Below are 112,760 nucleotides of genomic sequence, written 5' to 3' on the forward strand. Positions count from 1 at the left end.
CCACTCACCGGAGAAAGTCACACGTCGTGAACGTAGGGGTCGACGAGTCCGAGCTCGTCGTAGTCGATCGCGTAGGAGATCGCTTGGCAGGCTCGGGGTAGGCCTTGGTCGATCTGCTTGATGGTGGCGGCCACCGTGGGGGTGTAGAACGCGGTGCGTACTTCCAGGACCCGTGGCGGCACGGGTCCGACCGTGTCGCCGACGTCGTATTGCCATCGCTCCCAGGAGTCGACGCCGGCGTAGTGGCGGGCTGAGAGTGTCTTGCCTATCCCGGGCGGGCCCCAGCACAGTCCGATGTAGCGGTGGGTGCGCACGGTGTCGGCGAACTCGGTGAACCGCCGGTGCTCGCGGGTGCTGTAGAAGGACGGGACGGGGTGAGGGTGCGGGGCGGAGGAGTTGACCTCGTCGAAGGTTCCGGTGAGGAACCGCCGGCCGTCGTCGTCTTTGCCGAGCACGGAGAGCTTCTTAGTCGGTGGCATACAGACGCAGTCCATGTCGTGGTCGGGGCTCAGGAGCCGGTGGCGGTGCTGTGTCGTCGGTGCTGACTGCTGGTGGGGCGTATCGGGTATCGCTGGGCAGGGCGCTGGCGAGGGTGCGGTGTTGGCGGAGCTGGTCCTTGAGGTCGCGGCGGCGTTGACGGCGGGCGGCTTGGAGCTGGTCGAGGGAGATCGACTCGGCGGACAGCTCAGGGGCGATCGCCCGGCACAAGAACTCGTCGTTGAAGTACACGCGGATCTCCCCGACGTCGCGCGGGTTGAAGCGGACGGTGACCTGCTCCCCGACGTAGGCGGCCAGGACTGTGGACAGGTAGCGGGTCGAGGCGAACTGGATGCCGTCGCGCTGGACCTTGCGGGTGGTGGCCGCGGTGAGCAGGAGCAGGTCGAGATCCTCAGGGTGGGCGGGGCTGCGCGGGATGAAGCCGCTCGCGCTCCACCGGACGGTCGGCCCCTGGTGGGTCTGGGAGTGGGGGCGGGCGTTGTACTCGGCAACGACGTACTGCTCGAGGATGGCGTCGAGGTCTTCGAGCGAGAGCGACGGGGAGGTGACCGGTGCGCCGTTCGTGCCGTGCGGGATGTACCCGGGCAGGTGCGGCAGGAGCTCGGTGGTGACGGTCCGGTAGAACCGCTCGATCTTCCCCCGCCCTTGAGGCACCCCGACCCGGGAGTGGATCAGCCGGATGTGGGTGTCCAGGCACACCTGCTCCAGGCGAGCGGAGGTGAAGTCCGAACCGTGGTCGCTGTAGAGGACCTCGGGCAGCCCACAGACCGGCCAGCCCGGGTTCGCCTTGGCATTGACGGCCTGGTGCAGGGCGAGCGCCGTCTGCTCGGCCGAAGGTGCGCCGAGGAAGAGGGTGTAGCCGACCACGGCGCGGGAATAGTCGTCCAGGACCACCGTCAACCAGGGGCGCACCTGGGTGCCCTTGGCGTCGAGGATCGCCACGTCCAGGAGAGTGTGGTCGACCTGCCACTGCTCGTTGGGGCGCTCGGCCGAGCGCCGCAGCACCAGCTCGAACCTGTCCCGGTATCCCGCGTCCCCGTGCTCGGCCAGAGCGCGCAGCCCGGGATCGATCCCGGCGACCAGGCTCCGGACGCTGGAGTAGCTGGGGGCAGACAGGCCGCGATCGTGTGCGATGCCGGCCACGCGGCGGTGGATGAACGCCACTGTCGGAGCCGGCTTTGCCAGGGCGAGAGCTTCGACTACCTCGATCAGCTCTGCCGGGATTCGACGCCGGCCATGATCGCTGCGTTGGCGCCGAGCGAGGCTGTGTGAGGTGGGGTCAGACCGATAGGCGCGCGCCCAGCGCGAGAGGGTGCGCAGCGGGACCCCCGACTCGGCTGCCAGCCGCGTCCATGGGACACCGTCGTCGTGGCGGCTCAGGAGAGCGATCTTGTCCGAGACCTCCCACCGCGCCGGCACGTCCCCTCACATCGGCCGTGCGTCTTGGGCGAGGTGGCGGTAGATCGTGCCGCGCGAGACCCCGAAGGTCTCAGCGATCTGCTGGACCGTGTAGGACTTCTCGTCATACATCGCCCTGGCCTGACGCGCCTTCGTCGCCGTCATCTTGAACCGGCCCCCACCCTTGCGACCTCTCGCGCGGGCAGCGGCAAGACCATCCTGGGTCCGCTCGACGATCAGGTCATGCTCGAACTCGGCGATGGCCGCGAGCATGTGGAAGAACAGGCGGCCACCCGGTGTCGTGGTGTCGATCCCCTGAGACAGTGCCTTCAGCCCAATGCCCCGCTGCTGCAAAGTCTCGACGACTTCCTTGAGGTTGCGCACCGATCGACCAAGCCGGTCGAGCTTGGTCACCACGAGGGTGTCACCTGAGCGCAGGTAGTCCAGAGCATCGTCGAGCGCGGGCCGCTTGGCCAGCACACCCGAGGCGTGCTCGACGAACACCTTCTCGCACCCCGCGGCGGCGAGCAGGTCCGTCTGCCCGTCCGGATTCTGCTCCCGGGTCGAAACGCGCGCGTATCCGATCGAAGCCATCACCCGAATGTACCGACAACGTGCCTCGCGGTACATAGGTCTCGGACACGGCCCATGAGACACGACGCGCGGTGCAGCACCGTGATGGGGGCGACGGTCTCATGGACGGTCGTTTGTGCGACAGTCGCTGGTGGGCGCGGTCATTGACCGGTGGCACAGCGCTGGCGTCGTGATGAGTCTCCGCTCACCCTCACGGTCGTCCCTCGTCATGGCGCGATAGGCGTGGATCGCTACGAGGGGCACCGTGGGGCTGGGCGCCCAACCCATGCGCCCGTGTCGAGCATCCGGAAGCGGTGCGGACTACGGCTGACGGATCGAGGGACGGCCCGTCCTCGTGTCGTGCTCGGCGAGCTGGGCGGGCCGCCGGCGCCGCCGCGACATCAGGCCGTGGGGGCGAGCTGGAGGACGGAGGCGGATGAAGCGCCTCCTAGAGGGCCGTGCTCTCAGACGTGTGTGAGGCGTCGAAGCCGGTCGTCCGGATGGGCCGAGCCGGGACTCCGGCCACGATGGTGTTCGCCGGGACGTCTCTGGTGACCACTGCGCCAGCTCCGACGATCGCGCCGTCGCCGATGGTCACCCCGGGCACGACGGTGACTGAGGCGCCGAGCCAGACTCTGCGCCCGATCGTGACGGGCGCCGGCGTCATGTCGGCTCGCCGTGCAGGGTCGACGGCGTGGTTGAGGGTGACGATGGTGCTTCCGTGGCCAATGAGTGTGCCGTCACCGATGGTGATCCCTCCGGCGTCCTGGAACCGGCAGCCCATGTTGATGAAGACGCCGGCGCCAAGCGTGAGGTTCTTGCCGAACTCACAGTAGAACGGCGGGAAGAGAGTTACGGACTCATCGAGCGTCTGCCCGGTCAGCCGGGTGAGAAGAGAGCGGACCTCCTCCGGAGTCCGGTAACCGCTGTTGAGCTCTGCGACCACGTGCAGCGCCTCCTGGGCGGCGCGGTGCATGAAGGCATGCTCATCCGAGCCTGCCTGGATGACGGACCCGCGGGCGACGTGCTCGATGAAGCCTTGCAGTTCCATCATCGCTCCTGTTCTGCCGAGCCTGCGCGGGGTCGAGGCTCATCGGTGCTGGACCCGGTGACGGCCGGGTCAGCCGCCCAAGAGGCGAGTAGGCGCAGGCGCTCGGCCGACGGCGAGCCGGGCTCGGCCGTGTAGACCATGAGTACCTGGCCGGGCTCGGCGGTGATGGCGAGTTCCTCGTACGCCAGAGTGAGCTCGCCGACCACGGGGTGGTGGAAGCGCTTGGTGCCAGACCCGTGGCTGCGCACGTCGTGCGCGCCCCACAGTCGACGGAAGGTCTCGCTGCGCGTCGACAGTTCCCCGACCAGATCTTGGAGGCTCTTGTCGTGCGGGTCGCGGCCTGCCTCTGCGCGCATGATCGCTACGCACATCTCGGCGAACAGGTCCCAGTCCGGATAGAACTCGCGGGCCGCGGGATCGAGGAACTGGAATCGCGCGAGGTTCGGCGTGCGGCCGCCGTCGCCGATCACGGGGGAGTAGAACGCGCGGCCGAGGTCGTTGGTCGCCAGCACGTCCTGGCGCTGGTCACGGACGAAGGCGACGCCCTCGGTGATCGCTGCCAGCGCCCACTGCAGGCTCGGGCGCGGTGGTGCTGGCCGGGTCGTGCGTCGACGCGGACGACCGGACGAGGGGACGCCGTCTGCTGCACGGGCGAGGTCCAACAGGTGCGCGCGCTCGGTGTCGTCGAGCTGTAGCGCCCGCGCGACGGCGTCGAGCACGGACGCCGACGCGCCGCCGATCGCCCCGCGCTCGAGCTTGGCGTAGTACTCGACGCTCACGCCGGCCAGGACGGCAACCTCACTGCGGCGCAGGCCCGGCACGCGACGGTTCGTGCCGCTGACGACGCCAACAGACTCGGGGGTAACTTTCGCGCGCCGGGAGACGAGAAACTCGCGCACATCCGCTCGGTTGTCCATGCCTTCGACGGTAAGCCGAACGCGGCCGTCGAGGAAGGCCGTGCCGTGGGGTGTACTGCCGGTACACCCCACGACAGGCACTCCCACACTCCGAGGATCAGGCACACGATGGGACTATCCATCCAGAGAAGGAGAACCTCATGCGCGGCGTGATCATGCACGGCCCCGGCGACGTCCGGGTCGAGGACCGCGACGACCCGACGATCGTCGACCCGACCGACGCGGTCATCCGGCTGGCAGCAACCTGTATCTGCGGCTCCGACCTGTGGCCCTACCGCGGTGCCGACCCCGTGGACCACGCGACGATGGGCCACGAGTACGTCGGCGTGGTGGAGGAGGTCGGCGCCGAGGTCACCACCGTCAAGCCCGGCGACTTCGTCGTGGGTTCGTTCGTCATCTCCGACGGCACCTGCGAGATCTGCCGCGCCGGCTTCCCGTCCAGCTGCGTGCACCGCATTTTCGTGGACGGTGCGATCGGCACCCAGGCAGAGAGGGCCCGGATCCCGTTCGCCGACGGCACGCTCGTCGCGACCCCCGGCCAGCCGGACCCCGACCTGATCCCGCACCTGCTCGCCGCTTCTGACGTCCTGGGCACCGGCTGGTTCGCTGCCGTCGCCGCCCAGGCTGGGCCGGGCAAGACCGTCGCCGTGGTCGGCGACGGTGCCGTCGGACTCATGGGTGTCCTCGCGGCCAAGCAGCTCGGCGCTGAGCGGATCATCGCCATGTCCCGCCACAAGGACCGCCAGGACCTCGCGCGCCACTTCGGCGCCACAGACATCGTCGAGGAGCGTGGGGACGCCGGCGTGGCCCGCGTCAAGGAGCTCACCGGCGGGCTCGGCGCCCACTCGGTCATCGAGGCCGTCGGCACCCAGGAGTCGATGGTTCAGGCCATCAGCTCGGCCCGACCGGGCGGGAACGTCGGCTTTGTCGGCGTCACGCACGACGTCCAGCTGCCCGGCGAGCTGCTCTTCTTCTCCCAGGTACAGGTCCTCGGTGGCCCCGCCCCCGTCCGCCGCTTCCTGCCCGAGCTCATCCAGCTCATCTGGGACCGCGCGATCGACCCGGGCAAGGTCTTCGACCTCACCCTCCCGCTCGAGCGGGCAGCCGAGGGTTACAAGGCCATGGACGAGCGCCGCGCCACCAAGGTGCTGCTGACCCTGTGACCACCGTCTGCCTGTCTGCCCCGTCCACGTCGGCAGGCAGGCAGGCGGTCGACCCAGGAGGACCGCGATGCGCGCATCCGCAACCCGCAGCACCCCGATCTGGCTCGTCACCGCGCTCCTCGCCGTAGCGACGTCGGCCTGCACGAGCCAGCCCACCCAGCCCGCCGCAACCGATGACAGGACGGACATCGTGAGCACACCCACGACCCCGGCACCCGAGCCGACACCCCACAGCGTCGGCACCACCATCCGGCTCACCATCGGCGACACCACCATCGACGGCGAGCTGTGGGACAACCCGGCCGGACGCGACCTCGTCGCTCGCCTGCCCCTGACGCTCACGTTCAGCGACTACAACGCCGTCGAGAAGACCGCGCGCCTCCAATCGGCCCTGACCATGAACGGTATGCCCGCCGGCGACGACCCCAACCCTGGCGAGATCGGCTGGTACGCGCCATCGTCGGACCTGGTCCTGTACTACGGCGACGTCGGCCACTGGGACGGCATCGCCCGCCTGGGGACGTTCGACGCACGTGGGATCACCCTGCTCGCCGACGGTCCGGCCGACGTCGCCGTCTCGATCACGCTCAGCGACCGCTGACCGACAGACACACCGACACGAGAGGAAGACACCCATGAGGTTCACCCGAAGCGGCGGCCGGACCGGCGCCGGACCGCAGGAATGGTTCACCGGCACGGTCTATATCGACGGAATCCGCAATCCTGATGATCAGTCCGCCGTGGGGTGCGCCCACGTGCGGTTCTCCCCGGGCGCACGGACGGCATGGCACCACCACCCCAAGGGGCAGACGCTGTACGTGACCGACGGCATCGGTTACGTCGCCACTCGCGGCAGCGAGGTCCGTGAGATCCGGCCCGGGGACGTCGTCTACATCGAACCCGGTGAGGAACACTGGCACGGCGCCGCACCCGATCGATTCATGGCACACGTCGCGATTCAGGAGGCTGACGAGCACGGCCAGGTCGTGACCTGGCTCGAGCACGTCCCCGACGCGGACTACCAGCGACGCTGACTCTCTCCCGTCCTGAGGGCGGCAGCTGAACTCGCAGCAGGACGACCGTCGACCGGGGCCGCCGGCGGCTCAGGCCTCGATACCGACCCGTCGGGCACTCTCGGCCCAGATCGCCTCGACAACGCCGAGGTCGTCCTGCTGCGGGTTGGGTCGCTTGGGCAGCCTGCGGCGCTCGTCGTAGTACGTGCCCGACTGCCACGTCACACCCGGTGTGCCGTCCATGGCCCAGATGAGGTTGTCGGCGCCGAAGTCGGGCGTCGACAGCAGTCGGGCAAGGGGGCTCTTGTAGATGAGCTTCATCATCGCGTTGCCGGTCTCCTTGCCGAAGTTCGACGCGATGTTGCCCGGATGCAGCGCGACAGTGCTCAGTCCCTGGTCGTGATAGCGGGCGTGCAAGCCCTTGGCGAACAAGATGTTGGCGAGCTTGGAGTCCCCGTACGCCTTCATCGTCTTGTACCTGCGGGTGGCGTCGAGATCGGCCAGGTCGAGCTTGCCGAACGCGTGCGCTCCGACGCTGGACGTGTTGACCACGGTGGCGCCGCTGGCCACGAGCACGTCAAGCAGCAGATTGGTGAGCAGGAACCCGGCGTAGTGGTTCACCTGCATGGTGCGCTCGTTGCCGTCCACGGTGACCATCCGCTCGGCGAACACTCCGCCGGCGTTGTTCGCCAGCACGTTGATCGTGTCGGTCCGGTCACGGATGTGCGCCGCGAGGGCGCGAACATCATCGAGGCGCTCGAAGTCCGCCACGAGAACCTCCGCCCCCAACGGGCCAGCGACAGCCTCAAGCTTGTCGCGGCGCCTGCCAACCAGCAGGAGCCGATCACCCCGCGGTGCGAGCTTCCTCGCGGCGGCAGCGCCGATTCCATCCGACGCGCCGGTGATGACGATGGTGCGCTGAGCCATGTGATGACCTCCCGATAGTCAAGTATTTCCGACATGCTACGTCACTAGTGACACCGTGTGTCAAGCGTGCGCCTGTGCGATAGGCTACTCGTCATGACGTCCCCTGCCACCTCAGAGTCGTTGCGCGATCGGACGCGACGTGCGGTGCAGCAAGAGCTCACGGGGGCCGCCATCACCCTGTTCGCCGCGCGCGGCTTCGACGCCGTCACCGTCGACGAGATCGCGGAAGCCGCAGGCATGTCCCGCCGCAGCTTCTTCCGATACTTCGCGAGCAAGGACGAGGTCGTCCTCGCCAAGGTCGCCCGTCAGGGTGAGCAATTCGTGGCGGCCCTCGCCGAGAGGCCCGACGACGAACCGGCCTGGACGGCGCTGCGACGCATGTTCGACGGTGCCGTCGCTCTCGGCGACGACCCCAGCCAGGGGCACCACGCGAGCGAGTGGGACAAGATCATCGGATCCTCTGACGCACTGCGCGCCGGCTACCTCCAGCGCATGCAACGCGCACAAGGCCTTGTCGTCGAGGAACTGGACCGCCGCGAACAACGACGAGGCAACCCGTCGTGGGAACCCCTCACCTCAGCAGCCCTCGTTGCCACCGCTTTCGCCGCCCTGCTCACCGCCCACGCCCACGCCCAGTCCCACGGCGCCTCGCTCGGCAGATGCCTCGACGCGGCGATGCACGCCATCGCGCTTGAGACGCAAGCAACCCTCTAAGTCGCAGAAACTGACCGTACGCGACCCACACAGACGCCGCCAGAACTCGGCGAGCCGCACCAATAACCTGCCGCTCCGTCCACGCCCGGAGGACCACTGCGGCGCGGTAGCGGTGTCCTCGCGCGGATCCACCTGGCCGGCTCATCGCCCACCGGTCGGCGTCACGAAGCGGGCCCCTTCAGACACTCAGCACCCGGCAACTGGTCGACGCCGCCAGAGAAGTCCTCCTCATCGGCCACTGACAGTTCTCAGAATCACGCCACCAACCGATGCGATCCACACAACCGCCACGTCGCCGGTCACAAGCCCGTCAAGGTGGGCATCCTCGGCCTCACCACGCCCGGGTCGGCGATCTGGGACAAGGCCAACGTCAACGGGCGCCTGCGGTTCGGCGACATGGTGACCGCGGCCAAGAAGTACGTCCCCGAGATGCGCCGCAAGGGGGCCGACGTCGTCGTCGTGCTGTCGCACTCGGGCGAGGGCGGGACGTCGTCATACGGCCCCGAGCTGCCGCCGGAGAACGTCTCCGACGTCATCGCTCGCGAGGTGCCCGGGATCGACGTGGTCGTGGCCGGGCACAGCCACCGGGACGTCCCCCAGAAGCGCATCGTCAACGAGGTCACCGGACGGGAGGTGCTGCTGACGCAGCCCTATCGCTGGGCGGCGTCCGTGTCGCAGGTCGACCTGCGGCTGGTCAAGGAGCGCGGCCGGTGGGCCGTGGCCTCCAGCGCCGCGACCTCCTTGCGCGGCAAGGACTTTGCGCCGAACCCCCGGGTCGTCAAGGCCGTCCAGCCCTATCACGACGCGACCGTCGCCTATGTGAACCAGGTCGTGGCGCGGTCCTCCCAGGAGCTGTCCGCGGTGGAGTCGCGCTACAAGGACACGGCGATCATCGACTTCATCCAGCAGGTCCAGACCGACGAGGTGCGACGCGGCCTGGCCGGGACGCCGCAGGCCGCGCTGCCCGTGCTGTCGATCGCCGCGCCGTTCAGCCGGACCGCGGTGTTCCCGCAGGGCGACGTGACGATCCGCGACATCGCGGGGCTCTACATCTACGACAACACCCTCGAGGCGGTCCAGCTGTCCGGGGCCCAGGTCAAGGCCTACCTCGAGCACTCCGCGGGGTACTTCGCGCCGGTGCCGGCCGGAGGCACCTTCGACCCCGCCACCATGACGGGGGCAGGTGGCACCCCCGACTACAACGACGACATCGTCTCCGGGGTCTCCTACGACATCGACCTGTCCCGGCCGGTGGGGTCGCGCATCACCGGGCTGCGCCGATCCGACGGCACCCCGGTCGCCGACACCGACCAGTTCGCCGTGGCTGTCAACAACTACCGACGCTCGGGCGGGGGGAACTTCCCGGGGATCTCGACCGCGCCGGTGATCTACAACCAGCAGAAGGAGATCCGACAGCTCCTGATCGACTGGGCCGCCGCCAAGGGCGTGATCGACCCCGCCGACTTCTTCGTCCCGAGCTGGCGCCTCACCGCGGGCGGCGTGCCGCTGGTGCCCTGAGCAGGAGAGAGGAGGGCCGACCCCTGGCAGCGCACAGCGGGTCGGCCCGTCTCCGGCGCGGGCCGGTCCGTCCTGGCCGCGGTCGGCGCACCCGTCAGCCGGCGCGCAGGTCCCGTCGCTGTCCGCCGGGGACCGTGGCGCCGAGGAGGAGCACGGCGAGCACGCCCAGCACTGCGAGGGCCAGGGCCGACGGCGGCCGAGCGGGCACGTCGCCGACGGCGTCGACCGGGGAGAGCGCGCGGGCCCCCTCCGGCAGGCGCAGCGAGTCGGCGAGCAGCCCAACGACGAGGATCCAGGCCACGAGGGCCCATGCGGCGGGGGTGGCAGCGGGGAGCCACGCGGCCAGCGCGAGGGAGCCCGCGACCACGACGACGACCGGCGCCGCGTAGGCGACGGCGAGCTCCAGCGCAGTGCGCAGGACATGACCGTCACCGGTCACGTCCGCGCTCGACAGGCCGTAGGTCGCGAGTCCCGCCGCCAGCAGCGCGAGGGCCTGGCCGCACGCGACGACGGACCAGCCGCACCAGACGGCGAGGCGTGAGGCCCGACCTGCCAGGACGGCGCCCAGCCGTCCCTCGTCCTCCTCGGTCCTCAGGGCCATCGTCACGCCGATGCCCGCCAGGCAGGCCAGCCCGGCGTCGGAGACGCCCACGAGCGTCGTCACGAGGTCGGTGGCGTTCGAGATGCCGAGGCCCTCCATCAGCGCCGGGTTGTCGCGGATGAGCGAGGTCATCTCGTGGGCGAGGAACCCGAAGGAGCCGGACCACACCAGCGTCGCGACGAGCCAGCCGGTGAAGGACCGGCGGTTGAGCCGGAGCGGCCAGCCGAGCACCGTTGACGTGCGTGGTCGACCGTGCGGAGGGCCGGGGCGGGGGGCCACGACGCCGGAGTCGAGGTCGCGGTGCAGGCGGACGGTGACGGCGGCGGTGCCGAGCGCGAGCGCTGTCGCCAGGTAGGCCGCGGTCGGCCACCACGACGCCGAGCCACCCCAGGGCCGCGCCTCCGCCACCCAGCCGAGCGGGCTGATCCAGGTCGCCTCCAGCTGCAGGGCGTCCACGACGACGCGGCCGAGGAAGGCCGCCCCGAGCGTGCCGAGCCCCAGCATCGTGGCCGTGCGAGCGCCCTGGGCCAGCTCGGACGAGAGCAGTCCCACCGCGGCGAAGCAGATCATCATGGCGGTGAGCACGACGGCATACCGGATCGCCCCGGCCACCGGCAGGCCGAGGGCGCACAGCCCCGTCGCCACCCCGATCCCCACCCCCAGCAGCGGGAGGGCGTTCACGACGGCGCCGGCCAGCAGCGGGGCCAGGGAGCCGGCGCGATGGGCCGTGACGAGCTCCACGAGGCCGCTCTGCTCCTGGGTGCGCGTGTGCCGGACCGCCAGCAGCAGGGCGGCGACCGGCAGGAACAGCTGGCCGAGGAACCCGACCTCGTAGGCGCCGATCCCTCCCAGGGTGTGCAGGTCGTAGCCGCGGCCGTTGAACGCGGCGGTGGCGGTGGAGCGTCCGAGCGTGGCCGCATAGGTCGCCCGGTCCGAGGCCTCGGGATACAGGCTCACGGTGCCGGCGCAGGTCGCGACCACCAGGGCGGTGCAGGCGCCCCACCACAGCAGCAGGCGTCGCCAGCCCGTGCGCAGGAGGAGACGGATGATCCGGGTCGTGCCCTCGACGGCGGTCACGCCGGCACCTCGTCGTAGTGCTCCAGGAAGAGCTCCTCGAGCGACGGGGGACGCACGACCAGGCTGGCGGGCTCGTGCCGGGCGACCAGCGTGACGGCCGCCGGCATGGCGGCGTGGGTGGTGCTGAAGGTCGTGTGCGTCCCCCGGGACACGGGCCGCTCCACCACGTCGGTGACCCCTGGCACGCCGGACAGCGCCCGTATGCCGTGAGCGGTCGTCGTCTCGACGGTGGTGAGGGTGTTGGCGCGCAGGTCCTCCAGGGTGCCGGTGGAGACGGTGCGGCCTCGCCGGATGATCGTGACCCGGTCGCAGAGCGCCTCCACCTCGTCGAGGATGTGGCTGCTCAGCAGGACGGTCCGACCCTCGTCGGTGAGCTCGCGCACGACCTGCTGGAAGACCGCCTCCATCAGGGGATCGAGCCCCGACGTGGGCTCGTCCAGCACGAACAGGTCGGCGGTGCTGGACAGGGCGGCGACGAGGGCGACCTTCTGCCGGTTGCCCTTGGAGTAGGTGCGGGCGCGTCGGCGGGGGTCCAGCTCGAACCGGTCGACGAGCTTGTCGCGTCGGGCCCGGTCCTGCCCGCCCTGGAACCCCGCGATCAGGTCGATGCACTCGCCGCCGGTCAGCGAAGGCCACAGGGCCGTGTCGCCGGGGACGTAGGCGAGTCGGGGGTGGATGGTGCGGGCGTCGCGGACGGGGTGCCCGCCGAGCACCTCGAGCTCCCCGCCGTCCAGCCGCAGCTGGCCGAGGAGGGCTCGGATGGTCGTGGACTTGCCCGCCCCGTTGGGCCCCAGGAAGCCATGGACCTCTCCCGCCCGGACGCTCAGGTCGAGGCCGTCCAACGCTGTCACCCGGCCGAACCTTTTGTGGATCCCGCGGGCCAGGACAAATGGATAGTCAATGTCAAGTGACAGTCGCTGTCTCATAGTCCACCCTAGCGTTAGACTGACAGTCACTGTCAAGAGGTTGTCCTGCACCGATCCGGAGGTGAGACGTGAAGCAGCCCTCGCTGCGGGAGCGCAAGAAGATCGCGGCCATGCACACGATCCAGGAGGCGGCCGTGGACCTCTTCGAGCGCGACGGGTTCGACGCCGTCACGATCGACCAGGTCGCCGCCGAGGCGGACGTGTCGCCCAGCACCGTCTACCGCTACTTCGGCACCAAGGAGGGGCTGGTGCTCCACGACGAGCTCGACGACGGCGCGATAGAGCTGTTCATCACCCGGGTCGCGGCCGGCGAGGACCCCGCCGTCGCCATGCGGGCAACCCTGACCGAGGTCCTCGGCGAGCACTTCCACCCGGCCGACGAGGACCTGACCCGACGACGGACACTGCTGTGGATGGGCACCCCGGCGATCCGCCGAGCTGGGCTCGAGCTGTTCGACGACGTGGTGGAGCAGGTCGCCGTCGCCCTGAGCGAGGTGACGGACGCCGACCGGCAGCAGTCGCGCCTCGCCGTCAGCGTCACCCTCTGGCCGCTCATGGCGGCCATCCGCAACTGGCACGAGGACGGGGCGCAGGTCGACGGGTGGTTCGAGCACCTCCAACGGGCGCTCGCCGTGGCGCCCCAGACCATCCCGGGCTGGCCGGGGAGCTCCCCGTCCCCGTCCCCGACCCCACCGCCGGCCACGCCGCAGAGCTGACCGTCAGGTGAGGCCCTGCCGCGCGTCGTCCAAGCAGGTCGCGCGCTTGCCCCGCGGGGTGCCGATGCTGCGCAGGCAGGTGCAGCGGCGCCCGTCTCGGCCGGCGTCCCCGGCGAGCCGGGACCAGACGAAGCGTTCCATCTGCAGGTGCTCCCCGAAGTCCAGCTCCCCGCCGTCGACCAGGGGGGCGAGGTCGTGGGCGACCGTGATCCTGCACTCGCCCAAGGGGATCCGTTCGGCTAGGGCCGCCAGCCTCTCCTCGGTCCACTCGGTGCCCTCCCAGTCGACCTCGTCGACCGCCTCCGGCACCTCGACCCGACCCTCCAGGGTGCGGCGCGGCTCCTGCGTGGTGAACGCGAGGCTCTGGGCGCGGCAGCCCTCGCCGCCGAGGTAGGCGTGCAGGTGGCCGCCGAGGGTGGCGACCATGACCAGGGCGTCGTGCGTGACGGCGAACCGGGACGTGCCGCCGGGGTGGTCCACGGTCACGGCATACGGCATCTGCTGGAGTCCTCGGGGTCGACGGTGCGGTCATCGGGTGGGGGCCTGTCGGAGGCTACGGCTAACGTCGGGCTCATGGCCACCGCCCCGCCCCACCGTGCCGTCCCCGCAGGCGCTCCGACGACCGTCGAGACCCGGCGGCTGCGGCTGCGGCCACCGCGCATCGAGGACGCGGCCTTCCACCACGCGCTGCACTCCGACGAGCGCCTCTTTCGCTACGCGCCGTGGGCCGTCACGACCGACCGGACCGCCAACCTCGTGGGCCTGCAGACCTGGGTCGAGGCCTGGGAGACAGACGGATTCGGCTACTGGGTGGTCGAGGACCGCCCGTCGGGGCGCCTGCTCGGGATGGCGGGGGTGCGCCCCCTCCCGCACGACAAGGAGGGGGTCGCCAACCTCTACTACCGCTTCGCCCTGGAGTGCCACGGCCAGGGCCTGGGACGCGAGGCGGCGCGAGCGGTGACGGCCTGGGCCGCGGAATGGCTGCCGGGGTGGACGGTGCGGGCCGTGGCGCGCGACGACAACGCCGCGTCGGGGCGCACGGCGGCCTCGGCGGGGCTGCTGCGCGGCGATCCGCACGTGATCCCCGGCGATCCCGTCGAGCTGGGGCCGTCGCGGGCGTGGTGGCTGCCGCAGGTGCAGGTCGCCGGTGCTGACGAGCGCTCCGTGGGTGCTGGGCTGCGGGACCAGATGCTCGACCTGTGGTGCGCGGTCAACGTGGCCGGGGGAGCGGTGGGCTTCACCCGGGACGCACCGCGCGCGGCCGTGGCCGATCGGCTCGACGAGGCCCTGGAGCGCACCGACGACGACCGCCGGACCCTCGGGATCATGCGCGACCGCGGTGGGCGGCTGCTGGCCTTCGGCTGGTGGATCCGCAGCGATGACGGGCTGTTTCGTCATACGGCCACTCTGCAGAGGTTCATGGTCGACCCGGACGTGCGGGGTCGCAACCTCGGCCGGGTCGCTCTGGGTGGGCTCCACGCCGTGGCGCGGGCGCTGCCCGGGGTGGAGCAGGTCGATCTCGTCTATCGCAGCGGGCTGGGGCTCGGCCGGTTCTACGGATCGATGGGGTGGGTCGAGGTGGGGCGCGCGCCGCGGTCGATCTGGGTGAGTGCCGACGACCGCCGTGACAGCGTGTGGATGGCCAGGTCGGTGACCGGCGCACCGTTGGTGGCGGAGGGATCGTTGTGAGCCGTATGGCGATTCGCGCGGGACGCCTCGACGACCTGATGCACCTGCCCGCCCTGGACGCCTCTGGTGGCGTGCACTTCCGCGGCGCCGGGATGGACCTGGTGGCGGACATGCCTCCGGACCCGCCGGAGGCCTTCGAGCCGGCTCTGGCCGCGGGCACGCTGTGGGTGGCGGTGGACGAGGGTGACCTCCCGGTGGGTTTCGTGCGGGTCGAGCCGGTCGACGGCCGGCCGCACGTCGGTCAGCTCAGCGTCCACCCCGACCACGCCGGGCACGGGCTCGGGGCGCGGCTGCTCGAGACGGCCGAGGCGTGGGCCCGGACCGCGGGGCACGAGGACATGACACTGACCACCTATCGCGACGTGCCGTGGAACGGCCCGTACTACGAGCGGCTGGGGTGGCGGGTGCTGCCCGAGTCGTCGCACGGTCGGGGGCTGGCTGCTGCGCGGCAGCACGAGCGGAGCCTGGGCCTGGACCGATGGCCGCGTCAGGCGATGGTCAAGCACCTGACGCCGGGCCTGACACCCGGCCCGCGGGGGCGACCGGTCGTCACGACGGACCGGATCACCTTGCGCCCCATGACGATCGAGCACCTGCCCCTCCTGCACCGCCTGGACTCCGACCCGGAGGCAATGCGCCACCTGCTGGGGCGCGCGCGGACGCCGCAGGAGATCGACGACTTCTGGGGGCCGCGGTGCGCCGATACGAGCGGGGACACGCTGGGTCTGGGGTGGTGGGTCGGCTTCGGGACTGACGACTTCCTCGGCTGGTGGGACCTCGGTCGCAGCGACTCCGAGCCGGGCTCCGCCCCGCATCCGGACGCCGCGGAGATCGGGTGGCGGCTCGAGCGGCGTCACTGGCGCCAGGGCCTCGCGACCGAGGGGGCCCTGGCGCTGGTGCGCCACGGCTTCGAGACCGTCGGGCTGCGCCGGATCTGGGCCGAGACGATGGCCGTCAACACCGGGTCACGCGGGGTGATGCGCAGGCTCGGGATGCGGCACGTGAGCACCGAGGTCCGGACGTGGGACGAGCCGTTGCCGGGCGCGGAGGAGGGCGAGGTGACCCACGAGATCACCGCCGATGAGTGGCGCGCCCATCAGAGGAGCACTCACTGGGTATGGCAATGGTGGCCCGACTCCCCGCCTGACGAACGCCGCGACCGACACGGAGGGGCTCACCCGGAGCGCGGTGGCGAGCCTCAGTCGAGTGGGCGCTTGAGCCCGGCGTGGGTCGCGACGTAGCCGAGCCGCTCGTAGAAACGGTGGGCGTCCGCTCGCGAGAGATCGGTCGTGAGCTGAGCGAGCGACGCGCCACGCTCGTGGCCCCAGGCGTGGGCCCACGCGAACATCGCTGCGCCGAGGCCGGATCCACGCTCCGACGGGGAGACTCGGACGCCCTCGACCTGCAACCTGGTCGCGGCCGAGCGGGACAGCCCGGGCAGGAGGGTGAGCTGCATGGTGCCCACCACCTCGCCGCCTGCGTCGCGGACCACCACGAGCAGGTGCGACCGGTCGCTGTCGATGCGGTGGAACGCTGCGACATACGGCTCCGGGTCCTCGACCTCCCGCTCTGCTCCGAGGGGGTCGTCGCGCAGGAGGCCGACGATGGCCGGGACGTCGGCGAGCCCGGCCCGCTGGACCGTGAGGTCGCGGCCGTCGACGACGAGGTGGTCGAGGTCCTCGGTCGCAGGTTCGGCGACGAAGAGGCAGAAGGGGTGCCCCGCGGGATCGGCATAGACGTAGAGCGGCTCGTCGGGGTCGTCGGACCGGTCGAGGAGCAGGCGTGCACCGAGCGCCAGGGCGCGAGCGTGGTGCTCCTCCAGCGCTGCCAGGTCAGGGACGGTGAGGTCCAGGTGCAGCTGCATCGGGACGTCCGGCGCCGGCCACGTGGTCCGCTCGAGGTGCTCCACGTGCTGGAAGGCCAGCGTCCGCGTGCCGTCCGGCCGGGTCAGCACCAGCCAGTCTCCGTCGTCGGGCGCCGGGTCCCCCGGCGGCTCGTCGCCGGGCCGGTAGACCAGCCCGAGCAGCCGGCGGTAGAACTCCGCCAGGGCTCGGATGTCCACCGCGTCGAGCACGGTGTGCAGCACGGACGGGTTCTGACTCATGACCTGATTGTCCGTCGCGCCGATCGCGCGTGCACAGCTGCGCCCCGACGGGTCGCATCACGTCAGGTGGCCTGTCGGGGCTCATCGACCGTCGGCGGCCTTGCGATAGACCGAGACGTGGGACGTCGACGCGGAGGTGAACGGCGTGCCCTGCCAGTCGGCGTGGCGGGACTCCGGCTCGAAACCGGCGAGGCGGGCCATCAGGTCCAGCTCCGACGGCCAGACGTAGCGGTGCGGCGTGCGGCCGACCGTCGCCGAACGCCCCTCGCCGAAGGTGAAGTGGTGCGACACCAGGCGCTGCGTGGCGGTGTCGAGGGTGTCGACGAGGATGTAGCCGTCCTCCACCGCACCGATGATCGCGGGCAGGCCGGGCGCCATCTGCTGCAGCTGCGGCACCCACAGCTCGATCACGAACCTCCCACCCGGCCGCAGGTGGGCGGCGGCGTTGCGGAAGCACTCGACCTGCGCGTCCTGGGTCAGCAGGTTGCCGATGGTGTTGAAGACCAGGTAGACGAGCGAGAACTCGCCCGGGACGACGGTGCTCGCCATGTCGCCCTGCGTGACGGGGAGCTCCTCGGGGCTCGCCTTCTCGCGCAGCCGGTCGATCATCGGCCGGCTGATCTCGATGCCGCTCACCTCGATCCCGCGCCGCACCAGCGGTATGGCGACCCGCCCGGTCCCGACGGCGAGCTCGAGGGCGCGGCCGTTCTCGGCCAGCTCGGCGAGGCGGTCGACGGTGGGGCCGAGGACCTCGGGCGCCTCCATGCCGGTGCCCGGGGTGTCGTAGGTCGCTGCGGCGCGGGCGTCCCACAGCTGCTCCTGGGTCAGGTGGTCGAGCGCTGTCACGTCATGGGGCATGGCGCCCAGCCTGCCCGGGCCCGAGGCGTGCCGGCCACTGGTTTGCGGGCGACTGCTTTGCGGGCGACAGCAGACGTCAGGTCGACGCGGCCGGTTCGCCGAAGAAGGTCCGCAGGTGCGCCGCGACCTCCTCGGCCCAGGGCTCGCGCAGCAGCGTGAAGTGGTCACCGCTGATCTCGACCTGGTGGTGCGGGCCGATGAGGTGCGGGGCCCACCGGGAGCGGGCGTCCTTCTCGGGGGACTGCGCCACGAGCACGAGGGTCTCGCCGGGCCACGGCTGGGAGCGATAGGCGCGCGCAAGCGCGTCGGACTGCAGGAAGAACCGCCACGCGTCCGTGGCCCCGGTGGTGTCGCGCAGCGAGGCGCGGACGAGGCGGACCAGCGAGCGGGCGCGCGCCGGGGGCGAGGTGCCTTCCTCGGGCTCGGGGTGCAGCGACGGCTCGGGCGGGAAGGAGTCGATGATCGCCAGCCGGGCGTCCTGCCCGACGGAGCGCAGCTGGTGGCACATCTCGAAGGCCACGAGCCCGCCGAAGCTGTGCCCCGCCAGCAGGTAGGGCCCCTCGGGCTGCACCCGCCGCACGACCTTGACGTAGCGCCGGGCGAGGCGGCGCAGGGTCAGGTCGGGCAGGCCACGGGCCTCGAGCACGGGATTCTGGAGCGCGTATGCCGGCCGCCCGCCGAGTCGCAGGGCGATGGGTCGCAGCGCGATGCCGATGCCTCCCGCGCCGGCGAGGAGGAACACCGGACGCTCAGCAGGCCGGCACCCGGCGTCGTTTGCCGCGGCCTCGGCACCCTCAGCCGCACCGGCGGGGCCGGCGCCCGCTCCGGTCACGAGTGGGACCAGGCAGTGGTCGGGACCGGCCCCCGTGCCGCGGACCGCCTCGGCGAAGTCGGCGAGCACGGGAGCCTGCGCGAGGACGGTGGTGCGGGCCCGGTCGGGGTCGACGCCGAGCTCGGACACCAGCCGCGCCATGAGCGCCTCGGCGGCCAGCGAGTCCCCGCCCAGGGCGAAGAAGTCGGAGTCGGGCCGCAACGGGCCGTCATGCTCCAGCGCGGCCGCCCACTGCTCGGCGACCAGCGCCTCCCAGCGGGAGGTGTGGGCCCCGGACAGCTCCCGCTCCGGTGCCTCGGGCAGGGCGGCGCGGTCGATCTTGCCGCGGTCGTTGCGGGGCAGCGCGCCAACGAGCACGAAGGCCTCGGGGATCATGTGGGCCGGCAGCTGCCCGCGCAGGGCCTGCCGCCACGCCGCCTCGAGCCCCGGGTCGGGCAGCTCCGCGCCGGGGAGCCCGGCACCGGTCGGGGGCGCCGGGAGACGGCGGTGGACGACATACGCCACCAGCCTGGTCCGACCGTCGCCCGGGCGCGGGCCGCTGACCACGACGGCCTCACGGACGTCGTCGAGCGTGAACAGCGCGGCGTCCACCTCGCCGGGGTCGACGAGGTAGCCGCGCACCTTGACGCTGTGGTCGGCCCGCCCCACGATCTGGATCGCGCCGTCGGGCAGGACGCGGCCGAGGTCGCTGGTGCGGTAGCGGCGCGTGCCGTCCGCGAGGTCCGCGAAGGCCTCGGCCGTGGCCTCGGGGAGCTGCCAGTAGCCGGTCGCGACCTGCGGCGCCGTGACGACGAGCCGACCCGTGGCCCAGGGTGCCGCCGGGGTGCCGTGCTCGTCCATGACGCTCAGCACGGTCCGGCCGACCCCGCGGCCGGCCGGGAGCGGGCCGTCCAGGGGCGGGTGCTCGGGGCCGACGACGTACTCGGCGATCAGGCCCGTCTCCGACGAGCCGTAGCGGTTGCGCACGAGGCAGCCGGCCGGCAGCAGCGGGCGCACCGCCTCGACGTCCCGGCCGTATGACGCCTCGCCGGCCACCGTGAGGCTGCGCAGCGTCGCGAGCATCGCCGGGTCGGGCGCGGTGGCGACGAAGCCGCGCAGGATCGCGGGGCTGGTGATCATGAGCGTGCAGCCGTGCTCGGCGATGACGGCGGGCAGACCGGCGATCCCGCGGCTGCGGGCGTCGTACAACCGCATCCGCGCTCCGACGAGCAGGCCGTGCAGGGTCGTGGTCAGGCCGGCGTGGAAGGCGATGGGCAGGGTGTGCGCGATGGTGTCGGCCGAGGAGTAGCAGCCGGTGGCGATCGAGCTGTTCCAGGCGTCGCGGACGAGCAGGCGGTGGTCGTTGGCGACGGGCTTGGGCGTGCCCGTGGACCCGGACGTGAAGGCGAGGGCTGCTACGGAGGTCGGTGACGGTGGGTCACCCCACAGGATCTGGGGATCGGCGGGTTCGAGGCCGCGGACCGAGAGGGGGACGACGTGCAGCTCGGACGCGAGTCGCTCGTTGGCCGGGTCGGTGACGAGCAGTCGTGCACCGGCGCGCTCGACCAGCTGGGCCTGGCGGGGGCCGGGCGTGCGGGGGTCCAGCACGAGCACCGGGTGCCCCGAGGCGACCACGGCCAGCAGCGTCACCACGGCATCGACGGTGTGGTCGCAGCACATGGCGACGGTCGCGGCGGCGCCGAAGGCGTCCTCGCCGTGACGTGCCGGGGGCGGGTCGAGCGCGTCGAGCGCCTGGCGGATCCCGCGCAGGACGCCGGCCGCCCTCGCAGCGACCTGGCCGTAGGTCAGGGACGTGTCCTCGTCGGACACGGCGACGGCGTCGGGTCGCGTCGATGTCACCCGCCGGAACCGTGGCAGCACCCCGTCGTCCACGTCGGACTCGGACAGCTCTGTCCAGACGCTCTCGCTCATTGATGCCCCCACCGATCCTGCGGCCTGATCGGTCTCAGGCCACCCCCAGGGTCACGGTACGTGTCGGTCGTGGGCCGCGTCACCAGGACACGAGCCAGACAGCCAGCGTCAGGAGGCCGGCTGTCAGGAGAAGTCGAGCCTCATCTGGGGCGGGGCGTACGCCGGGTCGACCCCGTCGAACAGGCTCGAGATCGAGGCCCCCGCGTGGATGCGGGCGATGGCCTCGGCGAACAGGTCAGCCGTCGAGCAGACCTTGAGCTCCGGCCAGCCCTGCGGCGACGGCACGGTGTCGGTGGTGACGACCTCGCTGATCATCGGGTGGCCCCGCAGCCGCTCGACGGCCCTGCCGGTGAACAGTCCGTGGGTGCAGGCCACGGCCGCCTGCTGGCACCCGACCTCCTGCAGCTTGTCGAGCAGCTCGACGATGGACCCGCCGGTCGCGATCTCGTCATCGAGGACGATCGCCGTCTTGCCGTCGACGTCACCGACGATCATGTCGATCTCGACCTTGTCGTCGCCCTTGCGCTGCTTGGACCCGGCCGCGACGGGCAGTCCCAGCAGCCGCGCTAGCAGGGAGGCGGTCTTGGCGTTGCCGAAGTCGGGGGAGACCACGACGTGGTTGCTCAGGTCCCGCTCGCGGAAGTGGTCGGCCAGCACACCGGTCGCCGTCAGGTGGTCGACCGGCACCGAGAAGAAGCCGTGCACCTGCGGCGCGTGCAAGGTCATGGTGAGGACGCGGTGGGCGCCGGCCGTCTGGATCAGGTCGGCCACCATGCGGCCGCCGAAGGAGATGCGCGAGGCGTCCTTCTTGTCCGACCGGGCGTAGGCGAAGTGGGGCATGACGGCGGTGATCGAGGCGGCGGAGGCGCCGCGGGCCGCGTCGATCATCAGCAGCAGCTCGAAGAGGTGCTCCTGGGTCGGCGGCACCAACGGCTGGATGAGGTAGACGTCCTTCTGCCGGCAGTTCTCCAGCAGCTGCACCTGCAGGCAGTCGTTGCTGAACCGGACGATGTCGACCCCCGACAACGGGACCCCCAGCTCGTCGCAGATCCGTCGGGCGAGCTCGGGGTGGGCGCTGCCGGAGAAGACCACGATGTCACGCACGAGGGGCACCTTCGAGGGGACGAGGGGAGCGGGCTGCGGCCAGCATATCGACGCCGCGCGGCCCCGGCGCGCCAACGCGTGGCGGGGGTCTGTCACACCGGTGCCATAGGGTTGCGGCGTGCCGCACCCAGACCTTGATCGCTACCTCGACGCTGCCGTCGGAGGGGTCGGTGGCAGCACCCGCCCCGGCCAGGTGCGGATGGCGCAGGCCGTGTCCGACGCGATCGACCGGGACGAGCACCTGCTGGTCCAGGCCGGCACGGGCACCGGCAAGTCCCTGGCCTATCTCGTGCCGAGCCTGCTGCACGCCCTGAGCAGCGACAAGCCGGTCGTGGTCGCCACCGCGACGCTGGCCCTGCAGGCCCAGATCGTCGACCGCGACCTGCCCCGCCTCGCCCAGGCGGTCACCCCGCTGGCGGGCAGGCGGCCGTCATACGCGCTGGTCAAGGGCCGTCGCAACTATGTCTGCCTGCACAAGCTCGACGGCGGTATGCCGGACGACGACGCGGACTCCCTGCTCGGTGTCGGCGCCGTCGACGCGGGCGTCGGACGCCTCGGGCAGGAGGTCCTGCGGCTGCGCAGCTGGGCCGAGCACACCGTCTCCGGCGACCGCGACGAGCTGGTGCCCGGCGTCAGCGAGCGGGCGTGGCGCCAGGTCAGCGTGAGTGCGCAGGAGTGCCTCGGCACCAAGTGCCCCCAGCGTGCGGAGTGCTTCGTGGAGCGGGCGCGCGAGGCCGCCAAGGACGTCGACGTGGTCGTGACCAACCACTCCTTCATGGCGATCGACGCCTTCGAGGGGCGGATGATGCTGCCCGAGCACGACGTCCTGGTCGTCGACGAGGCGCACGAGCTCGTGGACCGCGTCACGGCGACGGTCACCGACGAGCTGAGCGCCGGCATGATCGCCGCGGCCTCCCGCCGCTGCGGCAAGCTCGCCGACGCCTCGGCGCTCGCGGAGGCCGGCGACATCCTGAGCGAGGTCGTCGAGTCGCTCGAGGAGGGGCGTCTGACGGATCCGCCGCAGTCGTTGATCCAGGCGCTGTCCCGCGTGCGAGACACCGCCCGCTCGGTGCTGACGGAGCTCAAGCCTGACAAGGGTCAGGAGGACGGTCCGGACGCCGGTGCCCGCAAGGTGGCCCAGGCCGCCGTCGACGAGACCTTCGACACCGCCGAGCGGATCCTCGAGGGGCGCGAGCTCGACGTCGTGTGGCTGTCCAAGGACCCGCGGCGCGGGGGAGTGCTGCGCGTCGCGCCCATGAGCGTGGCGATGCTGCTGCGGGACAAGCTGTTCGGCGAGCGGACCGTCGTGATGACCTCCGCGACCCTGGAGCTCGGCGGCACGTTCGACGCGGTCGCGGGGACGCTGGGCCTGCGCGGCGACGGCGCGCCCGGCTACACCGGCCTCGACGTCGGCTCTCCCTTCGACTACCCCAAGCAGGCGATCGCGTATGTCGCCAAGCACCTGCCCCCGCCCGGGCGGGACGGCACGGCGGACCAGACCCTCGACGAGATCGAGGCGCTCGTGCGGGCCTCGGGTGGCCGGGCGCTCGGGCTGTTCTCGTCCATGCGGGCCGCGCAGGCGGCGACCGAGGCGCTGCGCGAGCGGTTCGCGGCGGACGGCACCGACATCGAGGTCCTGTGCCAGGGCGAGGACCAGACCACGACTCTCGTGCGGCAGTTCGCGCGCGAGCCACGCGTCGCGCTGTTCGGCACCATGACGCTCTGGCAGGGCGTCGACGTGCCCGGCACGGCCTGCCAGGTCGTGATCATCGACCGCATCCCGTTCCCGCGCCCCGACGACCCGCTGGCGTCTGCCCGCACCCAGGCGATCGGGCGCATGGGCGGCAACGGCTTCATGGCCGTCTCGGCGACCCACGCCGCGCTGCGCCTCGCCCAGGGTGCCGGCCGGCTGATCCGGCGTGGCGACGACCGCGGGGTCGTGGCCTTCCTCGACTCGCGCATGATCACCGCGCGCTACGCCGGGTTCCTGCAGCGGTCGTTGCCGCCGTTCTGGCCCACCACCGACCGTGAGCTCGTCCTCAACGCCCTGCGACGCCTCGACGAGACCGCCGCGCCCGTCACCCCGGTGCACGAGCCGGCGCTGCGCTCCCTGACGGGCGAGGTCACCGAGGACGCCGTCTCGGCCACGCCGCGACCCTCCGCCACCGAGCCCCACCCCGCGCCGCCCTCCACCCGCACCGCCGTCACGAGCGGCCACCCGTGGACCGACGACGAGGACACCGAGCTGCGCGAGGGCGTCGACGCCGGCCTCTCCCTGGACGAGCTCGCCGATCACTTCGAGCTGGATCCCGAGGTGGTCGAGGCGCGGCTCGCGGCGCTCAAGCTCTCCCTGCAGCCCCAGAGCGGCTTCACCTTCGACGCGTGACCCTCGCTGCGCCGCGCGGCAGTGCGCGGCACCTGACCCAGCCCCGTGGCGAGGCCGTCTCATGCTGCAGGGCGAGACGCGTTCGGCGGGGTGAGGCTGCGCGCTGGTGGCGAGGCCGTCTCATGCTGCAGGGCGAGACGCGTTCGGCAGGGCGAGACGACGGGGCGAGACGGCGAGGCGAGGTCGGAGCGCGAGACCGTCGCGCGTCGGAGGGTCTGTCGGTGGGCCGTGGGAGGCTGTATGCCGTGACCGCAGCCCCCGCCTCGCGCATCCCGCCGCTCGTCCTCGTCGCCGGGCCCGAGGGGGTGCTCGCCGACCGGGCGCTGCGCTCGACCGTCGCCGAGATCAAGGGGCTGCACCCCGACCTCGAGACCGTCCCGCTGCAGGGCTCGGCCTACGAGGGCGGCGAGATCGCCATGCACGCCAGCCCGTCATTGTTCGGCAACGCCAAGGCCATCGTCGTGCGCGACCTGGACGAGGCGACCGACGAGCTGCAGACCGACCTGCTCGCCTACCTCGGGGCGGCGCCGGCCGACGACGTCTGGCTGATCGTGACGCACAAGGCCGGCAACCGCGGCAAGAAGGTCCTCGACGCGATCAAGAAGGCCGGTGCCCGGGTGATCGACTGCCCGGCCATCAAGTCCGACGCCGACAAGGCGAGCTTCGTCACCAACGAGTTCCGCACCGCACGCCGCAAGGCGACCCCGGATGCGGTGCGCGCGCTCGTCGAGGCCGTCGGAAAGGACGTGCGCGAGCTCGAGTCCGCCTGCTCCCAGCTCGTGCAGGACACCACCGGGACCATCGACGAGGGCGTGGTCTCGACCTACTACGCGGGGCGGGTGGAGGCGACGGGCTTCCGGGTGGCCGACGCGGCCATCGCGGGCAACGCCGCCGAGTCGCTACGCCTGCTGCGGCACGCCATCGCGGGGGGCGACAACCCCGTGCCGATCGTCGCCGTGCTCGCGATGAAGCTGCGCCAGCTCGTCAAGGTCGGCTCGGCCGGGCGGGGCCCGTCGGGACAGCTGGCGAGCTCGCTCGGCATGGCGCCCTGGCAGGTCGACAAGGCTCGCCGCGAGCTGTCGGGGTGGGAGGCCGAGGCGCTGGGCCGGTGCATCCAGGCGGTGGCGCAGGCGGACTACGACGTCAAGGGTGGCGGTCGCGACCCGGTGTATGCCGTGGAGCGGGCGATCCTCACCATCGCCCGGGAGCGTCACGGCGGCCGCTGAGGCGGGCTTCCCGGCATACGGCCAGGCTCAGTCGACCTCCTCCAGGAAGTCGATGACCCGCTGCATCATGAGCTCGGTGGCGGCGGCGTCGTACTCGTCCGGCAGGCCCTGGTCGTTGAACAGGTGCCCGGCGCCCTCGTAGGCGAAGTCCTCGACCTGCGCGCCGCCCGCCCGCAGGGACGCCAGAGCCTCCTCCGCCTCGTCGGGCTCGTAGAAGGGGTCCTCCGCCTTGTGGTGCACCTGCACGGGGCAGTCCGCGGGCCAGGTCTTGTCGCCGAACCACTTCGTGGCGGCCGCACCCCCGACGAGGATCGCGCCGCGAGCCTGCATCTGCAGGGCGACGTGCTCCGCCATGCCCGCGCCCATCGAGAAGCCGGCCACCACCATGCCCGGCGGGACGTCGTCCTTGGCGAGCTTGAGGGCGTGGCCGAGGACGACCTTGTCGTCGTGCTCCTGCGCCGCCTTCATCCCCTCCTCGTAGGTCTCGAAGGTGCGGCCGTCGAGGTAGTCGAGGATGCGCACGTCGTGCCCGACGGCACGCAGCCGGTCGGCGAAGTCGTAGATGCCGGCGCGGACGCCGAGGACGCTGGGGAAGAGGGCTACGGTGGCCATGGTTCGACCGTAGTCCGCCCGCCGCCGAGCGGCCAGGAGACGCCCCGAACTCTGGTAACGTTGGACTCTGCGTGCGCGCCTAGGTCGTGCGCGCAACGCAGCACCACCCAGCCACTCCTCATCCCACGGGTGCCCCACGCCCGGTCCCGAGGACGGCTGCCGCCCTCAACGGCAATGATCGACCTGACACACAGAAGGATTCTCGTGGCAAACATCAAGTCCCAGATCAAGCGGATCAAGACCAACCACGCTCGGACGGAGCGCAACAAGGCGTACAAGTCCGAGCTGCGCACCTTCATCCGCAAGTTCCGCGCTGCGGTGGAGTCCGGCAACGCCGAGGAGAGCGCCGTCGCCCTGCGCGACGCCTCCCGCAAGCTGGACAAGGCCGTCAGCAAGGGCGTGATCCACAAGAACCAGGCCGCTAACAAGAAGTCGGCCATGGCCAAGGCCGTCAGCAAGCTCGGCTGAGCCTGCGACACCCAGCCTTCGCAAGGGCCGTCACCTTCGGGTGACGGCCCTTCGGCATGCCTGGGGTGCGTATGACGCAGCGCGGGGTCTCGGGGTGCCGACCCCGTCTCGTGCTGCAGGGTGAGGCATCTGCGGCGGCGAGTCAGAGGGGGCGGGGTCTCGGGGTGCCGACCCCGTCTCGTGCTGCAGGGTGAGACGCGCTCGCCGGCGGAGCCAGCGCGGGCGGGTCAGGGGCGGCGGGCGCGGACGGCCGCGGCCACCTCGTCGAACCGTTCCCGCGACAGCGTCGCCCCGATCCGGCGCACCGTCGTCGGGTCCAGCTGCAGCACCCGGTCGACGCGCACCTCGCTCGGGCGGCCGCGCGAGTCCCAGGCGCCCGAGCCGATGTCGCACCAGTGGCGCCCCAGCGAGGCCTCCTGCTCCGCGTCGCGGTCGTGGTCCTTGCTCGTGAGGGGGAGCGCGAGCAGCAGCGCACCGTGCCGCCCCACCACCAGCACCGGGCGGTCCTTGCCCCGCGCGTGGTCCTCCTCGTAGGGCACCCACGCCCACACGACCTCGCCCGGGTCGGGGAGGTCGTCGGTCACGGGAGCATAGGTCAGGTCCGGCACCCCGTCGTAGTCCCCGGCATACGGGCTCGTCACCGGCTCACGGGCCGGCCCGGGCGAGTGGCGCTCCCGACCCGACCGTCCACGCTCCTGCCGGCCCGCGCGACGGGCCGCGTCGACGACGGCACCCGCGAGAGCGCGGGCGATCCTCCTGCCGAGTGATGCCATAGTGGGACGTTAGCGCTTGCCGAGGTCGCCGAGCCGCACCCCCACCCTCGTCGACGTCCAGGAGCACCCGTATGCCGCCCGCCAGCCCCCTCGCCGACCGCCACCAGGAGGCGTCCCGCCGTCACGCGGGGCTGGCGATCCTCGCTCTCGCCGTGGGCGGATTCGCCATCGGGACCACGGAGTTCGCGTCGATGGGCATGCTGCCCGAGGTGGCGCGCGGGATCGGCGTCGACATCCCGACCGCCGGGCACCTGGTGTCGGCCTATGCCCTGGGCGTCGTGGTCGGCGCGCCGACGCTGGCGGTGCTGGGATCGCGCCTGCCGCGCCGGCGGGTGCTGGTGGCCCTGATGGCCCTGTTCGCCGTGGCGCACCTGGCGAGCCTGCTGGTGACGAGCTACTGGCCGCTGATGCTGGTCCGGTTCGTGGCCGGGCTGCCGCACGGCGCCTACTTCGGGATCGCGTCGCTGGTCGCCGCCTCCCTGGTGGACGACCGTCGTCGCACGCAGGCCGTCTCCAACGTCCTCATGGGTCTGACCGTCGCCAACATCGTCGGCGTGCCTGCCGCGACCTGGCTGGGCCAGGCGCTCGGGTGGCAGCAGTCCTACGCGGTCGTCGGGGTCCTCGGCCTGGTCACGATGGCTGCCGTGTCGACGCTCGTGCCGCACCAGCCCGCCAACCCGACCGCGTCCGTGCGGCGCGAGTTCACGGCGCTGCGCCGCCCTCAGGTGTGGCTGGCCCTGCTGATCGGGACCGTGGGGTTCGGCGGCATGTTCTCGACCTACGCCTACATCTCGCCCACGCTGCAGGAGCTCGGCGGCTGGTCCTCGGCCGCGGTGCCGTGGATCCTCTCCCTCTACGGCCTCGGCTCCACGACCGGTGCGGCGCTGGCGGGCCGGGTGGCGCGGCACGGCATCCTGCGCGGCATCGCGGTGCTGCTGGTGCTGATCGCGATCCTGCTCGCGGTCTACGCCCTGCTCCTGCCGTATGCCGTGGTCGGGCTCGCGGCCACCTATGCCCTGGGGATGCTCCCGAGCATGCTCGTCCCGATGCTGCAGACCCGCCTGATGGACGTGGCGCACGAGGGCCAGTCCCTGGCCGCTGCGCTCAACCACTCCACCCTCAACATCGCCAATGCCCTGGGGGCCTGGCTCGGGTCGCTGGTCCTCGCGGCGGGCTGGGGCTACGCGTGGCCGAGCCGGATCGGCGTCGTGCTGGCGGTCCTGGGCCTCGCCGTCACCGCCTGGAGCGCCCTGCTCCAACGACGAACCGCCTGATCAGAGGGTCTGTCAGGGTCCTGCTGGACGACATCGAGGGTGTGGAGTGGCTCCTCCGTCGGGGCGACCGGCCGAGGGACAGCTGGCTCGGGTCGTGCCGGAGACGTGGTCTCGGCTGTGACGAAGGCAGATGGGAACGAACCGAGGGTGCGGGGAGTCCGACTGGCATGACTCTCCTCCACGCCGACGTGCTGGTCATGGACCAGGTCACCAGCTTCATGAGCAACGACTTCGCCATCCGGGACCAGGCTGGTGCCCAGGTGGGCGAGATCCGCACCGAGGGGTCCGCGTTGTCGCGGATGTTCCTCGGCTCCCGCAAGCTGTCCGTCCACGACACCGACGGGTCCGTGCTGGTGCGGCTCGACGACGTGATGACGATGGGCCGCGACCGGTTCACCCTCCAGGACGGGCAGGGCTACGAGATCGGTCAGCTGGTCAAGGAGTTCACGTTCTTTCGCAAGCGCCTGACCTTGCAGCTCGTCAACGGCGAGGGGCTCGACGTGCAGGGCCAGCTCTTCGACTACGACTTCGAGATCGCGGGTCCGGGCGGCTCGGTCGCGCGGGTGTCGCGGCAGTGGCCGGGCCTGGCCGCGGGGCTCCTGGGCCGCAACCGCTACGTCGTGTCGTTCAACTCAGGGGTGCCGGTCACCCTGCGGGTCGCCGTGGTCGGGGCCGTGGTGGCGCTCGACCTGATCCGCGCCAAGGAGGAGAACTCCTCCGGCGGCTGACGTGCCGGCGGCGCCCGGGAGCTGGTCGGTGAGGTCCGTCAGCAGCGCGGCATCCTCGTCGATCGGCAGCTCGGGAGCGCCGTCGGTCGACACCGGAGCAAGGCCGCCGGGGGCGGTGCTCTCAGGGGTCGTGCTCTCAGGGGTCGTGCTCGCAGGCGTCGTGCTCGCAGGCGTCGTGCTCGTCGTCGTGGCGGGGCGCAGCTGGTCCCGCAGCCACCACAGGACGTGCGCGGCGCCCAGCAGCGTCACGACCGTGATCACGCCGAACGCCCATCGGTACGGCACCAGCGACACCACGACCGCACCGACGGCCAGCGACACCGCCTGCGGGACGCTCATGACGACCTCGGCGGCCATCGTCACGCGCGCCATCACGGCCTGCTCGGTGCGTCGCTGGATCAGCGTGGTGTAGGCCACGAACATCAGCGGCAGCCCGAACCCGAACACCGCCGAGGCGGCCAGCAGCACCGGGATCGTGCCGGCGAGCGCCACGACGGCCATGCTGGTCGCGAGGATCACGCAGGAGACGACGATGGTGCTGACCTCGCCGAGGTGCCGCACCGACCAGCTGCTGGCCAGCCCGCCGAGCACCGCGCCGATGCCCTGCACCATCACCACGATCGCCACGTAGGTCGCGGGCTTGCCGAACGCGTCCAGCACCGCGTAGATCCCCGACTCGGTGAACCCGACGACCAGCAGGGTGAGGCCGAGCCCGACCAGCACGTGCTTGAGGACGCGGTCGGCGACCAGGAGCCGCACCCCCGAGGTCATGGCGTCGACCAGCCCGGCCGTATGCCGCTGCGGGGCGGCCTCGTCGACCCGGATCCGCGCGATGAGGACCGCCGCGACCAGGAAGGACACGGCGTCGACGACGGCCACGGTCCAGCCGCCCCACGCCGCGAACATCGCCGCCCCTGCGAGCGGGGCGAACAGCCGGAAGGCCTCCTTGGTGGTGGCCAGCGCCGAGTTGGCGTCGACCAGGGCCTCGTCGTCGAGGAGCTCCTTGAGCAGGCCGTTGACGCCCGCCGGCACGATGACGAAGGACAGGCCGTAGAGGACGGCGACGCCGTAGAGGATCCAGATGTCGGAGGCGTCGTCGACGACGGTGAGCGGCAGCACCGCCAGCGCCGAGGCGACGTTGGTCCAGATCAGCAGGGGCTTGCGGCGGAACCCGTCCACCCAGGCGCCGAGGAAGGGCGCGACCAGCGCGGGCACGAGCATGCACAGGTAGACGATCCCGACGCTGCCGTTCTGGCCCGTGAGGGTCTTGGCCCAGACGCCGAGGACGAGCAGCAGGACCGAGTCGCCGAGCGCCGACGTCGACAGGGCGGCATACATGAGGGGGAAGCCGGGCCGGCGGAAGACGGCGGTGGGGGACGGTGACACCCCATGACGGTAGCGGAGGGCGGCATACCGGCTGGTCGACCTGTGGGAGACTGGGTCGCTGACCGTGCCCTGTGCTCCCCGGACCCCAAGTTGAGGTAGTCGCCCCGTGTCTCCCATGGCCACCACCGCGTTGAAGCCCCACGCGACGCCACCGGAGCTGATCCGCAACTTCTGCATCATCGCCCACATCGACCACGGCAAGTCGACGCTGGCCGACCGCATGCTGCAGAAGACCGGCGTGGTCGAGGAGCGGGCGATGCGCGCGCAGTACCTCGACCGGATGGACATCGAGCGCGAGCGTGGCATCACCATCAAGTCGCAGGCCGTCCGGATGCCCTGGTCCCTGGAGAATGCCGCGGGCGAGCTGGAGACCTACTGCCTCAACATGATCGACACGCCGGGGCACGTCGACTTCACCTACGAGGTCAGCCGCTCCCTGGCCGCGTGCGAGGGTGCCGTCCTGCTCGTCGACGCGGCGCAGGGCATCGAGGCGCAGACGCTGGCCAACCTCTATCTCGCGATGGAGAACGACCTCACGATCATCCCGGTGCTCAACAAGATCGACCTGCCCGCCGCGCAGCCGGAGAAGTACGCCGCGGAGCTCGCCGGCCTCATCGGCTGCGACGAGTCCGAGGTGCTCCGGGTGTCGGGCAAGACCGGCGTGGGGGTGGAGGAGCTGCTCGACGAGATCGTGCGCCAGCTCCCGGCCCCCACGGGTGAGGCGGACAAGCCGGCCCGCGCGATGATCTTCGACTCCGTCTACGACACCTACCGCGGCGTCGTGACCTATGTCCGCGTGATCGACGGCAACCTCAACCCGCGCGAGCGGATCCAGATGATGTCGACGCGGGCCACCCACGAGCTGCTCGAGATCGGCGTCATCTCGCCCGAGCCGGCGCCCTCGGATGGTCTCGGCGTCGGCGAGGTCGGCTACCTCATCACCGGCGTCAAGGACGTCCGCCAGTCGCGCGTCGGTGACACCATCACCAACCTCGCCAAGCCGGCCTCCGAGGCCCTCGGCGGCTACCGTGACCCGCGCCCGATGGTCTTCTCCGGGCTCTACCCGATCGACGGCACGGACTACCCGCTGCTGCGCGACGCGCTCGACAAGCTCAAGCTCAACGACGCCGCCCTGGTCTACGAGCCCGAGACGTCGGCGGCGCTGGGCTTCGGCTTCCGCGTCGGCTTCCTCGGGATGCTGCACCTCGAGATCGTGCGCGAGCGGCTCGAGCGGGAGTTCGGCCTGGACCTGATCTCGACGCTGCCCAACGTGGAGTACGAAGTCAGGATGGACGACGGCAAGCTCGTCGAGGTAACCAACCCCAGCGAGTTCCCCGACGGCAAGATCGCCGACGTGCGCGAGCCCGTCGTGCGCGCCACGATCCTCGCCCCGAGCGACTTCATCGGCGCGATCATGGAGCTGTGCCAGTCCAAGCGCGGCACCCTGCGCGGCATGGACTACCTCTCCGAGGAGCGTGTCGAGATGCGCTACACGCTGCCCCTCGCCGAGATCGTCTTCGACTTCTTCGACCAGCTGAAGTCCAAGACCCGCGGCTACGCCTCCCTGGACTACGAGCCCGACGGCGACCAGCTCGCCGACCTGGTCAAGGTCGACATCCTGCTGCAGGGCGAGCAGGTCGACGCGTTCAGCTCGATCGTGCACAAGGACAACGCCTACTCCTACGGCGTGATGATGGCCGGCAAGCTGCGCGAGCTGATCCCGCGGCAGCAGTTCGAGGTGCCGATCCAGGCCGCCATCGGCTCGCGCGTCATCGCCCGCGAGACCATCCGCGCCATCCGCAAGGACGTCCTGGCCAAGTGCTACGGCGGTGACATCAGCCGCAAGCGCAAGCTGCTCGAGAAGCAGAAGGAAGGCAAGAAGCGCATGAAGATGGTCGGCCGCGTCGAGGTGCCCCAGGAGGCCTTCATCGCTGCGCTGTCCAACGACGGCGGCGGGGACGGCAAGGCCAAGGGCAAGAAGTGACCGAGCCGCTCCCGCAGGAGGGCGACCCCGAGGAGCGCGCCTACACCGTCGGACTCGGAGAACCCTTGCCGCACAAGGGCGCTCGTCGGATCGTGAGTTTCGCGCGGACCGACGCCCGGCTGCAGGACAAGGACGCCCGGGCCCTCGAGCGGTATGGCGACGCCTACCTGATCGAGGTGCCCCGCGATGCGGCGCGCACCGACGTGGACCCGGCCGCCCGCCTGGATCCCGCCACCGTCTGGGGCCGGGTCGCCCCGTTGGTCGTGGAGGTCGGCGCGGGATCCGGCGACGCCACCGTGGCCGGCGCGGCGGCATACCCCGATCACGACCTGCTGTCCCTGGAGGTCTATAGACCGGGGCTGTACGACATGCTGCGCAAGGTCGGGTCGCGCGAGCTGACCAACGTGCGGCTCATGGAGGCCGACGCGGTGCCGGTGTTCGAGACGCTGCTGCCGGCGGGGTCGGTGCGCGAGGTGTGGACCTTCTTCCCCGACCCCTGGCCCAAGACCAAGCACCACAAGCGGCGGATCGTGCAGCCGGCCTTCGCCTCGCTGGTGGCCCGGGTCCTCGAGCCCGGCGGGCTGTGGCGGCTCGCGACGGACTGGTCCGACTACGCGGAGTCGATGCGCGAGGTGCTCGACGCGCACCCGGACTTCGAGGGTGGCGACGTCGAGCGGTTCGACGTGCGGCCGATGACCCGCTTCGAGCGTCGGGGGATCGCCGCCGGCCGCTCGATCCACGACCTGACCTATCGCCGCCGCTGACCGCTCCGCCGGCGGGGTGCAGGGTGTGCGCTGCCTGGGGGACACGACCAAAGGTGACCCGTCGGGTCAGCCCTGGCGCCTGTGACGGACGTTTGATCGATCACGGCGCCCCGGCAGGTCACTTCGTGTCGGGTCGGGTCGGGGCGCGGTCTGGGCGTGAGTCGGGGCGCGCGTCGAGGGCCGAGGACGGGGCACGGGCCGGGGCACGGGCCGGGGCGCGGGTCCGGGGCGCGGGTCCGGGGCGCAGGTGCCGGGTCGGGGCCGAGGGCGGGGCGCGGGGTGGCGGTCAGCGGACCTGGGTGAGCGCCAGGACGCAGGAGTCGCCGACGCGGCGATAGCCGACTCGCTGGTAGAGGCGGCTCGACGCGGGGGAGTCGAGGTCGGTGTAGAGCAGGCAGCGGTGGCCGGCGCGACGCTGCAGGGCGCTGACGGCGGCGACGGTGGCGGCGGCATACGCGTGGCCGCGCTGCTCGGGCGGGGCGTAGACCCAGGAGATGCGGGAGACGCCGCCGTGGGGGCGGGCCGCGTGGGTCATGGCGACGGGCTCGCCGTCGACGTCCCAGACGCGCATGTCGCCGCGGGACACCCACTGCTGCAACGGGAATCGCGGCGGCGCCTCGGTCCCGGTCTCCTCGAGGTAGGCCCGCGCCCAGGTGTCGAGGAGCGGGATGTCCGACTCGCGCGCGGCCCGCAGCTCGCCCGGGACGCCCTCGGGGTGGCGCGGCGGGCGGGGGAGGTCGTGCATGCCCTCGCGCCGCACCACGCGGATGTGACCGCCGGACTCGAAGGCGATCGTCTCGGCGAAGGCCAGCGCGCCCGTGACCAGCCCGCCCACGCGCTCGACGTGCAGCCCGTCGGCCAGCACGCGCCGGGCGATGGCTCGCGCGACGTGGGTGTCGACCGTCGCCACGTGGAAGGGGCGCGGTGGGGTGTGCATCGCGAGGGCGGTGACGCGGCCGTCCCGCTTGGCCCAGTACCACTGGGAGCCGGGGTAGTCCGCGGGGGACTCCAGCGCGTGGGCGAGCGTCGTGGCGACGACCGAGTGGATGACGGGGGCGGCGGCGACGCGAGGGGCCGACACCTGCTGGAAGTCGCGACCGGCGGTGGTCCGCGCCACCGTGATGCCCCTCGCCGTACCCCGCTGCATGAGGGTCACTGTGTCACGCGCGGCGAGCCGGCGCCCACCCTCAGCCGGACCGCTCGCTCGTGAAGGCGAGGGTGACGGTCTCGCCGATCCGGCGGTAGCCGAGCGCCTGGTAGATCCCGTTGCTGGTGGGGTTGGCCAGGTCGGTGAGCAGCATGCAGCGGTGGCCGTGCTCCTGCTGGTGCCGCGACCAGGCGGCGACGACGGCGCTCGCGTAGCCGTGGCCCCGGTCCGCGGGCGGGGTCCAGGCGCCGCTGATGCGGGTGACCCCACCGGACGGCTCGGTCGCGTAGCACATGGACACCGGCCGCCCGTCGACCTCCCACAGGGCCGTGCGTCCCTCGAGGACGTGCGGGGAGGGGTCGGGGGGTGGCGGCTCGCTCGGCCCGTGGGCCTCGCGGTGGAAGTCCTGCAGCCAGCCGCGGACCAGGTCGAGATCGGCGGGTATGGCGGGCCGCAGCCGTCCCGGGACGGTGAAGGGCAGGTGCGGCGGCCGGGGCAGGTCGTACATCCCCAGGTCCATCACCACGTCGGCGTCGAGGTCCTGGTCGGCGCACCACCAGTCGCTGAAGGCGAACGCCCCCTCGCGCAGGCCGCCGACGCCGTCCACGGGACGTCCGCGCGCCGCGAGCTCACGGGCGACGCTGACGGCCAGCAGCGGCGAGGACAGCGGGAGGTGCGGCGGGTAGGGCGGTGTGTGCATGGCCACGCCGACGATCCGTCCGCCGCGTCGCAGCTCGATCCACCACGGGTCGGGGATCCGGTCCGGGTGGCGCCGCGCGATGAGCACGTTGCTCGCCAGGATCGAGTGGATGACCGGCTCGGACTCCATGAAGTCCCCGGCGTCGCGGAGGAACTCGTCGGGGTCGCTGGTGATGTGGACGGTGACGGAGCTCGGGTGCGCCATGGACCCAGCCTCGCAGGTCGAGGCGCGATGAGGTCGGAACCCTCAGGCCCACGAGACGGCGCCAGGTGCGATCGGGGCGGGGCGGGCCAGGTCAGGGTGGGACGGGGTGGGTTCAGGGGAGTGGCGCGCGCCCGGTCCGCGCGGCGATCGACACGAGGTCGGCGGCGGCGCCTCGCAGGGGGTCGCGGCGCCATACGGCCCGGAGCTGTCGCTCGAGGGTGAAGCCCTCGGTCGGCACGACCGCGAGGTGACCGTCGTGCACGGCGTCGGCGACCGCCAGCAGGCTGAGGACGGCGGGAGCGGTGCCGGTCACGGCGCTGGCCCGGACCGCGGCGTTGCTGGACAGCTCCAGGGCCGGGCGGCAGGGCTCCAGCGGTGCGAGGGCCGCGCCGAGCGCCTCGCGGGTGCCCGAGCCGCGCTCCCGGGTGACGAGCGGGGTGCCCGCGAGCTCGACGGCGCCGACGGGGGAGGTGCGCTCCATCCACGGGTGGTCCAGGCCGATGACGAGGGCGAGCTCGTCCCGGGCCACCACGGTGCTGGGCAGGTCGTGGGGCGGCTCCGGGCCTTCCACGAAGCCCAGCTCGACCACGCCCCGGCGGACCTGGTCGATGACCACCGTGGAGTTGGCCACCGTCATGCCGGCCAGCAGCCTGGGGTGGTGACGTCGCAGCTCGGTGAGCCAGGTGGGTGCCAGGTGCTCGGCCACGGTCAGGGACGCGGCGATGCGCAGCTCGGGGATGCTCTGGCCCTGCAGCGCCTCGATGGCCTGCTCGAGCCGTCGCGTGGACGCGAGGATCTCGCGGGCATGCTCGACGAGCATGACCCCCACGGGCGTGAGCTGGGCACCCTGCGGCCGGCGGACGACGACCCGCTGCTGCAGGTCGCGCTCGAGCCGCGCCACCAGGCGCGACGCGTTGGGCTGGGCCATCCCGATCGCGCGGGCGCCGGCGCCGAGGCTGCCCTCGTCGTGCACGGCGACGAGCAGCTCCAGGGCCTTGAGGTCGGGCATCACCCTGCCGTCATATCACGTTGATATGACGGGGTGCAGGACTGGGGTCTGCCGCTCACCCGTCCGCGCGGCCAGGCTGGCAGCATGACCACCGCTGCCGGCCGCGCCACCCCTGCGGTCATCCCCACCCGACACGCGCGCCGCCCTCACCCCGCCCGGCGCGCACCCCGTGTCCTCCGCTCGGGCCCCGCGCCCGGGCTCGCCCTGTGCGCCGTCGCGGTGGTCCTCGCCTTGCTGGTCAACCACCTCGTGCCCGTGGTGTCCCCGCTCCTCGTCGCGATCCTGCTCGGCGCCGCGCTCGCCAATGCCTGGCCGCTGCCCGCCGTGCTCGCGCCCGGCCTCGCTGTCGCGGCCAAGCCGCTGCTGCGCGCCGGGATCGTGCTGCTCGGGCTGCAGGTCGTCCTGGGTCAGGTCCTCGGGCTCGGCTGGGGGATGATCGCCGTCGTCGTGGCCGTGGTGGGGCTGGGGATCGCGTCGACGCTGGCCTACGGGCGCCTGCTGGGGGTCCCCGCCGGCCTCACCCTGCTGGTGGCCTGCGGCTTCTCGATCTGCGGCGCCGCGGCCGTGGCCGCCGTCGACGGGGTCGTGGACGCCGAGGAGGAGGACGTCGCGACCGCCGTCGCCCTGGTCGTCGTCTGCGGCACCCTGATGATCCCCGTCGCGCCGCTGGTCGTCACGGCCCTCGGGATGGGCCCGTATGCCGGGGGTCTGTGGGCCGGCGGCTCGATCCACGAGGTCGCCCAGGTCGTGGCGGCGGGCGGCGCTATCGGGGGAGGCGCGCTCGCGGCCGCCGTCATCGTCAAGCTCACCCGCGTGCTCATGCTCGCGCCCGTCATGGCGACCATCTCCTGGCGGCGACGCCGGGCCCTGGCGGCCGCAGGCGGACGCGCTGACGGGGGACGGCTGCCGCCGCTGGTGCCGGTGTTCGTCCTGGGGTTCGTGGCGATGGTGCTCGTGCGGTCCTTCCTGCCACTGCCGGCGCCCGTGCTCGACGGTGCTCGCCAGTTGCAGACGGTCCTGCTGACGGCGGCGATGTTCGCCCTCGGCTGCGGCGTCCGGCTCGGCCTCGTGCGCCAGGTGGGCGTCCGGCCGTTCGTCCTGGCGGCGCTGTCGACGGCGACGGTGGCGCTGGTCTGCCTCGCCGGCGTCACCCTCGCCACCTGACCGGTGGCGCCAGGTGGTTGCTCGCGGTGAGGGGGTAGGAGCCGTTCGTGCCCGCTCACGGTCCGACGGACGGGGGAGGTCAGGCGTCGATGATGTCGCTGTTGCGGGGCAGCCACGGACGACCGCCGACGGGGTGGCGGAAGGCCATGGGCAGGCCCCTCGCCTGCTCCCAGCGCGTCGACGAGCTGACCTGCAGGTGCAGGTGTGGCTGGGTGCTGTTGCCGGAGTTGCCGCACTGCGCCAGCACGTCGCCGGCCCGCACCGCGTCACCCACCGCCACCCGGATCGACCCGCGCCGCAGGTGCGCCAGGAGCACGACCGGGCCGCCGTCGCCGAGCGACAGCACCACGTGGTTGCCGGCGATCCCGGCGGCGCCCGCCCGCACGCGCCGGCCCTGCGTCAGCAGGTAGCCCACCAGCAGCAGCTGTGATCGCCGCGCCTCGTGGTCGGGTTCGCCGTCGTGCACATCGACGACGGTCCCGTCGACCGGGGCCATGACGGCGGGGCCGAACCCGTGGAAGACCTCGGGCCGCTCCGTCGCCAGGGCCGTGCCCCAGCTCCACGGGCCCGAGCGTCCGCGCGCGTCGACCGGGACGAGGTCGATCGCGTGGGACGAGCCGAACGTCTCGGTCCCGTGGCTCGGCACCCGGTCGGCCGGGCTGTTCTGCACGAGCCACCGACCCCGCACGGGGAGGTCGAGCACGGTTGTCGCTGCGGATGCGCCGTCGAGGTCCACGCGTCGAGCCTGGCACAGCCGCGCCACCTGGCGGTCGCCTGACGGGGGCGGGCGCGGTCGTCATACACAATGGGCCGTATGCCGAGCGCCCTGCCCGAAGGACTGCCCGCCCCCTCCGACGGAACGCTCCCGAGCACCGCGCTGGATCGTCTGGGGCTAGGCCCGTTCGGCATCTACGTGCATGTGCCGTTCTGCCGAGTCCGTTGCGGCTACTGCGACTTCAACACCTACACCCTGACCGAGCTCGGCACGCCGGGGGCGAGCGTCGGATCCTACGCCGACACCGTCCTGGCGGAGCTGGACCTCGCCGGGCGGGTGCTGGGCGAGGACGCGCCGGCCGTCGAGACGGTCTTCGTCGGCGGGGGCACCCCGACCATGCTCGCGGCCGAGGACCTGGCCCGGATCGTCGAGGGGATCGGCGAGCGCTTCGGCTACACCGGCGACGTCGAGATCACGACCGAGGCCAACCCCGACACCGTCGACGAGCACTACCTGGACTGGATCGCCGCTCGCGGCTTCTCGCGCGTCAGCCTCGGCATGCAGTCCGCCGTCCCGCACGTCCTGCGCACCCTCGACCGCACCCACGACCCCCTCAACGTGGAGCGTGCGGTCAAGGCCGCCCGCGCGCACGGGCTCGACGTCTCGCTCGACCTCATCTACGGCACCCCCGGCGAGTCGCTCGAGGACTGGCGCACGTCGCTCGAGACCGCGATCGCGCTGGAGCCGGACCACGTCTCGGCCTACGCCCTGGTCGTGGAGGAGGGCACCAAGATGGGTGCCCAGGTGCGGCGCGGCGAGGTCGCGCTGCCGAGCGACGACGACGAGGCCGACAAGTACGAGCTGGCCGACGGCCTCCTGCGGGCGGCGGGGTACGGGTGGTACGAGGTGTCGAACTGGGCCCGCGGCGAGGAGCACCGGTGCCGCCACAACATCGGCTACTGGAGCGACGGCGACTGGTGGGGCGCCGGCCCCGGCGCGCACAGCCACGTCGGCGGCGTCCGCTGGTGGAACGTCAAGCACCCGAGCGCCTATGCGTCGCGCCTCAACGGCGGCCAGTCCCCGGCGGCGGCGCGCGAGCTCCTCAGCGCCGAGCAGCAGTACGACGAGCGGGTGCTGCTCGGCATACGGCTCGTGGACGGGCTGCCGATCGACGACCTGGACGAGACCGGCCAGGAGGCCGTGGCCGGACTGATCGCCGACAGCCTCGTCGACGGGGGAGCGGCGCTGCGGGACCGCCACCTGGTGCTCACGCTGCGCGGACGCCTGCTGGCGGACACCGTGGTGCGACGGCTCCTCGGCGTCTGACCTGCATCGGCCAGGGTGGGATCAGGGTCGGATCAGGGTTGGTTCTGAGGTCCTGGAGGGATCCGACCTGGGCAGACTGGAGTCCGAAGGGTCGAGCGGCACGTCGCCGCGCCGACCACGAACCACACGGAGGGGACCATGAGCACCGACGACCAGTTCCGCAACGACCGCGAGATCCCGAGCTACCCGCAGGCCGGGCCGACCGGTCAGGGCGCGAGCCCGCAGAGTGGTTACCAGCAGGGTGGCTACCAGCAAGGCGGCTACCAGCAGGGTGGCTACCAGCAGGGACAGCCCGTCCACGGCAACGGCGCCCCGCTCAACCCCGAGTACGAGCGGCAGCTGGTCTGCGCGGCGCACTGGTCGCCCATCGCCTCGGTGCTGCTCGGTGGCCTCACGTTCTTCGGCCCCGTGATCGTCCTGCTCGTCGGGGGCGGGCGCAGCCGCGCGGTCCGGGAGCACGCGATCGATGCGCTGAACTTCCAGATCACCGTCTGGATCGCCACGGTGGCCGTGGTCCTGATCTCGCTGCCGCTCATGATCGTGCTGGTCGGCTTCGTCACGATCTGGCTGGCCGGGCTCCTGCCGCTGGCGGCCCTGGTCGTCCACGGGCTGGCGGCGATCAAGGTATCGGCGGGCGAGCCCTACAGCTACCCCTTCACCTGGCGCCTCATCAAGTAGCAGCGCACCCTGGTGCGGTCGTCGGGCTGAGGCAGCGGCCCGGCAATGGAGTTGGACGGGCCGGCGCGGTGAGCGACCATGGAGGAGCACCCCGTCCGACGCTGCTCCGGGTTGCCCCCACCGCACGTCATACGACCGGAGACCCCGCATGCATCCCGACGCCCCCGTCCAGGCGACACCACTGCCCGACGTGGACCGCTCCCGAACCCGCACGATCCTCGCCGTGCTGGTCCTCGCGACCTTCGTCGTGATCCTCAACGAGACGATCATGACCAACGCGATCCCGCGCCTCATGCGGGAGTTCGACGTGACCGCGTCCACCGCCCAGTGGCTGTCGACGGTGTTCATGCTGACCATGGCCGTGGTCATCCCCGCGTCGGGCTGGCTCATGGAGCGGCTCGCGACCCGACGCACCTTCGCCCTGGCCATGGTGCTGTTCTCGATCGGGACCGCCGCGTGCCTGCTCGCCCCCACCTTCGCGGTGCTGATCGGCGGGCGCGTCGTGCAGGCCTGCGGCACCGCGATCATGATGCCGCTGCTGATGACCACCCTGATGAACCTCGTGCCCGCCCACGAGCGCGGCAAGGTCATGGGCAACGTCACGCTCGTCATCTCGGTCGCGCCCGCCATGGGGCCGGCGGTCTCGGGGGTGCTGCTGCAGCTGGGCTCGTGGCGGCTGATCTTTGCCGTCGTGCTGCCCATCGCGATCGGTGCCCTGGTCGTCGGGTTCCGCTCCCTGGTGGACGTGGCCGAGCCGGGGCACAGCGACCTCGACCTGCCGAGCCTCGCGCTGTCCGCCGTCGGCTTCGGCGGCCTCGTCTACGGCCTCAGCGGGTTCGGCGAGGGCGCGTCCCACGGCGGGGCGTCCTCGGGCCTGCCGCCGTGGGCCTTCGTGGCGGTCGGTCTCGTCGCCATGGCGGTGTTCACGCGACGCCAGCTCGCCCTGCAGCGCAACGGCACGCCCCTGCTCGACCTGCGCACCCTGTCCCACCGCACCTTCACCATCGGCCTGGTCCTCATGGTGCTCTGCTTCATGGGCCTGATGGGCACCGTGATCCTGCTCCCCATCTATCTGCAGGAGGTGCGCGGGATGTCCTCGCTGTCCACCGGTCTGCTGATGATCCCGGGCGGCCTGGCGATGGGCCTGCTCGGCCCGCAGGTGGGCAAGGCCTACGACCGGTATGGCGCCCCCCGGCTCGTCGTCCCCGGGACCGCCGGCCTGGTCGCGGGGCTGGTCATGCTCTCGCTGCTCGCCCCCGTCGTGGCGCCCTGGGGCGTCCTCGTCCTGCACGTCCTCATCAGCGTCTCGCTGGCGCTGGTCTTCACCCCCGTGTTCACGGCGTCGCTCGGCGTCCTTCCCCCGCACCTGTATCCCCACGGCTCGGCGATCCTCGGCTCGCTGCAGCAGGTCGGGGCCGCGGCGGGCACCGCGACGACGGTGGCGGTCATGGCCTTCATGACCGCGCGTGCCAGCAGCGGTGGGGTGTCCGCGAACGACGCCCTGATGAGCGGCGTCCAGGGCGGCTTCGCGGTCGGCGCGGTGCTGGCCGTGCTGGCGCTCGGGGCCGCGACCCTGGTCCGCACCCCGCGGCCATAGGGGCCGCGAGCACGGCATACGGCCGCGACAGCCGACGCGCTCAGCGGGTGCGCAGGGCCGGCAGCTTGGTGCCCGCGACCTGCCGCTCGTCGAGCACCGAGCGACGGAAGCGGTAGAGCCGCGCCGGCCGACCGCCCGTGCCCGAGGAGACCGACCCGGTCTCCTCGACCAGGGCCTGCTGCTCCACGAGGCGCCGGAAGTTCTGCTTGTGCAGCGCCTGACCCGCGAGCGCCTCGACGCACGACTGCAGCTCGCCGAGGGTGAACTCGGGTGGCATGAGCTCGAACACCACCGGGCGGTACTGGATCTTGGCCCGCAGCCGTGCGAGGCCCGTCGCCAGGATGCGGCGGTGGTCGCCGATCATCCGCTCCCCGGGGACCAGGTCGTCGTCCGGCAGCCGCCAGGCGCCGCGCGCCTCCGGGACCAGGCCGACCTCGTAGAGCAGCTCGTAGCGCTGCAGCGCCAGGTCGGGCAGCCAGGCGTGGCCGCCGCGGCCGAAGGTCAGGTCGCAGCGGTGCCGCCGGGCCGTGCGGTCGGCGGGTGATCCGGCGGCGCCGACCCAGTGCGTCAGCTGCGGGGCGATCACCTCGTCGACGAGGCGGGTGCCGTCCCGCTGGTCCTCCCACGGCAGCAGCGCGTAGGCGTCGTACCAGTCGGTCTCCTCGGACGTCATGGACGTCGTGGACGTCATGGACGGAGCGGACCCCGTGGCCGCGTCGCCTCCCTCGGTCGCTGCGGCGCCCTCGGCTCCGGCGGTCGTCAGGCCGAGGTAGGAGATGGAGATCCGGCGGCCACTCGTGTCGTCGAGCCCGCGGTCGTGGTCGGCGAAGGTGTACAGCTGCTCGACATACCCGAGCTGTCTGCCGGTCTGCGAGGCGACCCAGGAGCGCAGGCCGGCCTGCAGGGACGGCTGACCGGCCTCGAGGGGGCCGGCCGGGAGGGCGGGTATGCCGGGGGCCGGCGGGGGAGCCGTGAGGACGCGCGGTCGCCCGGACACGACGGCCACCACGACGGCGACCAGCTCGACGGCGAGCTGCTCCTGCTCCTCACCCACGCGTGACCTCCTGCTGGCCGCTCGCGTGCTGGTCGTCGTCGAGCGGGACGGTGACGAAGTCGATCAGCTCCTCGACGCTGGCCAGCAGGGTCGGCTCCAGATCGGCGTACGTGCGCACCGTACCCAGGATCTGCTTCCACGCCCGCGCGATGTCCGCCTGGGAACGGTGCGGCCAGCCGAGGTGCGCGCAGATCCCGTGCTTCCAGGAGGTGCCACGGGGGATGACGGGCCACTGCTCCAGGCCGAGCCGCTCGGGGCGCACCGACTGCCACACGTCGACGTAGGGGTGCCCGAGGACCTTGACGAACCGCGAGTAGCCGGGGACCCGGCGGGCCTCCTCGACGATGCGCGCCTCCTTGGTGCCGGGCACGAGGTGGTCCACGAGGACGCCCATGCGACGGTCACGGTCGGGGGCGAAGTCCTTGATGACCGCGGCCAGGTCGTCGACGCCGTCGAGCATCTCCACGACCACGCCCTCGATGCGCAGGTCGTCGCCCCAGACCTTCTCCACCAGCTCGGCGTCGTGGCGGCCTTCGACGAAGATGCGCGACCCGGTGGCGACGCGGGCGGGGGCGCCGGCGACGGCGACGGATCCGGAGGCCGTGCGCGAGGAGGCCTGGCGGGCCTCGGCGAGGCGGGCGTTGCTGCCGCTCTTGTCGGGGACCAGCGTGACCGGGCGCCCGTCGACCCAGAAGCCGGGGCCCATCTCGAAGCCCCGGGTGCGGCCCTTGCGGTCCTCCAGGTGGACGACGTGGACGCCACCGGCCTTCTCGACCCGCACCACGGCGCCGACCCAGCCGGACTCGACGTCCTCGACGACCAGGCCACGGGTGGCGGGGACCGCCTCCGAGCGCCCACGGCGGGGAGCCTTCCAGTCGCCCGAGAGGACGTCGGTGCCGTATCGGTCCGCCACGGGGGCCTCCTGCTTCTGCCTGTTGCTGGCGCGACGGGTCGTGCTCGAGACCCGCCCCGACGCGGTCGTCGGACGGTGCTGAAGGCTAGCCCGAGGACCGGCGGAGTTCGTCGTGGCGCGCCACCCGGCGTAGAATTGGCACTCGCCCCACCCGAGTGCCAACCAGCGAACGTGAGGAGGTCGACGATGAGCGACGGACGCCGCCTGCAGGTCCTGCGGGCCATCGTGCAGGACTACGTCGCGACCTCCGAGCCCGTCGGCTCCAAGGCGCTGCTCGACCGGCACCAGCTCGGCGTCAGCGCGGCGACGGTCCGCAACGACATGGCCGCGCTCGAGGAGGAGGGCCTGATCTGCGCCCCGCACACGAGCGCGGGCCGCATCCCCACCGACGCGGGCTACCGGCTCTTCGTCGACCAGCTGTCCGAGATCAAGCCGATGTCGCCGCCCGAGCGCGCGGCCATCGCCGAGTTCCTCGCGGGGTCGGTCGACCTCGACGACATCGTCGACCGCACCGTGCGGCTGCTCGCCAGCCTTACCCACCAGGTCGCGGTGATGCAGTACCCCTCGCTCACCCGGTCGTCCGTGCGGCACGTCGAGCTGGTCCCCATCGGTGGGCCGCGGCTGATGGTCGTGCTCATCGTGACGACGGGTCGGGTGGAGCAGCGCGTCGTCGACGCCGGCCGCGACCTCGGCGACGTGGACGGCGAGCGCCTCGTCTTCGACCTGCGCGGACGGCTCAACGGCCTCGCCGCGGGCCGCCCGTTCCCGGAGGTGGCGCCCGCGCTCGCCGGGCTGTCCCAGGGCTTCGAGGTGGCCGACCGCCCGGCCGTCGAGGCCGTCACCACGGCGCTGGCCGAGATCGTCGTGGAGGAGCGCGAGGAGCGGGTGGTGCTCGCCGGCACCAGTAACCTCGCCCGCCGCTCCGAAGACTTCCCGACGTCGCTGCGCCCGGTCCTCGAGGCGCTCGAGGAGCACGTCGTGCTGCTCGGCCTGATCGACGCCATGCACGACGACCCGGCCCGCCCCGCCGCGGCCGACTCGGACCTCGTCTCGGTGCGCATCGGCAGCGAGCTCTCGCACGCCGGTCTAGTGTCCACCTCGGTCGTGTCGACCGGATACGGTGCGGGGCCGGACCTCGTCGCCGGGCTCGGGGTCCTCGGCCCCACCCGCATGGACTACCCCACGACGATGGCGGCGGTGCGGGCGGTTGCGGCATACGTCTCCCGGTCCCTCGGTGGCTAGCCACCGGACGTCGGCGGGTGCGGCGCACCCGGCCGGCTCGGCCCGCCCCGTCGTCCCCGTCCCCCCGATCGCCCCAGCACCCCACGTCACCTCCGCCAACCACTCCGTCAGGCAAGGACTTTCGTGAACGACTACTACGCAGCCCTCGGGATCGAGCGCGGCGCCAGCGCCGAAGAGATCAAGAAGGCCTACCGCCGGCTCGCGCGCAAGCTGCACCCGGACGTCAACCCCGGCCCCGAGGCCGAGGAGGAGTTCAAGCGGGTCTCGCAGGCCTATGACGTGCTCGGCGACCCCGCCAAGAAGCAGGCCTACGACATGGGCGCGGACCCCTACGCCAGCGCCGGTGCGGCGGGCTTCGGCCAGGGCTTCACGTTCAGCGACATCATGGACCAGTTCTTCGGCGCGGGGGCGGGTGGCGCGGGCGGTCGTGGACCCCGCTCGCGCGTGCGACGCGGCCAGGACGCGCTCGTGCGGGCGGACGTCGACCTGCGCACCGCGGTCTTCGGCGACACCCACGAGCTCACCCTCGACACGGCCGTCGAGTGCGGCACCTGCCACGGCGACGGCTGCCAGCCCGGCACGTCCCCGCAGACCTGCTCCTCCTGCCAGGGCCGCGGCGAGGTCCAGCAGGTCCAGCGCAGCTTCCTCGGCCAGATCATGACCTCGCGCCCCTGCGGCGTGTGCCAGGGCTACGGCACGGTGATCCCCAACCCCTGCTTCGAGTGCTCGGGGGAGGGGCGCGTGCGCACCCGCCGGTCCGTCTCCATCAAGGTCCCGGCCGGCGTCGACACCGGCACGCGGATCCAGCTGCGTGGCGAGGGCGAGGTCGGCCCGGGCGGCGGCCAGCCCGGCGACGTCTACGTCGAGATCGTCGTGACGCCGCACCCGACCTTCCAGCGCAACGGCGACGACCTGCACTGCACCCTCGACGTGCCGATGACGGCCGCGGCCCTCGGCTCGACGATCACGCTGGACACCTTCGACGGCGCCCACGACGTGCACGTGCGGCGGGGGACGCAGTCCGCCGACACCGTCACGCTCGACGACCTCGGCGTGACCCACCTGCGGGGCGGCGGTCGCGGCGACCTGGTCGTGCACCTCAACGTCTCCACGCCCACCCGCCTCGACTCCCGCCAGGAGGAGCTCCTGCGCGAGCTCTCCGAGCTGCGCGGCGAGGAGAACCCCGACGCCCACGTCACCTCCCTCGACAAGGGGCTGCTCGGCAAGCTCCGCGACGCCTTCCGCTGAGCCGATGACGGCGCCGCTGTTCCTCCTGCCCGCCGGGTCGCTCGGGTCCGTGACGCCAGGGTCGTCCGTGCTCGTGGACGGCGCCGAGGGGCGGCACGCCTCCGGGTCGTTGCGCCTGCAACCCGGCGAGCCCGTGCTGCTGTCCGACGGGAGCGGGGCCGAGGTGGCCGGGTCGGTCTCCTCGGTCGCGCCGGGAGAGATCACGGTGAGCGTCGAGACCGTATGCCGTCCTGACGCCCCCACGCCGCGCTTCGTCCTGGTGCAGGCGCTGGCCAAGGGCGATCGCGACGAGCAGGCGGTGGAGTCGGCGACCGAGCTCGGCGTCGACGAGGTCGTGCCGTGGGGTGCCGCGCGGTCGATCGTGCAGTGGCGCGGCGACCGGGCTGCCAAGGCCCACCGCAAGTGGGAGCAGGTCGTGACCGCGGCCACCAAGCAGTCCCGACGGCACCGCACCCCGGTCGTCGCCCAGCACGTCACGAGCAAGCAGCTGGCTGCACGGCTGGCCTCCACCTCGCTGGCGCTGGTGCTGCACGAGGACGCGACGACGTCGGTCAACGACGTGGAGCTGCCCTCGTCCGGTGAGGTGATGGTCGTGGTCGGCCCCGAGGGCGGGATCTCCGCCGACGAGCTGGCGGCGTTCGAGGAGGCCGGGGCGCGCGTCATACGGCTGGGGCCGCACGTGCTGCGGTCTTCCAGCGCCGGCCCGGCCGCCCTCGCGGTGCTCCTCGCACGCGCCCGCTGGTGACCTACCTCAGGTGGTCATCCGCCTGGGCTCGCACGGCAGGTCGATGTGTCCAACTCAGGCTGATCCCGGAGATCGCCGACCGCCGGTATGCCGACACGCCCGCGCGGCGTGGGCGGGTGGGTTCGGCCACCGTCATGGGTGGTGGAGTCCACCCGATCCTCACGCGTGGGTGGCGGCGAGGTATCGGGTGGGTTCGGCCACGGTCATGGGTGGTGGAGTCCACCCGATCCTCACGCGTCGGGTGGCGGTGAGGTATCGGGTGGGTTCGGCCACGGTCATGGGTGGTGGAGTCCACCCGGTCGTGAATGCGTCCGTGTTGACCGAGGTCGGCACGGCCCGTCTGGCGTCGCCGCATCCGCCTGGGTTCGTCACACCAGCCTGGTCTCGTCACATCCGCCCGGCGTGCGAAGTCGGGCTGATGTGACTACCTGAGGTAGGTCAGCGGACGGTGAAGGTGCGGGTGGCTCGGCCGAGGTCGCGCTGGCCGTCGGCGGGGCTGGGCGCCCACACCTGGAGCTGGTAGCTGCCGGCCGCGAGCCGCCCGAGGTCGACGCGCCAGGTGCCGCGCGTCGGACACGCGATGGAGGCGGTGGTGTGGCCCGAGCGGACCGCCTTGCCGGCGCGCGTGAGGGAGTAGGACACCGAGCCCTCGAAGGCGCACGCCTGCCCGGTCGCCACGACCGGTCCCGCCTTGAGCGCCGCGCCCGCGCCGGGGGAGTCGATCCACACCGCCGCCAGCTCGCTGGTCTGGGCGACCCCGGCCGACCGGGAGTAGGTCTTGCTGGTGGGGAGGGTCCCGAGCACCCGGCCGTCGGGGGAGCGGAACCGGACCGGGAGGTTCTTGCCCGTGGCGGCGGTCACCGTCCACACGACGGATGCCGTGCCGATGCGCGCGGTGGCGTCGTCGACCGTGCGGGTCGGTCCGTCGAGGGTCACGTCGATCGCGCCCGCGCCCACCTTGATGTCCGTGACGGTGCGCTCGCCCCACACGTTGAGGTAGCCGCGCGACCCGGCCTCGCGCATCGCGACGTTGGCGGCCGTCTCGGCGCGCTGCTCGGTCGAGCCCGATCGCTGCGCGGGCACGAACTCGCGGAACAGGCGCAGCCGCGGCGTCGCGGCACCGCCGCCCTCGCGGACCTGGGTGCCGTCCCGACCCAGGAAGTAGACGGGCAGGGCAGCCCGTGACGGTGCCACGGACCGGGCGGCGACGTCTGGTGCGGCTGACGACGGGGCTCCGGCGGTGGTGGCGTCGACCGGTGCGGGCGTCCCGGCCTGCTCCGAGCCGGCCCCGTCGGTGCCGGCTGACGGCGTCGCGGACGAGGTGGTGGACGTGCCGGAGGCCGCGGGCGTCGTGGAGCCCGCGCTGCTGGAGGCGCTGGCGGCTCGGGACACCTGCGAGCTGGTGGTCTGCTGCGCGCACCCGGACAGTGCCACGGCGACCGACGCGGCGACCGCGGCCGTGGACATGGTGGACAGGACCTGGCGGGACGTCGTGCTCGTGCTGGTCACGTCGAGCTCCTTCGCTGACGACGACGGGGTTGCTCACAGTGTCACCCACGTCGGGGCCCCGCACCACGGCGCCCCGCCGACGGATGCTCGCCCGGCCGGGGCGGGGGTCCCTGGCTAGGCTGGCCGCATGACCCCACGTGACCCTGACTGCCTGTTCTGCAAGATCGTCGCCGGGGAGATCCCGGGGGACTTCGTGCACGAGACCGAGACGACGCTCGCCTTCCGCGACATCCAGCCGCAGGCGCCCACGCACGTGCTCGTGGTGCCCAAGGCGCACCACCCCAACGCCGTGGCGACGGCCCAGGCCGACCCCCAGCTGATGGTCGACGTGGTCCTGGCAGCAGGGCAGGTCGCCGAGCAGCAGGGACTGGTCGAGCGCGGCTACCGCCTCGTCTCCAACACCGGCCAGGACGCCCAGCAGAGCGTCGACCACCTGCACCTGCACGTCGTGGGCGGCCGCGCGCTGCAGTGGCCCCCCGGCTGAGTCCCCCGGCCGACACACGCAGAGCCTCGGCCGGCCGGCCACGTGTCCCAGGGTGTGTCGGACCCGGCACGTAGACTGACGGGACGATGACAGACACCCCACGACCCGACACCCCGAGCCCTGGTGGCGCCCCTGCCGCGCACCACGCGATCGTCATACCCGCGTCGGTCCCCATGATCTCGCTGCTGGGGCCGCACGACGAGCTGCTACGCACGATGGAGCGCGCGTTCCCGCGGCTCGACATCCACGTCCGCGGCAACGAGTTCCGCCTCGACGGCCCCTCCAGCGACGCCGCGCTGGTCGAGGAGCTGGTCGGCGAGCTCCTCGTCGTCGTCGAGGCCGGTGGCGCCATCAACCGGGACGCCGTCGAACGCTCGATCGTTATGCTGCGCAACCGCTCCGTCGAGCGGCCCGCCGACGTGCTCACCACCAACATCATCTCGGCGCGCGGGCGCACGATCCGCCCCAAGACCCTCGGGCAGAAGCGCTACGTCGACGCCATCGACACGCACACCATCGTCTTCGGCATCGGGCCCGCCGGCACCGGCAAGACCTATCTCGCGATGGCCAAGGCCGTCGCCGCGCTGCAGGCCAAGGACGTCACGCGGATCATCCTGACCCGGCCGGCGGTCGAGGCGGGGGAGAAGCTCGGCTTCCTGCCCGGCACGCTCACCGACAAGATCGACCCCTACCTGCGCCCGCTCTACGACGCGCTGCACGACATGCTCGACCCCGAGCAGATCCCGCGGCTGATGGCCGCCGGGACCATCGAGGTGGCGCCGCTGGCCTACATGCGCGGCCGCACCCTCAACGACGCGTTCATCATCCTTGACGAGGCGCAGAACACCTCGCCCGAGCAGATGAAGATGTTCCTCACCCGTCTCGGGTTCGGCTCCCGCATCGTCGTCACCGGTGACGTGACCCAGGTCGACCTGCCGGGCGGCACCCAGTCGGGCCTGCGCGTCGTGCGCGACATCCTGTCCGACGTCGAGGACATCCACTTCTCCGAGCTCTCGGCGGCCGACGTCGTGCGCCACCGGCTCGTCGGCGAGATCGTCCAGGCCTACGGCGCCTGGGACGAGTCGCAGCACGGCGGCACCTCGCAGGGCCGCACCACGCACCACCAGAGGGGACAGGCGCCGCGCCGATGAGCATCGACGTCCACAACGAGACCGACCACCGGGTCGACGTGCGCGAGCTCGTCGCGCTGTCCCAGTTCGTCTACGGCGCCATGCGGGTCCACCGCGGCGCCGACCTCGCCATCACCCTCGTCGACGAGGACTCCATGGAGCGGCTCCACGTGCAGTGGATGGACCTCGAGGGTCCGACCGACGTCATGAGCTTCCCGATGGACGAGCTGCGGCCGGGTCGCGAGGGGCAGCGGCTGCAGGAGGGCGTGCTCGGCGACATCGTGCTGTGCCCCTCGGTCGCCAAGAAGCAGGCCGCGGGGGCCGGGCACTCCTTCGAGGAGGAGCTGCTCCTGCTGACCACCCACGGCATCCTGCACCTGCTCGGCTACGACCACGCCGAGCCGGACGAGGAGCGTGAGATGTTCGACCTGCAGCGCACGCTGCTCCTCACCTACCTCGCCGGCCGCGGGCGACCGCAGGGCTGATCGTGACGATCCAGCTCGTCCTGGGTGCGGTGCTGGCCCTGGTCCTGACCTTCGTGCTGGCGCTGACCGAGTCTGCGGTGCAACGCGTCTCGCGGCACACCAGCGAGGAGATGCTCGACGAGGGCCGCCCCGGCGCGCGAGCCCTCGCCACGGTCGTCGCCGACAAGCCCGGCTACATCTCGGCCGCCACCTTCCTCCGTGTCGTCATGGAGGCGACGATGGCCGTGCTCGTCACGGTCGCGGTGACCGAGCGCCTCGACGGCCCGGTCGCGCCCGTGCTCGTCAGCATCGGCGTCATGGCGCTTCTGTCCTTCGTCCTGGCGGGGGTCTCGCCGCGGACGCTGGGGCACCAGCACGCCACGCGCGTGTCCCTGATGATGTCGCCGACCCTCGTGTGGCTGCGCCGCGTCCTCGGCCCCGTCGTCCGCCTGCTCGTCGCCTTCGGCAACGCCGTGACGCCCGGAAAGGGTTACGCCGAGGGGCCGTTCGCCACCGAGGCGGAGCTGCGCGACCTCGTCGACATCGCGAGCCAGCGCGACGTCATCGAGGACGACGAGCGCGAGATGATCCACTCCGTCTTCGAGCTCGGGGACACCGTCGCCCGCGAGGTGATGGTGCCGCGCACCGACATGCTCACCCTGGAGCACGACAAGACGCTCGGCAAGGCCATGTCGCTCTTCCTGCGCTCCGGGTTCTCGCGCATCCCGGTCGTGGGGGAGGACAGCGACGACGTGCTCGGGCTGCTCTACTTCAAGGACGTCACCCGGCGGGTCAACGACGACGAGCAGGCCAGGTCGCTGCCCGTCGAGGAGCTGATGCGGCCCATGCACTTCGTCCCCGACAGCAAGCCGGTCGACGACCTGCTCCGCGAGATGCAGCAGGACCAGGTCCACCTGGCCGTGGTGGTCGACGAGTATGGCGGCACCGCCGGCCTCGTCACCATCGAGGACATCCTCGAGGAGATCGTCGGCGAGATCGCCGACGAGCACGACCGCGAGGCGCAGGGGGTCGAGCCCCTCGAGGACGGCACGGTCCGGATCCCCGCCACCATGCACGTCGACGACTTCGCCGAGGAGTTCGGGATCGACCTCGAGGAGGAGGACGTCGACACCGTCGGCGGGCTGATCGCCAAGGCCTCCGGCCGCGTCCCGATCCCCGGGTCGCGGGTCGAGCTGCTCGGCCTCGAGCTCACCGCCGAGCGTCCGGCCGGCCGCCGGCACCGGATCGCGACCGTCGTCGTGCGCCGCCTGCCGCAGGAACCCTCGCCGGTCGACGTGTGGGAGGCTGAGCGTGATCGGGACCGCACCCTTCGCGCCGACACCGTCGACGCCGCCCGGCACCAGGAGGACCACTCATGAGCACACCCTTCCGCGCAGGATTCGCCTGCCTCGTGGGTCGCCCCAACGCCGGCAAGTCCACGCTGACCAACGCCCTCGTCGGGCAGAAGGTCGCGATCACCAGCAGCAAGCCCCAGACGACCCGGCACACCATCCGTGGCGTCGCCAACACCGAGCAGGGCCAGCTGATCCTGGTGGACACCCCGGGACTGCACAAGCCGCGCACCCTGCTCGGCCAGCGGCTCAACGACCTCGTCCGCGAGACCCTGCTGGAGGTCGACGTCATCGGCTTCTGCCTCCCTGCCGACCAGCGACCCGGCCCCGGCGACCAGTTCATCGCCGCCGAGCTCGCCGAGCTGCAGCGGTCGCGTCGTCGCCCGGTCGTCGCCCTGGTCACCAAGAGCGACAAGGTCGATCGGCAGCGGCTCGCCGAGCACCTCATCGCCGTGGACCAGCTGGGCTCGTGGGACGCGATCATCCCCTGCTCCGCCACGTCCGGCGACCAGGTCGGCGAGGTCGCCGAGGTGCTCGTGTCCTACCTGCCCGAGTCGCCGCCGCTCTATCCTGAGGGTCACCTCACCGACGAGCCCGAGGCCGTCATGATCGCCGAGCTCGTGCGCGAGGCGGCGCTCGAGGGCGTGCGCGACGAGCTGCCGCACTCCCTGGCCGTGGTCGTCGAGGAGATGGTCCCGCGCGAGGACCGGCCCGAGGACAGCCCGCTGCTCGACGTGCGGGTCAACGTCTTCGTCGAGCGCCCCTCGCAGAAGGCCATCGTCATCGGCCGCGGCGGCTCCCGCCTGCGCGAGGTCGGCACCCAGGCCCGCACCCAGATCGAGGCCCTGCTCGGCCAGCGGGTCTATCTCGACCTGCACGTCAAGGTCGCCAAGGACTGGCAGCGCGACCCCAAGCAGCTGCAGCGCCTCGGCTTCTGACCCTCGCGGCGCGGCCTGTGGATGACGGATCCGGCCGCGTGCCCCGCCTGTGGATGACGCGGGGCCGCGAGGCGGCGGTCGCCATACCCTCCTGACATCAGTCGAGCAGGAGGTGGCCCGCAGATGAGCCGGTATGCCGTGACCGTGCCCGCCGTCGTCGACGGCGGCACCTGCGTGCGTGGCGCCGCCGACGAGCTGGCCCACGCGCGCGTCGCGCCGGTGGTGGAGCAGCTCGCCGGTGCTCTCCCCGGCAGCGTCAGCGCCGAGGTGGCATCCAGGTTGGCCGAGCTGCTGGACGGCCGGCTCGCGCTGCTGCACCAGGCCCTTGGCCTGCTCGGTGACGCCCTCGTGGGCGCGGGCGAGGCCTACGGCGCGTGCGAGGACGCGGCGACGACCGCCCTGGACGGTGCGCCATGACGACGCTGGAGCAGGTGCGGCGCTGGTCGGCGTCCGGGGTCCGCGACGTGGCCGCCTCGGTCGGCGGGCGTGCCGTGACCCTCGGCGGCGTCGCCCAGCGGCTGCCCGACGAGGTCGCCGGATGGCGCGGCGAGGCCGCCGACGCCGCGCGGTCCGGGCTCGACGGCGTCAGGGCAGGCGTGCGGGCCGAGGCGGCCGAGGTCGCGGCGGTCGCCGAGGCCCTGCAGGCGGCCGCCGGACGGCTCGACCAGCTCGTCGTCGCCCTGCGTCAGCTCGAGGAGTCGTTGCGCACCACCGGGTTCGAGCTCACCGACGACGGGCGGGTCGTCGACCTGCAGGCGTGCCTCCCGGCCGTGGACGCGGCGTGGTCGCCGGCCGAGCGGCTCGGTCTGCGGACCACGGCGGAGGGCGATGTCCAGGCACTCCTGGCGACGGCTGACGACGTCGACCACTCGCTCGCCCGGGCCCTGGCCGGCATCGGCGCCGGGGAGGTGACCTCGTCCTCGGCCGTCTGTCGACCCGGCGTGGCCACGGCCACCTCCGTGGCCGCCTCGGCCGCCTCCCGCGACGAGGACCTGCGCACCCGTGCCCACCAGGTGGTGGGGGTCGTCTCCTCGCACACCCACAAGAGGGGCCGGGGCCCGGTGAGCGAGGAGTCACGGCAGCGCTATGCCGAGGACGAGGCGTTCGCCACCGCGGCGGACGAGTACTCCGACCACGGGGACGCCGGGATGCTCGCGCGCTCCGTGCTGCTGGCGACCGGCGATCACGAGCTGGCGCAGTGGGTCTACACGCACCCCTACGAGTGGGCCCACGAGGCGGAGCCGTTCGAGTCCCCGGACGGCGCGCCATACGTGATGGACGTCCCCGTGCAGCACTCGACCCTCACGCTGTGGGCTCGCGCGGCGACCGCCGTCTCCCAGGGATATCTAGACGGGCAGCGCCCCCGGGTCGTGCGCACGCCGCGGCCCGACCCGCGGGCCGTCGAGGTCGCCCGCAACCGCGCCGCCCACGACATGTTCGGCAAGGTGACCAACCGGGTGCACGTGGAGTACGGCGCCACGGCGCAGCGGATCGCCCGGGGCCACTCCTACGACAAGCACGTGCTCGGTCTCGACAAGAAGGGCGCCAAGGTCCACACCCCCGACATGCCGGAGATCACGTCGCACGCGGAGCTCGAGGAGCGCATCTTCCGCACGATGTACACCCAGCCGCGCGTCGAGCTGGCCGGTCAGCGGGCCTACCACCTGGACCGCACCGACCAGCACATCGTGATCACCAACGAGCGCGCGTCCGACGGCGGCACGAGCTTCCGCGTCACGCAGGAGGCCCACGAGCAGCGGATGCTGGCCCAGGACGCCGCGCAGCGCGCGAGGGAGGGGCTCGATCCCACGCCGCCCCCGCGGACCGCGCCGGGCGATCTGCAGCAGGAGTATGTCGACCGAAACCCCCTTCCCGAGAAGCCCCCGACGACCTGGAGGACCGAGATGACCACGACCTTGACCACGCTCAGGGACGGCACCCAGCCGACGTGGACCTGGCCGTGGAGCTCGGAGGAGCGACGATGAAGCTGCTGGCGCAGTACCCCGACGCCGTCGCCGTGTCCTTGCACGACCTGGAGGCGGAGGTCCTGACGACTGCCGCCCGCGAGATCGAGTTCATGGCGCTGCTGGACCCGGACGCGCTCGGGGCCGTGACCCTGAGCGGGCAGGACCTGCGCGCGGACCTGGCCGACTGTCGCGCACTGTCCCCTGGCCTGGCGCCCGGCAACCCCGATCATCGTCCGCTGGAGCTGTGGGGGTTCCTGCGCTCACCGGCCCCGCAGGCGCTGGAGCCGATCGACGGACGCATCGCGGACCTCCTGCAGCGTCATACGGCCCGACTGCCGGCCGACCAGCGGCGTCTCGCGGCGGAGTCGCTCGAGCTGGGCAGCGGGCCGCTCGCTCTGCTGCTGCTCATCGACGCGCTCAGGCAGTCGGCCGCCGTCCTCGACGACGAGGAGTACGAGACCTGCCAGCTGCTCGCCCAGCGCTACCTGGCCTCGTCTCGCTACACCTCTGCGCTGCGGTCCTGCTGGGGTCGTCTCGGGCAGGGGCGCAGCGACCAGCTGCGGGCGGAGGCCGCGGCGGCCGTGCTGCCCCTGACCGGCCGGTGCCTGCTCTACCTCGACACGGTGGACGGCCGGCTGCACGTCCGCGTGCCACGCACCCGGCTCCCGGACCTGCTCGCCACCGCAGCCGTGGCCCGCGACAGCATCGATCCCCTCCAGCACCGCTTCCCGGCGCACTACCGGCGCGGGCTGGAGCAGCTGCACGCCGACATCGAGGTCGTGCTGCGCTATCTCGACGCCGGCCCGGTGCATCGGACGCTGTGGCGCTGGGGCGCCGGGAGATAGGGGCTGCTAGCCGTCCAGCTGGTCGAGGATGCAGAGCTCGTTGCCCGAGGTGTCCCGCAGGACGACCCAGGGATGCCCCTGTGCCCAGTCGTCGTCGGCGCGGGTGGCCCCGAAGGTGAGGGCGAGGTCGACGAGCTCGTCCCGCGACGGATCGTCGGCCTCGGGCCGGACGTCGAGGTGCAGCCGGTTCTGACCCTGCTTGGCCGACAGCTCTCGCCAGAGCTCGAGCAGAGGGCCTCGCAGGCTCGGGTGCCTCAGCGTGACCGGCGCGGAGCCGACGCCCTGCACCCATCCGGTCAGGGCGGCATACAGCGCGGCGTCGCGCTCGGGATCGGCGCTGTCCAGCGGCAGCGCGGCGATCGGCCCGGTGTCGCGAAAGGCCTCGCGATCCTCCATCACGCAGAAGGGGTTGCCGTCGGGATCGGCGAGCACGACCCACGGCACGTCGCGCTGACCGACGTCAAGGTGCCGAGCGCCCAGGCCGAGCAGACGGTCGACCACCTCCTGCTGGCGCGCGCCGCCGGCCAGGTCGGGGTGTAGCCGAGGGGAGGGGGTCGGCGCCCGGTCGACCTGCTCGACGCTGAGGTCGAGGAACAGGTCGTCGCCGAGCACCAGCCGGCCCTCGAACCCGAAGTCCGTGGGGCCGGCGTCCACCAGCCCCAGGGCCTGGGTCCAGAAGGCACCGACGCGCTCGGCGTCGCGGGCCTGCATGACCAGATTCTCGAGGCGCACGCCACCACGCTAGTCGTCGGAGTCCTTGCCGGTGGCCGGCTCGACCCCGACCTGCTGCCACGCCTGTGCGACGGCGGTGCTCTCCTCACTGTCGGCACCGTAGCGGGCGGCCGCCGCGTCGAGGGTGGCCCGCGCGAACCGGGCGAAGCCGCAGTCCTGCGGGATCCGCACGCCGTGCGCCGCCGTCAGCACGTCCCACCACACCTGTCCGGCCCGCTCCCACGCGTGCCCGCCCAGCGCAGCCGCCGCGAGGTAGAACGCGCGGTTAGGGATGCCGGAGTTGATGTGGACCCCACCGTTGTCGTTGTCGCTGTCGTGCGGCAGGTCGACGTAGTCCTCCATCGACCCCGGCTGCGGGTCCTTGCCCAGGGCGGGGTCGTCATAGGCCGTGCCGGGCGCCTTCATGGACCGCAGCGCCACCCCGTGGACCTTGGGGGTGAAGATCCCGGCCCCGATCAGCCAGTCGGCCTGGTCCGCGGTCTGCCCGAGGGAGTGCTGCTTGGTCAGCGAGCCGATGACGTCCGAGATCGACTCGTTGAGGGCGCCGGACTGCCCGACGTAGGTCAGTCCCGCCGTGAACTGCGTGATGCCGTGCGCCAGCTCGTGGCCCATGACGTCGATGGAGTCGGTGAACGACGCGAAGTAGACCCCGTCGCCGTCGCCGAACACCATCTGCTCGCCGTCCCAGAAGGCGTTGCTGTAGTCCCGGTCGTAGTGCACCGTCGCCACCAGCGTCAGCCCGCGCCCGTCGAGCGAGTCCCGGCCGTAGACGTCCGCCAGCAGGCGATAGGTCACCCCCAGCCCGTCGTAGGCCTCGGTCACGGACTCGTCCTTGGTGGGGGGATCGTCCTCGGAGCGGACCAGCTGACCGGGCAGGGTCGTGCCGTGCCGGGCGTCGTGGAGGCGGCGGTCGGGCTTCAGCGTGACGGGCTGCGACGGCGAGCCCGGTTGTGGCGCAGCAGGAGTCGTATGACGGGTGCGCGAGTCCCGCAGGCCGATCGCCCCCGGCAGGCGCGGCTCCGGACGGGTGGTGCGGACCTCGCGTGTGCTGCGCTTGCGCGTGTCGTGCTGCAACGTGTGCCGCGCCGCCTCGACCGCGCGCCGCTCCGGCGCGTCCTCGGCGATGTGCCGCAGCAGGTGCGGCGGGACGATGCCGCAGCAGCGCGGCAGGACGGGGGCGGGGAGCTGCGCAGGCGCGGTCGGCATACGACCAGCATGTGACTGCTGGGGCTCGACTGCCTGCCGAGACCGCGCCATCAGGAGAACGCCCCGCGCCGTCTCCAGCAGGACGTGACGTGGACACGGCGTCCCAGGATGCGGGACCGCCCGGCGTGCCAGGTGGACGGGCCGGGGGCATCGCCATACGGTCAGGATCGTGCGTATGCGGAACGGGGCCGTCCACCCGGCCACCTGGAGCCTCCTCCTTCCCTGCCGCGGCGAGGCCCTCTAGAGACGGCCGCCCTCGCCGCGGAGCTCGCTCTGCTCGGCCGTCGAGCATGACAGCGACCAGCGAACTGTGAGGCACGAGAGCATGATCCACCCCCAGCAGCCCAGCCCGATGCCGGTTGGCAAGTACGTCCCCTTCCACGAGCAGATCCGCGTCGAGCTGCCCGACCGCACCTGGCCCGACAAGGTCATGCAGGCCGCCCCGCGCTGGTGCGCCGTCGACCTGCGGGACGGCAACCAGGCCCTCATCGACCCGATGAGCCCGGAGCGCAAGCTGCGCATGTTCCAGCTGCTCGTCGCCATGGGCTACAAGGAGATCGAGGTCGGCTTCCCGAGCGCCAGCCAGACCGACTACGACTTCGTCCGCCAGCTGATCGAGGGCGGTCACATCCCGGACGACGTGACGCTCCAGGTCCTCACGCAGTGCCGCGACCACCTGATCGAGCGCACGTACGACGCCCTGCGGGGCGCCAAGCAGGCGATCGTCCACTTCTACAACTCCACCTCGGTGCTGCAGCGCAAGGTCGTCTTCGGCCTCGACCAGGACGGCATCGTCGACATCGCGCTGCAGGGCGCCCGCCTGTGCAAGAAGCTCGAGGAGACGCTGCCCGACACGGACATCTACTACGAGTACTCCCCGGAGTCCTACACGGGCACCGAGCTCGAGTTCGCCGCCCGCGTCTGCAACGAGGTCATCGAGGTCATCGACCCGACCCCGGACCACAAGATCATCATCAACCTGCCGGCCACGGTCGAGATGGCCACGCCCAACGTCTACGCCGACTCGATCGAGTGGATGAGCCGGCACCTGGACCGCCGCGAGTCCGTCGTCCTGTCCCTGCACCCGCACAACGACCGCGGGTCGGGCGTCGCGGCGGCCGAGCTGGGCTACCTGGCCGGGGCGGACCGCATCGAGGGCTGCCTGTTCGGCAACGGCGAGCGCACCGGCAACGTCTGCCTGGTCACGCTCGGCATGAACATGGTCAGCCAGGGCATCGACCCGCAGATCGACTTCTCCGACATGGCCGGCATCCGCTCGGTGGTCGAGCACTGCAACCAGCTGCCCGTCCACGAGCGCCACCCCTACGGCGGCGACCTCGTCTTCACGGCCTTCTCCGGGTCGCACCAGGACGCCATCAAGAAGGGCTTCGACTGGATGGACCGCGAGTCCGCGTCCTCCGGCAAGGGGATCGACGAGCTCGTGTGGGGCGTGCCCTACCTGCCGATCGACCCGCACGACATCGGCCGGTCCTACGAGGCGGTCGTCCGCGTCAACAGCCAGTCCGGCAAGGGCGGCGTCGCCTACATCCTCAAGTCCGAGCGCGGGCTGGACCTGCCGCGCCGCCTCCAGATGGAGTTCAGCGCCGTCGTGCAGGCCCGCACGGACGCGCAGGGCGGCGAGGTGTCGCCGGCGCAGCTGTGGGAGGTCTTCGAGGACGAGTACCTGCCGGCCGAGCGGCGCTGGGGCCGGTTCGCGCTCAAGGGAGTTCGCACGGACGACGAGGGCGAGGGCGGACGCGGCACGTGGTCCTTCCGGATCGACGACCGTGGGGTCGAGCAGGTCCTGACGGGCAGCGGCAACGGTCCGATCGCGGCCTTCGTCGACGCGCTGGGTGCCTATGGCGTCGACGTGCGCGTCCTCGACTACGCCGAGCACGCCATGTCGGCGGGTGGCGACGCCCGGGCGGCGTCATACGTCGAGTGTGCCGTCGGCGAGCGCGTCCTCTGGGGCATCGGCCTGCACGAGAACATCCTGCGCGCCTCGATCGAGGCCGTGGTCTCGGCGGTCAACCGCGCCGAGCGCTGACGACTCACCCCTCCCACCCACCCCCACGATCGTGAGTGTTTGGTCCAAGAGTCTTGGACCGAACACTCACGACCTGCGGTTGTGGGGGGACAGATCTGGCCTAGTTGCAGGGTTAAGGGGTCAGATCTGGCCCCGTGTTGCTAGTTTGGCTGTATGACGAGCCCGACGCCACGCCCCGTCACCCGCGCTCTGGCGAGCCTGGGGGAGTCGTTGCGCGGCTGGCGGGTGTTGCAGGGACTGACGGTGGCCCAGGTCGCCGACCGCGCAGGCATCTCGGAGCGCACCGTCAAGCGCCTCGAGGCCGGTGAGGGTGCGGCGCTGGAGCACGCCCTGCGGGTGGCCCGGGCGCTGGGTGTGCTCGACGAGCTCGTGGCGTCGGTCGATCCCCTCCGCAGCGACGTGGGACGGCTGCGTGCGGAGGAGCTCCTGCCGCGGCGGGTGCGACGCCGGGCCGGAGCGGGGGAGCCGTGATCACCGTCGAGGTGTGGCTCGACCCCGACGTGCGGGTGGGGACCATGCACGTGCACCAGGGGCGCGGGGCCGAGTCCCTCACCTTCACCTACGACCCGGGCTACCTCGCGCGCGAGGGCGCCTATGCGCTCGAGCCCGGTCTGCCGTTGCGATCCGGTGGGTTCCACAGTGCGGGGAGGTTGTTCGGCGCCTTCGCGGACAGTGCGCCCGACCGGTGGGGGCGGACGCTGGTGCGGCGCACCCTCGCCGAGGCGGCTCGCGAGGCCGGCGAGACGCCCCGTCAGCCGGGGGAGTCCGACTTCCTGCTCGGCGTGCGCGACGACCTGCGGCAGGGCGCGCTCCGCTACCGCCTGCCGGCGGACCCGCCGGGCAGCTTCCGGGCGGGGGCGCAGGACGGCGTGCCCGTCCTCACCGAGCTCGGCACCCTGCTGTCGCTGGCGGACAAGGTGCTGTCCGACGAGGCCGACCTGGGGGAGCTGCGGCGGCTCGTCGGTGCCGGGTCGTCCCTCGGCGGGGCACGCCCCAAGGCCCACGTGCGCCTGCCCGGAGGGGCGGTCGGCATCGCCAAGTTCCCCGCGGACCTGCACGACGACTGGAACGTCATGGCCTGGGAGAAGGTCGCGCTCGACCTGGCCGCCGCGGCACAGGTCGTCGTGCCGCCGTCACGGCTCGTGGCGGTGGGCGGCCGCGACGTGCTGGTCGTGGAGCGCTTCGACCGGCGGGGTGCCGACCGGCTCGGCTACGTCAGCGCCATGACGATGCTCGAGGCCACCGACGGCGACCGCGCGACCTACCTGGACATCGCCGAGGTGGTCGAGCAGGTCTCGCCCCAGGCGCGCGAGGACCTGCACCAGCTCTGGCGGCGCGTCGTCCTCGGCATCCTGGTCAACAACACGGACGACCACCTGCGCAACCACGGCTTCCTGCGCGAGGGCGATGGGTGGGTGCTCTCGCCGGCGTTCGACCTCAACCCGACGCCCTTCGCCGGCCCCTTCGCCACGGACGTCGCCGACCCGGGCGACGGGGGCTCGATCGAGGCGGCGCTGGACGTCGCGGAGTACTTCCGCCTCGGGGAGACCGACGCCGCGCGGATCCTCGACGAGGTCCGGGCCGCCGCGAGCGGGTGGGACCGCGCAGCGGCGTCATACGGCATCGGCGAGCGCGAGCGAGCCCGCATGGCAACGGCGTTCACCTCGCCCGACCAACGATGATCGTGGGGGTTTCGTCCAAGGACGTTGGACGAAACCCCCACGATGTCGGTGGAGTGGGGGGAGGGTCAGCGGACGCCGCGGGGGCGGAACTGGATCGAGATGCGGGGGCCGGTGGCGGAGGTCGACTTCGGTATGGCGTGCTCCCACGTCCGCTGGCACGAACCACCCATGACGACGAGGTCGCCGTGACCGAGGGAGAACCGGTGCGCGGTGGGGCCACCCCCGCGGGGCCGCAGGGCCAGCGTGCGTGCCGCCCCCACCGAGACGATGGCGACGATCGTGTCGTGAGTGGAGCCGCGACCGATCGTGTCTCCGTGCCAGGCGACCGAGTCGGCGCCGTCGCGATAGAGGCAGAGCCCCGCGCTGGTCAGGGGCTCGCCGAGCTCGGGCAGGTAGTGCGCCGACAGTCGGTCCCGGAGGTCGTCGAGCAGGGGGTCGGGCAGCGTCTCGCGCGAGCCGTAGTACTTCGTGAGGCGCGGGACCGCGACGACGTTGTCGTACATCTGGCGCTCCTCCGCGTGCCACGGCACGACCTCGACGAGGCGGTCGAAGAGCTGGCCGGAGCCCTGCACCCAACCGGGCAAGTGATCGACCCAGGCGCCCCGCGTCAGCTCCGTGCGCTGCATCCCGTCGAGGGGACCCGGCGCACACTCCTCCGCCAGGTCGAAGATGGAGCCCTGCAGTCCGATCATGCGTTCGATCATAGCGCCGAAAACTCCCTCGGCGCCGTCTCTTCGCGTCGCTACGGTGGCCGCATGGAGCTGCTCACCCCCACCCTGCGCACCGATCGCCTGCTGCTGCGCCCGTTCGCGGCGTCCGATGCCGACGACCTGACGGCCCTGATGAGCGACGCGAGGGTGCTGGAGTACTGGGACTCACCGCCCTGGACCGATCCCGCCCGCGCCGGGGTCTTCCTCGAGCGCTGCCGCACCATGGCCGAGCAGGGCAGCGGCATCCGGGTGGCGGTCGAGCGTCTCGAGGACGGGGCCTTCCTCGGGTGGTGCCTCTTCGTCGACTGGGACGACACCTTCCGCAGCGCCCGGCTCGGATACTGCTTGACCCAGACGTCCTGGGGCCACGGCTACGCCACCGAGGCCTCCCGCGCCGTGCTGACCTGGGCGTTCGACGCGCTGCCGCTCAACCGGGTGCAGGCCGAGTGCGACACCCGCAACCCCGCGTCCGGTCGCGTGCTGGAGAAGCTGGGCTTCGTCCTGGAGGGGACGCTGCGACAGGACTGCATCATCGACGGCGTGGTCTCGGACTCGTGGGTGTACGGCCTGCTCGCCGAGGACTGGCCCGTGCGTCGCTGACCGGTCGCCGGCCTGAACGCACCGGGAGGGTGTCCGGGTGGGTGTCGGGGAGTGACCTGCGGGCGGGAGCAGGGATGATGGGGGTGATGGCGCTCTATCGGGATCAGGCGGTGGTCCTGCGCACCCACAAGCTGGGTGAGGCGGACCGCATCGTCACCATGCTCTCGCGGCGCCACGGCAAGATCCGCGGTGTGGCCAAGGGCGTGCGCCGCACCAAGTCCCGCTTCGGGGCCCGGCTCGAGCCGTTCATGGTCGTGGACGTCCAGCTCTACCAAGGGCGTTCGCTCGACACCGTGACCCAGGTCGAGACGCTGGGTGCCTACGGCGACACGATCATGCGCGACTACGGCGCCTACACCGCGGCCAGCGCGATGGTCGAGACCGCCGACCAGCTCACGGTCGAGCACGAGCCCAACGCCCAGCAGTTCATGCTCCTGGCCGGCGCGCTGCGCAGCCTCGCGGTGCACGAGCACGAGAGCGGCCTGGTCATGGACGCCTATCTCCTGCGCGCGGTCGCCACGGCCGGCTGGGCGCCGAGCTTCGACGAGTGCGCGCGGTGCGGTGCGCCGGGCCCGCACCGTGGCTTCAACCTCGCCTCCGGCGGTGCCGTATGCCGAGACTGCCGCACCCCGGGGTCCGCCGCACCCAGCCCCGCCACGATGATCCTGCTGTCGGCGCTGCTGTCGGGCGACTGGGAGACCGCCGACTCGAGCGAGGTGCGGCACCGGCGCGAGGGGGCAGGGCTGGTCGCGGCCTTCGTGCAGTGGCACCTCGAGCGCGGGGTCCGGTCGCTGCGGCTGGTCGAGCGCACGTGACCAGTGCATCCAGCAGGTCGATCCGAGCTATCAGAAGGAGCAGGTCGTGGCGCTGAGGTCCCGTCGAGCCGAGCCCCGTCGAGCGGAGGCGTGGAAGGGTCAGGTCCGGCCGCCGTTCCCGCACCCCTCCGGAGCCCGGCCGCCCGCCATACCGCGCGAGCTCGTCCCCAACCACGTGGCCGTCGTCATGGACGGCAACGGTCGCTGGGCCAACCAGCGGGGCCTGCCGCGCACCCAGGGTCACGAGGCGGGGGAGGCGAGCCTGCTCGACGTGGTCGCGGGGGCCATCGAGATGGGGATCCCCAACCTGTCGGCCTATGCCTTCTCCACCGAGAACTGGCGCCGCAGCCCGGACGAGGTGCGCTTCCTCATGGGCTTCAACCGCGACGTGATCCACCGCCGCCGCGACCAGCTGGCCGAGTGGGGCGTGCGGATGCGCTGGGTCGGCCGTCGGCCGCGCCTGTGGTCCAGCGTCATCAAGGAGCTCGAGCACGCCCAGGACCTGACCCGCGACAACGACGTCCTGACGCTGTACTTCTGCGTGAACTACGGCGGTCGCGCCGAGATCGCCGACAGCGTGCGGCGCATCGCCGAGGAGGTCGCGGCCGGCCGGCTGTCGCCGCGCGGCATCGACGAGCGGACGATCGCGCGCCACCTGGACTACCCGGACATGCCCGACGTCGACCTGTTCCTGCGGTCGTCGGGGGAGCAGCGCACGAGCAACTTCCTGCTGTGGCAGAGCGCGTATGCCGAGATGGTGTTCCTCGACACGCTGTGGCCCGACTTCGACCGGCGGGACCTGTGGCGCGCGGTGCTGATCTATGCCGAGCGGGACCGGCGCTACGGCGGAGCGGTGGACAAGCCGGGTGAGGACGCCGCTCGCTGAGGTGGCACGGCACCGGCGGCGAGCTCGTCTCGTGCTGCAGCGCGAGACAGGTGCGGCAGCGCGAGACGCCGGGCTGCGGCATACGAGCAATTGTGCATAGCCATGCAGCCGCCCGTATGATGACCGTATGCCCAAGGTTCTCACCTCCCTCCCCATCGGCCGGCGCGTCGGCCTGGCGTTCTCCGGCGGCCTCGACACCTCCGTGGCGGTCGCGTGGATGCGAGAGAAGGGCGCCGTGCCCTTCACCTACACGGCCGACATCGGCCAGCCCGACGAGCCCGACATCGACGGCGTCCCCGGCCGCGCGATGGAGTACGGCGCCGAGGCCGCCCGCCTCGTCGACTGCCGACCCCAGCTCGTCGAGGAGGGCCTGGCCGCGCTGACCTGCGGGGCGTTCCACATCCGCACGGGCGGTCGCTACTACTTCAACACCACGCCGCTCGGCCGCGCCGTCACCGGGACGCTGCTCGTGCGCGCCATGCTCGAGGACGACGTCCACGTGTGGGGCGACGGCTCGACCTTCAAGGGCAACGACATCGAGCGGTTCTACCGCTACGGCCTGCTCGCCAACCCGGGGCTCAAGATCTACAAGCCCTGGCTGGACGCGGACTTCGTCGACGAGCTCGGCGGGCGCAAGGAGATGTCCGAGTGGCTCTCCACGCGTGACCTGCCCTACCGCGACGCGACGGAGAAGGCCTACTCCACCGACGCCAACATCTGGGGCGCCACCCACGAGGCCAAGACCCTCGAGCACCTCGACACCGGCCTGGAGTCGGTCGAGCCGATCATGGGCGTGAAGTTCTGGGACCCCTCGGTCGAGATCGAGACCGAGGACGTCACGATCCGCTTCGAGTCCGGCCGGCCGGTCGCCATCAACGGCGAGGGCTTCGCGAGCGACGTGGAGCTGGTCCTCGAGGCCAACCGCATCGGTGGGCGCCACGGCCTCGGCATGTCCGACCAGATCGAGAACCGCATCATCGAGGCCAAGTCGCGCGGCATCTACGAGGCACCGGGCATGGCGCTGCTCTACGTCGCCTACGAGCGGCTGCTCAACGCGATCCACAACGAGGACACCCTCGAGACCTACCACGAGATGGGGCGCAAGCTCGGTCGCCTGATGTACGAAGGCCGCTGGCTCGACCCGCAGTCGCTCATGATCCGGGAGTCCGTGCAGCGCTGGGTCGGCTCCGCCGTGACCGGCGAGGTGACGCTGCGCCTGCGCCGTGGCGAGGACTACTCGATCCTCGACACGCAGGGCCCCGGCTTCAGCTATCACCCGGACAAGCTGTCGATGGAGCGCACCGAGGGCGCGGCCTTCGGTCCCGTGGACCGCATCGGCCAGCTGACCATGCGCAACCTGGACATCGCCGACTCCCGCGCCCGGCTCGAGCAGTATGCCGGGATGGGGCTGCTCGGCGTCGCTCAGGGCAGGCTGATGGGAGAGCTCGAACCCGGTGGGGCCGACCGCATCTCGCGCGACCGCCGCTACCTGGAGGCGGACGAGGACGTGGAGAGCCTGGACCACGCCGCGATCGAGTTCGGTGTGGACTGACGACGAAGGCGTGAGGATCCGACCGAGGGACGAGGGAGGCCCGGAGCGTCGAGGAGTCGGTCCCATCAGTACGGACTGACGACGATGGCGTGAGGATCCGAGCGAGGGACGAGGGAGGCCCGGAGCGTCGAGGAGTCGGTCCCATCAGTACGGTCTGACGACGAAGGCGTGAGGACCCGACCGAGGGACGAGGGAGGCCCGGAGCGTCGAGGAGTCGGTCCCGAGGGTGTGGACTGACGACGAGGCTCGTCCACGCCAGCTGCCTCGGCGGGACGTTCCGGTGCCCGTGGCGGCGGCTGGTGTCCGTGGCGAGCTGCAGCACGCCACGGGGGCTGGTGGGTGCCGCGGCGGATGGCCGGGCCGACGGGGGACGGTCGCCGAGACGGGGGACGGCCGTATGCCGGGGCCCGGGAGGCGGTGGGCGCTGCGGCATACGGCCGGATGCGCACGCGCCTGCACCGGCATCGAGCATCCGGATGAGAAGGTTGGCGGGTGATCGAGTACAAGACGCCGGCCGAGGTCCAGGCGATGCGCCCGGCGGGGGAGTTCGTCGCCCGGGTGCTCGCGACGCTGCGCCGCGAGGTCGGCGTGGGGACGGACCTGCTGGACGTCGACGCGCGGGCGCACGAGCTCATCCGGGAGCGCGGGGCGACGAGCTGCTACCTCGACTACCACCCGAGCTTCGGCGACTCGCCGTTCGGGCACGTGATCTGCACGAGCGTCAACGACGCTGTGCTGCACGGACTTCCGCACCGCTATCGGTTGCGTGACGGGGACCTCGTGACCCTGGACTTCGCCGCGTCGGTGGACGGGTGGGTGGCCGACAGCGCCATCAGCTTCATCGTGGGCGAGGCCGCGCCGGCCGACCTGGAGCTCATCGACACCTGCGAGCGGGCGCTGACCGCGGCCATCGACACGGCGCGCGTGGGCCAGCGGCTCGGCGACGTCAGCGCGGCCATCGGGGAGGTGGCGGCGGAGGCGGGCTACGGGGTCAACACGCAGTTCGGCGGTCACGGCGTCGGTCGCACCATGCACGGCGAGCCGCACATCCCCAACGACGGGCGTGCTGGACGCGGTCTCGGGCTGCGTCCCGGCCTCGTCATCGCGATCGAGCCCTGGCTCATGGCCACCACGGACGAGCTCGCCAAGGACCGCGACGGGTGGACGCTGCGCAGCGCCGACGGCTCCCGCACCGCGCACGTCGAGCACACGATCGCCGTCACCGAGGACGGGCCGCTCGTCCTGACGGACCGTCGGAACCTGGCCTGACCCCGCTGCACCACAGGCCTCGGACCTCGGACCTCAGGCCTTCGGACCTCAGGCCTTCGGACCTCAGGCCGCGGACCTCGGACCTCGGACGTCAGGCCGCGGCCTGACGCTGGCGGCGACCGTATGACGCCCCCGCGCCACCGCTCGGCGACCCACCGTGGGGGCGCGCGGGCGGCATACGGCCGACGTCCCTAGTCTCGGGGTGACCGACACGAGAGGGGCAGGGCGATGAGCGACGGCAGGGCGTTCCAGGACGGCTATCCCGAGGACGTGGCGCACTGCTACGGCTGCGGGCGGCTCAACGAGACGGGGATCCGGCTGCGCAGCTACTGGGACGGCGAGGAGACGGTGGCGCGCTACATGCCGCGGCCGGAGCACACGGCGATCCCGGGCTATGTCTACGGCGGGCTGGTGGCGTCGCTGATCGACTGCCACGGGACGGGCTCGGCGGCGGCCGCGGGGTCGCGGGCGGCGGGGCTGGACCCGGCGACGGAGCCGCTGCTGCGCTACGTCACGGCGAGCCTGCAGGTGGACTACCTCGCGCCGACGCCGATGGGGGTCGAGCTGGAGGTGCGGGGCGTGATCGAGCAGGTCAAGGGGCGCAAGGTCGTCGTCGAGGAGACCGTGTCGGCGGGGGAGACGGTCGTGGCTCGCGGGCGGGTCGTGGCGGTGCAGATGCCGCAGTCGATGGCGCCCGTCTAGGAGCCGGTCAGGACCCGCCGCCGGTAAAGGCATCAGCCTGGGGGACGAAGGCCGGTCGATGCCCCGGCCCCCGGCGGGTCAGCGGGGGAGCAGGCGGACGAGGACCAGGGCCGCCCCGAGCAGGGCGGCCGCGATGCGGATCAGCTTGGCGTTGGTCGAGGCGTAGGGCCACGCGAGGTAGAGGAGCCAGGCGACGAAGGCCACGGCGAGGCCGAGCAGCACCCAGCCGACCGGTCCGCCGACGATCGCGGCGATCACCAGCAGCGCGACCCAGACCACGGTGGTGGCCCAGCCGGGGAGCCGCGACAGGGCGGCGGCGGCGGGGGTGCTGGCGCGTTCGACGGACTGGCGCAGGGGGGTGGTCTCAGGCACCGCACCACCCTACCGACTAGATTTCGGTCCATGCCCCAGCATCGCTCGACCATCGACGACGTCCTGTCGCTGTGCAAGCGCCGGGGCTTCGCCTACCCCTCCGGCGAGATCTACGGCGGGACCGGCGCCTGGGACTACGGCCCCCTCGGGGTCGCCCTCAAGGAGGCGATCCAGCGTCAGTGGTGGCGGGCGATGGTGCAGCTGCGCGAGGACGTCGTGGGGCTGGACTCCTCGGTCGTGCTGCCCGCGGCCGTATGGCGCGCCTCCGGGCACGTGGACGCCTACACGGCACCGGTGCTGGAGTGCGAGCGCTGCCACGACGTGGCGGCGGTGCCGGAGCTGCGCCAGGCGGCCGGCGAGGAGGGGCTGCGCCTGGACGCGATCCCGTGCCGCGCCTGCGGCGCCATGGGCTCGTGGGTCGAGGCGTCCCCGGTGACGCGGCTGGTGTCGACCCGGCTCGGGGCCGGTGCGGCCGGGGGAGAGGCGCACTACCTGCGGCCGGAGCTGGCGCAGGGCGCCTTCCTCAACTTCGCCAACGTCGTGACCACCTCCCGGCGTCGGCTGCCGTTCGGGATCGCCCAGGCGGGCAAGGCCTTCCGCAACGAGCTGTCGCCCGGGGCGTTCCCGTTCCGCACGCACGAGTTCGAGCGGCTGGAGCTGGCCTACTTCGTGGAGCCGGGCGCGGCGGCCGGGTGGCACGACTACTGGGTGGAGCAGCGGCGCGAGTGGTACGTCCGCCTCGGGGTGGACCCGGCCCGCCTGCGCCGGACCGAGCGGCCCGCGGACGACCTCGCCCACTTCGCCACGCGGGGCACGACCCTGGAGTACCACTACGGCGACCCCGAGGCCGAGTGGGGCGAGCTCGAGCGGATCGCGGACCGGTCCGACGACGACCTCGCCCGGCACTCGCACGCGTCGGGCGCGGACCTGCGCTACTACGACCAGCGGACCGGTGAGCGCTACATCCCGCACGTGGTCGAGCCGGTCGCCGGCCTGACCCGCGCGTTCATGGCCTTCCTCGTCGACGCCTACGCCGAGGACGAGGCACCGACCACCAAGGGCGGGGTCGAGCAGCGGGTCGTCCTGCGGCTGCACCCCCTGCTGGCGCCGGTCAAGGTCGCCGTCCTGCCGCTGTCGCGCCACGCGGACCTCTCGCCGCTCGCCGCGGACCTCGCCGACCGGCTCCGGCGCCACTGGATGGTCGAGACCGACGACGCGCAGGCCATCGGGCGGCGCTACCGCCGCCAGGACGAGATCGGCACCCCCTACTGCGTCACCGTGGACTTCCACACGATCGGCGACCGGTCCGTGACGGTCCGGGACCGCGACACGATGCGGCAGGAGCGCGTGGGTCTGGACGCGCTCGAGGGCTACCTGGCCGAGCGCCTCGTCGGCTGCTGAGGCCCTCGTCCGATGTCGTTGAAACTGGCCATATCGGCTAATTCGTCCGTATTCACCACCTGACCCGGGCAGCTGTGCCATCGTTGATCCATGGCCCGACAGCTACGAGCACTGCACGACGCGGAGATGAGCTCCACGTCGGCCGAGGCGCGCGCCGCTGCCCTGCAGTACGTCCGCGTCGTCACCGGCTCCGCCCGCCCGCGGCCGGAGCATCGCGAGGTCTTCGAGGAGACCGTCCTGCAGGTGGCCGTCGCCACCCAGGCGCTCATCGACCGCATGGAGTCGGCAGCCGAGGTCGAGCGTTCCCGCCCCCGTCGCGACGAGCATCAGTCGTTCGACGCCGCCGGCTGACGGCACCGCCGCCACCACCGCGCAACAGGCCCGCCCGACGACCACGTCGGGCGGGCCTTCTCGTCATACGGGAATGGATCCCCGGGGTCGCCTGTTAGAGTGGTTGAACATTCAACCAACAGCGTGGAGGAGGACCCCATGCAGTTCGGCATCTTCTCGGTCGGCGACGTCACCACGGACCCGACCACCGGTCGCACCCCGACCGAGCACGAGCGCATCACGGCCATGACGCAGATCGCCCTCAAGGCCGAGGAGGTCGGCCTGGACGTCTTCGCGACCGGCGAGCACCACAACCCGCCGTTCGTGCCGTCCTCCCCGACCACCCACCTGGGCTACCTCGCCGCCAAGACCGAACGTCTGCTGCTGAGCACCGCGACTACCCTGATCACGACCAACGACCCGGTCAAGATCGCGGAGGACTACGCGATGCTGCAGCACCTGTCGGGCGGTCGCGTCGACCTGATGATGGGCCGCGGCAACACCGGCCCCGTCTACCCGTGGTTCGGCAAGGACATCCGCCAGGGCATCCCGCTCGCGGTCGAGAACTACCACCTCCTGCGGCGGCTGTGGCGCGAGTCCGTCGTCGACTGGGAGGGTCGGTTCCGCACCCCGCTGCACGGCTACACCTCGACCCCCGCGCCCCTGGACGGCACCCCGCCGTTCGTGTGGCACGGCTCGATCCGCAGCGCCGAGATCGCCGAGCAGGCGGCCTACTACGGCGACGGCTTCTTCCACAACCACATCTTCTGGGGCCCGGAGCACACCCGGCAGATGGTCTCGCTCTACCGCCAGCGGTTCGAGCACTACGGCCACGGGTCCGCGGACCAGGCGATCGTCGGGCTCGGCGGTCAGGCCTTCATGGCCGAGACCGAGGCGGAGGCCAAGCGTCGCTTCCGGCCCTACTTCGACGTCGCCCCCGTCTACGGCCACGGCCCGTCGCTGGAGGAGTCCACCACCGCGACCCCGCTGACCGTCGGCACGCCCGAGATGGTCATCGAGCGGACCCTCGCCTCGGCGGACTACGCCGGTGACTACCAGCGCCAGCTGTTCCTGATGGACCACGCCGGCCTGCCCCTCGACGTGGTGCTCGAGCAGATCGAGATCCTCGGCCGCGAGGTCGTCCCGACCCTGCGCACCGAGTTCGAGCGTCGTCGTCCGGCCCACGTGCCGAGCGACCCGCCCACCCACGCCTCGCTCGTGGCCGCCGGCCCCGAGTCGCCGCACCACCTCGTCACGCCGACCGCCTCCCTCGCGTCGGCGGCCACCACGGAGGAGACCGTATGACGCGCCGCATCGTCGCCGTCACCGCCGGGCTCTCGCAGCCCTCGTCCACCCGCCTGCTCACCGACCAGCTCACCGCCGCCGTCACCGCCCAGGTGACGGCGCGCGGGGAGGCCGCCTCCGTCGAGGTGATCGAGGTGCGCGAGCTCGCGACCGACCTGGCGCAGCTGATGACCTCGGGCCTGGCCACGCCGCGGATGGACGAGGCGCGCGAGCTCGTCTCGTCGGCCGACGGCCTCGTGCTCGTGACCCCGGTGTTCAACGGGAGCTATGCCGGCCTGTTCAAGCTGTTCGTCGACGCCCTGTCGCCGGACTCGCTGACCGGGATGCCCGTGATCGTCGCGGCCACCGCCGGCACCGCCCGCCACTCGCTGGTCCTGGACTTCGCGATGCGGCCGCTGCTGACCTACCTGCGCGCCGTCGTCGTGCCCACCGGGGTCTTCGCCGCGACCGAGGACTTCGGCGGCGCCGAGGCCGGGTCGGGGCTGGCCTCCCGGGTGCGCCGCGCGGCGTCCGAGCTGGCCGCGCTGGTCGTGGCCGAGACCGGGGCCGTGGCGGGGTTCGCCGAGGGCTCGGCCGACCGGGACCGGTCGGACCGTGCCGCCCGCTCCTCCGGCGTCGGGCTCGCGCCGGTGACCCCCTTCGAGCAGCTGCTGGCGGGGCACACGGGCTAGGGTTCGGCCCATGGCTCACCCCCTCGCCCCCTGGTTGCGTCACGTCGTGCTGCCGGGGGCGGCGATCAGCGTCGGCATCGCCGCCCTCGGGCGCGTCATCGAGGGGCCGCTGCAGGGCTGGCCGGCCGAGGACGAGCTCAACCGCTGGTGCGTGCGTCACCGCACTCCCCTCGGCAACGCCCTCACCTGGGTGCCGTCCACGTATGCCGACACGCCCGCCACCATCGTCATGTCGCTGGTGTACGGCGGGTGGCTGTGGCGCGAGACCCGCAGCGTGCGCGAGACCGTCGCGCCGCTCGCCGCCATCACGATCGAGACGGTGTGCTTCATGAGCGCCGCTCGGGTGGTCGGGCGCGAGCGTCCCGACGTGCCCTGGCTCGACAAGCCCGCCCACACCTCGAGCTTCCCCTCGGGGCACACCGGCGCCACGACCGCGATGAGCCTCACCGTCGCGCACGCCATCGCACGCCAGGACGTGCCCGGCTCGCGCTGTCTCGCGCAGGCCATCCGGTGGGGTGTCCCGGTGAGCGTCGCCGCGTCTCGCGTCTATCGCGGGATGCACCACCCCTCGGACGTCGTCGTGGGGTCGCTGCTGGGCGCGTGGACGGCGGGCGCCGTGCGGCGGGCCCTCGGCATACCGACGCTGTAGCCCTCTCCGGGCCACTGCCCGGCTGTCCAGACAGGAGGTCGCCGCCCGAGGCGCGTGGGCCGACGGGCGTGAGTCGTCTGCTCGTTGAGAGGCGACAGATGGGGGTTATGGAGGTCGGTTGACCCCCATCTGTCGCCTCTCAACGATGGGGCGGCGGGGCTGGTGGGGGTGATGCGGCGGGCGCTCGGCATACCGTCCCGTGTTGGCACCCGACAACGGCACCCGGCGCGGCCTGAGACAATCGACGGGATATGACTGCTGTCCTCCCGCCCCTCGTCATCGGCCGCCACACCTATGAGTCGCCCGTCGTGCTCGCCCCCATGGCGGGCATCACCAACCGTGCCTTCCGCCGCCTGTGCCGCGAGCACGGGGCCGCCGGGCTCGCGGCGGGGGGCACGCCCGACGCCAAGCAGCTCTTCGTGTCCGAGATGATCACCACGCGCGCCCTGGTCGAGCGCGTCCCCCTGACGATGAAGCTCATCGAGATGGACGAGGACGAGTCTCCCCGGGGGATCCAGCTGTATGGCGTCGACCCGGTCACCGTCGGCCAGGCCGCCCGCATCATCGCGACCGAGGACCGCGCCGACCACATCGACATGAACTTCGGCTGCCCCGTGCCCAAGGTCACGCGCAAGGGCGGCGGCTCGGCGCTGCCGTGGAAGACGGAGTGGTTCCGCGCCATCGTCCGGGCCGCCGTGCGCGAGGCCGCACCGTACGACATCCCCGTGACGGTCAAGATGCGGGTGGGGATCGACGCCGACCACGTCACCTATCTGGAGGCCGGCCGGATCGCCGAGCAGGAGGGTGCCTCCGCCGTCGCGCTGCACGGCCGCACCGCCAACCAGCACTACTCGGGGCAGGCGGACTGGTCCACGATCGCCCGGCTCAAGGAGGCCGTGACGACGATCCCCGTGCTCGGCAACGGCGACATCTGGTCCGCCGAGGACGCGGTGCGGATGGTGCGCGAGACGGGGTGCGACGGGGTCGTGGTGGGGCGCGGCTGCCTGGGGCGGCCGTGGCTGTTCGCGGACCTCGCGGCAGCCTTCGCCGGCGTGACCTATCGCGCGCGGCCGAACCTCGGCGAGGTGGGGGACACCATGCGCCGGCACGCGGCCTACCTCGCCGACTTCTACGAGGACGAGGGCAAGGCCTGCCGCGACATCCGCAAGCACATCGCGTGGTACCTCAAGGGATTTCCCGCCGGCCACGAGGTCCGCAACCGCCTGGCCCTGGTGGACTCCCTGGCCGCGCTGGACGAGCTGATCTCGACGCTGGACCCGTCGGTGCCCTGGCCGGACGAGGCCGCCGAGGGACCACGTGGCCGGGCGGGGTCGCCCAAGGCCGTGGCCCTGCCCGACGGGTGGCTGGACTCGCCGCAGATCGACGAGCGCCAGCAGCGGCTCATCGCCGAGGCCGAGCTGAGCGTCAGCGGCGGCTGAGCACCGGGGGCGGGGGCTGCGGCATACGGCCTGGACCGCTCAGGCGCCGGTCTCGACCGGCCGGCTCGGGTCGGCGATGTAGTCGCTCCACGACCCCGCATAGACGGCCAGGTCGTCGCTGATGCCGACCGCCGCCGCGGCCAGGGCGACGTGGCAGGCCTGCACCCCGGACCCGCAGTAGACGCCGACGGTGCTGCCGTCGTGCACGTCACGCCGGTGGAACCTGGCGAGCAGCTCGTCGCGCGGCAGGAAGCGCCCCTCGTCATCGACCAGCTCGAGCGCGGGCAGGGAGACAGCACCGGGGATGTGCCCCGCGACGGGGTCGACGGTCTCGTCCTGGCCCTTGAACCGGTTGGCCGGGCGGGCGTCGAGCAGCGTGCCGCTCTCGGCGTAGCGCAGCGCCTGGTCCGCGTCCAGCACGGTCAGGGCACCGGGCCCCACCTCGACGTCGCCTGGCTCGGGCGTGACCTCGCCGGTCTCCACGGGCAGGTCCGCGGCCTGCCACGCGCCCCAGCCTCCGTCGAGGACGCTGACCTCGGCGTGGCCGGCGTGCCGCAGGAGCCACCAGGCCCGGGACGCGGCGATCGAGCGCCAGTCGTCGTAGACCACGACCGGGCGGTCCCTGCGCACACCGGCGGCACGCAGCCCGGCCTGCAGCTGCTCGGGCCGGGGGAGCGGGTGCCGGCCACCGGCGCCGTCCGGGCGGATGTCGGCCAGGACGGTGTCCAGGTCCACGTAGGCCGCCCCCGGCACGTGGCCGGCGGCGTGCTGCTCGCGCCCGTCGGATCCACCCATGGCATAGCGGACGTCCAGGACGACGGGCCGATGCTCGACGGGGGCACACAACGCCTCGCCGAGCTCGTGGACCGAGATCAGGGGCAGACGGGACAACGGCGTCGTGGTCATGGCGCCAAGCCTAGGCCTCGGGCCGCGTGGAGGGGTCTGTCGGTGGGGCGCCCTAGAGTGCTGGCTCAGAGGTGAGGAGGGGTTGATCGAGATGACGCAGCAGGGACATCCGGCCTACGAGGGGTATGCCGCGGCTGACCGTGATCGGTGGGTGGGCGAGGACCCGGCGCAGAAGTCGGGGGACCGGGACGACTTCGCGCGGGACCGGGCACGACTGGTGCACTCGGCGTCGCTGCGGCGGTTGTCGGCCAAGACGCAGGTCGTGCGTCCGGGGTCGAGCGACTTCGTCCGCAACCGGCTGACCCACTCCCTCGAGGTGGCCCAGATCGGGCGCGAGCTCGGCGGCGCGCTGGGGTGCAACGCCGACGTGGTCGACACCGCATGCCTGGCCCACGACCTGGGCCATCCGCCGTTCGGCCACAACGGCGAGCAGGCGCTCGACGAGATCGCCCAGGACATCGGGGGATTCGAGGGAAACGCCCAGACCTTCAGGCTCCTGGTGCGACTAGAGGCCAAGCGGTTCCACCCCGGCACCGACCGTTCGGCGGGGCTCAACCTGACTCGGGCCAGCCTGGACGCCTCGTGCAAGTACCCCTGGGGACGTGGCCAGGGACCGACCGTGACCCGCAAGTTCGGGGTCTACGACGACGACCTCGAGGCCTTCGACTGGGTGCGCGAAGGGTCGCCGACGAGCCATCGGTGCATCGAGGCGCAGACGATGGACTGGTCGGACGACGTCGCCTACTCCGTGCACGACGTCGAGGACGCCATCGCCTCCGGGGGCCTCGACGTGCGCGAGCTCCACCGCGGGGCGGCGGTGGAGCACGTCCTGCCGATCGCCCGGGACCGCTACGCCAGCGACGTCGAGATCGGGTCGCTGGAGGAGGCCTACTGGCGCCTGGTCGTGCCCCACCTGGTGCCGGTGACCTTCGACGGCGGGTCACGCCGTGACCTCGCGCGGCTCAAGGACCTGACCTCCCGCCTGGTGGGGCGGTTCGCCGGGGCTGCCGAGCGCGCGACGCGGGAGCGCTACGGTCACGGTCCGCTCACCCGGTATGCCGCGAACCTGGTCGTGCCCGAGGACGTGCGCGCCGAGGTCGCCGTCCTCAAGGCCATCGCGGCGCACTACGTCATGCAGACCCGCGAGCGCGTGGACCTCATGGTGCAGGAGCGCATCGTCGTCGCGGGGCTGGTCGAGGGCTTCCTCGCGGACCCCGAGGCCCGGCTCGACCGCGAGCTGCTCGCGGACCACCGGGCCGCCGAGACCGACGGGGAGCGGCTGCGGGTCGTGGTGGACCAGGTCGCCAGCCTCACCGACGCCCGTGCCCTCGCCCTGCACCAGGCCTGGCGCGGGTGAGGGTGCCTCGTGCGCTCCGGCATACGGCCTAGACTCGACCCGACGACGACGGGGAGGTGCAGGTGGCGCTGATCAAGCCCGAGGACATCGCGCAGGTCAAGGAGCGCACCTCGATCGAGGACGTCGTCCGCGAGCACGTCACCCTCCGCAGCGCCGGGCCGGGCAGCCTCAAGGGGTTGTGCCCCTTCCACGACGAGAAGACGCCGTCGTTCACCGTGCGTCCGGCCGTCGGGGCCTACCACTGCTTCGGCTGCGGCGAGGGTGGCGACGTCATCCGCTTCGTGCAGGAGGTCGACCACCTCAGCTTCGTCGAGGCGGTCGAGCGGCTGGCGGCGAGGTCCGGCGTGGAGCTGCGCTACGAGGACGGCGATGCGCCGCAGCGCGAGCCCGCCGGCAAGCGGCAGCGCCTGGTCGAGGCCCACCGCGTCGCGTCGGAGTTCTACGCCGAGGCGCTGCTGGCCATGCCCGAGGCGCGCGCAGGGCGAGACTTCCTGCGCGGCAAGGGTTTCAGCGGCAAGGACTGCGCTGTGTTCGGCGTCGGCTACGCGCCGCGAGGTGGCGAGCTGATCACCGACCACCTGCGCTCCAAGGGCTTCACGGACGACGAGATCGTCACGTCGGGCCTGTCGGCCCAGGGGCGGCGCGGGCCCTACGACCGGTTCCGGGGTCGCGTGGTGTGGCCGATCCGCGACGTCACCGGCGACACCGTCGGCTTCGGCGCGCGGCGCATCTTCGACGACGACCGGATCGAGGCCAAGTACCTCAACACGTCCGAGACGCCGATCTACAAGAAGACCTCCGTGCTCTACGGCCTGGACCTGGCCAAGCGCGCCATGGCCCGGGACCGGCAGGCGGTGATCGTCGAGGGCTACACCGACGTGATGGCCTGCCACCTCGCCGGGGTCGAGCAGGCGGTCGCGACCTGCGGCACGTCCTTCGGCGTCGACCACATCAAGACGCTGCGGCGGATCCTGCGCGACGAGGCGGGACAGTCGCCGGCCAAGGTCATCTTCACCTTCGACGGTGACGCCGCCGGGCAGAAGGCCGCCATGCGGGCCTTCGCGGAGGACCAGCGGTGGGCGTCGCAGAGCTTCGTGGCGGTCGCGGACGCCGGGCAGGACCCCAACGAGCTGCGGCAGTCCGGCGGCGACGACGCCGTGCGGCACCTCGTCGAGGACGCCGTCCCGATGTTCGAGTTCGCCGTCCGCACCACCATCGGCCGGTTCGACCTGGAGACGGCCGAGGGCCGGGTCATGGCGATCCGGTCGGTCGCGCCGATCATCGCCGGGATCCGCGACCAGGGCCTGCGCCCGGAGTACATCCGGACCGTCGCGGGCTGGCTCGGTGTGACGGTGGAGCAGGTCGCCCACGAGGTCACCACCGCAGGGCAGGCCGCCACCCGGGTGCCGGTCTCCCCACCCGCGCACGCCCAGGCCCCCGAGGCGACGCAAGACCCCCGCAGCACGGCCCTGCCGAGGCCGGACCTGCGCGACCCCGTCGTCTTCGCCGAGCACCAGCTCCTGCAGTGCCTGCTGCAGTACCCCTCGTTGTTCGACCCCGAGGAGGTCGACGGCCTCGCGCCCGAGGCGATGGTCGCACCCGCCTACCAGCTCGTGCTGCAGGCGGTGCACGAGGCAGGGGGACTGTCGACCGCCGTCGCCGTGTCCGGCCAGGCCTGGACGACCGCCGTCACCGAGCACGCCGACGAGGAGGTCCGGCCGCTGCTGCACGAGCTCGCCGTCGCGCCCGTGCCCACCCGGCTCGACGCGTCCACCGGCATCCCCAGCCGGCGCTACACCGACGAGCTGATCCGTCGGGTGCGCGAGGTGACGCTCCGCCGGCGCATCGCCGACGCGATCAGCGCGCTGCAGCGCATGGACCCCGCCCAGCCCGGGGAGTCCCGCGCCCTCGGCATCCGCATCCAAGGGCTCCAGCGCGAGCTCGCCGTCCTCCGATCGGAGATGTCCTGATGGTGTCCTGGCCCAGGCGCGCCACGCAGCACCCCAAGCCGACGCTGTCGCGCACCGACCTCGACCGGCTCGGCCTCACCAGGCAGGACCGGGTGCTCGCCGTGCTGGAGTCGCCCTCGTCCGAGCTGCGCCTCGTCATCACCCAGCACCAGCTGGTGCTGCTCCCGGACGCCGGGACACCGGTGGCCCGCCCCTGGCACCTCGTGGACCGGGGCTCCTGGTCCCGCGAGGACGAGGCGCTCACGGTCACGTGGGTCGACGGGCCCGAGCCCTGGCGGTTCGTGCTGCCGCAGCCCGACCCCACCGCCCTCGCGGCCCTGCGGGAGCGGGTCCAGGCCAGCGTCATCACCCATCACGACGTCAAGGTCGCCCACGGGCGGGGGAGCGTGCGGGTGGTCGTCCGGCAGGAGCTCGCGACCCGTGAGGTGCTGGTGCAGACGCTCTACGGCCAGGGCGTCCCGGCTGACGATCCGGTCGTGCAGCGCGCCGTGGCGGCCGCCACCGCGGAGCTGCGCGACGCCGTGGGGCTGCCGCCGGAGGAGTGAGGGCTGCCGCCGGAGGAGTGAGGGCTGGGGCCGAGGCCGAGCGTCGGCCGTCGCGCTCAGGCGCCGCGCGCGATCCGGCGCATCGCAGCGACGTAGCGCCGGGTGATGCCGCGCTGCACGAGCCGCGTGACCGGACCGCCGGCGCGGGACCACCACGTCGCGGGTCGGGACCGGGCCGTGATCGTGAGCCACACCCGCGGCTCGCCGTCCGCCGGACGCCCCTCGACGTGCCCGGCCGCGCCACCGCCGGCACGGCCTGCGTCGTTGCCCTCGAGCTCGACCAGGAAGGTCTCGGTGCCCATCTCCGGGTGGCCCGGCAGGGCGTCATAGGTGAACCCCGTGCGCGTCGGGCCGCGCCATACGCGCGTGACCACGACCGGGGCCCTCAGCGACATCCTGCCGACGCCCAGGCGCAGGACCGCCCGGGTGTCCGTGCGGACGACGTCGTCAGGGGAGTCCACCGTCAGGCCGGCGCCCCGGTGCATGCCCCACGACATCAGGCCGGCCGAGGCCCGCTCGAACACCTCGCGCCCCACGCCGAGGAGCACGCGCTCGTCGACCCGATCCCACCCGTCCATGCCGGTCTCCTGTCCCTCTCGGCGAGCCCAAGACCGGGTGCCCGCCCGGTGAAGCCATGACGACGCACGGGTGCCAGGCGGATTCGGTCGCGCGCAGAGTTGCTGCTAAAGTCTCTCTCGCGCCGCACGCGGTGCGGTCCCCTGTAGCTCAATTGGCAGAGCAGCCGGCTGTTAACCGGCAGGTTATTGGTTCGAGTCCAATCGGGGGAGCAGTGAAACCCCTTGTCCTGCAAGGGGTTTCGTCGTTTCTATGCATTTCGTGCACCACGACCGTGCACCACGACCGTGCACCGCAGCCCGGAGCAGCTGCCGCGGGCCGGGGGTTGGCTCAGGTGGCGTCGCCGAGCAGGTCCCAGAGGTTCCCCCAGGGGTCCCGGACGACAGCGACGCGGCCGTACGGCTCGACGCGGGGTGGCCGGACGAGCTCGCACCCGGCCTGTCCGACAGCACGCAGGACGCCGTCGAGGTCCCGGACACGCAGGAAGAGGCCGACCCGGCCGGCGAACTGCCGACCGATGGCCGAGACTTGCTCAGGTCCGTCGGCGCGAGCCAGCACCAGACCGGCCCCTCCGTCGCGGGGACGCTCGACGACCCAGCGCTTCGAGCGACCGTCGGTGGTGATGGCAGGACGATCCTCCCACCAGGTCGAAGCCCAGCGTGCCGGTGAAGAACGCGATGGCCTCGTCGTAGTCGTCGACGACGAGGGAGAACAGCTCCAGGGTCACCCCGCCATGCTAGGGAGCCCCATCGAGGTGCCGTCAGGCCCCGGAGCAGCCCGTGACGGGTGAGGGTGGCGCGGGAACGTCAGCGACGACACCTGTCTTCACGAGCTGGTCGGCATACAGCCTGGACCACGATCCGTCCTTGATCGACTCCTCGAGAGCGGTCTTGACCCGTCCGCACAGCTCGGCGTCCTCGTCATTGACGCGCAGGTAGTAGTCGATCGTGCCCATCTCGGCCCCGACCACGCGGATCGTGCCCTTGAACGGCGCTTCTGAGGCGTAGCCCCGCAGCGCCAGGCCCTCGTCGCTGACCGCGTCCACGGTGCCCTGGCGCAGCTCGGTGAGGCAGGTCGACAGGGTGCGTCGATAGGCCAGCCGGGCACCGGGGAAGGTCGAGGCCGCAGCGCGGGCCAGGTGGGTGCCGTCCACGAGGCAGACCCGGCGGCCCACGAGGGACCGGGGGGTGACCTCATTGCGCTCACCCGCGCGGACGGCGATGTCCTGACCGCCGCGCAGGTAGGGGCCGACGAGGTGGACGCCCGTGGGAGGTGTCGACCCGGTGGGATAGGCGGCGACCAGGAGGTCGTAGGGGACCGCACCCTTGGTCGGCGTCGCGCGTGGCTCGGGGACGTTGCTGAGCGTGACGTCCTTCTTGCCGGGATAGCCGAGCCGGGCGCCCAGGTCGCGGGCCAGCTCGCTCTCGAAGCCTGACTGGTCGCGCAGCACCCGCAGGCCGAGCCCCGGACGGTCGAAGGACACGCCCGCCACCAGGGGATCGCTGCTGCACGCGGCGGTGGCGAGAGCGGTCACGGTGACGAGGGCCAGTCCCGCGGTGCGTCGATGACGCGGTCGTGACGTGCGGGGCATCGCGGTCCTCTCCTCGGTGGTCGAGGCCAACCTATCGGCCCTCGCGCACGAACCCCGCACGGCAGGCCGGAACCGACCACGCCGGCACCCCCGGACGGGCATCATGTGCTCATGAGCGAGCGCAGGCACAGCGGGTCGGCCTCCGGCGGCGACGTGGGCGACCGGATCGAGGACGTCGCCGAGAAGGCCGGCGATCACCCCGCCACCAGGGCGGCCGTCCGGACCGGCTACGCGGTCAACGGCCTGCTCCACCTGCTGATCGCCTGGATCTGCCTGCAGCTCGCGATGCTCCACGCCACGGGTGACGCCGACCAGTCGGGCGCCCTGGCAGCCCTGTCGCAGCACACCCTCGGCCGGGTGGCGCTGTGGCTGGGCGTCGCGGGCTTCCTCGGCCTCGCGCTGTGGCAGCTGACCGAGGTGATCGTCCCGGGGCTCGGCGGCGACAGCTGGCAGTCCCGGCTCAAGGACGGCGCCAAGGCCGTGGTCTACGCGATCCTCGCCTGGTCGGCCTTCGGGTTCGCGCGCGGCACCGGGTCGTCGGGCAAGCGGCAGGTGCAGGGCTTCACCACGAGCCTGCTCGGGGCGCCGGCCGGACGTCTGCTCGTCGCCGCGGTCGGCCTGGGGATCATCGGCGTCGGCATCTACCACGTGGTCAAGGGGCTGCGGCGCACGTTCCTGCACGACCTCGAGGAGGACCCCGGTCCGGTCGCGGTCTACGCCGGGATGCTCGGCTACCCGACGCGCGGGATCGCGCTGGCGGTCGTCGGCGGGCTGTTCGTCGCGGCGGCGATGGCGAACTCGTCGTCGCGGACCAACGGCCTGGACGGCGCGCTGCGCTTCCTGCTCGACCAGCCCTACGGTCGGGTGGTCGTCGCGTTCATGGCTCTGGGATTCGCGTCCTTCGGGGTCTACTCGTTCTTCAGGGCGCGGCACGCGGACGTATGACGGGGGCGCGGCCTCAACGGCCGTAGTCCACGGGCAGCACCTCCAGGCGGTCGAGCGGGAACGGCTGGTGCCGGCCGTCGCCGCTCCCGTTGAGCGCCTCCCACCCGCTGCCGACCCGCAGGAGCCCCGGGTAGGGGTCGCCCGAGAACGCCGAGGCGTTCTCCGCGCGGAAGCTCACGGCACCGCTCGTGTCCCACACGATCAGGCCGTACTCCTGGGCCGCGCGGGCGATGGTGCGGGCGGTCGGCGTGAGCCCGAGGGAGTCCACGTCGAGGTCGGCGGGCAGGCGCAGCCGTTGGCCCTGGCGCAGCACCACCTGGCCGCGCGGGTTGCGCCCGTCCGACCGCACCGCGGGCCAGGAGTGGGCGGGGGCGGCGGCGGCATACGGGACGGCCACTCCGACGACGTGGTCGATCCGCCCGCGGCGCAGCTCGTCGGCGCGGATGATCCCGCCCGCGAAGGGCAGGCCGGTGGCGGTCGTGCCGATGGGGAAGGGGAAGACGCCGTCGCTGCGCGAGGCGGCCTGGATCGACCCGCCCCCGCACGCGGTCCACGACCCGTCCGCGCCGCGGGTCAACCGCCACAGGTCGGTGTAGCGGTCCGTGGCGGGATCGTGCAGCGCCGCCTCGTGGTCGCTGCCACCGGCCGGGCGCAGGTCGTCGGGGATGCGCAGACCGCGCAGCGACTCGGCGACGCGAGGATGCAACCGGCACCCGGGCGCGGCGCGGACGTCGTGGACGGGGTCGGACGGGGTCGTGGTGACCAGCGGCGGGGTGTAGTCGTGCGTGTTGAGCGTGACGTTCGGCAGTCCTGGCCGGCCGTGCTCGACGGCTGCGGCGCGCAGGTCGCGGACGATGGCGCTGCTGCGGGGGTCCGTGGGGGTGGAGGCCGGGAGGCGGGAGTACCAGAACGAGGAGGGGGCGAAGACCCGGTGGGGGACCGGAGGTCGACGCGCCGCCGGGCTCGCGGTGGCGCTCGCCGTCTCGGACTCGCCAGGCGTCGGGGTGCCCGAGCAGGCGGCGAGCAGCGCGGCCGTGGCCAGACCGACGACGAGGGCGGCGCGCGGCGGCATACGACTCCCGACTCTCGAGGCGACGGGCCGCCACCGGGGTGGGGCCACGTGGGGATCGTCCGCAAGCCTGGCACAGCCGGCTGATCGGCAGGTGAGGACGCGACAGGGTGGCCGAGGAGGGCCGACTTCGGTCAGAGCGAGCCGACGGCGGCGAAACGTCCGTACGGGTAGGGGTTCTGCGCTGAGGCCAAGCCGCCGTTGACCGGGCGGACCTCCAGGTGGAGGTGCGTGCCGTCCGGCGCGCCGCTCGCCCCCGCCACGGCCATGACCTGCCCAGCGGTCACCCACTGGCCGACCTTGACGTAGTTCTTGGCCGTGTGCCCGATCAGGAAGTCCTTGGTCACGCCGTTGACGGTCGCCCGCAGGCGGAACCGGTTGGCGCCGTAGGCCGGGCCCATCGTCGACCCGTCCAGGATGCGCCCGGCGTATCCGGCCTTGATGACCGTGCCCGTGCGAACGGCCATGTCCACGCCGTGATGGAAGCCGGATCGGTAGGCGCAGGCCGCCGACCTGGCGTAGTAGGGGGCGGGGGTGCAGCCGAACGGCAGCATGTGACGACCCACTCCCGAGTACCAGGGTGACGTGAACAGCACGCGAGGGTTGCCGGAGAAGTAGACGTTGCGGGCGTCCCAGCCCGCGGCGTCGGCGGCGCCAGCGCCAGCGCCGGCGATGCACGGACGGTCCGGCCGGGTGCGGGCGCAGCAGCCGCCGCGGCGTTCACCGCCGGGGCGAGGACGGCCATGGCGGCGGCTGCGACCACAGCTGCGCCGGCAGGCACCTGGTGAGAGATCATGATGGGCCCATCCCTTCGACCGGTCGGTCACGACTTAGGGGGGCCGACGCCGCGGGAGGCCCAGCCCCACGACACGGTCGTACACGAGGATCGGGACGAGGGCTGGACAACTCGTCAACCACCCACCCAACGGGGGTATGACGGGCACAGTGAGACACCTCGTCGTGCCGTGCATCAGGTAGGCCGGGTCGGGCTTGAACCGACGACCGACGGATTATGAGTCCGCTGCTCTGACCGACTGAGCTACCGGCCCTGGGTCCGCGGGGGCGAACCCTGTCACCCTACCGTCAGCGACCCACCCCGAGCGGCGACATACCGGCCGGTACCCGACGTGGTTCGTTCTAACTCGTCACCTCGGTATCGCTACGCTGAGTGAGCGACTTTCTGGAGATAGTTGCTCTCAATGGGTGGTACATGGTCACTTCACGTCATGTGATGTCACAGAGTTTATGAGCCCCCTAGCTCATGAAGGTGCCCGCATGCCTGCCTCCCCCCTCATCACCAGGCTTCTCACGCGCACGATCGGCCCCACGCCCCCTCCTCGGCCGGCGCCCCGTCCCACACCCACGCCCAAGGTCGTGGCGCCGGACCCGCGACTCGTCCACGCCGTGCCGCCCGTCGCGACGTCCGTCCACGCGCCGAACCTCCCGCTGCGCACCACCCCCGCCTGGCACCTGGCTCGCCGAGCCGCCCAAGCACCCACGGCGGCCATGGTCGCCGACATCGAGCGGATGGGCACCCGGGCGTGGATCGCGCAGCAGCTCGACCCGGCCTCGATCCCCGACCCGACGTGGGACGGCATCGTCCAGCGGTGCTTCCCCTGGCTGAACCTGACCAACAAGCAGGTGCAGGACCTGACCGGCGGCAGCTTCCGCGGGAGCCCGGTCATGGCCCACGCGAACGCCGCCCGGCCGTTGTTCACCAACCGTGTGCTCTGGGAGAACGTGGTGACGATGTGGGGCGACCTGCTCTACGTCCCCTACCGCAGCAAGGCCGACAGCTTCACGCTCGAGTACGACTGGAAGGTCCTGCGTCGCCACGCTTTCGGGCGGTATGCCGACCTCCTGCACGCCGCGGTCACCCACCCGGCGATCCTGCACAACCTCGACAACGACGCCAACTCCCGGGACAACCCCAACGAGAACCTCGGCCGCGAGATCCTCGAGCTCTACAGCGTCGGGGTGGGGAGCTACACCGAGACCGACGTCCGGCAGTCCGCGCTCCTGCTGACCGGGCACTCGGTCGACTGGAACACCCGCGCCTACGCGTATGACGACTGGGCCCACCACGTGGGGCCGATCAGGATCATGGGCTTCAGCCACGCCAACGCCACGTCCGCGGGCGGGCCGGCGGCGCTGCGGGCCTACACCGACTACCTGGCGCGGCACCCGACGACCGCGCGCCGCCTCGCCCGCATCATCGCCACGCGGTTCGTCTCGGACACGCCCAGCGAGGCCCTCGTGCAGACCCTGGCCGCGACCTACCTGGCGTCGGACACAGCGATCGTGCCGGTGCTGCGGAGGCTGTTCGACCACCCGGAGTTCTGGGCCTCGGTCGGCAACAAGTGGTCCCGGCCGGCCGAGCTGGCCGCCAAGGGCGTCCGCGCGTCCAAGCCCACGGGCTACGCCTTCGCACAACCCATCACCACCAACCCGTGGGCGATGAGCAACTACTTCTGGTTCCTCTACCAGTGCGGCCACGCGCCCCGGGACTGGCCTCGGGTCGACGGCTACCCGGACGACGCCGACGCCTGGCGCAGCACCATCGCGACGCTCTCGTCGTGGAACGTCATGCACGCCCTGGCCTGGGGCTGGGGTGACGGGCCGACCTACCCGGACGAGGCGGACCAGGACCCCGGCCAGGGCCTGCCGCACTGGCACACCGCCCTCGGCGTCAAGGCCGGCGACAACGTCCTCGCGACGGCTCGGCGGATCACCTTCGCCCTGACCGGCTACGTCTGGCGCGAGCAGGACATCGCCCCCATCGCGTCCTGGCTGTGCAGCTACGGGGAGCGGCCGGCCACGGCGTCGGACGTCCTCGCCGACTACCAGGCACGCGGCTGGCTGCGCGAGGCCGTGCGCCTGATCCTGGCCAGCCCCTACTCCTTCCTGCGCTGATCGGAGATCATCGTGACCACCCCCAGCACGCCCAGCAGCCCCAGCAGCCCCAGCGGCCCCAGCAGCCCCAGCGGCCCCGGCGGCCGTCGCCGGAGCTCCGGTCCGCGCGCCACGGCGCCGGGCGCCCCCGACCCCTACGCGCCCCTCGTCCACGACGACCTCGTCACGCCGATGCACCACCACGACGAGTCCCGCAACCACCTCGTCGTGCGCACCGACGACGGGCCGCGCGTCATGTCGCCCACCGACGCGGCGTCATACGTCGAGCACGTCCGACCGCCCGCCTGCCCGCACGAGGTGGCCGAGGCCGCCGGCTGGCGCGGCCCGCTGCGGCGTCGCACCGTCCTGCAGGGCGCGGCGCTCGGCTTCGGGGCGCTGCTGGCGGAGTCCGCCGTGCCGCGCTACGCGTTCGCGGAGACGGCGACCCAGCGCGACCTGCTCGTCGTCATCTTCGTCCGTGGCGGGGCCGACGGACTCTCGCTCGTCCCACCCCTCCAGGACAGCGCCTACCTCGCGGCCCGCCCGACCATCCGGGTGACCTCCTCCCAGGCCCTGCCGCTGGACGGCAAGGTGGGCCTCAACCCCGCGATGAAGGGCCTCAAGGCGTTGTACGACGCGGGAGACCTCGCGGTGGTGCTCGGCGCGGGCAACCCGGCGGTGCGACGCTCGCACTTCGAGGACATGAACGCCATGGAGTGGGCGGCCCCCGCCAACATGCGCTCCGGGTGGCTGGCCCGGCACCTGACCACGAGCGGTCCGACGACCGGGACCGTCCGGGCCATCACCCGGGGGTCGCAGGTCGCCCTCTCGCTCAGCTCCCCCAGCATGGAGACCCCCGCCGTCGCCGAGCTGGCGAGCTTCGGGCTGCAGCCGACCTACACCACGGACGGCACCACGCGCGAGCGCATCACGACGATCATCGACCAGATGTACGCGCGCGCCGGCGGCGGCGCGGCGCTCACCGCGCGCTCGACCCTGGACGCCGTCGCCCGGCTCGCGGACCAGCGTGCCATCGCCGCCGCGGGGAAGTACGTCCCGGCGAACGGCGCTGCCTACCCCGACACGACCTTCGGCAAGGGCATGCGCGACATCGCGCAGATCGCCAAGGCGGGCCGGGGGCTCGAGGTCGCCTGCATCGACAACGACGACTGGGACATGCACCGCAACCTCGGCCTGGCGCAGGACACGAACGGTTGGATGTGGCGTCGGGCCGCCGACCTGTCGGCGGGGATCGCCGCGCTGCGGGCCGACCTCGGCGACCTCTGGCAGCGCACCACCGTCGTCACGATGAGCGAGTTCGGCCGCCGCGTCCAGGAGAACGGAGACCAGGGCCTGGACCACGGGCACGGCAACGTGATGTTCGTGGCCGGCGGGGGAGTGAACGGCAAGAAGGTCTACGGCACGATGCCCACGCTCACGACCGCCAACCTCGTGGAGGGTGACGTGCCGATCACCACGGACTACCGCCAGGTGCTCAGCGAGATCATCAGGGCCCGCCTGCTCAACGGCGGCTCCCTCGGCACCATCTTTCCCGGGTTCACCCCTCGGACCACCCCGCTCGGCGTGGTCTGAGGGCGGCCCTGGTCGCGCGGCGGTGTGTCGTTCACCCGGAAGGCCTGGCGCGACCAGCCATGATGGGGCATGATTGACGACGCAGCGTGACCAAAGCTCTCCTGGGTCCCGAGGTCGTTGGGGAAGACGTCCCTCGCACACAGGAGGTCAGGATGTCCGTTGCAGCCGATCTGCACAGGGGTGGCGACGCCACCCCGACGACGCGAGGCGTGGTGTTCGTCCACAGCGCCTCTACCGCCCTGTGCCCGCACGTGGCCTGGGCGCTCGAAGGGGTGCTCGGCGCCGCCGTGACCCTCGACTGGACGAGCCAGCCCGCTGACGCGCGCCTGATGCGCACCGAGGTCAACTGGGTCGGGCCCGCTGGCACGGGCGCCGCCCTCGCCAGCGCGCTGCGCGGCTGGGACTCCCTGCGCTACGAGGTCACCGAGGACCCGAGCCCCGGGTGCGACGGCTCGCGCTGGTCGCACACCCCCGACCTCGGCCTGCACCACACCTGGATCTCGGCGAGCGGTGACGCCGTCGTCAACGAGGACCGGCTGCGGCACGCGATCGCGCAGGCCCAGGGTGATCCGCGGGTGCTCGGGGAGGTCGTCGACCAGATCCTGGGCGCCCCGTGGGACGCCGAGCTCGAGGCCTACCGCGAGGCCGGCGACGGTGCGCCGGTCCGCTGGCTGCACAAGGTCGGCTGAGTCGCGCCCCGGCACCCGGGCGGTGTGCGCGTCCGGGTGCCGGAGCCCGTATGACGAAGGGCCCGACCTCTCCCGTGGTGGGAGCGGTCGGGCCCTTCGCCGTCATACCGGCGATCGACACCGTCATACCGGCGATCGACACCGTCGGACCGAGGATCGGCCGTCGGACCGATGACCGACGTCGTCATACCGCCGATCGACATTGATGCCGACGAGGGTGCTGCGACTGGGCCGGCCGGTGGTCAGCCGACGCTCTTGACCACCAGCGCGACGTTGGCGCCACCGAACCCGAACGAGTTGTTGAGCGCCGCGAGGTCGCCCTCGGGCAGGGCTCGCGCCTCGCCGGTGACGACGTCCAGCTCGATCTCGGGGTCCTTGGACTCGAGGTTGATCGTCGCCGGGATCGTGCGGTCACGCAGCGCCAGCAGCGTCAGGACGGTCTCGAGGGCGCCGGCCGCTCCGAGGAGGTGACCGGTCATCGACTTGGTGGCCGTGACGGCGATCTGGGAGGTGTGGTCCCCGAACGCCCGGTGGATGGCCCTGGTCTCGGCGACGTCCCCGACCGGGGTGGAGGTGGCGTGCGCGTTGACGTGGCAGATGTCGGTCGTGGTCAGGCCGGCGTCCTCGATGGCCTCCAGCATGGCCCGGGCCGCGCCACGACCCTCGGGCTCGCCGGCGGTGATGTGGTAGGCGTCCGCCGACGCGCCGGCACCGGCGATCTCGCCGTAGATGCGGGCGCCGCGCGCCGTGGCGTGCTCCTCGGACTCCAGCACGAGCAGGGCCGCGCCCTCGCCCAGCACGAAGCCGTCCCGGTCCTTGTCGTAGGGACGGGAGGCGCGCTCGGGCTCGTCGTTGCGGGTCGACAGGGCCTGCATGGCGGCGAATCCGGCGACGGGCAGCGGGTGGATGGCGGCCTCGGTGCCACCGGCGACGACGACGTCGGCCTTGCCGCTGCGGATCAGGGCGAGGGCCTGGGCGATGCCCTCCGCGCCAGACGCGCACGCGCTCACCGGCGTGTGGGCGCCGGCGCGTGCGGTCAGCTCGAGCGAGACGGCGGCCGCGGGGCCGTTGGCCATCAGCATGGGCACAGCGAGGGGGAAGACCCGGCGCGGGCCCTTCTCGCGCAGCACGTCCCACTGGTCCAGCAGGGTCTGCACCCCGCCGATCCCGGTGCCGAGGCACACCGCGAGCCGCTCGGGCTCGACCTCGGGGGCGCCGGCGTCGGCCCAGGCCTCGCGGGCGGCCACGAGGGCGGCCTGGGTGCTGGGGTCGTTGCGACGGACCTCGACCTTGCTCAGGACGTCGGCGGTCGGGACGGCCAGGGTCGCGGCGAAGGTGACCGGCAGCTGGTGCTGCGCGACCCAGTCGTACGGCATGGGGCGGGCGCCGGATCGGCCCGCAAGGATGGCGTCCCAGGTGTCCTGGACGTTACCGCCGACGGGCGTCGTGGCACCGAGACCGGTGACGACGACGCGGCGGCTGCTCGAGGTGGTCATCTCGCTGCTCCTTGGTGGATGAGGTGGGGCCGGACGGGGCGGACCGGGCGAAGTGCCGCGGTCCACCCCGTCCAGAGGCGGGGGTGCCTCGGGTCAGCCCTGGGCCCCGTTGATGTAGGACACGGCGTCGCGCACCGTCTTGAGGTTCTTGACCTCGTCGTCGGGGATGCGGACGCCGAACTTCTCCTCGGCGTTGACCACGATCGTCATCATCGACAGCGAGTCGATGTCGAGGTCCTCGGTGAAGGACTTGTCCATCTGGACCTCGGCCGCGTCCAGGCCGGTCTCCTCGTTGACGATCTCGGCCAGGCCCTGGAGGATCTCGTTCTCGTTCATGGCCATCTCAGGCTCCTTCTCGGTTGCTCCGACCGTGCGGTGCGGAGGGTGGGATGGTGCGGGCTGACCCGATGGGTCCCGTCGGGCCGCGGGAATCTGCGTGCGTGCTGGCGGTGGCGCCGTCAGGGGAGGACGATCACCTGGGCGGCGTAGACCAGGCCCGCGCCGAAGCCGATCTGCAGGGCGAGCCCACCGTGCGGCGCCTGGCCCTCGGTCAGCATGCGGTCGGTCGCCAGCGGGATCGAGGCCGACGAGGTGTTGCCCTGGTGGCGGATGTCGTCAGCGACCGGGACGTGCTCGGGCAGCTTGAGCTGCTTGACCAGCGCGTCGACGATGCGGATGTTGGCCTGGTGGGGGATGAACGCGTCCAGGTCGTCGGCCGTGATCCCGGCCGCGTCCAGCGCCTCCCGGCACACGGGGGCCATGGCGTAGACGGCCCACCGGAACACGCTCTGCCCGGCCATCGTGAGGTAGGACCAGGGCATGGCGTCCCGGGGACTCTGCTCCTCCAGGCTCCCGACGTGGGCGTGGTCGCGCAGGTCCACCCAGGAGTACTTGTTGCGGATGACGTCCCAGTCCTCGCCCTTGGAGCCCCACACGGTGGGCCCGATCCCCGGGAAGTCGGACGGGCCGACGACCGCAGCCCCTGCGCCGTCGCCGAAGATGAACGCCGTGCCACGGTCGTGCTTGTCGGTGAAGTCCGAGAGCTTCTCCACCCCGATGACGAGGACGAACTCGGCGGTGCCGCCGCGGACCATGTCGTTGGCCAGGCCGATGCCGTGGCAGTAGCCCGCGCACGCCGCCGACAGGTCGAAGGCTGCGGCCGGGGAGGCGCCGATGCGGTGGGCCACCGCGGCCGCGGCGCTGGGCGTCTGGAAGGGGTGCGTCACGTTGGCGACGATGACCGCCCCGAGCTGGTCGGCGCGCACGCCGGCCTTGGTCAGCGCGTCCTCGGCGGCCGCGCAGCTCATGTCGATGACGGACTCGTCCTCGCGGGCCCAGCGGCGCTCCTCGATGCCGGACCGGCTGCGGATCCACTCGTCCGACGAGTCGATCCACTGGCAGACCTCGTCGTTGGTGACGACGCGCTCGGGGCGGTAGCCGCCGACCCCCCAGATGCGGGCGTGGGCGGCGCCGGAGCGTTCGGTGATGGTGGGGCGGGTCACTCGGTGCCTCCTTCGGTGGGGGAGCTGCCGTGCTCGCGGATCATGCGGTGCGCGGCCTCCAGGTCGTCGGGCGACTTCAGCGCCAGCAGCTCGACGCCGGGCATGGACCGCTTGGCCAGGCCCACGAGCGTGCCGGCCGGCGGGATCTCGATGAGCCCGGTCACGCCCTGCTCGACCATCGTCTGCATGCACAGGTCCCAACGGACGGGGCTGGCGACCTGGCTGACCAGCCGGCGCAGCACCTCGTGCCCGTCGCGGACGAGCCGGCCGTCCTTGTTGGACACGATCGGCACGCGGGCGTCGTGGCTGGTCACGCCCCGCGCGAGGACCTCGAGGCGGGCCTGGGCGGGGGCCATGTGCTCGGTGTGGAAGGCCCCCGCGACCGGGAGCGGGATGACCCGCGCCTTGGCCGGCGGGTCGGCCTTGAGCGCCTCGAGCTGCCCGATGGTGCCCGCCGCGACGGTCTGACCGCCGCCGTTGACGTTGGCCGGGGTCAGCCCGTGACGCTCGAGGGTGGCCAGCACCTCGTCGGGGTCGCCGCCCAGGACCGCGGTCATGCCGGTGGGGGAGACGGCAGCGGCCTTCGCCATACCGTCCCCGCGCTCCCGCACGAAGACCAGGGCCTGCTCGGCGGTCAGGACGCCCGCGGCGCAGGCCGCGGTGATCTCGCCGACCGAGTGGCCGCTGCCCATGCCGATGACCGGGTAGCCGGCAGACGGGTGCTCGAAGAGCGCCAGGAGGCTCAGCAGCCCGGCGCCGACGATGAGCGGCTGCGCCACGTCGGTCTCGGTGATGGTCGGCTTGTCGGACTCGGTCCCGTGGGTCACCAGGTCGGTCCCGGCGACCGCGGAGAACCACTCCAGCCGGTCGCGGAAGCCGGGCAGCTCCAGCCAGGGGGCGAGGAAACCGGGGGACTGGGAGCCCTGTCCAGGGCAGACGATCGCTAGCACCCGTCCACTCTCTCCCGAGATCGGCGCGGACGCCGTGCCGGATCGCCACCAGAAACGGTCTGGTTCCTTGGAGGATTCCTACAAAGAGCGGGTGGGGGCGGGTATGCCGGGCCGCTGGTGGACGGGGCCGGCCTCAGCGCCAGGACTGCGGGGCAGGAGCGCCCAGTCGTCCCAGCGCCAGGGCCAGCCGGACGGTGAAGGCGTCGCGCGAGGACGTGAGGTCGTGGCCCGTGACCTGGGCGATCCGACCGAGCCGGTAGCGCACCGTGTTGGGGTGCACGAACAACGCGCGCGCCGTGGCCTCCAGGCTCGGCTCGTCAAGATAGGCCGACGCGGTCTCAAGCAGGCCGCCCCCGCTGTCGACGAGGGGACGGTGGATGCGGTCGAGGAGCGCCCGTCGCGCGTGGTCGTCCCCCGCGAGCACGCGCTCCGGGAGCAGGTCGGAGGCCTCGACGGGCCGCGGTGCGTCGGGCCAGGCCCGGGCCGCGGCGAGTCCCAACAGGGCCGCCCGGGCCGAGCGTCCGGAGGCGAACAGGTGAGGGACGGTGGGTCCCAGCACGACCGGCCCGTCGCCGAAGTAGGCCAGCAGGCGGCCGGCCGCGTCGGCGACGTCGCTCGTGCCGCCCAGGATGACGACGAGGCGCCGACCCTGGACGGCGCTGAGCGCCTCCACGTGGATGCGGGCGGCGGCCCGGCGCACCGCATCGATCACGGCGGCGGTGTCCTCATGCGGGCTCAGACCTGCGACGACGGTGACGTGGCGGATGGACCCCCAGCCCAGCGCGGTGGCGCGGGAGCGGAGCGAGTTGTCCGCCTCGCCGCGGATGACGGCGTCCACGACGAGGGACTCGAGCCGGGCGTCCCAGGCGCCCCTGGACTCGGCGGCCTCGGCATACACCTGGGCCGCGGCGAAGGCCACCTCGCGGCTGTAGCGCAGCACCGCCTCCCGCAGGGCCGGCTCGTCGCCCACCGCGGCCAGCCCCTCGACCTCCTCCTCCACCACCCCCACGACGGAGCGGACCAGGTCCAGCGTCTGGGCCAGCGAGACCGACCGCGTCAGCTCGCGCGGCGCCGTGCCGAACACGTCGGCCGTCACCATGGGCGGTGCGGCGGGGTCGCGCAGCCACCCCAGGAAGCTGCCGATCCCGGCCTGGGCGACCAGCCCCACCCAGCTGCGGTCCTCCGCGCTCAGCGAGCGGTACCACTCGTGCTGCGCCTCGATGCGGGCCGTCGCCGCCGTGGCCAGCATCCCGGCGCTGTCCTGCACGCGCTGCAGCGTGGCGGGCGTGGGGGTGGGACGCGGGGAGGGCACGGCGGCAGCCTAGTTGTATGACGCCGACAAGCCGTCACGCGGATGGCCCACGTTCACCCGGTGGCCGGGCGATCGTCGCCTGTCCGCACTAGCGTCCACCCCCATGAGACGAACCCCCACCGTCGCGGCCGTCGTCCTCGCCGCCGCGCTGCTGCCCGTGACCGCCGCGATGTCCTCCGCCAGCTCGGCCAGCTCGGCCGGCTCCGCTGCCGCCGACGCGTCCTCCGACGACCGCTCGCAGGCGGCCGACCACGGGGGCAAGGACCGCCGCTACACCGACGCCAAGGGCATGCCCTCGCCGCTGGTCGTCGCCCACCGTGGGGCCTCGGGCTACCGCCCCGAGCACACGATCGCGGCCTACGAGCTGGCGGTGCAGATGGGCGCCGACTACATCGAGCCCGACCTGGTCATGACCAAGGACGGTCAGCTGGTCGACCGCCACGAGCCCGAGATCTCGGGCACGACCGACGTCGCCGCCCACCCCGAGTTCGCGTCGCGCAAGACCACCAAGAAGCTCGACGGGGTCGACGTCACCGGCTGGTTCACCGAGGACTTCACCCTCGCCGAGCTGCGGACGCTGCGGGCCAAGGAGCGCCTCGCGACGGTTCGCCAGCGCAACACGATCTACGACGGGCTCTACCAGGCCCCGACCTACGAGGAGGTGCTGCGCCTGCGCGAGCGACTCTCCAAGAAGTACCGCCGCACGATCGGGATCATCCCCGAGATCAAGCACTCCACCTAATTCCACGACAAGGGTCTGGTCCCCGAGCCCCAGGTCGTCGCCCTCACCGAGAAGTACGGCCTCAACAAGCGCAACGCCCCGATGTGGATCCAGTCCTTCGAGATCACCAACCTCAAGGACCTGCGGTTCCGCCACGGCTACAAGGCGAGCTCGACGTTCCTCGCGTGGACCGGCACCGGACCGCTGGACGGCCCCTACGACCTGATCTCCAAGGGTGACAAGCGTCTCTACCAGGACTGGATGACGCCCAAGGGCCTCAAGGAGATCTCGCGCTTCGCCAACGGCGTCGGGCCGGAGAAGTTCTTCGTCATCCCCAAGAAGGCGGACGGCACGCTGGGCCAGCCGACCTCTCTGGTCGGTGACGCCCACCGCCTCGGCCTCAAGGTCGTCCCGTGGACGTTCCGCAACGAGAACCAGTTCATGGCCAAGGACCTGCAGAAGGGCACCAACCCCGCCGACTACGGCAAGGCCATCGAGGAGCAGGTGGCCTACCTGCGCACCGGCCTCGACGGCCTGTTCACCGACAACCCTGACACCGGCGTGGTCGCCCGCGACATCTTCTGGGGCCGTCAGTAGCCCCCGCCCCCTCCGCTCCGTACGCCCAAGATCGTGAGGGTTTGGTCCAAGAAACCTGGACCAAACCCTTACGATCTTTGCTGGTGGTGCGGTGGTGCGGTGGCGTCAGGCGTCGCCGCCCGCGTTGCCGCTGGTGCCGGCGGTGACGTCGCTCAGGCGGTACTTGTCCATCGCCTCCTGGACGACCGAGCGCTCCACGACACCCTGCTTGGCGAGTGCCGCCAGGGTCTGCACGACCATGGACGGGCCGTCGATGTGCAGGTGACGGCGGGCGGCCGCACGCGTGTCGGAGAAGCCGAAGCCGTCCGCGCCCAGCGTGAAGTAGTCGCCCGGGACCCACTCGCGGATCTGGTCCTGCACGGCCCGCATGTAGTCGGACACCGCGACGACCGGACCCGGACGGTCCTTGAGGGCCGTCGTGACGTACGCCTCGGGAGCGTCCTGCGAGGGGTTGAGGAAGGCCTGCTTGTCGGCGGCCATGCCGTCGCGTCGCAGCTCGTTCCACGAGGTGACCGACCACACGTCGGCGGCCACGCCCCAGTCCTTGGCGAGCAGCTCCTGCGCCTCGAGGGCCCACGGGACCCCGACGCCGGAGGCCAGCAGCTGGGCCCGCTTGTCGCCCGCGTCACCGGCGCCCTCGGCCTCCTTGAGGAGGTACATGCCCTTGAGCAGACCCTCGACGTCCAGACCCTCGGGCTCGGCCGGCATGACGATCGGCTCGTTGTAGACCGTCAGGTAGTAGATGACGTCCTCGGCGTTCTCGCCATACATCCGGCGCAGACCGTCCTGCATGATGTGGGCGATCTCGTAGGAGTAGGCCGGGTCGTAGTGCACGACCGCCTCGTTGGTCGAGGCCAGCAGCGGGGAGTGCCCGTCCATGTGCTGCGTGCCCTCGCCGGTGAGCGTGGTCTTGCCGGCCGTCGCGCCGATGAGGAAGCCGCGGGTCAGCTGGTCGGCGGCGGCCCAGATCGAGTCGCCGGTCCGTTGGAAGCCGAACATCGAGTAGAAGACGTACATCGGCACCATGGGCTCGCCGTGCGTGGCGTATGACGTGCCCGCCGCCGTGAAGGCCGCCATCGAGCCCGCCTCGTTGATGCCGAGGTGCAGGATCTGGCCGTTCTTGGCCTCGCGGTAGGCGAGCATCAGCTCGTGGTCGACCGGGGTGTAGTTCTGCCCGTGCGGGTTGTAGATCTTGATCGTCGGGAAGAACGAGTCCATGCCGAAGGTGCGGGCCTCGTCGGGGATGATCGGCACGACGCGCTGGCCGAACTCCTTGTCGCGCATGAGGTCCTTGAGCAGCCGGACCCACGCCATGGTCGTGGCGATGGTCTGCTTGCCCGAGCCCTTCTTGACCGTTGCGTAGGCCTTGTCCTCCGGCAGCTTGAGGGCCTTGCCGGAGTCACGGCGCGACGGCAGGCCGCCACCGAGCTCCTTGCGCCGCGTCATCATGTAGGCGATGCGGTCGTCGTCCATGCCGGGGTGGTAGTACGGCGGCTGGTAGGGGTCGTCCTCGAGCACCTTGTCGGCGACCGGGATCTCGAGCCGGTCGCGCAGGTCCTTGAGGTCGTCCAGGGCGAACTTCTTCATCTGGTGCGTCGCGTTGCGCCCCGCGAAGTGCTGCCCGAGGAAGTAGCCCTTGATCGTGTGGGCGAGGATGACCGTCGGCACGCCGGTGGTCTCCGTGGCGGCCTTGTAGGCGGCGTACACCTTCGTGTAGTCGTGACCGCCACGGGTGAGACGCCATACCTCGTCGTCGGACCAACCCTCGACCATCTTGGCCGTGCGCGGGTCCCGGCCGAAGAAGTGCTCACGGACGTAGGCGCCGTCGTTGGCCTTGAAGGTCTGGAAGTCGCCGTCGGACGTGGTGTTCATGAGGTTGACCAGCGCGCCGTCGCGGTCCGCCGCGAGCAGCGGGTCCCAGCCGCGGCCCCAGACGACCTTGATGACGTTCCAGCCGGCGCCGCGGAAGAAGCTCTCGAGCTCCTGCATGATCTTGCCGTTGCCGCGCACCGGGCCGTCGAGGCGCTGCAGGTTGCAGTTGACGACGAAGGTGAGGTTGTCGAGCTCCTCGTTGGCGGCCCACTGCAGCGCACCGCGCGACTCGACCTCGTCCATCTCGCCGTCGCCGAGGAAGGCCCACACGTGCTGCTGCGAGGTGTCCTTGATGCCGCGGTTGTGCAGGTAGCGGTTGAACTGCGCCTGGTAGATCGCGTTCATCGGGCCGATGCCCATGGACACGGTGGGGAACTCCCAGAAGTCCGGCATCTGGCGCGGGTGCGGGTACGACGGGATGGCCTGGACCTTGCCGTCCACCACGTGCGAGTGCTCCTGGCGGAAGCCGTCGAGCTGCTTCTCGTCGAGGCGCCCCTCGAGGTAGGCGCGGGCGTACATGCCGGGGGAGGCGTGGCCCTGGAAGAAGATCTGGTCGCCGCCACCGGGGTGGTCCTTGCCGCGCCAGAAGTGGTTCATGCCGACCTCGTAGAGCGTCGCGGCGGACGCGTAGGTCGAGATGTGGCCGCCGACGCCGATGCCGGGGCGCTGCGCGCGGTGCACCATCATGGCGGCGTTCCAGCGCAGCAGGCGGCGGTAGCCGCGCTCCGTGGTCTCGTCGCCGGGGTACCAGGGCTCGCGCTCCGGCGGGATGGTGTTGACGTAGTCCGTTGAGGTCAGCGAGGGGACGCCGACCTGACGCTGGCGGGCCCGCTCCAGGAGCTTGAGCATCACATAGCGTGCTCGCTGCCGTCCGCCCTCGTCGATGATCCCGTCGAGCGACTCGATCCACTCCTGCGTCTCGTCCGAGTCGATGTCGGGGAGCTGGTTCGGCAGTCCGTTGATGATCGGACCGACACCATCGCGTGCCACCACGCCTGTGTCCTTTCCTAGAGGGACCTCCCGGCGCACTGATCAGAGCGCCGGGCGGGACGACCGCCCCCATCCTCCACCCAAGATGGGGTGCAGGTCACACCGGGGACCGATTGCGGGGAGGACGAGACTATTTGGCGCGGATCGGGCCGGGCAAGATCAGCCGCCGGGTGTCTCGTGCGTTGGTTGGGCGGTTGGTTGGGCAGTTGGGTGGCCGGCCGGCTCGCCGGTGTCGATCCGGTCGGGACGGCTGTATGCCGTGAACCGGGGCGGCCGCACGAACGCGGCCAGGGTGAGGCCCACGTCCCGCGCCAGGTCGACCGCCAGCGAGGACGGCGCCGACACGGCGGACAGCACGGGGACGCCGGCCATCGCGGCCTTCTGGGTCAGCTCGAAGCTCGCCCGCCCGCTGACCTGCAGCACGTGACCGGCCAGCGGGAGCAGGCCCTCGCGCGCGGCGGCCCCCAGGACCTTGTCGACCGCGTTGTGGCGGCCGACGTCCTCACGGACGAGCAGCACCTCGCCGGCAGCCGTGAACAGGCCGGCGGCGTGCACCCCCCCGGTCCGGTCGAACGCTCCCTGGTGCTCCCGCAGCCGGTCCGGCATACGGACCAGGTCTGCTGCTCGCACCCGCACCGGGTCGGCGGCCACGTCGTGGGGGAGGCGGGTGCGGATGGCGTCGATGCCGGCCTTGCCGCAGACCCCGCAGGAGCTCGTCGTGTAGGTGCTGCGGGTGGCGCTGGCCAGCGCCTCGGCCGACCCCGCTCCTGCACGCAGCGTCACGTCCACGACGTTGTAGGTCGGGGAGCCGTCCTCGCCCTCGTCCAGGCAGTGCATCAGGCCCAGCACGTCGTCCGCGGCCGCCACGACCCCCTCGGTCAGCAGGAACCCGATCGTGAGGTCGAAGTCGTCCCCGGGCGTACGCATCGTGACCGCGACCACCTCGCCGTGGACCCGGATCTCGAGCGGCTCCTCGACGGCGAGCGTGTCCGGTCGGGGCCGCACCGACACGCGCGGGCCCGCAGCGCCTTCTGCGACCAGTTCTCCGTGGAGCTCGCCGACCGGCTCGTCCACCACGAAACGGGTCGCCGGCACCCTCGTCGTCACTCGTCCCATGCCCGCCAGCCTAGGCGCCGTCACCCTCCGCGACGGCGCACGTCCTTGCCATGCGGCCTCTGATTGGGTGGACTAGACCTCACGACCTCATGGTGAGGCCGTGACCGGAGCGTCCCCCGACGCCCCGGATCCGGACGGAAGGACCAGGACGACAGTGACGACGACCGCGGAAGCGGCCGCTGCGGCAGCCCATCTGACCAAGCTCGGGCTCGTCGAGGGCGCGGTGGTGCAGGAGCTCGGCTACGACGACGACGTCGACCTCGACCTGCGCGACCGGCTCATGGAGCACATCGGTTCCGACCTCGTGGACGAGGACCACGGTGACGTGGTCGACGCGGTGCTGTTCTGGCACCGCGACGGCGACGGTGACCTCGTCGACGCGGTCGTGGACGGCCTGACCGACCTGGACGACCAGGGCTTCATCGTGCTGATGACGCCCCGGGCCGGCCGGGACGGGCACGTCGAGCCCGCCGAGATCGCCGAGGCCGCCACGACGGCCGGGCTGCACGTCTCCGGGGCGCTGACCGACTCCTCCGACTGGACTGGCACCCGCCTGGTCCCGCCGCGCGCCAAGAAGAAGTAGCACCGCGAGGCGCCGGGGCGGTCGACATACGGCACCGCCCCGTCGCTGAGTTGCGCCTGGGGCGCGGGTTGACAGACTGGGGCCATGAGCGACTCCCAGACCGCACCGTCCGTGGGCTCCGAGGCCCCCGACTTCACCCTCAAGAACCAGTTCGGCGAGGACGTGACCCTGTCCTCGTTCCGCGGTGACAAGAACGTCGTCGTCGTCTTCTACCCCTTCGCCTTCTCCGGGATCTGCACCGGGGAGCTGTGCGAGATCCGGGACAACATCGCCGGCTTCCAGGGCGACGACGTGCAGGTGCTGGCCGTCTCGTGCGACCCGATGTTCACGCTGCGCGCGTGGGCCGAGGACCAGCGCTACGACTTCCCGCTGCTGTCCGACTTCTGGCCGCACGGCACGGTGGCGCAGGACTACGGCGTCTTCCTCGAGGGCGGTGGCCTGGCCAAGCGCGGCACCTTCCTCGTGGACAAGGACGGCAAGGTCGCCTGGACCCTCGTCAACGAGCCCGGCGAGGCCCGCGACTTCAGCGGCTACCACGAGGCCCTGGCCGCTCTCCGCTCCGCCTGACGACCCGCCGGGGGCGGAGGCATTGACCGGCCGTCGTCCGGCAGGTCGATGCACCTGCCCCCGGCAGGTCGCGAGCCGTGGCGCGTCCGTCCTCCTCGGCCCTGGCACAATGGGCGACCGCGACGCCCGCCAGGTCGTCGCGACGGGGCCTGTAGCTCAGCTGGTAGAGCACTGCGTTTACACCGCAGCTGTCGTCGGTTCGAACCCGGCCGGGCCCACATGGACAGCGCCGCGCACGACGGCCACCGCACCCCCTCGCTCGCCGAGGTCCTGGAGGTGCTGCGTGGCCTCTATCCCGAGGACACCGCCCAGTCGTGGGACCAGGTGGGCCTGGTGACCGGCGACCCGGACCAGCCGGTCCGCTCGGTGCTCCTGGCCGTCGACCCCACGCTCGACGTCATCGACGAGGCCCGTGAGCTGGGCGCCGACCTGCTAGTCACCCACCATCCGCTGCTGCTCCGTGGCGTGCACAGCGTGGCGACGACCTCGGCCAAGGGGGCCGCCGTCACGCGACTGGTCGTGGCGGACATCGCGCTCTACTGCGCCCACACCAGCGCCGATGTCGCCGCCACCGGGGTGTCGCAGGCCCTGGCCGACGCCCTCGAGCTCGGCGGGGTCAAGCCGCTGGCGATGGAGGAGGGACAGCCGCTCGGGCGCGTCGGGCAGCTCGCGCAGCCCACGAGCCTGCGGTCCCTGGTGGAGCGGCTGGCCGCGGTCCTGCCCCCGGCCCCGGTCGGCATCCGTGTCTCCGGGCCGGCCGACGCGCAGGTGAGCCGCGTGGCGGTGCTCGGCGGCGCAGGCGACAGCCTGTTCGACGAGGTCCGGGCGAGCGGGGCCGACGTCTACATCACCTCTGACCTGCGGCACCACCCGGCCCTGGAGGCGCGCGAGGAGGCGGGCGGCGGCCCGCCATACCTCGTGGACGCCGGCCACTTCGCGACGGAGTGGCTGTGGCTGGACGTCGCGCGCCACGCCTTGCTGGAGGGTCTGTCGGCTCGCGGGGCTACGGTGGACGTCACGGTGTCGACCCGCACGACCGACCCCTGGACCTTCCTCGTCCGCACCGACGACGACCGCAGCAGCTCCGACCACACCCAACCCCAGGGCACCGGCCCTGCCCGACCCAAGGAGGACGCCGGTGAAGGCTGAACCCGCACGCCAGTGGCGCCTGCTCGATCTCGCCGAGCTCGACACCCGTCTGGACCAGATCGCCCACCGCCTCCGCTCCTCCGACGAGCAGCGCGCCGTCGACGCCGCCACCCAGCGCCGGCAGGCCCTCGACACCGACCTGGTGCTCGCCCGCACCGCGGTCAGCGACGTCCAGCGCGAGATCAAGCGCGCGGAGGACGAGGTGCAGATGGTCCGTGACCGGATGACCCGCAACCAGGCGCGTCTCGACTCCGGCCAGGGCACGGCCAAGGACCTGCAGGCGATGCAGCACGAGCTCGAGTCCCTGCACCGGCGCCAGGGCACCCTGGAGGACCTCGAGCTGGAGGTGATGGAGCGGGCCGAGGAGCACCAGAGCACGCTCGACCGGCTCGAGGCCCGCGCCTCCGAGCTGCAGTCCGAGCTCGACGAGGCCACCACGGCCCGCGACCGCCTCGTGCGCGACCTCGAGTCCGAGCGCGAGCAGGCGACGGGCCGGCGCGAGGGCATCGCATCCGGGGTGGGCGAGGACCTGCTGGGGCTCTACACCAAGGTGCGCGAGCAGGTCGGCGGCGTCGGTGCCGCTGCGCTGCGCCAGCGCCGTTGCGAGGGCTGCCACATGGAGCTCAACAACGTCGACCTCGGCCGCATCCGCTCCGCGGCCGACGACGAGGTCCTCCGCTGCGAGGAGTGCCGACGGATCCTCGTGCGCACCGCCGAGTCGGGGCTGTGACGCGGCTCGTCGTCGAGGCCGACGGCGGGTCGCGGGGCAACCCGGGGGTCGCCGGCTATGGCGCCCTGGTGCGTGACGGGGCCACCGGTCGGGTGCTGGCCGAGCGGGCGGCCCCCCTCGGCAAGCAGAGCAACAACGTCGCGGAGTACTCCGGCCTCATCGCCGGCCTCGAGGCGGCGGCGCGCATCGACCTGGCCGCCGACGTCGAGGTCCGCATGGACTCCAAGCTGGTCGTCGAGCAGATGGCCGGCCGGTGGAAGATCAAGCACGAGGACATGCGTCGCCTCGCCCTCGAGGCCCGCGAGCTGTGCAGCGCCCGATCGGCTGCCGGCGGGTCGGTCCGCTTCACCTGGATCCCGCGCGCCGACAACAAGGACGCGGACAAGCTGTCCAACGACGGCATGGACGGCCTCACGATTGACCGGTCGTATGCCGACGGGCCCGACGCGACGGCCGTCGACGCAACGCGCCCGGCCGCCGTCAGCGAGCGCCACCCTGACGGGCCGGCCGACCAGCCGGACAAGGGCCTCGTCACCGACCCCGTGCCCGGGGCCGCGGCAGACCTCGGCGCCCCGACCCGCATCCTGCTCGTGCGGCACGGCCTCACCGACTTCACCGTCAAGGGCCGGCTGGACGGTCGCGGGGGAGGCGACCCGGTGCTCAACCCGGACGGGGAGGCCCAGGCGCAGGCCTGCGCTGCGGCCGTGCGACGGCTCGTGGGGACCGAGGTGCGCGTGGTCACGAGCGCCCTGCGTCGCGCCCGGCAGACCGGCGACGCGATCACCGAGGCTCTCGGCACGACCGCGACGAGCGACGAGCGGTTCGACGAGCAGGGCCTCGGTGACTGGGACGGTAAGTCGATGGCCCAGGTCGCGGCGCGCTGGCCGGACGAGCTGGCCGCGCTCCGCACCGACCCGGCCTACGCCCGCCCCGGCGGCGAGAGCCACGACGAGCTGCGGGACCGTGTCCTCGCCGGCTGGCGGGACGTCGTCGACGCCGGTGGGACGACCGTGCTGGTCGGGCACCGCAAACCCTTCCTCGTCGTGCTCGCGGAGGTGCTGGGCATGCCGCACGACCGGTTCTGGCGGCTGGCCCTGGCGCCCGGGTCGCTCACCGGCGTCGAGGTGTGGGCCGACGGCAACGCCTCCGTCTCGTTCGTCAACCGGACGTCGCACCTCTGATACCCGGCGTCGGTCTTGCGTCGTGGGAGGGTCCGGCATACGACCACGACCGAGGCGTGGTGGATCGTCGCCGTTGCCGCGCGATCCTCGTCCGTGGCGGGTTGCCGCGCGCGTGCTCGCTCGCATCGCGGGTGGCGTGCTGCAACAGACCACGGACACCAGTCGGATCCACCGGCAGCGGTCGGCGCCACGACCACCGGCCTTCGCACCCCAGCCTGGGGTGACGGAGGCGGGCTGATGTACCTACCTAGGGTAGGTCCATCGGCCTGGCGCGCGAAGGCGGGCGGATGTACCTACCTCGGGTAGGTCTATCGGCCTGGCGTGCGAAGTCGGGCGGATGTGACTACCTCGGGTAGGTGTCGAGGATCCAGGGGCGGCCGACGCGCTCCGGCGGCTCCAGCGCCACCTCGAACCCCGCCGCCAGGGCGTCCGCCAGAGCGCGTGGCGACCGCGGCGTCGCCGGCAGCTCGCAGATCGCCCGTGCGACCAGCCCACGCGTGTGCTTGGCCATGTGCGTGGCGCCGGGCACCCGCACGTGCACCCAGCGCCGGGCGAGCTCCCCCGATGGAGGCCAGGCTGCGGCATACGTGCTGGACCGGCAGTCGACGACCAGACCGGACCCGGCCGCGGCGGTGAGCACCGGGCCGACCCGCGGGCGCCACCACGTCGCGAGCGGCCCCAGCGAGCCGAGCCGCACACCCATCGACAGCCGGTATGGCGCCACGCGGTCGGTCAGGCGCAGCGCGCCGTGCAGCGCGGACTGGACCACCACGAACCTCCGGGCCCGCCGCAGCCCCGCCGCGTCGAGGGACGCGAGGTCCAGCGCGTCGTAGAGCACCCCTGTGTAGAGCTCGGCCACCGGCACCGCGGGCGCCGTGTCCAGGCGCAGGTTGCGGGCGATCTCATCGGTCAGCCCGGGCGACACGCCGAGCGCGTCGGCAGCATCGGGCCGTCCGGACACCGCAGCGAGCTCGCGCACCACGTCGAGCCGCGCCGGCGTCAGCTCCGGCCAGGACAGCGACTCGGGGCGCCAGCGCCGACCCCGGGCGCGGGACGACTTCGACTCCGACGGGGGCAGCAGGATCAGCACCGGGACAGCCTAGGGCCCCCTAGAGTGACCTCCATGGCTGCGACCCGCACGATCCTGACCTCTGAGCCCGGCGGTGACGAGCTGCACCGCGCGTTCGACGAGATCCGCGCCGAGCTCGACGTCCCGGGGGAGTTCCCCGCCGAGGCGCTGGCCGAGGCGGAGCAGGCCGCCGCGCGCCCGGTCCGGGTCGGCGCGGACCTGACCGCGCTCCCGTTCATCACCATCGACCCCGAGGGATCGATGGACCTCGACCAGGCCATGCACCTGGAGCGGGACGGTGCGGGCGGGGTGCGCGTGCTCTACGCCATCGCCGACGTGCCGGCCTACGTGCGCCCGGGTGGCGCCATCGACACCGAGGCCAGGCGTCGCGGCCAGACGATCTATGCCCCCGACCGCCGGACGCCCCTGCACCCCACCCGGCTCAGCGAGGACGCGGCGAGCCTGCTGCCCGGCGTCGAGCGGCCGGCCTTCGTGTGGGACCTGCGCGTCGACGCCGACGGTGACGTCCGCCTCGAGTCCCTCGACCGCGCCATGGTGCGCTCCGCGGCGCGGCTCGACTACGACCAGGTGCAGCGCGACCTCGACGCAGGCACCGCCGACCCGATGCTCGGGCTGCTGCGCGACGTGGGTCTGGCGCGGCAGGCGCAGGAGCGGGCCCGCGGCGGCGCCAGCCTCCCGATGCCCGAGCAGGAGGTCAACGGCGACGCCGAGCACGGCTACCGCCTCGAGCTGCGACCCCTCGCCCCGGTCGAGGACTGGAACGCCCAGATCTCCCTCATGACCGGCATGGCGGCGGCCGAGGTCATGCTCGCGGCCGGCGTGGGGATCCTGCGCACCATGCCTCCCGCCGACGAGCGCGACGTGGCGCGGCTGCGTCGCCAGTGCGCGGCGCTGGGGGTGCCCTGGGCCCCCGGCCAGCCGTACGGCGAGATGCTCCAGTCCCTGGACCGCACCGACCCTCGGCACCTCGCGATCATCCACGCCGCCACGACGCTGTTCCGCGGCGCGTCCTACACGCCCTTCGACGGGGCCGCGCCCGAGCAGGCCCGCCACGCCGCGCTGGCCGCCGGCTATGCCCACGTCACCGCTCCGCTGCGGCGCCTGGTCGACCGGTTCGGCCTCGTCGTGTGCGAGGCCGCCGTGGCCGGCACGGACGTCCCCGACTGGGCGCGGGCGGCGCTGCCCACCCTCCCCGAGCTCATGCGGTCCTCGGACCGTCGCGCCAAGGCCGTCGAGCGCGCCTGCACCGACGCCGTCGAGGCCGCCGTGCTCGCACCTCGCCTGGGGGAGACCTTCACCGCGAGCGTCGTCGACCTCTCCGACAAGGGACCCTCCCTCGTCCAGCTCGTCGACCTGCCCGTGCTGGCTCCCTGCGCCGGTGACGACCTCGAGCTGGGGAGCACCCTCGAGGTCCGTCTCGTCGAGGCGTCGGTGGAGCGACGTCGGGTGGCCTTCGAGGCGGTGGGCGCGGCGTCATACGGCCGGTAGACTCTGCCCCGGGATGAGTCGGTCGGGCGATCGCGTCACCGTCATGGTGCCGAGGAACGTCCGGGCTTCGAAGGGCAAGGTGGTGGCTAACGGCCACCCGGGGCGACCCGCGGGACAGTGCCACAGAGAACAGACCGCCAGGACGTTCGCAGAGCGGCCTGGTAAGGGTGAAACGGTGGTGCAAGAGACCACCAGCGCCGTGGGTGACCACGGCGGCTAGGTAAACCCCACCTGAAGCAAGCTCAGACAGTGCGCGTCCGAGGGCTGCCCGCCCGAGCGCACGGGTAGAGCGCTCGAGGTGGCCGGCAACGGCCACCCTAGATGGATGATCGCCCATCCCCGGGAGACCGGGGTGGACAGAACCCGGCGTACAGACCGACTCATCCCGCCCACGGGCCGGTCACGGGATCACTACACTGCGTAGTCCAGGGGTCTGCGGTAGCCATCCGCAGACCCGCGAAAGCGAGGTTTCCGTGGGTCGTTGGTCGGTCTCCCTCGGCCTGGGTGGCTTCTACCTCCTGCTCGCCGTCGTCGACCTCGTCACCTCGCGGACCGGGTGGGGCATCGACCCCGACCGGACGGTGCGGTTCGGCGTCTACGCCTGCGCCTACCTGGTGCTGCTCGCCTCGATCGCGTGGGCCCTGCGGCAGCACCCGTCCCGGCGCAACGCCTTCACCTATGCCCTGCTCGTCGCGTGGGCCGTCTACGCCGTCGGGGACTACGTCAGCGACCTCACGGCCGACCTCGTCTACGGCCACGACCGTCAGCTGGCCGACCCCGGTGACGCTCTCATGCTCGGCGCGTACACGATCGCCCTCACCGGATACGTGCAGCTGGTGGCCCGGGCACGCGAGCGCCTCAACGTCGCCCGGACCCTCGACACGCTCATCCTGACCGTGGCCCTCGGCACCATCGCCTGGATCACGCTCGTCGTGCCGGGCCTGCGCTCACCGCTGTTCCAGGGCCACCCGTCCTCCGCCGTCGTCTGCGCCCTCTTCCCGATCCTCGACCTCGTCCTGCTGGCCGTGGGCGTGATCAGGGTGATGTCACGCGCCCCGGTCAGCTGGGGGGCGATCATCGGGCTGGCCTGCCCGGCCCTGCTCCTGGTTGGTGACTGCCTGGACTTCGCCAACCTCATCCACGACCGCCAGGCGCCGGACGCCGCCCACGTGGCGTGGGTCCTGGCCTACGGGGCGGTCGCCGCCGCCGTCACCGCGCCCGTGGGCGCGAACGTCGGCTCGAGCGGCCGAGAGCTCGACGCCCGGCTCACCGCCCGCCACCACGTGCCCTGGCTGTTGGGGATGGGGATGCTCCCCGTCGGCGTCTACGGCTGGCAGCTGGCGGGCGCCGCGGGCGACGGCTCGGTGCCGGACGGCTCCGCCCTGTCGGTGTCGATGCTGCTGATGTTCGGGCTCGTGGTGGCCCGGGCGGCCGGCATGATGCGCACCTCGGACCAGCAGTCCGAGGTCCTCGAGGTCCTCGCCCGCAACGACCACCTCACCGGGCTGCCCAACCGGCGCACGGGTGACGCCGAGCTGGGCCGGGCCCTGGTCCGGGTCGAGCAGACCGGGGAGCCCCTGAGCGTCACGATCATCGACCTCGACCGGTTCAAGGCGTTCAACGACAGCTTCGGTCACCACGCGGGCGACGAGCTGCTCGTCGGGTGCGCCCACCGGTGGAGCGACCTGCTCGGGCCGGCGGAGGTGCTGGCCCGCTACGGCGGCGAGGAGTTCGTGCTGATCACCGTGGGCCTGCCGACGTCCGCGGTCCTCGACCTGCTGGACCGGCTCAGGGCGGCCACGCCTCGCCAGCAGACCTTCTCGGCCGGGGTGACCCAGTGGCAGCGGGGAGACTCCGACGCGGACCTCGTGGCCCGCGCCGACGAGGCGTTGTATGCCGCCAAGGCCAACGGCCGCGCCCGGACCTACCTGTGGGAGACGCGGGACGCATCCCTCGACGCGGGGGAGGGTTCGAGGTGACGGAACGTCCGCTGGTCTTCCGCGTCGCGGCGATGGTCGCAGCGGGCATCCTCGTGACCTACCTGTGGCTGCCCGTCGAGCATCGGCTCGACCTGGCGACGGTCGCCATCGCGGTCGTCCCGCTCACCTTCCTCGCCGGCATCCTGCTCTATCGCCCTCCGGGCCGCGCCATCTGGTGGACCTTGCTGGTCGGGACCGCGGCGTGGGGGATCCTCAGCCTGCCGCTGCCCCTGATGCGCGCGGAGCTCGTGGGCGGCGTGCTGGTGGGTGACGTGATGTCCATCGTCGGCTACGTCGTCGTCATTGCGGGTGTCGTGTCGGCCTCGGGACGGGTCACCAGCGAGGCCGCGCGCAGCGTGGCGCTCGACGGGACGATCTTCGGCCTCGGGTGTGCCGCCGTCATCTGGTCCTTCGCCGCCGAGACCCAGGCGACCGAGTCGCCGATCGCCTTCACCACCGTGACGTCGCCGCTGCTCGACCTCCTCGTCATCATCGCGGCGAGCCGGATCGTCCTGACGTCGGGCGGCGCGCCATCGCCCGTCCTGCTCGTCCTGGGCATGAGCGCCATGACGGTGGGAGACGTCCTGCAGCTGGCCGACCCCATCCGGGTCCAGGGTGGCTACTCGAGCGCGGTGTTCTGGTACGTCGTGAGCGCGTTCGTCGCAGGCCTGGGGGCCCTGCACCCGTCCATGGCGCGGTTCGCCGGGCGGTCCCGCAGGCCGTCCGCCGGGCTCGAGCGGATCCAGCTCACGGTCCTCGCGGTCGCGGCGGTGATGCCGCCGCTGATGCTGCTGCGCGAGCACGACCGGCCGCAGGGCCTCAGCGCCTGGCCGCTGCTGCTGATGACGGCGGTGGTCTTCGGGCTGGTCATGCTGCGGCTGGGCCGGATGATGCGGCTGGTCGACCAGCAGCGCGGCCAGCTGCAGGCCCTGGCCCGGACGGATCACCTGACGTCCCTGCCCAACCGGCGCACAGGCGAGGCGGAGATGCACCGGATGGTGGCGGAGGCGGTCGAGCAGGACGTGTCGCTGGTGGTCGCCCTGCTCGACCTCGACCACTTCAAGGGGTTCAACGACCTGCACGGCCACCCGGCCGGCGACCGGTTGCTCGAGACGACCGCGTCCGCGTGGCGCCGCAGCCTGCCCCCGGACGTCTTCCTCAGCCGCCACGGCGGCGAGGAGTTCCTCATGCTGGCCAAGGGGCGTCACCCGGACAACGTGCGCCTCCTGCTGGAAGGGCTGCGCGGAGCGGCCCAGACCGGCCAGACCTTCTCCGGCGGCGTGGCGGTGTGGGACGGCATCGAGAGCGTCGCGGCGATGGTGGCCCGCGCCGACGTCGCCCTGTATGCCGCCAAGGCCGGGGGACGCGACGCGGTGCGGTTCTCCGAGGTGCGTCCCGTGGTGCTGCAGGGGGTCGACGCCTAGGGTTGAGGCATGCGCCTGACACATCTCGGACATGCCTGTCTCCTGGTCGAGATCGCCGACCAGCGCATCCTGGTCGACCCGGGCACCCTGGCCCGCGGCTGGGTGGAGCTGCGCGATCTCGACGCCGTCGTCGTCACCCACCAGCACCCCGACCACCTGGACCCCGACCGGCTTCCCGCGCTGCGCGAGGGCAACCCCGACGCGGCGTGGTACGTCGAGGCCGAGGCCAGGGACCTGGTGGAGGTGCCCGGCTCGGTGCCCTTCGTGGGCGGCGACGAGGTGCGGGTCGGCGACGTCTCCCTGCGCGGCGTGGGTGAGCAGCACGCCGTCATCAACGAGCTCATCCCGCGGGTCCGCAACACCGGCGTGGTCATCAGCGCCGACGGCGAGCCGACGGTCTTCCACCCCGGCGACGCCTACGACGCCGAGCCCGGTCCGGTCGACGTCCTCGCGATGCCGCTCAACGCGCCGTGGTGCGCGAGCAAGGAGACGGTCGCCTTCGTCCGGCGCATCGCGCCGAGGTATGCCGTCCCGGTGCACGACGGTCTGCTCGCACCCGCCGGTCGCGGCATCTATCTCGACCACGCGACGAGGTTCAGCCCCGAGCGGACCGAGGTCGTGGACCTCGCCAGCGGGGACGCCCGCGACTTCACCTGAGCCCGCCGGCACCACCTGAGCCCGCCGGCATCGCCTGAGCCGGAGGACGTCATACCCGCCGGGGGCGAAGGCATCAGCCTGGGGGACGAACCCCGGCGGATGCCTCGGCCGCCGGCGGGTCCGGAGGCCTTCGCCGCCGGCGGGTCAGTGGCGGCGGGCCGCCTCGTCCGCCGCCAGCGCCGCCGCGCCCACGATGCCCGCGCTGTTGAGCAGCGTCGCCGGGATGATCGGGGTGCGCAGGTCGAGCAGCGGCAGGAACTTCTTCGCCTTCTTGGAGACGCCGCCTCCGACGACGAACAGGTCCGGCCACAGCAGGTCCTCCAGGTGGGAGTAGTAGCGCTGCAGCCGCTCGGCCCACTCCTCCCAGGAGAGGTCCTTGGCCTCGCGCACGCCGTTGGACGCGCGGGTCTCCGCGTCGTGGCCGTCCAGTTCCAGGTGCCCCAGCTCGGCGTTGGGGATCAGGACGCCGTCGTGGATCAGGGCGATCCCGATCCCGGTGCCGAGCGTCGTGAGGATGACGAAGCCGTCCTTGCCCTGGGCCGCGCCGTAGCGCACCTCGGCGATGCCCGCCGCGTCGGCGTCGTTGACGACGTGGACGTCCCGGCCGAGCCGCTTGGTGAACAGCGCGTCGGCGTCGCAGTCGATCCAGCGCTTGTCGATGTTGGCCGCCGAGCGCACGACGCCGTGGGTCACGACGCCGGGCACGGTGATGCCGACCGGTGCGTCAGGACCGACCTCGTCCAGCTGGTCGATGATCTGCGCGATCACGTCGGCGACCGCCTCGGGGGTCGAGTCCTCGGGGGTCGGGATCCGGACCCGCTCGGCGGCGAACTCGCCGGTCTCGAGGTCGACAGGGGCTCCCTTGATGCCGCTGCCCCCGACGTCGATGCCGAGGGGGAGGCTGGTGCTGCGTGAGGTCATGAGATCCAGCGTATGACGACTCACACCGCCGTCAGGATCTCCGCACCGTTATCGGTCACGACGATGGTGTGCTCGAACTGCGCGGAGCGGCTCAGGTCGGCGGTGACGACGGTCCAGCCGTCGTCCCACAGGTCCCAGTCGCTGCCACCCCCGAGCGTCAGCATCGGCTCGACGGTGAAGGTCATGCCGGGCTCGATGACGGTGTCGTAGGCGGGCGCCGCGTCGTAGTGGGGGATGATCAGGCCGCTGTGGAACTCGGTGCCGATCCCGTGCCCGGTGTAGTCCCGCACCACGCCGTAGCCGAACCGCCGGGCGTAGGACTCGATGACGCGACCGATCACGTTGACCTCGCGCCCCGGGCGCGCCGCCTTGATGCCGCGCATCATCGCCTCGTGGGTGCGCTCGACCAGGAGGCGGGACTCCTCGTCCACGTCCCCGACGAGATAGGTCGCGTCGGTGTCCCCGTGCACGCCGTCCACGAAGACGGTCACGTCGAGGTTGACGATGTCGCCGTCCTCGAGCGGGCGCGAGTCGGGGATGCCGTGGCAGATGACCTCGTTGACGCTGGTGCACAGCGACTTGGGGAAGGCCTTGTAGCCGAGGGGCGAGGGATAGGCGCCCGCGTCGCAGACGAACTCGTGCACCACGCGGTCGATCTGGTCGGTCGTGACGCCCGGCGCGACCAGCTCGGCGCCGACGGCCATGGCCTCGGCCGCGATCCGACCGGCGACGCGCATGCGCTCGATGGTCTCGGCGTCCTTGACCAGCCGGTCGCCGTCCTCGCGGATGTCCTGCCCGCGGTCGACGTAGTGCGGCCGCTCGATCTGGGAGGGGACGGCGCGACGTGCGGAGACGCGGCCGGGGACGACGGCGGCAGGGCTGATCGACATAGGCTGCAGTCTAGGGAGCCGCGCGGGCGGCACCCCAATCAGGACGCACGACCGCCAGCTCGAGGAGGAGACCGACGATGGCCTACTGGTACAACGTGAAGACGAACCAGGTGGAGACCGACCAGGATCGCTCGCGCGACGAGGACGTCATGGGACCCTACGGCTCCGAGGCCGAGGCCCGCGAGGCACTGACGACCGCGCGCTCGCGCACCGAGGCATGGGACGAGGAGGACGAGCGCCGGGCCCGCGAGGACGGCGACGAGCCGGACGCGCCCGGCACCCTCGGCCTCTGACCCTGGTCGATGCCGGGCTGACCCACCCACGTATGCCGGGAGCCGGCCACCCCCGCACGGGGTGGCCGGCTCCTGCCGTGCCTGCCGCAGGCCGTGCCCGGGGCCCTGGCCGCCGGGGCGACGCCCCTCGACTCAGAGCGCGTCCTGCTCGATCCGCTCCAGGGCCGTCTCCCAGCGCGCCTTGAGCGCGTCCCGGTCGGCGCCGGGGTGCAGGTTGCTGTGGGTGACGTCCAGGCGGGTGGTGGACTCGCCGTCCTTGGCGAGGTCCAGCTCGACCACGGAGGCAGGGGAGTCGGCGGAATCGTCCGGGTGCCAGGAGAACCTGATCTGCTCGAGGGGGTGGAAGCTGCGGGCCACGCCGTGCGACCCGTCCTTGGCGCGCCAGGGCTCTCCCTTGCTGCCGAGCTCTCCACCCTCGCCGAGGAGGGCCTCCGCACCGTGCGGCTTCATGAGGACGTTCCAGACGCTGTCGATGGGGTGGGACACCACGCGGCTCACGCTCACGGTGGTGTCCATGGCCTTGTCGACCGACTCGCTGCTCTGCTCTGCCATGGCGGACCTCGATCCGTTTCCGATCCTCGTCGACCGGTCCGGGGTGAACCGGCGTGCTGTCACACTACTCCCGGGCCTGGTGGTCGGCAGGGCGGGGTCCCTCTGCCGCCGGGCCGTCCGCGGCACGCCAGCGCGCCCGTAACGCGGGCGAAACAACTGTGGGGGAGGCTGGGGTCATGAATCGCCAGGAGGAGTTCGTCCTGCGTTCCATCGAGGAGCGCGACATCCGGTTCGTACGACTGTGGTTCACCGACGTGCTCGGCACGTTGAAGTCGGTGGCCATCTCGCCGGCGGAGCTGGAGACGGCCTTCTCCGAGGGCATCGGCTTCGACGGGTCGGTGATCGAGGGGCTGGCCCGGGTCAACGAGGCCGACATGCTCGCCAAGCCCGACCCCACGACCTTCCAGGTGCTGCCGTGGCGGGGCGAGTCCCCGGGCACCGCCCGCATGTTCTGCGACCTGCACTCCACCGACGGGCAGCCGTCGCTGGCGGATCCGCGGCACGTCCTGCACCGCACGCTGACCAAGGCGGCGGACATGGGCTTCACGTTCTACGTCCACCCCGAGATCGAGTTCTT

The 112,760-nt window shown here is 72.3% G+C and carries 108 protein-coding genes, 3 tRNA genes, 1 other RNA gene and 2 pseudogenes (1 of these 114 running past the window's edge); 67 read left to right on the forward strand and 47 right to left on the reverse strand.

Translation table 11 applies throughout. The features are described from left to right. Window positions 1-17: 17 nt before the first annotated feature. From B4K29_RS18360 to B4K29_RS13495, 5 genes are all read right to left on the reverse strand, one after another. Entirely contained in the window at window positions 18-479 is a 462-nt protein-coding gene (locus B4K29_RS18360; protein WP_349680251.1) for a hypothetical protein, read from the reverse strand. Beyond that, window positions 466-1,641 (reverse strand): Mu transposase C-terminal domain-containing protein, encoded by a 1,176-nt coding sequence (locus B4K29_RS13480; protein WP_286955431.1) that lies wholly within the window; start codon window positions 1,639-1,641, stop codon window positions 466-468. Before B4K29_RS13480 ends, B4K29_RS18360 begins: the two co-directional genes overlap by 14 nt. Window positions 1,642-1,923: 282 nt before the next feature. Further along, the gene (locus B4K29_RS13485) at window positions 1,924-2,490 is read right to left on the reverse strand and encodes a recombinase family protein (protein WP_084074635.1); all 567 of its coding nucleotides are present in this window, start codon (window positions 2,488-2,490) and stop codon (window positions 1,924-1,926) included. Between the two features lie 427 nt (window positions 2,491-2,917). Further along, window positions 2,918-3,520, reverse strand: a complete 603-nt coding sequence (locus tag B4K29_RS13490; RefSeq protein ID WP_114552743.1) for a sugar O-acetyltransferase — start codon at window positions 3,518-3,520, stop codon at window positions 2,918-2,920. Then, window positions 3,520-4,437 carry a helix-turn-helix transcriptional regulator gene (locus B4K29_RS13495; protein WP_286955433.1) on the reverse strand — a complete coding sequence of 306 codons (918 nt, stop codon included), beginning with the start codon at window positions 4,435-4,437 and terminating at the stop codon, window positions 3,520-3,522. Before B4K29_RS13495 ends, B4K29_RS13490 begins: the two co-directional genes overlap by 1 nt. Before the next feature lie 140 nt (window positions 4,438-4,577). On the opposite strand from B4K29_RS13495, the gene B4K29_RS13500 reads away from it, so the two are divergent. The 3 genes from B4K29_RS13500 (at window position 4,578) to B4K29_RS13510 (ending at window position 6,634) form a co-directional block, all read left to right on the forward strand. Then, window positions 4,578-5,600 carry a zinc-dependent alcohol dehydrogenase family protein gene (locus B4K29_RS13500; protein ID WP_286955427.1) on the forward strand — a complete coding sequence of 341 codons (1,023 nt, stop codon included), beginning with the start codon at window positions 4,578-4,580 and terminating at the stop codon, window positions 5,598-5,600. A gap of 67 nt (window positions 5,601-5,667) precedes the next feature. Further along, window positions 5,668-6,201, forward strand: coding sequence for a cyclophilin-like fold protein (locus B4K29_RS13505; protein WP_286967704.1), 534 nt, complete (start codon window positions 5,668-5,670; stop codon window positions 6,199-6,201). 34 nt (window positions 6,202-6,235) lie between these two features. Beyond that, window positions 6,236-6,634: a (R)-mandelonitrile lyase gene (locus B4K29_RS13510; protein WP_286955423.1), complete on the forward strand. Its 399-nt coding sequence runs from the start codon at window positions 6,236-6,238 to the stop codon at window positions 6,632-6,634. Window positions 6,635-6,703: 69 nt separating this feature from the next. Here the strand turns inward: B4K29_RS13510 and B4K29_RS13515 are convergent, their stop codons facing one another. Further along, complete coding sequence (locus tag B4K29_RS13515) at window positions 6,704-7,540, reverse strand: SDR family NAD(P)-dependent oxidoreductase (RefSeq protein ID WP_286967707.1); 837 nt, start codon at window positions 7,538-7,540, stop codon at window positions 6,704-6,706. Between the two features lie 93 nt (window positions 7,541-7,633). On the opposite strand from B4K29_RS13515, the gene B4K29_RS13520 reads away from it, so the two are divergent. Together B4K29_RS13520 and B4K29_RS13525 are read left to right on the forward strand one after the other, a co-directional pair. Beyond that, entirely contained in the window at window positions 7,634-8,254 is a 621-nt protein-coding gene (locus B4K29_RS13520) for a TetR family transcriptional regulator (protein WP_286967709.1), read from the forward strand. Between the two features lie 315 nt (window positions 8,255-8,569). Beyond that, window positions 8,570-9,772: a bifunctional metallophosphatase/5'-nucleotidase gene (locus B4K29_RS13525; protein WP_286961575.1), complete on the forward strand. Its 1,203-nt coding sequence runs from the start codon at window positions 8,570-8,572 to the stop codon at window positions 9,770-9,772. Between the two features lie 94 nt (window positions 9,773-9,866). Here B4K29_RS13525 and B4K29_RS13530 read toward each other — a convergent pair whose 3' ends face one another. Then, the gene (locus B4K29_RS13530) at window positions 9,867-11,450 is read right to left on the reverse strand and encodes a hypothetical protein (protein ID WP_286961573.1); all 1,584 of its coding nucleotides are present in this window, start codon (window positions 11,448-11,450) and stop codon (window positions 9,867-9,869) included. Further along, the gene (locus B4K29_RS13535; protein ID WP_313534743.1) at window positions 11,447-12,301 is read right to left on the reverse strand and encodes an ABC transporter ATP-binding protein; all 855 of its coding nucleotides are present in this window, start codon (window positions 12,299-12,301) and stop codon (window positions 11,447-11,449) included. Before B4K29_RS13535 ends, B4K29_RS13530 begins: the two co-directional genes overlap by 4 nt. A gap of 143 nt (window positions 12,302-12,444) precedes the next feature. Here B4K29_RS13535 and B4K29_RS13540 point away from each other — a divergent pair, with 143 nt between their 5' ends. Beyond that, the gene (locus tag B4K29_RS13540; protein ID WP_019284590.1) at window positions 12,445-13,092 is read left to right on the forward strand and encodes a TetR/AcrR family transcriptional regulator; all 648 of its coding nucleotides are present in this window, start codon (window positions 12,445-12,447) and stop codon (window positions 13,090-13,092) included. 3 nt (window positions 13,093-13,095) lie between these two features. Here B4K29_RS13540 and B4K29_RS13545 read toward each other — a convergent pair whose 3' ends face one another. After that, a complete protein-coding gene (locus tag B4K29_RS13545) occupies window positions 13,096-13,590 on the reverse strand; it encodes a peptidase (protein ID WP_286961570.1) in 495 nt (164 codons plus the stop codon). A gap of 75 nt (window positions 13,591-13,665) precedes the next feature. Here B4K29_RS13545 and B4K29_RS13550 point away from each other — a divergent pair, with 75 nt between their 5' ends. Together B4K29_RS13550 and B4K29_RS13555 are read left to right on the forward strand one after the other, a co-directional pair. After that, complete coding sequence (locus B4K29_RS13550; RefSeq protein WP_286961569.1) at window positions 13,666-14,781, forward strand: GNAT family N-acetyltransferase; 1,116 nt, start codon at window positions 13,666-13,668, stop codon at window positions 14,779-14,781. Window positions 14,782-14,786: 5 nt separating this feature from the next. Beyond that, window positions 14,787-16,022 carry a GNAT family N-acetyltransferase gene (locus B4K29_RS13555; RefSeq protein WP_286961568.1) on the forward strand — a complete coding sequence of 412 codons (1,236 nt, stop codon included), beginning with the start codon at window positions 14,787-14,789 and terminating at the stop codon, window positions 16,020-16,022. On the opposite strand, the gene B4K29_RS13560 is transcribed toward B4K29_RS13555, so the two are convergent. From B4K29_RS13560 to B4K29_RS13580, 5 genes and pseudogenes are all read right to left on the reverse strand, one after another. Continuing rightward, window positions 15,980-16,387, reverse strand: a complete 408-nt coding sequence (locus B4K29_RS13560; RefSeq protein WP_286960593.1) for a GNAT family N-acetyltransferase — start codon at window positions 16,385-16,387, stop codon at window positions 15,980-15,982. The two genes, B4K29_RS13555 and B4K29_RS13560, sit on opposite strands and share 43 nt — an antisense overlap. A gap of 90 nt (window positions 16,388-16,477) precedes the next feature. Beyond that, a pseudogene (locus B4K29_RS13565) lies at window positions 16,478-16,885 on the reverse strand (VOC family protein); the annotation flags it as partial. An 81-nt stretch (window positions 16,886-16,966) separates the two neighbouring features. After that, window positions 16,967-17,743, reverse strand: coding sequence for a class I SAM-dependent DNA methyltransferase (locus B4K29_RS13570; RefSeq protein WP_286967713.1), 777 nt, complete (start codon window positions 17,741-17,743; stop codon window positions 16,967-16,969). Between the two features lie 76 nt (window positions 17,744-17,819). Continuing rightward, entirely contained in the window at window positions 17,820-20,486 is a 2,667-nt protein-coding gene (locus B4K29_RS13575) for an AMP-binding protein (protein WP_286967715.1), read from the reverse strand. A gap of 123 nt (window positions 20,487-20,609) precedes the next feature. After that, the gene (locus B4K29_RS13580) at window positions 20,610-21,590 is read right to left on the reverse strand and encodes a ribose-phosphate diphosphokinase (RefSeq protein ID WP_286960381.1); all 981 of its coding nucleotides are present in this window, start codon (window positions 21,588-21,590) and stop codon (window positions 20,610-20,612) included. Between the two features lie 118 nt (window positions 21,591-21,708). On the opposite strand from B4K29_RS13580, the gene B4K29_RS13585 reads away from it, so the two are divergent. Further along, on the forward strand, window positions 21,709-23,976 hold the full coding sequence (locus B4K29_RS13585) for an ATP-dependent DNA helicase (RefSeq protein ID WP_286967717.1): 2,268 nt from the start codon (window positions 21,709-21,711) through the stop codon (window positions 23,974-23,976). A 245-nt stretch (window positions 23,977-24,221) separates the two neighbouring features. Next, window positions 24,222-25,202, forward strand: coding sequence for a DNA polymerase III subunit delta (gene holA, locus B4K29_RS13590; protein WP_239264544.1), 981 nt, complete (start codon window positions 24,222-24,224; stop codon window positions 25,200-25,202). A gap of 27 nt (window positions 25,203-25,229) precedes the next feature. Here the strand turns inward: holA and B4K29_RS13595 are convergent, their stop codons facing one another. Further along, window positions 25,230-25,814, reverse strand: coding sequence for a dienelactone hydrolase family protein (locus B4K29_RS13595; protein WP_029212717.1), 585 nt, complete (start codon window positions 25,812-25,814; stop codon window positions 25,230-25,232). Window positions 25,815-26,018: 204 nt separating this feature from the next. Between B4K29_RS13595 and rpsT the strand changes: the two genes are divergently transcribed. Further along, window positions 26,019-26,282 (forward strand): 30S ribosomal protein S20, encoded by a 264-nt coding sequence (gene rpsT / locus B4K29_RS13600; protein WP_019284601.1) that lies wholly within the window; start codon window positions 26,019-26,021, stop codon window positions 26,280-26,282. Between the two features lie 227 nt (window positions 26,283-26,509). On the opposite strand, the gene B4K29_RS13605 is transcribed toward rpsT, so the two are convergent. Further along, the gene (locus B4K29_RS13605) at window positions 26,510-27,055 is read right to left on the reverse strand and encodes a type II toxin-antitoxin system PemK/MazF family toxin (protein WP_239264542.1); all 546 of its coding nucleotides are present in this window, start codon (window positions 27,053-27,055) and stop codon (window positions 26,510-26,512) included. Window positions 27,056-27,126: 71 nt separating this feature from the next. Here B4K29_RS13605 and B4K29_RS13610 point away from each other — a divergent pair, with 71 nt between their 5' ends. After that, window positions 27,127-28,329: an MFS transporter gene (locus B4K29_RS13610; protein ID WP_019284603.1), complete on the forward strand. Its 1,203-nt coding sequence runs from the start codon at window positions 27,127-27,129 to the stop codon at window positions 28,327-28,329. A 167-nt stretch (window positions 28,330-28,496) separates the two neighbouring features. Continuing rightward, window positions 28,497-29,057 (forward strand): LURP-one-related/scramblase family protein, encoded by a 561-nt coding sequence (locus B4K29_RS13615; RefSeq protein ID WP_029212671.1) that lies wholly within the window; start codon window positions 28,497-28,499, stop codon window positions 29,055-29,057. On the opposite strand, the gene B4K29_RS13620 is transcribed toward B4K29_RS13615, so the two are convergent. Beyond that, window positions 28,962-30,443, reverse strand: a complete 1,482-nt coding sequence (locus B4K29_RS13620; protein WP_286967720.1) for an MFS transporter — start codon at window positions 30,441-30,443, stop codon at window positions 28,962-28,964. The two genes, B4K29_RS13615 and B4K29_RS13620, sit on opposite strands and share 96 nt — an antisense overlap. 115 nt (window positions 30,444-30,558) lie before the next feature. On the opposite strand from B4K29_RS13620, the gene lepA reads away from it, so the two are divergent. Together lepA and trmB are read left to right on the forward strand one after the other, a co-directional pair. Then, window positions 30,559-32,427 (forward strand): translation elongation factor 4, encoded by a 1,869-nt coding sequence (gene lepA / locus B4K29_RS13625; RefSeq protein WP_239264536.1) that lies wholly within the window; start codon window positions 30,559-30,561, stop codon window positions 32,425-32,427. After that, complete coding sequence (gene trmB / locus B4K29_RS13630; protein ID WP_286967722.1) at window positions 32,424-33,191, forward strand: tRNA (guanosine(46)-N7)-methyltransferase TrmB; 768 nt, start codon at window positions 32,424-32,426, stop codon at window positions 33,189-33,191. Before lepA ends, trmB begins: the two co-directional genes overlap by 4 nt. Window positions 33,192-33,477: 286 nt before the next feature. On the opposite strand, the gene B4K29_RS13635 is transcribed toward trmB, so the two are convergent. The 3 genes from B4K29_RS13635 to B4K29_RS13645 all read right to left on the reverse strand — a co-directional run bounded on the left by B4K29_RS13635 (window position 33,478) and on the right by B4K29_RS13645 (window position 36,251). After that, the gene (locus B4K29_RS13635; protein WP_286967724.1) at window positions 33,478-34,338 is read right to left on the reverse strand and encodes a GNAT family N-acetyltransferase; all 861 of its coding nucleotides are present in this window, start codon (window positions 34,336-34,338) and stop codon (window positions 33,478-33,480) included. A gap of 40 nt (window positions 34,339-34,378) precedes the next feature. Continuing rightward, window positions 34,379-35,242: a GNAT family N-acetyltransferase gene (locus B4K29_RS13640; RefSeq protein WP_286967725.1), complete on the reverse strand. Its 864-nt coding sequence runs from the start codon at window positions 35,240-35,242 to the stop codon at window positions 34,379-34,381. 112 nt (window positions 35,243-35,354) lie between these two features. Next, the gene (locus tag B4K29_RS13645) at window positions 35,355-36,251 is read right to left on the reverse strand and encodes a LysR family transcriptional regulator (protein ID WP_286967727.1); all 897 of its coding nucleotides are present in this window, start codon (window positions 36,249-36,251) and stop codon (window positions 35,355-35,357) included. A gap of 84 nt (window positions 36,252-36,335) precedes the next feature. On the opposite strand from B4K29_RS13645, the gene B4K29_RS13650 reads away from it, so the two are divergent. Further along, window positions 36,336-37,415, forward strand: a complete 1,080-nt coding sequence (locus tag B4K29_RS13650) for a YeiH family protein (RefSeq protein ID WP_286967729.1) — start codon at window positions 36,336-36,338, stop codon at window positions 37,413-37,415. Window positions 37,416-37,494: 79 nt separating this feature from the next. Here the strand turns inward: B4K29_RS13650 and B4K29_RS13655 are convergent, their stop codons facing one another. After that, window positions 37,495-38,151, reverse strand: a complete 657-nt coding sequence (locus tag B4K29_RS13655; RefSeq protein WP_286967731.1) for a M23 family metallopeptidase — start codon at window positions 38,149-38,151, stop codon at window positions 37,495-37,497. A 78-nt stretch (window positions 38,152-38,229) separates the two neighbouring features. Between B4K29_RS13655 and hemW the strand changes: the two genes are divergently transcribed. The 3 genes from hemW to B4K29_RS13670 all read left to right on the forward strand — a co-directional run bounded on the left by hemW (window position 38,230) and on the right by B4K29_RS13670 (window position 41,731). Next, window positions 38,230-39,456 carry a radical SAM family heme chaperone HemW gene (hemW, locus tag B4K29_RS13660; RefSeq protein WP_029212680.1) on the forward strand — a complete coding sequence of 409 codons (1,227 nt, stop codon included), beginning with the start codon at window positions 38,230-38,232 and terminating at the stop codon, window positions 39,454-39,456. A 138-nt stretch (window positions 39,457-39,594) separates the two neighbouring features. Beyond that, window positions 39,595-40,134, forward strand: coding sequence for a DUF4870 domain-containing protein (locus tag B4K29_RS13665; RefSeq protein WP_286967733.1), 540 nt, complete (start codon window positions 39,595-39,597; stop codon window positions 40,132-40,134). Window positions 40,135-40,282: 148 nt separating this feature from the next. After that, window positions 40,283-41,731, forward strand: a complete 1,449-nt coding sequence (locus B4K29_RS13670; protein ID WP_286967735.1) for an MDR family MFS transporter — start codon at window positions 40,283-40,285, stop codon at window positions 41,729-41,731. A gap of 40 nt (window positions 41,732-41,771) precedes the next feature. Here the strand turns inward: B4K29_RS13670 and B4K29_RS13675 are convergent, their stop codons facing one another. Together B4K29_RS13675 and B4K29_RS13680 are read right to left on the reverse strand one after the other, a co-directional pair. After that, window positions 41,772-42,785: an NUDIX hydrolase gene (locus B4K29_RS13675; RefSeq protein WP_029212683.1), complete on the reverse strand. Its 1,014-nt coding sequence runs from the start codon at window positions 42,783-42,785 to the stop codon at window positions 41,772-41,774. Beyond that, on the reverse strand, window positions 42,778-43,698 hold the full coding sequence (locus B4K29_RS13680) for a DUF3097 domain-containing protein (protein WP_019284618.1): 921 nt from the start codon (window positions 43,696-43,698) through the stop codon (window positions 42,778-42,780). The genes B4K29_RS13675 and B4K29_RS13680 overlap by 8 nt, the downstream gene beginning before the upstream one ends. Before the next feature lie 186 nt (window positions 43,699-43,884). On the opposite strand from B4K29_RS13680, the gene hrcA reads away from it, so the two are divergent. The 3 genes from hrcA (at window position 43,885) to B4K29_RS13695 (ending at window position 46,933) form a co-directional block, all read left to right on the forward strand. After that, window positions 43,885-44,940 (forward strand): heat-inducible transcriptional repressor HrcA, encoded by a 1,056-nt coding sequence (gene hrcA / locus B4K29_RS13685; protein WP_019284619.1) that lies wholly within the window; start codon window positions 43,885-43,887, stop codon window positions 44,938-44,940. A 123-nt stretch (window positions 44,941-45,063) separates the two neighbouring features. After that, the gene (gene dnaJ / locus B4K29_RS13690; RefSeq protein ID WP_029212686.1) at window positions 45,064-46,188 is read left to right on the forward strand and encodes a molecular chaperone DnaJ; all 1,125 of its coding nucleotides are present in this window, start codon (window positions 45,064-45,066) and stop codon (window positions 46,186-46,188) included. 4 nt (window positions 46,189-46,192) lie between these two features. Then, on the forward strand, window positions 46,193-46,933 hold the full coding sequence (locus B4K29_RS13695; protein WP_029212687.1) for a 16S rRNA (uracil(1498)-N(3))-methyltransferase: 741 nt from the start codon (window positions 46,193-46,195) through the stop codon (window positions 46,931-46,933). A gap of 438 nt (window positions 46,934-47,371) precedes the next feature. Here B4K29_RS13695 and B4K29_RS13700 read toward each other — a convergent pair whose 3' ends face one another. Continuing rightward, complete coding sequence (locus B4K29_RS13700) at window positions 47,372-48,442, reverse strand: Gmad2 immunoglobulin-like domain-containing protein (protein ID WP_286961547.1); 1,071 nt, start codon at window positions 48,440-48,442, stop codon at window positions 47,372-47,374. 127 nt (window positions 48,443-48,569) lie between these two features. Between B4K29_RS13700 and B4K29_RS13705 the strand changes: the two genes are divergently transcribed. The 8 genes from B4K29_RS13705 to B4K29_RS13740 all read left to right on the forward strand — a co-directional run bounded on the left by B4K29_RS13705 (window position 48,570) and on the right by B4K29_RS13740 (window position 55,622). Then, the gene (locus B4K29_RS13705) at window positions 48,570-48,926 is read left to right on the forward strand and encodes a histidine triad nucleotide-binding protein (protein WP_286961545.1); all 357 of its coding nucleotides are present in this window, start codon (window positions 48,570-48,572) and stop codon (window positions 48,924-48,926) included. 86 nt (window positions 48,927-49,012) lie between these two features. Beyond that, entirely contained in the window at window positions 49,013-50,077 is a 1,065-nt protein-coding gene (locus B4K29_RS13710) for a PhoH family protein (protein ID WP_029212399.1), read from the forward strand. After that, on the forward strand, window positions 50,074-50,541 hold the full coding sequence (gene ybeY, locus B4K29_RS13715) for an rRNA maturation RNase YbeY (RefSeq protein ID WP_019284626.1): 468 nt from the start codon (window positions 50,074-50,076) through the stop codon (window positions 50,539-50,541). The genes B4K29_RS13710 and ybeY overlap by 4 nt, the downstream gene beginning before the upstream one ends. 2 nt (window positions 50,542-50,543) lie before the next feature. Next, on the forward strand, window positions 50,544-51,899 hold the full coding sequence (locus B4K29_RS13720) for a hemolysin family protein (protein WP_019284627.1): 1,356 nt from the start codon (window positions 50,544-50,546) through the stop codon (window positions 51,897-51,899). Continuing rightward, window positions 51,896-52,810: a GTPase Era gene (gene era / locus B4K29_RS13725; RefSeq protein ID WP_019284628.1), complete on the forward strand. Its 915-nt coding sequence runs from the start codon at window positions 51,896-51,898 to the stop codon at window positions 52,808-52,810. Before B4K29_RS13720 ends, era begins: the two co-directional genes overlap by 4 nt. 123 nt (window positions 52,811-52,933) lie before the next feature. After that, window positions 52,934-53,227, forward strand: coding sequence for a hypothetical protein (locus tag B4K29_RS13730; RefSeq protein ID WP_286956295.1), 294 nt, complete (start codon window positions 52,934-52,936; stop codon window positions 53,225-53,227). After that, a complete protein-coding gene (locus B4K29_RS13735; protein WP_286960422.1) occupies window positions 53,224-54,795 on the forward strand; it encodes a hypothetical protein in 1,572 nt (523 codons plus the stop codon). The genes B4K29_RS13730 and B4K29_RS13735 overlap by 4 nt, the downstream gene beginning before the upstream one ends. Then, complete coding sequence (locus B4K29_RS13740; protein WP_239266357.1) at window positions 54,792-55,622, forward strand: hypothetical protein; 831 nt, start codon at window positions 54,792-54,794, stop codon at window positions 55,620-55,622. Before B4K29_RS13735 ends, B4K29_RS13740 begins: the two co-directional genes overlap by 4 nt. 6 nt (window positions 55,623-55,628) lie before the next feature. Here the strand turns inward: B4K29_RS13740 and B4K29_RS13745 are convergent, their stop codons facing one another. Together B4K29_RS13745 and B4K29_RS13750 are read right to left on the reverse strand one after the other, a co-directional pair. Next, complete coding sequence (locus tag B4K29_RS13745) at window positions 55,629-56,354, reverse strand: VOC family protein (RefSeq protein ID WP_286956305.1); 726 nt, start codon at window positions 56,352-56,354, stop codon at window positions 55,629-55,631. A 9-nt stretch (window positions 56,355-56,363) separates the two neighbouring features. Then, a complete protein-coding gene (locus B4K29_RS13750) occupies window positions 56,364-57,560 on the reverse strand; it encodes a M4 family metallopeptidase (protein WP_286956308.1) in 1,197 nt (398 codons plus the stop codon). Between the two features lie 325 nt (window positions 57,561-57,885). Here B4K29_RS13750 and leuA point away from each other — a divergent pair, with 325 nt between their 5' ends. The 3 genes from leuA to B4K29_RS13765 all read left to right on the forward strand — a co-directional run bounded on the left by leuA (window position 57,886) and on the right by B4K29_RS13765 (window position 61,289). Next, complete coding sequence (gene leuA, locus B4K29_RS13755; protein WP_286956310.1) at window positions 57,886-59,607, forward strand: 2-isopropylmalate synthase; 1,722 nt, start codon at window positions 57,886-57,888, stop codon at window positions 59,605-59,607. A gap of 153 nt (window positions 59,608-59,760) precedes the next feature. Further along, entirely contained in the window at window positions 59,761-60,078 is a 318-nt protein-coding gene (locus B4K29_RS13760; protein WP_037211684.1) for a helix-turn-helix transcriptional regulator, read from the forward strand. After that, window positions 60,075-61,289, forward strand: coding sequence for a type II toxin-antitoxin system HipA family toxin (locus tag B4K29_RS13765; protein WP_286956315.1), 1,215 nt, complete (start codon window positions 60,075-60,077; stop codon window positions 61,287-61,289). The genes B4K29_RS13760 and B4K29_RS13765 overlap by 4 nt, the downstream gene beginning before the upstream one ends. A gap of 65 nt (window positions 61,290-61,354) precedes the next feature. Here the strand turns inward: B4K29_RS13765 and B4K29_RS13770 are convergent, their stop codons facing one another. Then, window positions 61,355-61,981, reverse strand: coding sequence for an alpha-ketoglutarate-dependent dioxygenase AlkB (locus B4K29_RS13770; protein ID WP_034253654.1), 627 nt, complete (start codon window positions 61,979-61,981; stop codon window positions 61,355-61,357). Between the two features lie 63 nt (window positions 61,982-62,044). On the opposite strand from B4K29_RS13770, the gene B4K29_RS13775 reads away from it, so the two are divergent. From B4K29_RS13775 to B4K29_RS13800, 6 genes are all read left to right on the forward strand, one after another. After that, window positions 62,045-62,599, forward strand: coding sequence for a GNAT family N-acetyltransferase (locus tag B4K29_RS13775; protein ID WP_286956316.1), 555 nt, complete (start codon window positions 62,045-62,047; stop codon window positions 62,597-62,599). Between the two features lie 86 nt (window positions 62,600-62,685). Next, window positions 62,686-63,414, forward strand: coding sequence for a DNA repair protein RecO (recO, locus tag B4K29_RS13780; protein WP_239266137.1), 729 nt, complete (start codon window positions 62,686-62,688; stop codon window positions 63,412-63,414). 52 nt (window positions 63,415-63,466) lie between these two features. Beyond that, window positions 63,467-64,300, forward strand: coding sequence for an isoprenyl transferase (locus B4K29_RS13785; protein WP_286967781.1), 834 nt, complete (start codon window positions 63,467-63,469; stop codon window positions 64,298-64,300). Between the two features lie 127 nt (window positions 64,301-64,427). After that, a complete protein-coding gene (gene argG / locus B4K29_RS13790; protein WP_286956320.1) occupies window positions 64,428-65,852 on the forward strand; it encodes an argininosuccinate synthase in 1,425 nt (474 codons plus the stop codon). A 492-nt stretch (window positions 65,853-66,344) separates the two neighbouring features. Continuing rightward, on the forward strand, window positions 66,345-67,121 hold the full coding sequence (gene map / locus B4K29_RS13795) for a type I methionyl aminopeptidase (RefSeq protein ID WP_029212414.1): 777 nt from the start codon (window positions 66,345-66,347) through the stop codon (window positions 67,119-67,121). A 228-nt stretch (window positions 67,122-67,349) separates the two neighbouring features. Continuing rightward, a complete protein-coding gene (locus B4K29_RS13800; RefSeq protein WP_286967742.1) occupies window positions 67,350-67,823 on the forward strand; it encodes a PaaI family thioesterase in 474 nt (157 codons plus the stop codon). Between the two features lie 78 nt (window positions 67,824-67,901). Here B4K29_RS13800 and B4K29_RS13805 read toward each other — a convergent pair whose 3' ends face one another. Continuing rightward, window positions 67,902-68,195 (reverse strand): DUF6703 family protein, encoded by a 294-nt coding sequence (locus tag B4K29_RS13805; RefSeq protein ID WP_286960448.1) that lies wholly within the window; start codon window positions 68,193-68,195, stop codon window positions 67,902-67,904. A gap of 30 nt (window positions 68,196-68,225) precedes the next feature. On the opposite strand from B4K29_RS13805, the gene B4K29_RS13810 reads away from it, so the two are divergent. The 6 genes from B4K29_RS13810 (at window position 68,226) to dusB (ending at window position 73,990) form a co-directional block, all read left to right on the forward strand. Continuing rightward, entirely contained in the window at window positions 68,226-69,596 is a 1,371-nt protein-coding gene (locus B4K29_RS13810; protein WP_286960450.1) for a glycine--tRNA ligase, read from the forward strand. A 90-nt stretch (window positions 69,597-69,686) separates the two neighbouring features. Beyond that, the gene (locus B4K29_RS13815; protein WP_029212420.1) at window positions 69,687-69,947 is read left to right on the forward strand and encodes a DUF2277 family protein; all 261 of its coding nucleotides are present in this window, start codon (window positions 69,687-69,689) and stop codon (window positions 69,945-69,947) included. 138 nt (window positions 69,948-70,085) lie between these two features. Further along, window positions 70,086-71,231: an LLM class flavin-dependent oxidoreductase gene (locus B4K29_RS13820; RefSeq protein ID WP_286967745.1), complete on the forward strand. Its 1,146-nt coding sequence runs from the start codon at window positions 70,086-70,088 to the stop codon at window positions 71,229-71,231. Next, on the forward strand, window positions 71,228-71,902 hold the full coding sequence (locus B4K29_RS13825) for a CE1759 family FMN reductase (protein ID WP_239266119.1): 675 nt from the start codon (window positions 71,228-71,230) through the stop codon (window positions 71,900-71,902). The genes B4K29_RS13820 and B4K29_RS13825 overlap by 4 nt, the downstream gene beginning before the upstream one ends. 10 nt (window positions 71,903-71,912) lie before the next feature. Continuing rightward, window positions 71,913-72,551, forward strand: coding sequence for a phosphatase PAP2 family protein (locus B4K29_RS13830; protein ID WP_286967747.1), 639 nt, complete (start codon window positions 71,913-71,915; stop codon window positions 72,549-72,551). A gap of 251 nt (window positions 72,552-72,802) precedes the next feature. Further along, entirely contained in the window at window positions 72,803-73,990 is a 1,188-nt protein-coding gene (gene dusB, locus B4K29_RS13835; protein WP_286967748.1) for a tRNA dihydrouridine synthase DusB, read from the forward strand. Between the two features lie 39 nt (window positions 73,991-74,029). Here the strand turns inward: dusB and B4K29_RS13840 are convergent, their stop codons facing one another. After that, window positions 74,030-74,896 carry a sulfurtransferase gene (locus B4K29_RS13840; protein WP_286967750.1) on the reverse strand — a complete coding sequence of 289 codons (867 nt, stop codon included), beginning with the start codon at window positions 74,894-74,896 and terminating at the stop codon, window positions 74,030-74,032. Between the two features lie 91 nt (window positions 74,897-74,987). Here B4K29_RS13840 and B4K29_RS13845 point away from each other — a divergent pair, with 91 nt between their 5' ends. The 3 genes from B4K29_RS13845 (at window position 74,988) to B4K29_RS13855 (ending at window position 78,768) form a co-directional block, all read left to right on the forward strand. Beyond that, on the forward strand, window positions 74,988-76,253 hold the full coding sequence (locus B4K29_RS13845) for a deoxyguanosinetriphosphate triphosphohydrolase (protein WP_034253668.1): 1,266 nt from the start codon (window positions 74,988-74,990) through the stop codon (window positions 76,251-76,253). 62 nt (window positions 76,254-76,315) lie between these two features. Then, window positions 76,316-78,223, forward strand: coding sequence for a DNA primase (gene dnaG, locus B4K29_RS13850; RefSeq protein ID WP_239263668.1), 1,908 nt, complete (start codon window positions 76,316-76,318; stop codon window positions 78,221-78,223). Then, window positions 78,223-78,768, forward strand: a complete 546-nt coding sequence (locus tag B4K29_RS13855; protein WP_286967754.1) for a hypothetical protein — start codon at window positions 78,223-78,225, stop codon at window positions 78,766-78,768. Before dnaG ends, B4K29_RS13855 begins: the two co-directional genes overlap by 1 nt. Before the next feature lie 56 nt (window positions 78,769-78,824). Here the strand turns inward: B4K29_RS13855 and B4K29_RS13860 are convergent, their stop codons facing one another. Then, a complete protein-coding gene (locus tag B4K29_RS13860) occupies window positions 78,825-79,346 on the reverse strand; it encodes a DUF1990 family protein (protein ID WP_286967756.1) in 522 nt (173 codons plus the stop codon). 137 nt (window positions 79,347-79,483) lie between these two features. Here B4K29_RS13860 and B4K29_RS13865 point away from each other — a divergent pair. After that, window positions 79,484-79,556, forward strand: a tRNA-Asn gene (locus tag B4K29_RS13865). Window positions 79,557-79,674: 118 nt separating this feature from the next. Here the strand turns inward: B4K29_RS13865 and B4K29_RS13870 are convergent. Genes B4K29_RS13870 through B4K29_RS13880 form a run of 3 tightly spaced genes read right to left on the reverse strand, consistent with a single transcriptional unit; the run spans window position 79,675 to window position 80,935 of the window. After that, on the reverse strand, window positions 79,675-79,902 hold the full coding sequence (locus B4K29_RS13870; RefSeq protein ID WP_349680252.1) for a VOC family protein: 228 nt from the start codon (window positions 79,900-79,902) through the stop codon (window positions 79,675-79,677). Beyond that, window positions 79,877-80,071, reverse strand: coding sequence for a VOC family protein (locus B4K29_RS13875; protein ID WP_286967758.1), 195 nt, complete (start codon window positions 80,069-80,071; stop codon window positions 79,877-79,879). Before B4K29_RS13875 ends, B4K29_RS13870 begins: the two co-directional genes overlap by 26 nt. A gap of 33 nt (window positions 80,072-80,104) precedes the next feature. Beyond that, window positions 80,105-80,935: a transporter substrate-binding domain-containing protein gene (locus B4K29_RS13880; RefSeq protein WP_286967760.1), complete on the reverse strand. Its 831-nt coding sequence runs from the start codon at window positions 80,933-80,935 to the stop codon at window positions 80,105-80,107. A gap of 111 nt (window positions 80,936-81,046) precedes the next feature. Between B4K29_RS13880 and B4K29_RS13885 the strand changes: the two genes are divergently transcribed. Further along, the gene (locus B4K29_RS13885) at window positions 81,047-81,880 is read left to right on the forward strand and encodes a DUF1206 domain-containing protein (protein ID WP_286967762.1); all 834 of its coding nucleotides are present in this window, start codon (window positions 81,047-81,049) and stop codon (window positions 81,878-81,880) included. Between the two features lie 13 nt (window positions 81,881-81,893). On the opposite strand, the gene B4K29_RS13890 is transcribed toward B4K29_RS13885, so the two are convergent. From B4K29_RS13890 to B4K29_RS13900, 3 genes are all read right to left on the reverse strand, one after another. Beyond that, entirely contained in the window at window positions 81,894-82,952 is a 1,059-nt protein-coding gene (locus B4K29_RS13890; RefSeq protein WP_286961588.1) for a hypothetical protein, read from the reverse strand. A 131-nt stretch (window positions 82,953-83,083) separates the two neighbouring features. Continuing rightward, window positions 83,084-83,503 (reverse strand): M23 family metallopeptidase, encoded by a 420-nt coding sequence (locus tag B4K29_RS13895; RefSeq protein ID WP_286967764.1) that lies wholly within the window; start codon window positions 83,501-83,503, stop codon window positions 83,084-83,086. Between the two features lie 421 nt (window positions 83,504-83,924). Further along, a tRNA-Ile gene (locus B4K29_RS13900) sits at window positions 83,925-83,998 on the reverse strand. Window positions 83,999-84,224: 226 nt separating this feature from the next. Here B4K29_RS13900 and B4K29_RS13905 point away from each other — a divergent pair. From B4K29_RS13905 to B4K29_RS13915, 3 genes are all read left to right on the forward strand, one after another. Beyond that, window positions 84,225-85,862 (forward strand): DUF1800 domain-containing protein, encoded by a 1,638-nt coding sequence (locus tag B4K29_RS13905; protein ID WP_286967765.1) that lies wholly within the window; start codon window positions 84,225-84,227, stop codon window positions 85,860-85,862. 12 nt (window positions 85,863-85,874) lie between these two features. Beyond that, window positions 85,875-87,434 (forward strand): DUF1501 domain-containing protein, encoded by a 1,560-nt coding sequence (locus B4K29_RS13910; protein WP_286961592.1) that lies wholly within the window; start codon window positions 85,875-85,877, stop codon window positions 87,432-87,434. Window positions 87,435-87,586: 152 nt separating this feature from the next. After that, window positions 87,587-88,123: a DUF3145 domain-containing protein gene (locus B4K29_RS13915; RefSeq protein WP_029212729.1), complete on the forward strand. Its 537-nt coding sequence runs from the start codon at window positions 87,587-87,589 to the stop codon at window positions 88,121-88,123. Between the two features lie 242 nt (window positions 88,124-88,365). On the opposite strand, the gene fabF is transcribed toward B4K29_RS13915, so the two are convergent. From fabF to B4K29_RS13940, 5 genes are all read right to left on the reverse strand, one after another. Further along, on the reverse strand, window positions 88,366-89,619 hold the full coding sequence (gene fabF, locus B4K29_RS13920; RefSeq protein ID WP_286960475.1) for a beta-ketoacyl-ACP synthase II: 1,254 nt from the start codon (window positions 89,617-89,619) through the stop codon (window positions 88,366-88,368). Window positions 89,620-89,712: 93 nt separating this feature from the next. Beyond that, window positions 89,713-89,961 (reverse strand): acyl carrier protein, encoded by a 249-nt coding sequence (locus tag B4K29_RS13925; RefSeq protein ID WP_019284666.1) that lies wholly within the window; start codon window positions 89,959-89,961, stop codon window positions 89,713-89,715. Between the two features lie 116 nt (window positions 89,962-90,077). Then, a complete protein-coding gene (locus B4K29_RS13930) occupies window positions 90,078-91,121 on the reverse strand; it encodes a beta-ketoacyl-ACP synthase III (protein ID WP_029212727.1) in 1,044 nt (347 codons plus the stop codon). Then, on the reverse strand, window positions 91,118-92,071 hold the full coding sequence (locus tag B4K29_RS13935) for an ACP S-malonyltransferase (RefSeq protein WP_286960476.1): 954 nt from the start codon (window positions 92,069-92,071) through the stop codon (window positions 91,118-91,120). Before B4K29_RS13935 ends, B4K29_RS13930 begins: the two co-directional genes overlap by 4 nt. 133 nt (window positions 92,072-92,204) lie before the next feature. Continuing rightward, window positions 92,205-93,383 carry a PucR family transcriptional regulator gene (locus B4K29_RS13940; protein WP_286967766.1) on the reverse strand — a complete coding sequence of 393 codons (1,179 nt, stop codon included), beginning with the start codon at window positions 93,381-93,383 and terminating at the stop codon, window positions 92,205-92,207. Between the two features lie 289 nt (window positions 93,384-93,672). Here B4K29_RS13940 and B4K29_RS13945 point away from each other — a divergent pair. Next, window positions 93,673-94,701 (forward strand): annotated as a pseudogene (locus B4K29_RS13945) (glycerophosphodiester phosphodiesterase). Window positions 94,702-94,806: 105 nt separating this feature from the next. Here the strand turns inward: B4K29_RS13945 and aceE are convergent. Together aceE and fdhD are read right to left on the reverse strand one after the other, a co-directional pair. Further along, entirely contained in the window at window positions 94,807-97,566 is a 2,760-nt protein-coding gene (gene aceE / locus B4K29_RS13950; protein ID WP_019284671.1) for a pyruvate dehydrogenase (acetyl-transferring), homodimeric type, read from the reverse strand. Window positions 97,567-97,722: 156 nt separating this feature from the next. Continuing rightward, window positions 97,723-98,679 (reverse strand): formate dehydrogenase accessory sulfurtransferase FdhD, encoded by a 957-nt coding sequence (gene fdhD, locus B4K29_RS13955; protein ID WP_239263645.1) that lies wholly within the window; start codon window positions 98,677-98,679, stop codon window positions 97,723-97,725. Between the two features lie 154 nt (window positions 98,680-98,833). On the opposite strand from fdhD, the gene B4K29_RS13960 reads away from it, so the two are divergent. The 6 genes from B4K29_RS13960 (at window position 98,834) to B4K29_RS13985 (ending at window position 102,889) form a co-directional block, all read left to right on the forward strand. After that, window positions 98,834-99,262, forward strand: coding sequence for a DUF3052 domain-containing protein (locus tag B4K29_RS13960; RefSeq protein ID WP_019284674.1), 429 nt, complete (start codon window positions 98,834-98,836; stop codon window positions 99,260-99,262). Between the two features lie 84 nt (window positions 99,263-99,346). Then, entirely contained in the window at window positions 99,347-99,829 is a 483-nt protein-coding gene (locus B4K29_RS13965) for a peroxiredoxin (RefSeq protein WP_019284675.1), read from the forward strand. A gap of 145 nt (window positions 99,830-99,974) precedes the next feature. Further along, window positions 99,975-100,047 (forward strand) — tRNA-Val (locus B4K29_RS13970). A gap of 1 nt (window position 100,048) precedes the next feature. Beyond that, a complete protein-coding gene (locus B4K29_RS13975) occupies window positions 100,049-100,978 on the forward strand; it encodes a Nif3-like dinuclear metal center hexameric protein (RefSeq protein ID WP_019284676.1) in 930 nt (309 codons plus the stop codon). Further along, window positions 100,968-101,708: a zinc ribbon domain-containing protein gene (locus tag B4K29_RS13980; RefSeq protein WP_019284677.1), complete on the forward strand. Its 741-nt coding sequence runs from the start codon at window positions 100,968-100,970 to the stop codon at window positions 101,706-101,708. Before B4K29_RS13975 ends, B4K29_RS13980 begins: the two co-directional genes overlap by 11 nt. Then, window positions 101,705-102,889, forward strand: coding sequence for a bifunctional RNase H/acid phosphatase (locus B4K29_RS13985; RefSeq protein ID WP_286967769.1), 1,185 nt, complete (start codon window positions 101,705-101,707; stop codon window positions 102,887-102,889). The genes B4K29_RS13980 and B4K29_RS13985 overlap by 4 nt, the downstream gene beginning before the upstream one ends. 343 nt (window positions 102,890-103,232) lie before the next feature. Here the strand turns inward: B4K29_RS13985 and B4K29_RS13990 are convergent, their stop codons facing one another. After that, window positions 103,233-103,979: a YaaA family protein gene (locus B4K29_RS13990; RefSeq protein WP_019284679.1), complete on the reverse strand. Its 747-nt coding sequence runs from the start codon at window positions 103,977-103,979 to the stop codon at window positions 103,233-103,235. A gap of 33 nt (window positions 103,980-104,012) precedes the next feature. On the opposite strand from B4K29_RS13990, the gene B4K29_RS13995 reads away from it, so the two are divergent. The 5 genes from B4K29_RS13995 to B4K29_RS14015 all read left to right on the forward strand — a co-directional run bounded on the left by B4K29_RS13995 (window position 104,013) and on the right by B4K29_RS14015 (window position 109,527). Then, window positions 104,013-105,467 (forward strand): RNB domain-containing ribonuclease, encoded by a 1,455-nt coding sequence (locus tag B4K29_RS13995; protein WP_239263641.1) that lies wholly within the window; start codon window positions 104,013-104,015, stop codon window positions 105,465-105,467. A gap of 14 nt (window positions 105,468-105,481) precedes the next feature. Beyond that, an RNA gene (gene rnpB / locus B4K29_RS14000) (RNase P RNA component class A) lies at window positions 105,482-105,854 on the forward strand. A gap of 86 nt (window positions 105,855-105,940) precedes the next feature. Further along, complete coding sequence (locus tag B4K29_RS14005; RefSeq protein ID WP_286967772.1) at window positions 105,941-107,446, forward strand: GGDEF domain-containing protein; 1,506 nt, start codon at window positions 105,941-105,943, stop codon at window positions 107,444-107,446. Beyond that, window positions 107,443-108,870 carry a GGDEF domain-containing protein gene (locus tag B4K29_RS14010; RefSeq protein ID WP_286967773.1) on the forward strand — a complete coding sequence of 476 codons (1,428 nt, stop codon included), beginning with the start codon at window positions 107,443-107,445 and terminating at the stop codon, window positions 108,868-108,870. The genes B4K29_RS14005 and B4K29_RS14010 overlap by 4 nt, the downstream gene beginning before the upstream one ends. A 9-nt stretch (window positions 108,871-108,879) precedes the next feature. Further along, window positions 108,880-109,527: an MBL fold metallo-hydrolase gene (locus B4K29_RS14015; protein ID WP_286967774.1), complete on the forward strand. Its 648-nt coding sequence runs from the start codon at window positions 108,880-108,882 to the stop codon at window positions 109,525-109,527. A 144-nt stretch (window positions 109,528-109,671) separates the two neighbouring features. Here B4K29_RS14015 and ppgK read toward each other — a convergent pair whose 3' ends face one another. Both ppgK and map (B4K29_RS14025) read right to left on the reverse strand, forming a co-directional pair. Next, window positions 109,672-110,448: a polyphosphate--glucose phosphotransferase gene (gene ppgK / locus B4K29_RS14020; RefSeq protein ID WP_286956844.1), complete on the reverse strand. Its 777-nt coding sequence runs from the start codon at window positions 110,446-110,448 to the stop codon at window positions 109,672-109,674. Between the two features lie 20 nt (window positions 110,449-110,468). Beyond that, a complete protein-coding gene (gene map, locus B4K29_RS14025) occupies window positions 110,469-111,338 on the reverse strand; it encodes a type I methionyl aminopeptidase (protein WP_029209908.1) in 870 nt (289 codons plus the stop codon). A gap of 77 nt (window positions 111,339-111,415) precedes the next feature. Between map (B4K29_RS14025) and B4K29_RS14030 the strand changes: the two genes are divergently transcribed. Next, window positions 111,416-111,631 (forward strand): hypothetical protein, encoded by a 216-nt coding sequence (locus B4K29_RS14030; protein WP_029209909.1) that lies wholly within the window; start codon window positions 111,416-111,418, stop codon window positions 111,629-111,631. Window positions 111,632-111,763: 132 nt separating this feature from the next. Here B4K29_RS14030 and B4K29_RS14035 read toward each other — a convergent pair whose 3' ends face one another. After that, window positions 111,764-112,183: an SRPBCC family protein gene (locus tag B4K29_RS14035; RefSeq protein ID WP_286967775.1), complete on the reverse strand. Its 420-nt coding sequence runs from the start codon at window positions 112,181-112,183 to the stop codon at window positions 111,764-111,766. A gap of 176 nt (window positions 112,184-112,359) precedes the next feature. Here B4K29_RS14035 and glnA point away from each other — a divergent pair, with 176 nt between their 5' ends. Next, window positions 112,360-112,760, forward strand: the 5' portion of a protein-coding gene (gene glnA / locus B4K29_RS14040) for a type I glutamate--ammonia ligase (RefSeq protein WP_019284691.1). The gene runs 949 nt beyond the window's last position; only the first 401 of its 1,350 coding nucleotides appear in the window; it begins with the start codon at window positions 112,360-112,362; the stop codon falls past the right edge of the window.

This window comes from Arsenicicoccus sp. UBA6765, assembly GCF_002453335.1.
GTDB classification, from domain to species: domain Bacteria; phylum Actinomycetota; class Actinomycetes; order Actinomycetales; family Dermatophilaceae; genus Arsenicicoccus; species Arsenicicoccus bolidensis.

Coding starts and splice junctions, on each gene's coding strand:
- B4K29_RS13605 (WP_239264542.1), bottom strand. CDS start 27,055: ATGGCATCACTCGGCAGGAGGATCGCCCGCGCTCTCGCGGGTGCCGTC.
- B4K29_RS13845 (WP_034253668.1), top strand. CDS start 74,988: ATGACGCAGCAGGGACATCCGGCCTACGAGGGGTATGCCGCGGCTGAC.
- B4K29_RS13925 (WP_019284666.1), bottom strand. CDS start 89,961: ATGGCCATGAACGAGAACGAGATCCTCCAGGGCCTGGCCGAGATCGTC.
- B4K29_RS13810 (WP_286960450.1), top strand. CDS start 68,226: ATGCCCCAGCATCGCTCGACCATCGACGACGTCCTGTCGCTGTGCAAG.
- B4K29_RS14015 (WP_286967774.1), top strand. CDS start 108,880: ATGCGCCTGACACATCTCGGACATGCCTGTCTCCTGGTCGAGATCGCC.
- B4K29_RS13595 (WP_029212717.1), bottom strand. CDS start 25,814: ATGGCCACCGTAGCCCTCTTCCCCAGCGTCCTCGGCGTCCGCGCCGGC.
- B4K29_RS13905 (WP_286967765.1), top strand. CDS start 84,225: ATGCCTGCCTCCCCCCTCATCACCAGGCTTCTCACGCGCACGATCGGC.
- B4K29_RS13645 (WP_286967727.1), bottom strand. CDS start 36,251: ATGCCCGACCTCAAGGCCCTGGAGCTGCTCGTCGCCGTGCACGACGAG.
- B4K29_RS13830 (WP_286967747.1), top strand. CDS start 71,913: ATGGCTCACCCCCTCGCCCCCTGGTTGCGTCACGTCGTGCTGCCGGGG.
- leuA (WP_286956310.1), top strand. CDS start 57,886: ATGATCCACCCCCAGCAGCCCAGCCCGATGCCGGTTGGCAAGTACGTC.
- B4K29_RS14035 (WP_286967775.1), bottom strand. CDS start 112,183: ATGGCAGAGCAGAGCAGCGAGTCGGTCGACAAGGCCATGGACACCACC.
- ybeY (WP_019284626.1), top strand. CDS start 50,074: ATGAGCATCGACGTCCACAACGAGACCGACCACCGGGTCGACGTGCGC.
- B4K29_RS13800 (WP_286967742.1), top strand. CDS start 67,350: ATGAGCGACGGCAGGGCGTTCCAGGACGGCTATCCCGAGGACGTGGCG.
- map (WP_029209908.1), bottom strand. CDS start 111,338: ATGTCGATCAGCCCTGCCGCCGTCGTCCCCGGCCGCGTCTCCGCACGT.
- B4K29_RS13820 (WP_286967745.1), top strand. CDS start 70,086: ATGCAGTTCGGCATCTTCTCGGTCGGCGACGTCACCACGGACCCGACC.
- B4K29_RS13705 (WP_286961545.1), top strand. CDS start 48,570: ATGACCCCACGTGACCCTGACTGCCTGTTCTGCAAGATCGTCGCCGGG.
- B4K29_RS13505 (WP_286967704.1), top strand. CDS start 5,668: ATGCGCGCATCCGCAACCCGCAGCACCCCGATCTGGCTCGTCACCGCG.
- B4K29_RS13615 (WP_029212671.1), top strand. CDS start 28,497: ATGACTCTCCTCCACGCCGACGTGCTGGTCATGGACCAGGTCACCAGC.
- B4K29_RS13750 (WP_286956308.1), bottom strand. CDS start 57,560: ATGCCGACCGCGCCTGCGCAGCTCCCCGCCCCCGTCCTGCCGCGCTGC.
- B4K29_RS13885 (WP_286967762.1), top strand. CDS start 81,047: ATGAGCGAGCGCAGGCACAGCGGGTCGGCCTCCGGCGGCGACGTGGGC.
- fdhD (WP_239263645.1), bottom strand. CDS start 98,679: ATGGGACGAGTGACGACGAGGGTGCCGGCGACCCGTTTCGTGGTGGAC.
- B4K29_RS13635 (WP_286967724.1), bottom strand. CDS start 34,338: ATGCAGCGGGGTACGGCGAGGGGCATCACGGTGGCGCGGACCACCGCC.
- hrcA (WP_019284619.1), top strand. CDS start 43,885: ATGAGCGACGGACGCCGCCTGCAGGTCCTGCGGGCCATCGTGCAGGAC.
- B4K29_RS13730 (WP_286956295.1), top strand. CDS start 52,934: ATGAGCCGGTATGCCGTGACCGTGCCCGCCGTCGTCGACGGCGGCACC.
- B4K29_RS13555 (WP_286961568.1), top strand. CDS start 14,787: ATGGCGATTCGCGCGGGACGCCTCGACGACCTGATGCACCTGCCCGCC.
- B4K29_RS13545 (WP_286961570.1), bottom strand. CDS start 13,590: ATGCCGTATGCCGTGACCGTGGACCACCCCGGCGGCACGTCCCGGTTC.
- B4K29_RS13520 (WP_286967709.1), top strand. CDS start 7,634: ATGACGTCCCCTGCCACCTCAGAGTCGTTGCGCGATCGGACGCGACGT.
- B4K29_RS13965 (WP_019284675.1), top strand. CDS start 99,347: ATGAGCGACTCCCAGACCGCACCGTCCGTGGGCTCCGAGGCCCCCGAC.
- B4K29_RS13975 (WP_019284676.1), top strand. CDS start 100,049: ATGGACAGCGCCGCGCACGACGGCCACCGCACCCCCTCGCTCGCCGAG.
- B4K29_RS13740 (WP_239266357.1), top strand. CDS start 54,792: ATGAAGCTGCTGGCGCAGTACCCCGACGCCGTCGCCGTGTCCTTGCAC.
- B4K29_RS13610 (WP_019284603.1), top strand. CDS start 27,127: ATGCCGCCCGCCAGCCCCCTCGCCGACCGCCACCAGGAGGCGTCCCGC.
- B4K29_RS13760 (WP_037211684.1), top strand. CDS start 59,761: ATGACGAGCCCGACGCCACGCCCCGTCACCCGCGCTCTGGCGAGCCTG.
- B4K29_RS13650 (WP_286967729.1), top strand. CDS start 36,336: ATGACCACCGCTGCCGGCCGCGCCACCCCTGCGGTCATCCCCACCCGA.
- B4K29_RS13770 (WP_034253654.1), bottom strand. CDS start 61,981: ATGATCGGACTGCAGGGCTCCATCTTCGACCTGGCGGAGGAGTGTGCG.
- dusB (WP_286967748.1), top strand. CDS start 72,803: ATGACTGCTGTCCTCCCGCCCCTCGTCATCGGCCGCCACACCTATGAG.
- B4K29_RS13735 (WP_286960422.1), top strand. CDS start 53,224: ATGACGACGCTGGAGCAGGTGCGGCGCTGGTCGGCGTCCGGGGTCCGC.
- ppgK (WP_286956844.1), bottom strand. CDS start 110,448: ATGACCTCACGCAGCACCAGCCTCCCCCTCGGCATCGACGTCGGGGGC.
- B4K29_RS13915 (WP_029212729.1), top strand. CDS start 87,587: ATGTCCGTTGCAGCCGATCTGCACAGGGGTGGCGACGCCACCCCGACG.
- B4K29_RS18360 (WP_349680251.1), bottom strand. CDS start 479: ATGCCACCGACTAAGAAGCTCTCCGTGCTCGGCAAAGACGACGACGGC.
- B4K29_RS13640 (WP_286967725.1), bottom strand. CDS start 35,242: ATGGCGCACCCGAGCTCCGTCACCGTCCACATCACCAGCGACCCCGAC.
- B4K29_RS13510 (WP_286955423.1), top strand. CDS start 6,236: ATGAGGTTCACCCGAAGCGGCGGCCGGACCGGCGCCGGACCGCAGGAA.
- recO (WP_239266137.1), top strand. CDS start 62,686: ATGGCGCTCTATCGGGATCAGGCGGTGGTCCTGCGCACCCACAAGCTG.
- B4K29_RS13665 (WP_286967733.1), top strand. CDS start 39,595: ATGAGCACCGACGACCAGTTCCGCAACGACCGCGAGATCCCGAGCTAC.
- B4K29_RS13895 (WP_286967764.1), bottom strand. CDS start 83,503: ATGCTGCCGTTCGGCTGCACCCCCGCCCCCTACTACGCCAGGTCGGCG.
- B4K29_RS13485 (WP_084074635.1), bottom strand. CDS start 2,490: ATGGCTTCGATCGGATACGCGCGCGTTTCGACCCGGGAGCAGAATCCG.
- B4K29_RS13515 (WP_286967707.1), bottom strand. CDS start 7,540: ATGGCTCAGCGCACCATCGTCATCACCGGCGCGTCGGATGGAATCGGC.
- B4K29_RS13840 (WP_286967750.1), bottom strand. CDS start 74,896: ATGACCACGACGCCGTTGTCCCGTCTGCCCCTGATCTCGGTCCACGAG.
- B4K29_RS13490 (WP_114552743.1), bottom strand. CDS start 3,520: ATGGAACTGCAAGGCTTCATCGAGCACGTCGCCCGCGGGTCCGTCATC.
- B4K29_RS13880 (WP_286967760.1), bottom strand. CDS start 80,935: ATGCCCCGCACGTCACGACCGCGTCATCGACGCACCGCGGGACTGGCC.
- B4K29_RS13670 (WP_286967735.1), top strand. CDS start 40,283: ATGCATCCCGACGCCCCCGTCCAGGCGACACCACTGCCCGACGTGGAC.
- B4K29_RS13815 (WP_029212420.1), top strand. CDS start 69,687: ATGGCCCGACAGCTACGAGCACTGCACGACGCGGAGATGAGCTCCACG.
- B4K29_RS13825 (WP_239266119.1), top strand. CDS start 71,228: ATGACGCGCCGCATCGTCGCCGTCACCGCCGGGCTCTCGCAGCCCTCG.
- B4K29_RS13695 (WP_029212687.1), top strand. CDS start 46,193: ATGACGGCGCCGCTGTTCCTCCTGCCCGCCGGGTCGCTCGGGTCCGTG.
- lepA (WP_239264536.1), top strand. CDS start 30,559: ATGGCCACCACCGCGTTGAAGCCCCACGCGACGCCACCGGAGCTGATC.
- B4K29_RS13570 (WP_286967713.1), bottom strand. CDS start 17,743: ATGCCCCATGACGTGACAGCGCTCGACCACCTGACCCAGGAGCAGCTG.
- B4K29_RS13995 (WP_239263641.1), top strand. CDS start 104,013: ATGGCTGCGACCCGCACGATCCTGACCTCTGAGCCCGGCGGTGACGAG.
- era (WP_019284628.1), top strand. CDS start 51,896: ATGAGCACACCCTTCCGCGCAGGATTCGCCTGCCTCGTGGGTCGCCCC.
- B4K29_RS13550 (WP_286961569.1), top strand. CDS start 13,666: ATGGCCACCGCCCCGCCCCACCGTGCCGTCCCCGCAGGCGCTCCGACG.
- B4K29_RS14030 (WP_029209909.1), top strand. CDS start 111,416: ATGGCCTACTGGTACAACGTGAAGACGAACCAGGTGGAGACCGACCAG.
- B4K29_RS13710 (WP_029212399.1), top strand. CDS start 49,013: ATGACAGACACCCCACGACCCGACACCCCGAGCCCTGGTGGCGCCCCT.
- B4K29_RS13500 (WP_286955427.1), top strand. CDS start 4,578: ATGCGCGGCGTGATCATGCACGGCCCCGGCGACGTCCGGGTCGAGGAC.
- B4K29_RS13575 (WP_286967715.1), bottom strand. CDS start 20,486: ATGAGCGAGAGCGTCTGGACAGAGCTGTCCGAGTCCGACGTGGACGAC.
- B4K29_RS13860 (WP_286967756.1), bottom strand. CDS start 79,346: ATGGACGGGTGGGATCGGGTCGACGAGCGCGTGCTCCTCGGCGTGGGG.
- B4K29_RS13890 (WP_286961588.1), bottom strand. CDS start 82,952: ATGCCGCCGCGCGCCGCCCTCGTCGTCGGTCTGGCCACGGCCGCGCTG.
- B4K29_RS13855 (WP_286967754.1), top strand. CDS start 78,223: ATGGTGTCCTGGCCCAGGCGCGCCACGCAGCACCCCAAGCCGACGCTG.
- B4K29_RS13775 (WP_286956316.1), top strand. CDS start 62,045: ATGGAGCTGCTCACCCCCACCCTGCGCACCGATCGCCTGCTGCTGCGC.
- argG (WP_286956320.1), top strand. CDS start 64,428: ATGCCCAAGGTTCTCACCTCCCTCCCCATCGGCCGGCGCGTCGGCCTG.
- fabF (WP_286960475.1), bottom strand. CDS start 89,619: ATGACCACCTCGAGCAGCCGCCGCGTCGTCGTCACCGGTCTCGGTGCC.
- hemW (WP_029212680.1), top strand. CDS start 38,230: ATGCCGAGCGCCCTGCCCGAAGGACTGCCCGCCCCCTCCGACGGAACG.
- B4K29_RS13495 (WP_286955433.1), bottom strand. CDS start 4,437: ATGGACAACCGAGCGGATGTGCGCGAGTTTCTCGTCTCCCGGCGCGCG.